The sequence below is a fragment of the Pseudarthrobacter sp. 05T312 genome (genome assembly GCF_056396685.1).
Genome location: NZ_JBFTLY010000014.1, coordinates 1 through 107,222, shown reverse-complemented (window position 1 = coordinate 107,222; position 107,222 = coordinate 1). Strand labels below are relative to the sequence as shown.

Below are 107,222 nucleotides of genomic sequence, written 5' to 3'. Positions count from 1 at the left end.
TACGCCCGTCCTTACAGATCAGAGGCCGAGCGTGTTGCCGCTTTCGCTGGCTGGCTCCATCACTACAATCATCATCGAGGTCACACCTCACTCAAAGGTCAGCCACCGGCCAGCCGCGTCACCAACCTCTCAGGTCAATACACCTAGGCCAGCGGCTTGACTGTCCAATGCCCCATCCCGGAAATCAGCTGGCCCCTTCATATCCCATACTGTTGCACAAGCGCAACTAGTGCGGGAAGCTTAGCAATGAACCGTTTTTGATTTGAGGAGAAGAAGTAATGCGTGCGTTGACAGTTACTCCCGGGGAAAAAGATTCACTTAAACTGCGCGATGTTCCGGAGCCGGCCACCGGGGAGGGCGAGGTGCTGGTGGAGGCCCTGGCCGTGGGCCTGTGTGGGACCGACAGCGAAATCATCGGCGCCGAGTACGGGGAAGCACCGCCGGGCCAGGATTACCTGGTGCTGGGGCACGAGAACCTGGGCCGGGTGTTGGACGCGGCGCCGGCTTCCGGCTTGGCCAAGGGTGACCTGGTGGTGGGCATCGTCCGCAGGCCCGACCCTGAGCCATGCAAAGCCTGCGCCGCCGGGGAATGGGACATGTGCCTCAACGGGAACTACACCGAACATGGCATCAAAGGCCTCGACGGCTTCGCCAGGGAACGCTGGCGGGCAGACGGTGAGGCGATGGTGAAAGTGGACCCCGGTCTGGAGGATGTGGGTGTCCTGCTGGAGCCCACCACCATCGTGGCCAAAGCCTGGGAGCAGATCAACCGGATCGGGCAGCGGGCATTTTTCGACCCCCACACCGCCGTCGTGACCGGCGCGGGCCCCGTTGGCCTGCTTGCGGCGCTGCTGGGAGTACAGCAAGGCCTGGACGTGCACGTCTTCGACATCGTCACGGACGGGCCCAAGCCGGACCTTGTCCATGACCTGGGCGCGACTTACCACAGTGAGCCCCTGCCGGAGTCAGGCATCAAGCCCAATATCCTGGTCGAATGCACCGGTGTCACCCCCGTGGTCCTGGACGCGCTCAAGTGCCGGGCCCAGGACGCCGTCACCTGCCTGACCGGGGTTTCCGGAACCGGAAAACAGACAAAGGTGGACGTGGGCGCACTGAACCGCGAGGAGGTGCTCATGAACGGTGTGGTTTTTGGCAGCGTCAACGCCAACCGCCGCCACTACGACGCCGGCGCACAGGCGCTGGCCAAGGCGGACCGTGACTGGCTGCGCCGCCTCATCAACCGCCGGCTCCCGCTGGCTAACTTTGCTGAGGCCTTCAAACGCCAGACCGACGATGTCAAAGTCGTCCTCGATGTCACCCGTGGCACGGACGGAAACCCCAGCCATGAGTGACAGGACCCCGTGGGACGGCGGGACCGGCCATTGCCTCCCCTCGGGACGTCAGTATGAAATCTCTTTTGAACGACAAACAGCCGTGGTGACCGAAGTCGGGGGCGCCTTGCGGGATTACCTGCTGGACGGCCGGCCCCTGCTGGACGGTTATGGGCCCGAGGAGATGTGCACGGGCGCCCGGGGCCAATCCCTGATTCCATGGCCCAACCGCATCCAGGGCGGCAGCTACGAGTGGGAAGGCCAGCGGCTGCAGCTTGACCTGAGCGAGCCGGACAAGGGCGGGGCCATCCACGGGCTCACGCGGTGGCGGAACTGGGGGACCCCGGCTGTGGAACACACTGAGGACTCCATTTCCTTCACCTACACGCTCCACTCTTGCCAGGGCTGGCCGTGGGTGCTCGACTGCCGCCTTGACTACCATCTGGGCCCGGGAGGGCTGACCGTGCGGACCACGGCGATGAACCGAAGTGCGTCACGGTGCCCCTACGGGACGGGGGCGCATCCTTACCTCAGCACCGGAGTCAACACTCCCGGGGCCATCAATGCCGCGTTGGTCCAGGTGCCAGGGCGCACCTTCCTGCCCGTGGACGAGCGTGGCATACCCACCGGACATAAGGGGGTTGAGGGCACCGGGTACGACCTGCGGGAACTCCAACAACTTGGCGGGCGGCACATCGACGTCGCCTACACTGACCTGGTCCGTGACGCTGACGGGCGGGCCCGGGTGAAACTCCTGCGCCCGGATGATTCCGGAGGGGTTGAGCTGTGGGTGGACGGGTCCTATCCGTACCTGGAAATCTTCACCGGTGACACACTCCCCCAGCCGGACCGGCAGCGGAGCGGGCTGGGGGTTGAACCAATGACGTGTGCCCCGGACGCCTTTAACTCCGGCGAGGGCTTGATAACCCTTGAACCCGGGCAATCCCACAGCGGCGAGTGGGGGATCACGCCGCTCTGACCGGACTGCTGTGTCCGCGCAGCGTAGAGAGAATTGGCGCCAGCAGAGTGCCAACTATTGCGTAAACGCAAACATTGAGGTTGAATGAAGACATGGCTTGCGGCACCAGGACTTCGTCACTTCACGTGTTGGCTCCCAGGGTAAAGCGGCCGTCAGTGGTGCCTTGGACACCGGCGGCGGCCGCAAAAGCCTCCAGGGCCGCAGCCAGGGCCGGGCGTCGACCCAATGGCATCCTCAGAATGACCTCCGCGATGGCTTGCCGCCGGTGCTCGAGCACGGAGTTCACCAGAGCTTTCCCTTTTGTGGTCAGTTCGAGCCGGATGTATCGCCGGTCTGCCGGGTCTTCCCGCCGCTCGAGCAGGTCAGCAGCGACCAGCCGGTCGCAGATGCGCGTGGCGTTGGAGGCATGCACACCCAGTTCCGCGGCCACGCCGCCCAAATTTTGCGGTCCCCGGGTGTGGATGAGGACCAGGACCCGCAGTTGCGGAGTGTTCACCACGTCCTCCACCTCGGCAACGGAGCGGGACACGACGCGCAAAAGGGTATCCGCGGCACGCATTACCGCTTCAACTTCCCGGCTCGAAGGTTCCGGGACTAATTCAGATCCACCAGCTGTATCCATGAGTACCAGTTTCCTCCGATAGTTGCTTTCCCGCAAAGTTTGAAGATTCCAGAGCAGCAGTACGGGACATCCCCGCCGGATAAGGAGAAATTGTGGGAACACACCAGGCAAAAGGAGCCTTGGCGGAAACCGTCGATGGGATCGACCCGCTCATCAGGAAGATTCAAACCGGCGAGTTTGAGCGGTCCCTTTCGGCACTGACCGCCGTGGAGATTTTCCTTGGGCATCACAAAGCAATAAGGGGGTGCGGCCACTGGTGGCCCCCGGCCCTATCGGAGCAGTGCGCGGCGGTGGCGGAAGCCCTGCCTCCGCACGGCCAAGAACAGTGCTTCCTTTGGAGGTCGACAAATATCGGGCTCGCCACATGCTGACATCAATGGAAAGGACTCATCCTGTGAAAAACCTGCTTACCGAACCGACACCTTGCCTCCTGGCGGGGGTAGTGTAATGCCCGCATGGTTGCTGGCATGGATGTGGGGCACCATCGCCGGCGGCGCACTAGTCGTGGGGTGCGGCTTGGCGTGGAAGTGGAAAATCCCGTCCAAGGTCGTGTCATCGGTGATGTCCTTTGGCGCCGGCGTACTGATATCGGCCCTCGCGTTTGGGCTGGTTCAGGAGGCAGTGAACGGCGGTGGGCTGTGGCCGACGGTCGGAGGCTTCGCCACCGGCGCTGTGGTCTACGTGGCCGCCAACGCCCTGCTGGCCAGCAAAGGGGCCAAGCACCGGAAGCGGTCAGGCGGGAAACAACCCTCGGAGCAGCAAAAGCCGGGCAGCGGGACCGCCATCGCGATCGGGGCCCTCCTGGACGGTATCCCGGAGTCGGTCGTCCTGGGCGTGGGTTTGGTGACCGCCGGTGCAGTCAGCCCGGCCATGCTGGCGGCCGTGTTCATCTCCAACGTCCCCGAGGGCCTCTCCAGCACTGCGGGCATGAAAAAGGCCGGCCGGAGTGCCAAATATGTGTTTGGGGTGTGGGTGGGAATTGCTGTCATTTCGGGCCTGGCAGCCTTGGTTGGCTTCCTGGTCCTGCAGGACGCACCCGCGGAAGTTGTCGCCTTCATCACGGCCGTGGCCGCCGGAGCGATCCTTGCCATGCTCGCCGACACGATGATCCCGGAAGCCTTCGAAGAACACCACCTGCTCACCGGCCTCATCGCCGCCGTCGGATTCCTGGCCGCATTCACCGTTGACCAGGTCGGCGGCTGAACCATGACTGAAAGAAAACCCATGAGCTCCAATCCAGACAAGGCCGCCCGCGCCATCCCTGAGCCGCTGAATCCTGACCCCACTGGCCAGGACCCCAGCGCCACAGACCCAGCCGCGGATGCCAAACTGCAACTCCAGCTGGCCATCTTCGACGTCACCAGGGACGCCCAGGGCAAAAGCCTGCAAGAGATCCTGGAAAGGCTGCGGTCCGCCTTCGCAGCCCACGGCGTTCAGACACCGCCGGGCACCTGGCTTGAGTCCGTGGCTTCCTCGGCGTTCTACGGTGAGCCCTACATTATCGACCTCCCCGCGGCTGTGGCGGCCGACAATACCCTGCCCGCCCCAAGCACAGATGTGCGTCGCAGGCTTGCAATCCGACGCCGGCTGCGGCAGGAGAAGCTACCGGCGGGGACCTTCCCCTCCCCAACCTCCTGGGATGTACCGGCCAACGAGATCACCCACCACCGCAGGTCCGGGCACGTCCACCCGATTACCATCTCCCGGTCAGCAAGAGGGACCCGTATGGTCCTGGCGGCTGTCGGGGCGGTAATGGCGGTGCTTCTGGCCATCCGGGCTGTTCGGGAGCCCAAACACGCCCCAGCGCTGCCGCTCCAAGCACTCGAGGGTGCGGGCTGGAAGGATAACAATGCCTGAAATCAGTGATTACGCGATTGTCGGTGACCTGCACACGGCCGCGTTGATCAGCACCAGCGGGTCAATCGACTGGATGTGCCTGCCCAACTTCGACTCCCCCGCCTGCTTCGCTGCCTTGCTGGATACCCCTGCCGCTGGGCGCTGGCTCCTGGCACCTGCCGGGGAAGAAAAGTGCACCCGCCGCCGGTACCGCCCCGGCACACTCATCCTCGAAACCGAATGGGAGACTCCCGATGGAAGCGTCCGGGTTACCGATTTCATGCCGGTCCGCGACGACGCCGCCGACCTGGTTCGGATCGTCGAAGGGCTCAGCGGCGCCGTACAGATGTACGGGGAACTCTGCCTGCGCTTCGATTACGGCCACATCGTGCCGTGGGTGCGGCGCAAAGACCGCGGCCTCAGCGCTGTCGCGGGCCCGGACGCCGCTTACCTGACCACCGAGGCCCCACTCGAAGGACGGGACATGCGCACGATCAGTGAATTCACGGTGCGGGCCGGCGAAAAGGTGCCCTTCGTGCTGTCCTGGGTCCCCAGCAGCAAACCAGCCCCGCGCCAAACAGACCCCGGCAGTGCGCTCAGGGTAACGGAGGACTTCTGGCAGGACTGGATCAGCCGGAGCAAGATGGAGGGAAAGTACAAGGACGCTGTAGAACGTTCCTTGATCACCCTCAAAGGGCTCATTTACGCTCCAACGGGTGGCATCGTCGCAGCTCCCACCACTTCCCTGCCGGAGGACCCGGGTGGATCCAGGAACTGGGACTACAGGTTCTGCTGGCTTCGCGATGCGACCCTGACGTTGCAGTCACTGCTCGCCGGGGGCTACACCGACGAAGCTGCCGCCTGGCGGGAATGGCTGCTCCGCGCCGTCGCCGGCGACCCCGCCGACCTGCAAATCATGTACGGAATCGACGGCACCCGCCGCCTCCCCGAGACGGAACTGCCCTGGCTGTCAGGATTCGAAAACTCCAAACCTGTCCGGATAGGAAACGCTGCCGCTCCCCAGCTGCAGCTGGATGTATGGGGCGAGGTTCTGGATGGTCTCTCCCTGACCCGTGCGGCCTTTCCGGATACGGTTGATGATTCCTGGGTCATCCAGGTAGCACTCATGGAATACCTCGAAGGGGCATGGGACAAACCAGACAACGGGCTCTGGGAGATGCGCGGCCCCCGGCGCCAGAACACCCACTCAAAAGTCATGGCCTGGGTCGCCGCAGACCGCATGGTCAAAGGCATCCGGCAATCCGGGCTTCCCGGCCCCGAAGACCGCTGGGCCGCCTTGCGGGATACCATCCACGCTGACGTCATGACCCACGGCTTCGACACCGACCGCAACACCTTCGTCCAGTCCTACGGAACCAAGGAACTGGACGCGAGCCTCCTGCTAATCCCGCGCGTCGGGTTCCTGCCCCACGACCATCCCCGCGTCATCGGTACCGTGGACGCCATCCAGCAGCACCTCACCGATGACGGCTTCGTCCTCCGCTACCACCCACAAGCCAGCAACGACGGCCTGCCGGGAACCGAAGGCGTCTTCCTCGCCTGCTCCTTCTGGCTTGTCGACGCCCTACTGGGGATCAACCGGCGCCGCGAGGCCGAGGAACTTTTCGAGCGCCTCCTTAGCCTCCGCAACGACGTCGGCCTGCTCAGCGAAGAATGGGACCCCAGGAACCAGCGCCAACTGGGCAACACCCCACAGGCATTCAGCCACTTCCCCCTCATCCACTGCGCCCTGCAACTGCACCAGGGGAGTGCCAGGCAGAGCGACACGCCGCTGCGGAGCCCCACAACGGCGACCACGGCCGGCCCTACGGGCACGAAGACTCCCTCAGTGGAAGGGCAACGTGAAGGCTGACGCCGTAGTGGTGGGGGCCGGACCCAACGGGCTCGCTGCTGCCGTAACCTTGGCGCGGGCCGGGCTAAAGGTAAGGGTGATTGAGGGAGCACAGACGGTCGGGGGTGGAGCCCGGACGACAGAGCTGACGTTGCCCGGGTTCCGCCATGACGTTTGTTCAGCTGTCCACCCCATGGCCCTTGCCAGCCCTTTTTTCCGGGCCTTTGAACTTGAAAAGCGCATTGAGCTGCGCGTGCCGGAAATCTCCTACGCCCATGCAGTGGACGTAGCCACAGCCGGGATCGCATACCGCAGCCTCGCCCGAACCGCTGAGGACCTGGGCCCTGACGGGGAACGGTACCTCCGGCTGTTCCAACCCCTCGTTGAACGGGTCGACGGGATTACTGATCTCACCATGCACCAACTGCTGCGTATCCCCCGGGACCGCCTCGGATCGCTCCTCTACGCGGCCAGGACCCTTGAACAGGGCGGGCCCTGGTGGAACGCACGGTTCAAAGGAGACATCGCGCCCGCCATGGTCACTGGTGTCAGCGCCCACTGCATCGGGTCACTGCCCGGGCTGGCGACCAGCGGCACGGCGATGTTGTTGGGCGCGCTGGCCCATGCCGGCGGCTGGCCGGTCCCCGTCGGCGGATCCCAATCGATCGCCAATGCCATGGCGGAGGACCTGCTGAACCATGGCGGTGAGATAGTCCTCGGCTCTCCGATCACCGACTTGGCTGATGTCCGCGACGTTTCGCGGCCAGCGGCCATCCTTTTGGACCTCTCTGCAGCGGGGCTTGCCCAAGTCGCCGGAGCCGAACTCCCCACAAGCTACCTGCGCAAACTTGCCTCCTTCCGGTATGGGAACGCGGTCAGCAAGGTCGATTTCGCTCTCTCAGGGCCCGTACCGTGGGCCAATCCTTCCCTTGGCGCAGCCCCCACCGTCCACTTGGGCGGAAGCAGGGCAGAGATGTCGCGGGCGGAGGCTGAGGTAGCGTCCGGAGGGTATCCCCGACGGCCCTTTGTCCTTGCCTGCCAACCATCGACCCTGGACAGCGGCCGTGCCCCCTCCGGAAACCACATCCTGTGGACCTACACCCACGTCCCTGCGGGGTCAAGCGTGGACTCGACAGAAACGATCATCCGACGGGTCGAACAATTCGCGCCGGGCTTCCGGGACGTCATCCTCGCTACGCACTCGATCACAGCCCACCAATACAGCGAGTACAACCCGAACTACGTTGGAGGCGACTTCTCCGCAGGTGCACTGTCGGCCCGCCAACTGCTCAAACGGCCGGTTATCTCATCCGACCCTTGGCGGACACCGGCAAAAGGTGTCTACCTGTGTTCATCCTCAACGCCACCGGGACCCTCGGTCCATGGCCTGTGCGGGTGGTACGCCGCCCAGTCCGCCCTTAAACGAGAATTTGGACTGTCCTCACCGGAACTGACGTACCGGACGTAGCCGCCGGGTAAGCAGGCACTGGTACCGGGCAAGTTGGCGTGTTGAAGACCTGGATGCGCACCAGCGGCGGCAGTTCATCGCCCGGACGCTTGTCCTCGTGATTGCCAGCTGCGGTTCTTGGCCTACTGCGCTCCCTGAAACCTGGAAGAGGGAACAGCAGAGCGCTCGGCTGCCGGCGGTAAGGGGACAGTACAAAACATTTCCTTTGCGTTCCCGCAATGGTAGCGTAGTGGCAAGGAACCCCAAACCCTGCAACATGCCGGCAAAATGCCGCCTTTCAGGAAAGGGAAGATCATGAATCAAGGTTCAACAGCCTTAATCCAGTGGTTGTGCTGGATAGTTGCGGTCATCAGCGCTGTCGCCGCACTGGTTCGGGCCGGTGTGGCTTCCACCGCTGGGGTCGTTCGGCAGAAAAGCGGACAGATAGGCGTGCTCTGGATCCTGTGCGCCGCTTCTGTTCTCACCGGCTTTATCCTCGCAGCAGCCGCTGTCCGGAGCGGCAGCTGAACAACGCCCGGTTGCGCGCCGGTGGTCCTCAGCGAGGCCCCGAGTGGTCACGATTCCCGTTAAGCCAACACCAATACCAGGAGGAAGAACCATGGCAACTGTCAGCGACTTTGTGGTCCAACGCGTGAGGGATTGGGGGGTCAGCCGCATCTTCGCTTTTCCCGGCGACGGCATCGGCGAATTCGACGGTGCTTTGGAGAAAGCCCAACGCGCTGACGTGGGCCTGAAGTATGTGCGCCCCACACATGAGGAGATCTGCTCGCTGATGGCCACGGCGCACGCCAAGTTTACCGGTGAAGTCGGCGTGTGCGTCGCGACCTCCAGCCCGGGTGCTTTCCACATGCTCAACGGACTCTATGACGCCCAGATGGACAACCAGCCAGTCGTAGCTATCGTGGGCCAGCAGGGGCTCAACGCGCTGGGCACCTTCACGCAGCAGGAGAGCAACCTCGAACGCACCCTTGCGGACGTCGCCGTCTATGTCCAGACGATCGTCTCCCCTGAACAGGCCCAGGCCGTCGTTGACACAGCTTTCCGTACCGCCAAAGTCCGGCTGGGACCGGCCGTGATCATCTTTCCTCACGACGTGCAGGGAATGAAGATGCCCGAGCTTTCGCCCCAGAACTGGGTATCGCGCTCCAGCGCCGTCGCCCCGTCCATCTCAATCGTCCCCTTACAAAGCGAGATCGAGAAGGCAGCAGCAATCATCAACGCGGGCAGTAAAGTCACGTTCATCGTCGGCCACGGGGCGAACGGGGCCACGGATGAGGTCCTTAGAGCCGCAGAACTCTGCGGGGCCGGCCTGATTACGGCCTTACGCGCGAAACAGGTAGTTCCCTCCGACGTGCCGCACCATTCCCAGCAGCTCGGACTCCTGGGTTCCCTGCCCAGCGCGCACCAAATGAGCGGTTGCGACACTCTGGTATTGCTCGGGACGAACTACCCCTACAGCCAATTCCTGCCCAAAAGCGGGCAGGCGCGGGCCATCCAGATCGATCTCAAACCCGAGCAGATGGGGCTGCGCTACCCCACCGAACTCAACCTGTGGGGAGACGTGAGAGCAACCCTCACCGCGCTTATCCCGCATCTGGACTCGAAAACCGACCTCTCCTGGCAGAATACGGTCGCCGAGGAGATGCTGGAATGGGAAAGGGAGATGGACGCACAGGCAATGCTGTCCTACGAAGACGGCGTCAACCCCCGCCGGGTCTACCACGAATTGAACAAACGCCTGCCCCCACGCGCCATAGTCACCGCGGACGCCGGCTCCACGGCGGACTGGTACGGACACCACATCAGGCTCCGCCGCGGCATGCTCGGGGACCTTTCCGGACGCCTGGCCAGCATGCTCGCCGCCATGCCGTACGCGACAGCAGCCAAGTTCGCCTACTCCGACCGGTCAGTTATCTGCACCATCGGCGACGGCGCCTTCCAGATGCTCGGCATGAACGAACTGATAACCATCAAGAAATACCTGCAGGAATGGGAGAACCCGCAGCTGATCATCATGGTTCTGCACAACAACGACCTCACGCAAGTGTCCTGGGAGATGCGCACCGAGGACGCAAACCCCGTTTGGTCCACCTCCCAGGACGTTCAGTCGATTGACTACGCCGGATGGGCGGAATTGCTCGGCTTCACCGGAATCCGTGTCAAGACCGACGACGAGGTCGCCGCCGCTTGGGACACGGCATTCGCGCACCAGGGAATCACCCTCATTGACGCCTACACCAGCAAAAACGTACCGCCCCTCCCCCCGCACATCACCCTCGAGTTCGCCAAGCACACCGCAGAAGCGCTGCTCAAGAAAGACCCTGACGGGGTCGATGTCGTACGCGACTCCGCCAAAGCCCTCCTCACCGAAGGAATTGAACGCGTCAAGGGAAAACTGCATCTTGGCCAGGACCACGACGACAAAGAACACTAACAGGAGCACCAACGAAGGCCGGGAGTTGGAGAACCGCTCTAGTCGGACCATTTATGACCTTTCATCGCTCAGGCGTTGTGGCCGAAACGCGTGGGATTACCGCAGGCTTCAATCCAGGCTGGCCGATGAAGGTCAAGGACACTCAAAAGGCGAGGCATTTCATCTTGCGATGAAGCAACAATTGCGTGAAAATAAGAGTTAGGGTTCGCGGGTGGTGCCTACCTCTCAGTCGGCTGGGGGTGTGTTCCAGTGTTCGCGGCTCCACATGTTAAGAGTCCTGCTCGTTCCGCCGGTCGGGCGGAAAGTGGCCTACGGGTCCACGGGAGAGCAATCGGCGTACTGGGGCGCGGTCTCATCGGCCATATTGCGAAGGAGCATTTCCGATGGCACAGAAAGTAACGGCATCACCGGCAGTGGGTAATGCGCGGTGGAAGCGGCTGATTCCCGTCGCAATCATTGTCTACATCATCTCGTTCATGGACAGAACCAATATCGGGTTCGCCCTCAACGGACTCCACCAGGACCTGGGCATCGACGCCGCCCAGCAGGGACTGGCGGCCGGCATCTTCTTCATTGGGTATCTCGTCCTGCAGATCCCCGGGGGCCATCTTGCCGAGCACTGGAGTGCGAAGAAATTCGTTGGCATCATGGTACTCATTTGGGGCGTGTTGGCCGTCCTCTCCGGATTCATCCAGGACTTCACCCAACTGCTCGTGGTGCGCTTCTTCCTCGGCGTCGCCGAAGCCGGGATCTGGCCTGCCATCCTTGTTCTGATCAGCCACTGGTTCCCCGCGGCCGAACGCGCCCGGGCATACGCGTTCTGGATGATGAACATTGCCATCGCTTCCATCATCACTGCGCCCCTCTCCGGCTGGATCCTCTCCTTCTCGGACTGGCGGTGGCTGTTCATCATCGAAGGCATCTTCCCGTTCGTCATCGCCGCGCCCCTGTGGTGGGCCCTGATCGCCGACCACCCCCGGGAGGCCAAGTGGTGCTCCGTCCAGGAGCGTGAATACATCGAAAAGGGCCTTGCTGCTGATGCCGCGGCCCATCCCCAGCAGGAAAAGCTCGGCCTGCGCCATGTCCTGTCCAACGCAGTGGTGTGGCGGCTGACCCTGGTGTACTTCCTCATCCAGATTGGCTTCTACGGCATCAACATTTGGTTGCCCCATGTGATCAAGACGATCACCTCCGGATCTTCCCTCGAGGTCGGCTTTGTCACCGCGATCCCGTACGTGTTGGCGATGTTCGGCCTTTGGTACAACGCCAAGGCAGCCGACCGTTCCGGCCGCTACTCCACCCACGTGCTGCTGTCCATGGCCATCGGTGCTGTTGCCCTGGTCATCTCGGTGGCAACCGGGGATAACCTTCCGTTCCTGGCCGTCACCCTCATCAGCATCGCGGTCGCCGGGGCCCTGGCTTACGATGGCCCCTTCTGGGCCTCGGCGTCCCGTGCCATGCCGGTGGCCGTCGCCGGCACCGCGATGGGGTTGATCAACGCAGTTGGCAACCTCGGCGGATTCGTCGGACCCTACGTGGGTGGTTACCTGCAGGACGTGACGCACGGCAGCTTCCTCGCCACATCCTTCTTCCTGGCGGCATGTTTGCTGGCTGCCGGCCTGGTGATGCTGACTCTCCGGCGTGGCGGTGACAGGCCGGTGCATGGCCGGCTTCCTAAGGATCATTCCCGCAGGCCGGACGCCCAGAAGCCTATGAAGAAGACTCCTTGAGAGTAGGGGCCCTCGCTCACGCCTGAGCGGAGGTGCAATGTTATTCGACCTTCTGGGCGCTCAGATCACCGGCCGTCGTTTGGCCGGTGATCTGAGAGCTATTGACGACCGTTCGGGAGGATGAGCTTCCCAGGGGCTGCCTGGGTGTTCCGGTCAAACCACAGCGCGGGGAAGACGGCAATTTGTCGTTACCTCCCCGATGACGTACGCCTGGATTTGATCGGCCACACACACCGTGAAGCACTGTCAGGCTCGCCTCCGAGGGGAGCCGCCCTGAAAGCTGCTGACACGCTGACTGGTACCACCGACAGATCCGCACGGGCCTTTCGTGAGGCATGGAGTTATCCGTCTAACCGGTCACCGTGGGCGCCGCTGAGTAAGTACCTGCGGTCGGCACGTGTCTGCCGGGTTTGTCTAAGCCACCCGGTACTTGTCGACGGCGGAGCTGCGAAGGGACAGCCCGTTGCCTGGGGAGTCTGAATTGGGTGCGATCGTGCCGCCGCTGGGATCCAGGGTCCCTTCAAAGAATGTCCGTTCGATCCGGACGTGGTCGTGGAACCACTCCAGATGGCGAAAGTTTTCTGTCGCGGCGGCGGCGGGAGCGCTCAGGTTCGGTGCGCAGTGGCCGGACACCTGAAGTCCATATGCGGCCACCGCAGCTGCTATCCGCAGCCACTGGGTGATGCCGCCGCAGCGTGAGACGTCCAGTTGCACGCAGTCCACAGCTTCGGCTTGGCATAACCGCTGGAAGTAGAACAAGTCGGTACCGTATTCCCCCGCGGCAACGTCGGCAGTTATTGCCTCCTTGACGGTCCGCAGTCCGAGCAGGTGGTCGGAGGACACGGGCTCTTCAAACCACGCAAGCCGGGATTCCCGAGCCGCTTCGAAAACCCTTATGGCTTGTTTTGCCGTGTAGGCGCCGTTGGCGTCGACGAAAAGTTCTGCGCCATCCCCAATGATGGTGCGTGCCTCATGAATGCGCTGCAGGTCCCGTGGGATGTCATTTCCGTTGTCCTGACCGATCTTTATTTTCACCCGGGGGATCTGCTGGCCGTGGACCCAGCCGGCAAGCTGGTCCTCCAGCTGTTGACGGGAGTAGGTGGTGAACCCGCCGCTGCCGTAAATGTTGACCGTGTCGCGCGCCGCTCCCAGGAGGCGGTCCAGGGGAAGGCCAAGCAAGCGTGCCTTCAGATCCCATAAGGCACAGTCCACCGCGGAGATGGCGTAGCCGGCGAGCCCGCTCCGACCGGTGTTGCGAACGGCCCTCAGCATCGATAGGGCTGCGCCTGTGGTGTCCCAGGCACACCGACCGGAAATTGCCGGTTCGAGCAGTTCTGTGATCAGCTTTGAGCAGGAGGCAGGTGCATACGTCCAGCCGATCCCTTCGCAGTCGGCGGCCCGGGCACGGACCACCACAACCGTGGTGGAATCCCAGGCGAATGTGCCGTCTGCCTCCGGGCTATCGGTGGGGATTGTGTACGTGCCGACGTCCAGACCGGTGAGGGCCGGATCTGATGTAGTTCGCGTGGCGGGCATGGTCAGCCTTTCTTGTTTGTGAGGGTTTCTGCACTTCTGCTTTGGCTCCCCCTTCAGCCGTTAGCACCAACTACTGGAGGCTTCCCCGCAGCTCCTTTGCGACCTCTTCAAAGGAAGTAGCGGACGTCCGGATCCCTTGTGCCTTTTCATAAGCGGTGGCTGGAGTCAAAAGCCGGGAAGGCTGGACGTGTGCGGGCTGTGCGGGTCAGGTGGGTTTGCTGGCACCGCCGGCGATCAATCGATCCGCGGCGCGGGCTGCGACGGCCATGATGGTTAGTGCCGGGTTGGCACTTCCCTGGGTCGGCAATACGCTTCCGTCTGTGATGTAGAGGTTGGGTACGGCGAAGCTGCGGCAATCCGCGTCGACAACGCCGTGCTGTTCGTCCGCGGCCATTCGCGCTCCGCCGACAAGGTGGGCAAAGCGTCTAATGGTGATGACTTCCTCGGCGCCCGCCCCGTGCAGGATCTTCTCCATGGCTCCCTGGGCCGCCTGCATCAGCTGGCGGTCATTGTCGCATTGGGAGTAGTGGAAGTGGGCTACTGGCATTGAATTTCTGTCCTTTTCCGAAGCAAGAGTTACGCGGTTTTCGGCTTGCGGCAAGAACTCGCAGAGCGCTCCCAGACAGGCCCAGTGCACGTAGTCGGTCATGTATTCACGCAGCTTTCCCCCCCAATGACCCTGGGCAGCGACGTGCTCTGCCCAGGTGATGGGCAGCGGCGATACCGTCTGTATGGAGAACCCGCGCTTGTACGGCTTGGACGGATCAGTTTCGTAGAAGTCCTCAGAGCTGACTTCCGGCGGTGGGGCCTTCCACATGCGTACCTCTGATTCGAATCTGCCGGCCGTCTGGGGTGCCCCCTGGACCATTAGGTACCGCCCCACCTGGTCGAAGTCATTGCATAGCCCCTCGGGGAATCGTTTGCAGGCGGAGTTGAGCAGCAGGCGTGGGGTCTCGATTGAATAACCGGCGACGGCGACGATCCGGGCGCGTTGGAAGCGGGCCCGTCCGTGCCGGATGTAGTGCACTCCGGTGGCCTTGCCTGTTTTGTCGTCTATTTCGATCCTGGTGACCATCGAGTCGGCCCGAACTTCCGCACCATGGTGCAGGGCGTCGGGGATATGGGTGATCAGGGGTGATGCTTTGGCGTTGACCTTGCAACCCTGAAGGCAGAACCCACGGTAAATGCAGTGCGGCCGGTTGCCGAAGCGGCCATTGGAGATCGCGACCGGGCCGACCTTGGCCGTTATGCCGGAGGCCAGCGCACCCCGCAGGAACAATTCGCCGTTGCCCGAAACGGGGTGCGGGCTGTGGGGATATGAGTGGGGGTCGCCCCACGGCCAGTGCTCGCCGGCTACGGGCAGTTCTCCCTCGATGTCCTCGTAGTAGGACTTGAGGTCCCCATACTCCAACGGCCAGTCGGCGCCCACGCCATCGGCGCTGTAGGTATGAAAGTCGCTGGGATGGAACCTGGGCGTGTAGCCGGCGTAGTGCACCATGGAGCCGCCCACTCCCCTCCCGGAGTTATTCGAACCGAGCGGTACCGGGTCGTCTCCGGAAATGATCCGGGGTTCGGTCCAGTACAGATGATGCGAGCCTGCTTCGTCGCTCACCCAGTCACGTTCGGGGTCCCAAAACGGGCCCGCGTCCAAGGCCACAGCCTTCCAGCCTGCGCGGGCCAGGCGCTGCAGCAGGGTTGAGCCGCCGGCACCACAGCCGACGATCGCTATGTCGACCTCTTCCTCGTCGCGAAACTGGGCCATGTCGGTACGCATGGCACGATTTGTTCCGGGCACGGGAGGCAGCAACCAGGCGGAGGCGTTGCGGTCTTTTACCGAAGCCATCAGCGTTGTCTTCCTGTTTGGGACTTGGCCGTATGTGCTGCAGGATCCTGGGCCGGGCGCGCGTCTGCCACCTCGAAAGGTTCGCGGGCGTTGAGACCGAGATTTTTGTATCCCCGGGGATAGGCGGGCCCGGCGAAACCTATCTCATCCCAGGCCAGGGGGTGCGAGTAGAAGGCCGTGCATGCGTACCGCGTCCACAGGCTCCAGACCCTCGACGTCTGTCGGCCCCGCCACATTTCCGCTGCCTGAATGTCGGTCAGGAGCAGTGCTTGTTTTTCCCAGGAAAGCTCGGCGAATGCCCTTTCGTGGCGTTCACGGGCCTCGGCGTCCAGCTCAGCCAGGGTGCTGCGCCAGGCAGCCGGGTCCGGCTCCATGTCGTCGTAGTGCCAGCCGTCGGTCTGGTCCTCAGCGAGGCGGGTTTCGACCATGTTCACCACTGGAACCCGGGGCTCTTGGCGCTGGTCAAGCAACTGATCAAACAGGGCCCTCGCGGCCGCCTCTTCCGCTACGGTAAAAAACCGCAGGTCTGTGGGCCGTCCCAGGCGGGCCAGCACCACGCCCTGGGTCACCCGGTCCCAATGCGGGGATTGTCCTTGCACGTCGATGCCGGGAAAGCGGCCGCCGCCGTCTTTGGGGTCAAGCGGGAGTACTGTCACTTTTCCCTCCTCAGTACTGCGGCAAGCAAGCCCATCCCACCGACCAGCGTCACCAGGAGCGGTGCCAGTAACGGTGGTCCCATCTCCATGTTGTAGGTCAGGTTGGAGAATCCTCCGGGTTTTTGGGCGATGCCCCGCGCGTGCAGGTACGTTCCCTGCAAGCCGTTGGCGATGATGGCCGCGGAAGCCAGGGGAAGCGCTGTCTTAGCCATCCTCTTGCTAAAGATTCCGGCGATCCCGGCAGCCGCTCCGACCGGACCGAGGGCGACCGGGAGCCACATGAGTTTGTTGCCGAAGCTTGCCTTGTCGTGTTCAAAGTATATTTCCGCCGCGGTAACCAGGGCCCCGGCCGCAGTGAGGCCGGAAAGTGATCGCTCAAATCGGCCGGTTTCCACATTCCGGATCATGCGGTCTATCCCGTGAATGGTTGCCTTGGTTGGAACTGGTGTTTTCATTCCGCTCCCCGTTCTCACGCTGCTTCTTTTATTCCGCAAATTGTTCCTGTGCTACAAACCTGGCGCTGATCCCTTGTGGCCCACTCGGCACTGCATCATCCGCGCCAACGCGGCGTCATCCGCGCCAACGTGGCGTCATCCGCGCCAGCGTGGCGCCGGAGCGGGAGAGCCCCTTTGGCGCCGTCCGGCGGCCGCGAATTCCATGCCTGCGAACAAGCCGGCGATCACGGCGTCCAGGGCGGCTGGCCTGCGGCGCCGACGGTCGGCGATGGCCAGGGCAATCATGCTGACGGAATGCAGTGAGTCCACCACGCCGGCACCCACGCGGACCGTACCTGAGGCTGGGGCTGCCCCGACGGCTATGGCTTGAATGAGGTGTCTGGCACCCAGAATCCGCATTACGGCCCGGACACGTGCATCCGGTTGTTGGCCTACCGCAACACGGTAAACCGGCGCCGGGAACGCCACCTGGCATAGGCCGTAAGCTCCCCGGGTGATCTCCAGGGCCCTCATCACTGCCGCCTCTTTCCCAGCAGCATAGGGAACAACGTCAACAATGCGGCCGCTGCTCCGCTCACGGCGAGAAGGGCGCCGTGGTGCTGGGATGCCCACAATTGGACGCTTCGGTCTGCTGAGCGGGCATCGAATGCGCCGTGGGTGCCGAAGTCCCGCTCTTCGTCGGTCGGTTTCCACAGGTTGACGGGTTGTTCGGGGTCGCGCGGTTGTGGCCTTTGCTGGGATTTGAATCCTGTCCGGGCAAGGTACCTGTCGAGCAGTCCGGGGGCGACGGCATTGGCCACCAGGGTGCCCATGGTGCTTCCGCCCACCCAGTACTCCCGGCGCTGCGGGTGCGCGGCGGCGTAAAGGACGCCACGCGCTGCGACTTCGGGCTGGTAGATGGGCGGCACCGGCTGGGCTTTGTTCGGCAGGCGGGAAAGCACCCAGCTGAACTGTGGGGTGTTGACAGCCGGCATCTGCACCATGGTGGTCCTGATCGGGCTTCGATCGTGAAGCAGTTCGCACCGAAGGGATTCGTTGAAGCCCTGGATGGCGTGCTTTGCACCGCAGTAGGCGGACTGGAGCGGGATTCCCCGATAGGCAAGAGCCGAGCCTACCTGGACAATGGTGCCCTGCCCCTGCTTCTTCATCCGGTCCAGAGCGATCATTGTTCCGTAGACGTAGCCAAGATAGCTGACCTCCGTGACCCGCTTGTATTCCTCGGGTTTAATCTGGTCAAAGGGGGCGAAGACTGAGGTGAAAGCTACGTTGACCCAGATGTCGATTGGGCCCAGTTCCCGCTCGACCCGCGTGGCGGCCTTGTCGAGGGCATCATGGTCGGCGGTGTCCACCGCGACCGTCAGTGCCCGTCCCCCTGCCGCTTCCACTTCCCTTGCGGCACCGGCCAGCCCTGCTTCACCGCGGGCGAGCAGGGCGACTGAGGCCCCTTGTTGGCCGAAGCCGACAGCCGTGGCCCGGCCGATACCACCGCTCGCGCCCGTTACAACGACTGTCCTGTCTTTGAAGGTGTTCATGCGTGCTCCTCGTCGTGCCTCGGTTACTTCGCCAAATAGCTGATCGGTAGTGCCCGCTGCTAGGAATTCAGTCCCCGCCACGGGGGCGGAGGATCCGCCAGCCGGCGCGAGGTCTCGAGCATGGCGGCGTGTACAAAGGCCTGTGGGAAATTCCCCCGGAGTTGGCGTTGCTCGACGTCATACTCCTCCGTAAAGAGGCCGGGAGAGCCGCAGGCAGCCCGGTTTCTTTCGAACCAGCGGGCCGCTTCGGTGGTCTCTCCGCTTTGATGGAGGGCCATGGCCATGTCGAAGCCGCACAGCAGGAAAGCTCCCTCCGACTTGGCCAGAGCCCGTCCGTCCTGGCGGAAGCGATACAGGTATCTATCACGGGCCAGGGTGTCTTGCACCGTCTTGAGAGTGGCTACCGACCGGGGGTCATCGGGCGGAAGAGCACCCCGGATCACCGGAAGAAGCAGGGACGCGTCGACGCGGTCATCATCCGGTGCGCGTTGCCACCGCCCGCTGGGGTGCAGGCAGTCGTTGGCCACGTCAGTAATCAGGGTGTCAGCCTGGGAGGTCCACTTCGCTCCCTGCTGCGGCGGTGCATTACGGCCAATGGCTCGCAGGCCTGCAGCGCAGATGAGGCGGGAGTGGGCCCACTTGCGGTTGTCGAGTTCCCACATGCCCGCGTCAGGTTCCTGCCACCGCGCCATGATCGCATCCGCGCAGATTTCTGCCGCCTTCCAGTGCTCAAGGTCCAGCCGGTCATTCTCGGCAGCGGCGGCGAACAGCAGCAGGGACTCCCCGAACGCGTCCAACTGGAATTGGTCATTGACCCAGTTGCCGGCCCGGCCGGCCCCACCCGGGTACCCGGGCAGCCCAACGTCCCATTCATCCGGGACCTTCCCGCCCTCGGTGGTGTAAGCCGGGCGCATGCCCGGTCCGTCAGTGAGCAGTCTGGAGGCAACAAAACCCACCGCATCATCCAGAAGTGGAAACATCTTGCAAGCCGCGACTGCCTGGCCGACATAACACTGGTCCCGGATCCACGCGTACCGGTAGTCGTAATTCCTCTTTTGCTCGGCCCGCTCAGGCAAGCCCATGGTGGACGCGGCCACCATCGCTCCCCCCACCCCCGTCATTCCGCGCAGAACCGCATACGACTGTCTGCAGTCGTCGGCAGATATCGTGTTATCAAACTGGGGAACCACCGAATGCCAGGCATTTTCTGTTGCGCTCCAGGCCGGCCCCGGCTCCACCGGCTCCACGGGCAGTTGGTGATCGGAGATTTCCAGCACCAGATCGTGATAGTCGCCTTCCGCCAGCTCAAAAACCGCTTCAAGACCATGTTCTCCGGACTTCGCCCCTGACGCACCGACCAGACGCACTTTGAGATTCCCGGAGCTCGCTGTCCAAACACCGTCGTGGCAGGAAAGCCGCGCCATCTTGTGCTTGCCGAAGTTCGCCCGTGCGTCCAGAATCATCCGCACCGACGCGGGACCCAGAACAGCAGAAATCCGGCGCAGCAGCACCGCCCGGGTTGGGTCCCCGGGATATGCCAGCGCTTCCCGGCATTCGATGATCCCCGCCCCCGTTACCCAACGGCTCACCCAAATCAGTGTTCCGTCCTCATACTGTCCGCCCCATACATAACGCGGATCAGTCGGACTTACGGCGAACGCTCCCGGACCACCCAGAAGACCCGAGAAAACGGCATCGTCATGCCAGCGCGGCGCGCACATCCACACCACGTCCCCCCGGGGACCTATCAAAGCAGCCCGGGCACCGTCAGCAACCATCGCATACTCCCGCAACACATGTGGGGGAAAGTCTGCCAAGGCGTCGAACATACCACCGAGTCTAGAGGTAATAGTTGCCTAAGCGCAATGGAAAACCGCAGATTGGCCAGCCGCACACCGAGGTCCACCGCTTTCCCTTCAAGGCCTTGATAGCACGGTGGATGCGTCACCTGCACCCATGGGTTCTTCTCCTGCCCCAAGACCCACAGGTGGAAAAATTCCCTCTTTCAATTGCGGGGGCGCAATGATACGTTATGTGCAATTAGATGCGGGAGTTCTAGCCCGGCCAGGAACTGGAAGAGCCGGAATGGAAGAAACCGCCGCACGTCAACTCCTCGCGGCGGCTAGCCCGGCACGGTTCACTTTCCATTGATCCGACGCCAAACGAAGACAGGATTAAAGGGAGGGACTGGCGATGGCTGGGTTTGTAGGCGAGATGCGCCGGAGCGGCAACGGCCTGCTGCTGCGTGCCTCGGTTATCGCGGCAGTAGGCGGCTTACTGTTCGGTTACGATACGGGGGTAATTTCGGGGGCGCTGCTCTTCATCAAAAGCGATCTGAACGCCAGTGCAGTCGCCCAGGAATGGATTGTGTCCTCCCTGTTGCTTGGTGCCATGCTTGGTGCCCTGATCTCCGGGTATCTCGCGGACAAGATCAGCCGGAAATGGACCAAGGTGATTTCCGGCTCCCTCTATGTCGTCGGCGCTTTGGGATGCGCCCTTTCGATTAGCGTTCCCATGCTGATCGGCTTCAGGTTCCTGCTGGGGGTATCAGTGGGCACGGCATCCTTTGTGGCGCCGTTATACATTTCCGAGGTAAGTCCGCCACGCGTCCGGGGTGGGCTGGTGTCCTTCAACCAACTCGCGGTCACCGCAGGAATCCTGCTGGCCTACATAGTGAACTTCGTGTTCCAGGGCTTCACTAACAATTGGCGCTGGATGCTCGGCTTCGGTGTCATCCCCGGCGCCGTGCTGGCCATCGGTATGCTGACCGTCCCCCACACCCCTCGCTGGCTTGTGCAGCAGGGACGTGGAGATGAGGCGCACAAGGTACTGGAGCGCTTGCGCGAGGGTGTTAAAGGTGCGCAGGTGGAACAGGAAATCCAAGACATAAAAGAGGCCAACGACGCTGAATCCGCAACGAAGGTTCGGGACCTGCTGAGGCCCGAAATACGTCCGCTGCTGTTGATCGGTCTAGGTTTAGCCGTTTTCCAGCAGTTCGTCGGCATCAACACGGTTATTTACTATGCTCCGACAATCCTCTCCGACACCGGACTGACAAAGAGCACCTCCATCACACAGACCCTGTTCGTCGGACTGACCAACCTGATATTCACTGTTATCGCAGTGCTTCTGATCGACCGACTGGGCCGGCGCAAACTGCTGCTCACCGGGACGGTGGGGCTTACGTTGTCCTTGGTACTGTTGGGCGTCTACTTCAGCTCCGGTGCCCTCCAGCAACACGCCGGCTACCTCGCCCTGGTGGGTCTGCTGCTTTACATCGCTTCTTTCGCCATTGGACTGGGCCCGGTCTTCTGGCTAATGATCTCCGAGATATACCCCACGGGCATCCGCAGCAAGGCCATGTCCGTGGCAACCCTGGTGAACTGGGGCGCCAACTTCCTGGTTGCCGCCACTTTCCTGAGCCTCGGCCAGGTGATCACCCGCCAGGGTACGTTCTACCTCTATGCCGGCCTTGGTGTCCTCGCGTTCCTGTTTTTCCTGAAGAAGGTTCCGGAGACAAAGGACCGGTCCTTGGAAAACATCCAGTCCGACCTGATGGCGAAGGACTCCCCCCGGGACTAACCCCTGCTCCCCCAATGACGCCAGCCGGCACTTTTGGTCCCTTTGAAGGAAGCCCCTGAGACTTACCCACTACCCGAGGCTGGAATGACCAGCAGAAAGAGGACGGCATGCACCACTTGTTTGACCCTCGGGCAAGCCAGAGATCCTCGGCGCACGAACAGTTGTATGCCGCTATCGAGCTCACCTACACCGTGGTCGATTTCGCCGCTGCCGGCCTTTTTATCATCGGCAGCATCCTGTTCTTTTCTCCGGATGCCACGGACCCGGCGCTCTGGTGCTTCCTCATCGGGTCCATTTGTTTCGCCCTTAAGCCGACGCTGCGCCTCATCCGGCAGTTCCGCTACCTCAAGCTGGACAAGATCGACTCACTGGCCCGGGACGAACAAAGCCACCGGTGAGGGGACCATCTGATGCGGACGTCACCCCTGGGTGTTTATTCAGCGTCTCGGTCTGGACAGCTACGGCGCACCGGGCCCGGGCCTCCTCCGACTCCGTGTCTTGCGGAGCAACCAGTTCGCCAGGAGAGCCAAACCACCGGCCGCAGCAATAGCGATGGAAAGTCCGCCCAGGTGTTCCAGGCTGCGGGATGAACTGAACTCCATCTCGGTTCGTGCCTGGTGTGCCTGATCCGCCACGGATTCCAACGCTACCGGGGTTGGGAGTTTCCCGAGCCACTGGCGGTCCCGGGTGTGCCGGCTAATTTCGCCGGGGGTCGCGCCCGGGCCCCGTCCATCCAGAAGCGCGGCGCGCATGCGGGCAAGTTCTTGTTGGACTGTGTCGGTGCCGTAACTGGCCATACCCAACAGTGTGCTCCGTGTCCTTCTTTTCGGCCAGTGGAGTCCGCGAGGGCAGGCCTTCCAAACATTGAATCGCAGCGGCGGGGCGTCCAATTGTCATCGCCGGGTATTGAGGAGGACGTATGCCTGAATTTTTTCCCGCGTGGGTGGTGATAACCCATTTTTTGAATCTTGCCTTGATGTTGATGCTCTTCCGGTCCGGCATAGAGGTTCTGTCAGCCTTCCCCAAGTTGTACTGGCATGATGACTGCCCGCCCGGACGTCAATGGCTGCGGTTGTCGAAGAAAAGTTTCGGGGCCGACTCGCGTAAACCATGGACGTCTCTGGACGAGGAGGAGTCCTGGTCACCGGTGGTTGCCCTGCCGGGCAGAAAAAACCTCGGTCTGGGCCGGCACTGGCACTTCATGACCGTCGAATTCTGGATACTCACCGGCATCGTGTATGTCGCCACCATGTTTGCCACCGGCTATTGGCAGTACATCGTTCCCACCCATTGGTCGATCATCCCCGATTCGCTGAAGGCAGTCGGAACCTACCTGCAATTCGAGTTTCCAGCCAAGATCCCCGGTCAACCGTTCGAACCGGCCCAAAAACTTGCCTACTTCGTGGTGATCTTCATTCTGGCACCACTGCAGATCCTGACCGGTGCAGCAATGTCACCTTCCGTGCTTGCCCGCTTCCCCCGCTACGGCAAGCTGTTCGGCGGCAAGCAGGGAGCACGCAGCCTCCACTTCCTGATCATGTGTGCTTTCGCGGCGTTCACCGTCGTACACGTGTTCATGGTCATCATCCATGGCCTTCCGCAGGGATTCGCCGCCATCGTTCTCGGAAACCCCAATGGCGACCGCCGGCTGGCCACGGGCATCGGACTCGCCGGGCTCCTGGCAATCGTGATTTTCCATGTGGTCATCACCTGGTTCTCGCTGCGTTACCGCCGCCGCACGCAACGACTTCTGGGCAGGATAGTCAATCCATTTGAACGGGTCATATCCCGGGCCGGCACTTCACGCCAGCGTTTCTCTCGAAGCGACATCTCCCCCTATTTCCGTGTCAACGGTTACCCACCGCCCAGCAAGGCCTATGAGCAGATGGCAACCAACGATTTCCGTGACTACCGCCTGGCCGTCGGCGGCCTGGTTGCAGAACCCATATCATTCTCGCTGCAGGAATTGCGGGAGCTCGGCGATCAACGGCAGATCACCAAGCACAACTGCATTCAAGGATGGACAGCCATTGCTGAATGGGCAGGGATTCCCCTGTCCGACATCATGCAAAAAGTCAAACCCCACCCCGACGCCAAGCATGTGGTGTTCTACGGCATGGACGACAAAGGCCTGACCGAAGGGGAAGGCCGGTACGGCTTCTACTACGCATCCATCCCTATATACCTAGCTTCGCAGCCACAAGCACTCCTAGCCCTGGAGATGAACGGGGCACCACTGCCCATCGAACACGGAGCACCCCTGCGGCTCAGGCTTGAGACTCAACTCGGATACAAAATGATCAAATGGATCCAGGGCATCGAATTCGTCACCGACGTCAAGGACATCGGAATGGGAATGGGCGGGTGGCGCGAAGACCAGCAGTTCTACGCCAACGCCGCCGGAATTTAGCACTGCTGGAACCATGGCCTGATGAATATCAGGAACCAGCAAGCTGTTTTCGCCCTCATTTCTTGATGTTTCTCCCGAACAAGGCCCAGGACCAGAAAGAACACACCCTCAGCGTGTGGCTGCACGCCCAACGCATCGACTACGGAGCCGGGAAACTCATCCCGGCCAAGAAATCACAATTGAACAAAGTCATGCTGGGCTGGCGGCAAGGCAGACCGCGACGCGGTCCGAACAGTCGAACGGTCGCCAAGAACCTTGGACATGCCCGAATAACGGACTCCTAGGCTCTCAGGTCAAAGTCCAGGTCCTCGAAGGCTCCCAGTTCCGGTCAAGTGGGGCCCACGAACAGGACTAGCAGGTGAACTCGTCGTCAGCCGGGGGATGACCTGGACCACGAGCTCTTAGGCGATGAACTCCCCAACAGGGTTCAGCCCGTCGAGGACATCAGCCTCGTCCAGCTAAAGAACGACAGCCTTCGTATCTGGGCCTTGCCGGATTTCAGGGCCTCCAGGGAGTTCTCGTGGGATTCCTTGAGGTCAGTGCACAGCTCATCGTGGTCCGTTGGCACGGAGATGCAACTCTTTCTTCTCGATTCCTTTGTCGGTTTCCGGCCTTCATCAGGCTGACAGAATCTGCATTATCGGCTCTTCAGCGCGAGCGGGGGAGGAGTCCCAAAAGGGGGTTTCCGTCCCACTCGTCGTCGTTGGCCGGTCCCGCCCAAATCGCACCGGCCCGCCAGGCAGCAGCATCACGTTCCTCGCCGCCCAAATTATCGAGTATCCATAATCCGTGTGAAAGACTGGGGATTATGGCGGGGTCAGCAGCGTTTGAGAACGAGAGCCTTTCGGAAAAGGTCAAGCGTACGATTGTGGACCGCGTCGTTGATGGTACCTACCCTCCCGGTATGCGTCTCGTGGAGCTCCAGCTCGCAAAAGAATTCGGTGTCAGCCAGGCGCCGGTCCGTGAAGCCCTGCGGGAACTGTCCTCCACGCGGCTGGTCGAAAACATACCCCGTCGCGGCACGTTCGTCCGGTCCGCTTCTCAGGATGACCTCGCGGAGGTCTACTTTGTGCGTCTCGCCTTGGAAGGAGCTGCCGCCGCCGCCGCGTATCCGGCGCTGCATGCCGACCCCTCGCCATTGCGCGATGCGTTGGCGGGTATGCGTGAGGCCGCGGCCAGGGGCGATGCCCATGGCATCGCCAAGTACAGCACCGATTTTCACCGGGCTGTTGTGGTTGCGACCGGGAACCGGCTGATGCTGGAGATCTGGGATTCCCTCTATGTCGAGGCTCGGACCATGGCCACCGTCGTGCGCGGCCACGTCGACCTGCACGCGGCGGCCGAAGCGCACGTCCCGATCCTGGATGCTTTCGAGAGCGGCACACCGGACCTCTGCACCAAGCTCGTCATCGAACACCAGCACGAGTACTCCGTCCTCCCCCAGGAATAGGCCCCTTCCTTCTCCATGGGAAGGGCACGCGCCACTTCCAAAAGAAATTATCGATAATCGCTTGTGATACCAGTCACGGTCGCATAGAGTCCTTCTCATCCATTATCGATAATCGATTCAAAGGGGAATCACTTTGAAACTCGTAAGCTTCCGCCACAACGACACCCAGCAGACCGGCGTCCTCAACGAGGACGCCACAACGGTGACTGCCGTGCCGGGCGGGCAGGACCTGCTCTCACTCATCGACAACTGGGACGGCGCCGCTGCCGAGCTCACCGCCTTGACCGGAGAAGCAATCCCCGTGGCCGACATTGAGTTGCTGGCCCCCATTCCGCTCCCCCGCCGGAACATCTTCTGCGTGGGCCGCAACTACGTCGAACACGCCAAGGAATTCGCCAACTCCGGCTACGACGCCACTGCAAGCGCCACCCCGCAGCCGGAATACCCGGTGGTGTTCACCAAGGCCCCCTCCACGGTCATCGGCACCGGCGCGGACGTCGACCCGCACACCGGCGTCACCTCCGAACTGGACTACGAAGCCGAACTCGGCGTCATCATCGGCACGGGCGGCCGGGGCATCAGCAAGGCCGAGGCGCTGGACCACGTCTGGGGCTACACGATCATCAACGACGTCACCGCCCGCGACCTGCAGAAAGACCACAAGCAGTGGTTCCTGGGCAAGAGCCTGGACACCCACTGCCCGATGGGCCCGTGGGCCGTCACCCGCGACGAGGTCGGCGACGGGCCCCTGGATCTGCACTGCACCGTCAACGGCGAAACCCGGCAGAAGGCGACCACAGCCGACCTGATCTTCGACATCCCCACGATCATCGAAACGATCAGCGCCGGCATCACCCTCCAGCCCGGCGACATCATCGCGACCGGCACCCCGGTCGGTGTCGGCATCGGCTTCACCCCGCCGCGGTTCCTGACCAGCGGAGACGTCGTCGAGATCAGCATCAGCAAGCTCGGCACCCTGCGGAACCGGATCGGAGAAGGACGATGAGCACCGCGACCATCCCCGCAGGACTGACAGCGGTCGGAACGAAACATCTCTTCGTCGAAACCACAGGCACCGGCGATGACGTTGTCCTGGTCCATGGACTGGGCGGCACCACCAGCTTCTACGAACCCCTCGTCGCCTCACTGGCCGAACGGTTCCGCGTCACCCGCTACGACTTCACCGGACACGGCCGCTCGCCCCGGGAAGCTGAACTCAGCCTGGAATCCCTGACCGCTGAACTGGCCCTGGTCATCGAATCCCAGACCACCTCAGGCCGCGCCCACCTCGTCGCCCACTCCATGGGAACCCTCATCGCCCAGCAGCTGGCGTCGACCCGCCCTGACCTGGTCCGCGAAGTCGTCCTGCTCGGCCCGGTCCGCGAACAGGCCCAGGCGGCCAAGGACGCCACCCGGGCCCGCGCAGCCCTCGTCCGCGGGAAGGGCATGGCCGCGGTCGCTGACACGGTCGCCAACGCCGCCACCGCAGACCACGCAGCACTAGCGAACCCGCTGGTGCGCCCCTTCGTCCGCGAACTGCTCCTGGGCCAGGACCCGGAAGCCTACGCGCAGGCCTGCGAAGCCCTCGCGGCCGCCACCAACCCGGACCTGTCCAGGGTCCGGTCCAAAGTCCTGCTGCTCACCGGCAGCGAAGACAAAGTCAGCACCCCGGCCGCCAACGAGGCCATCGCCGAGGAGCTTGGCCAGGCTGAACTCCTGGTCGCCCCGGGCACCGGCCACTGGACTGTTCCGGAGGCGCCGGATTTCGTCACCGCCGCCGTCCTGGACTTCCTCACGGGCTCCACGCTCAAGCCGGACACGAAGAAGACGTGCGCGTGCAGCAGCTCCAGCCCGGGCTGCCAGTCGCGCCGCCAGCAGACCATCACCATGCAGATCCGCAAAGCCCCCTAACAACCGCACCACCGTCTCCATCTCAAGATAAGGACAACGAAGTCATGTCGAAAACCCTCTTCACCAACGTCAACATCCTCGACAGCACCGGCGCCCAGCCCTTCCTCGGCGAAGTGCTCGTCGTCGATGAGCGCATCACCGACGTCCGTCCCGGCACGGGCAACCTGCCCCGCGAGGGCGCCCGGGTCATCGACGGCCGCGGCCAGACCCTGATGTCGGGCCTGTGCGATGCACACACCCACTTCACCTGGAACGACGGGGACCTCAACAGCCTGGAAACCATGAACGTTGAGGAACACCTGCTGCACACCGTCGAATCGGCCAAGTACTACATCGACTACGGCTACACCATGTGCTTCGGCGCGGCCAGCGCCAAAAAGCGCCTCGACGTCGTCGTCCGCGACGCCATCAACGCGGGCCGGATCCCCGGCCCCCGCTACCTGGCCAACGGCCAGGAAATCGCCACCACCGCCGGGGACCTCGTACCCGGCATCACCCAGATCGCCGACGGCGTCGAGGAAATGCGCAAAGTGGTCCGTGAAACCATCGGGCTGGGCGTGGACCAGATCAAACTCAGCATCTCCGGCGAGGAAATCACCGGCTCCAAGGCAGCCACCGACACTTACATCACCGAAGAAGAACTCCAGGTCGCCGTCGACGAGGCACACCGCCGGCACGTACGCGTCTGCACCCACGCCCGCAGCCGCGACTCCGTCCTGATCTCCCTGAAAACCGGCGTCGACATGATCTACCACGCCTCCTACATCGATGACGAAGGCATGGACCTCCTCGAGGCCGCCAAGGACCGCGTCTTCGTCGCCCCGGCCATCAACTGGCTGGTCGCAACCCTCCAGGACGCCGAAGCCTTCGGCTACTCCCACGAGGCCGCCGAACAGGCCGGCTACGCCCGCGAACTCGACATCGCCGTCAAGGCAATGCAGGAGATGCGCCGCCGCGGCATCCGCGTGCTGCCCGGCGGAGACTACGGCTTCGCCTGGACCCCCCGCGGCACCTACGCCCGGGACCTGGACCACTTCGTGAAGCTCTTCGGCTACACCGAAATGGAAGCCATCATCGCCGCCACCGCCCTCGGCGGGGAACTGTTCCAAAAGCCCAACGAACTCGGCAAGGTCCTGCCCGGCTTCTACGCCGACATGATCCTCGTCGACGGCAACCCCCTCGAAGACATCACCATCCTGCAGGACCTGAACAAGATCACCGCAGTGATGAAAAACGGCGAATTCCACCGCGAACCGGCCGAAGACACCCCGGCCACCCCCGAAACCGCCGATCCTGCCGACCTCGCCCTGACCCACCTCTAACAAGCACCCACGCTGTGTGGCCCCCGGCTTTCCGCCGGGGCCACACAACAAAATTCATCCCGTCCGTGTAGGGCGAACATCCCGCATTCTATGCACGTAAGAGAAGCGTGCACCTTCCCTTAGCTTTCCTTTTCAAAAAGACAATGACGCCATTTTGACCCTAAGGAACCACCCATGAAGCCCCTCGTCATCATCGGAATCACCGCCGGAATCCTTGCCGGCCTCTGGACCCAATTCAGCACACCCCTGGGCCTGATCACCTGGGTCGGATTCCTCTCCTGGGCATGCTTCTTCGCCGCCGGCGGAAAACGCGCCGGACTCCTCAAAACCATCCCCGCCAACCTCTCCGGCGTCCTATGGGGCGCCGTCATCCTCTGGGCATCGGCGAACCTCCCCATCCCCGGCGCGCTCGGGATCTCGGTCGCCATCGCAGCGTTCGCCATGTGCGTCCAGGCACGCTGGAGCGTCCTGGGTTTCATCCCGGGAGCGTTTGCCGGATGCGCCGCCTACTTCGGCACCACGTTCGACGCCGCCGGTACCTGCCTGGCCCTGATCGCCGGCGCCTGCCTCGGCTGGCTCTCGGAATACACCGCAGGGCTCCTCACCACCCCCAGTAAGAAGAACCAGACGCCCGCACCTGTCGCGGAAACCCAACCCGTCGGCTAAAACAACAGCAAAGGGCCGCCCCACCGGCCAACCCCTCCCCGGGTGCCACCGGCCCGCTCCCCGGCTGTCGGTCGCACCTGAGCCCGCCACCACCTCAAGGAACCGTGATGAACGCAGTAACAGCCCATGCAGCCGCCGGGTCCTTCCCGATCGGACACAGAACCTTCACCCCCCAGCCAACACAGGCCTTCCGGGTCGATGACTGGTTCCGCCTCCCCACAGCAACCGTGGAAATCCGCCGAAACGGCACATACGTCAGAACCGGACGCGTCGAAGAAGCCACCCCGGACTCCCGGATGCTGTGGCTCTCACCCGAAGGCGTCGACTCACGCATCCTCATCGACAAACTCGACGGATACGAAGTGTGGATCGACCCCGAACAGCACTACTACTACATCCAGCAACACCGGTAACCGAAGGAGGCAGCCATGACCATCGTTACCGAACGGCCCGGCACCATCGACCCCGCCCACGTCCGGGACGTCATGTCCATGGTGCCCACCAGCGTCACCGTCGTCGCCGGCCAGCCTGAACTCACCGGGGAACGCGCCGCCATGATCGTCGGATCATTCGTCTTCATCTCCCTCGACCCGTGCCTGGTCGGCTTCTTCGTCAGCCACGAGTCCTCCATCTGGCCACAGCTCAATAAAGCCACCGTGCTCGGCATCAGCACACTGGGCTCCGGACAGGCCGCCTTTTGCCGCAAGCTGGGAAAAAAGGAAGCAGACCGCTTCGACGAACGCTACTGGAGCCAGGGCACCTACGGTGCCCCACTGGTCACAGGGGCCGTCGCCGCCATGGAATGCCAAATCGAGAACGTTACCCCCGTCGGGGACCACGCCTTCGTCCTCGCCCGAGTCCTGGGCCTCAGCATCGGCAGCCTTACAGACCCCCTCGTCTTCCAGAACCACGGATTCTCCGGCCTCCTCCCCCACTGACACCACCTCGTGCGCCTACTAAGAAGCGGCAAGGAGCGAATATCAGGTTGGAGTGACACCCAACCTGGCATAGAACGGCTTGGCTTGGTGCCCAGAAAATAAGGGACTTAGATCTGGGTCCACTTAGAACTCGGTCGCGCCGCCGCCCACACCCGGGGACAATCCCTACGGGATATCCACCGCTACTGCTGCAATGGGAGCTAGCGCAATGGCTCCCGACTTCCAGCCGTGGATAACCGATTTGACCCCAATTGTGGACGGAACAGAGTCACCCCGGCGAAGTTTGTCCGAACCTCGTCAGGTTGACGGAATCGCTGTTATCGGCCCTTTGGCTTTGCCTGCTGGAAGGGGGGCCGGCGTCCCTTGTTTAGATAGCCAGCCGTCGGGGACACTCCACACCTTTACCCGAGCCGTAACTGCCCGGCATGAGATCACCGGAAGCAGGGCGATTTCTTTCCCACTAAGAAGGTGTCGAGTCCAGGAGTGTGGTGTATCCCTCGGCCCGGTCCAACAAGCGGCGCCCGGCGCCGCTGTCCTGCAACAGCCACAAATACCGCCCATCGGCGGAGATATCGTCGACGCGTCCAGTGATCCGTGGGTTCCGCTTATCTGATGTCAGGAGCACGACTGTGTCACCGCGGGTCAGCTCGCGCCAGTTGCCCACTTCCGTGCGTAGGCGGCTGGAAAGCATGGGATGGGGGGTGCGGGGATTCGAGATGTACATGCCGGGGGCCCTCCGTACGTATCAAGGTCCGATGGGTCAGTTGACCATCGAGAGTGTTCGATGTGCCGATTCCCTGGCAGGGAAGGACGGCGGGTTCACTCCGGCCATCTCATCCATCACGCGGACCACCTGGCAGCTGTAACCGAACTCGTTGTCGTACCAGACGTAGAGCACGAGGTTCTTTCCGTTCGAGATGGTGGCGAGGCCGTCCACGATGCCCGCGCGCCGGGAACCGACGAAGTCCGTGGAAACAACCTCGGGTGAGTCGATGTAGTCGATCTGCTTGCGCAGGTCCGAGTGCAGCGACATTTCCCGCAGGTATTCGTTGACCTCGTCCTTGGTGGTCCCGTTTTCCAGGCTCAGGTTCAGGATGGCCAGGGAAACGTCCGGGGTGGGGACGCGGATGGAGCTGCCGGTCAGCTTGCCGAGCAATTCAGGCAGGGCTTTAGCCACTGCCTTGGCTGCGCCGGTCTCGGTGATCACCATGTTCAAGGCTGCCGAGCGTCCGCGCCGGTCACCCTTGTGGAAGTTGTCGATCAGGTTCTGGTCATTGGTGAAGGAGTGCACGGTTTCCACATGCCCGTGCACCACGCCGAACTTGTCGTTGATGGCCTTCAGGACCGGGGTGATGGCATTGGTGGTGCAGGAGGCCGCGGACACGATCCGGTCCGAATCGTTGATGTCCCGGTGGTTGATGCCATGGACGATGTTCTTCAGTTCGCCCTTGCCCGGAGCCGTTAGCAGGACCCGGGCCACGCCTTTGCTCTGCAGGTGCTGGGACAGCCCCTCAGCATCGCGCCAACGGCCCGTGTTGTCCACCACCAGGGCGTTGTTGATCCCGTAGGCCGTGAAGTCAATCGTGGCGGGGTCGTTCGAGTAGATCACCTGGATACGGACGCCGTTGGCCGTGATGGTGTTGGCTTCTTCGTCGACTCGGATGGTGCCCTCGAAGGAACCGTGGACGGAGTCCCGGCGGAGCAGGCTGGCCCGCTTGGAAAGGTCGTTGTCGGAACCGCGGCGCACCACGATGGCGCGCAGCCGCAGTCCGTGGCCACCACCGGCCTTTTCGATCAGCAGCCGCGCCAGGAGCCGCCCGATGCGGCCAAACCCGTACAGCACCACATCGGTGCTGGTGCGCTCGTCACCGCCACGCTTGCCGACGATCTCGGCGAGTTCGGCGCGGAGGAACTCTTCAAGGGTGGCGCCGTTGCCCTCTTCCTTGAATTTCTGGTTCAGCCGGGCGATGTCGATCGCCGCCGCGCCCAGCTGCAGCCCCGCCAGGGTGTTCAGGAGCGGAGCGGTTTCCTCCAGGAGCAGCTCGTCCTTGCTCATCCGGCGCGCGAAGCGGTGTGCCTTGAGGATGTTCATGGTGGACTTATTGATCAGGCTGCGGCCGTGGATGCTGGTGACCACGTTGTTTTCGCGGTACAGCCTGCCAATAACCGGGATCATGGCCTCGGCGAGGGCCTCCCGGCCCATCCACGTATCAAGACAAGAATCTGACGTCTGGCTCACAGAAATACCTTCCTCGGTTCAACCGTGTACGTCCTCGTACACGGAGGTCGGCCACCTGATGGTTTCCAGGGGGGCGAGTGGACCAAACCTTCGGGCCGCTGCGGCTCCTGAAGTGGCTGCTGTACCGTTCCATTAGAGCGACTGCTTGGGGGATGCGTCCAAGACCTAGAAGCAATCCGCCTGATAGGCGTAGGCTATCTATTTGTTTGGCGGACTAGTTGTTCCGGACCGGGTTTTTACCCCCGCAGAGTGAGGGGGTCCCGCCGGGCGGACTATCTACAGGAGGTGGGGTGGACACGCGCCAGCTGAAGTATTTTCTGGCCGTGGTTGACCACGACGGGTTTAACCGCGCCGCAGAACATCTTCTGATCGCCCAGCCCTCCCTATCGCAGACCATCGCCGGACTGGAGAAGGACCTGGGCGTGCCGCTGTTCCACCGCATCGGCCGCCGCGCCGTCCTCAGCGAAGCGGGCAAAGAACTGATCGGCCCCGCCCGGCTGGTGCTGCGGGACCTTGACGCCGCGCAGTCGGCGGTCCAGGCACTGAGGGGTGTGCGTAGCGGCAGACTGGACATCATCACGATGCCGTCCCCCGGCATCGAGCCGTTGACGTCCATGATCGCCGGCTTCACCCGGCTGCATCCCTCGGTCCGGCTGAACGTCGGCGCTGCCTTCACCCCGGAAGAAGTCATCGAATCCGTCCGGAACGGCAGCAACGAAATCGGGCTGGCGGGTTCAGCCACCCAGATAAGGGTTCCGGGCGTCCAGGTGCTGGAGCTGGAGCGGCAGCCGCTGATACTCATCGTCAACCCGCAGGCTGACACCTTCAATTCCGGGACGGCCATACAACGGGAAGACCTCGGCGGCCATAGGCTGATCGCCAGCCAGCGCGGATCCCTGATGCGGTGGCTGGTCGATGACGCGCTGGCGCACGGGGTCCGCACCGAAATCGTGATTGAGGTCGCGCACCGAACCTCGATCCTGCCGCTGGTGCTCGCAGGGGTCGGCCACGCCGTAATGCCCTCCTCCTGGGCACCGCTGGCGCACAAATCCGGGCTGCGTACCCTGTTGATTGAGCCGGTCTCGCATCTGGACGTGGCAGTCCTCAGCCGAAAGGAAGACCTCACGCCAGCGGCCCGAGCCTTCCTGAAAGTAGCCGAGCTGCACGTCGCACAAAAACTGACTGTTGATAGACCTGGTCCAACCGTTAGGTAAAACCTATCTAGCGGATCGGATCTTGGTCTTGGACGCCCTCTAGGATCAGGCCGTCTACTTGAAGAGGAAGAGCACTGTGACCCTGATTACAGGCTCACAACAAATACTCAACGAGGAGACTGGCATATGAGCGCCACCCAGAAATTCAGCATCGCTTCAATCCCTGCCGACGGTGTGGGCAAGGAAGTTGTTTCCGCCGGACGCCGCGTCCTGGACGCGCTGGCCGAGAACTCCAACGGCAAGTTTGCGTTCGATTGGACCGAGTTCCCCTGGGGCTGCGGCTATTACGCGGAAACCGGCAAAATGATGGCAGATGATGGCCTGGAGACGCTGAAGAACTTTGACGCGATCTACTTCGGCGCCGTTGGCTGGGAGAACGTACCGGACCACATCAGCCTCTGGGGCCTGCGCCTGAACATCACCCAGAACTTCGACCAGTGGGCAAACATCCGCCCCGTGAAGTTCCTCCCCGGCGTCCAGTCCCCGCTGCGCAAGGCGGACAACACCGAACTCGACTGGGTTGTGGTCCGCGAGAACAGCGAAGGCGAGTACGCCGGCCTCGGCGGCCGGAACCTGAGCGGCCGCGGCCCCGGCAACGAGGTGGCCCTGCAGACCGCACTGTTCACCGAAAAGGGCTGTGAGCGCATCATGCGTTTCGCCTTCGACCTGGCCCGGACCCGCACCGTGAAGAAGGTGTCCTCGGTGACCAAGTCCAACGCGCAGCAGTTCGGCATGGTCCTGTGGGACGAAGTCTTCAACCGTGTGGCCCTGGATTACCCGGACGTCCGGACCGAGAGCGTCCTCGTGGACGCCATGAGCGCCAAGTTCATCCTCAAGCCCGAGGACCTGTCCGTCGTGGTTGCCTCAAACTTGAACGCTGACATCCTCTCGGACCTCGGCTCCGCCCTTGCAGGCAGCCTGGGCCTGGCGGCCAGCGCAAACCTGAACCCGGAGCGCCGCTTCCCGTCCATGTTTGAACCGGTCCACGGCTCCGCCCCGGACATCGCCGGCCAGGGCATCAGCAACCCGATCGGCGCCATCGCCAGCGCCGCCCTGATGCTGGACCACTTCGGCCTGCACGAGGAAGCACGCCAGGTGGAAGCCGCCATTGAAGCTGCCACCGGTTCGGGCCACCTGACCCGCGACGTCGGCGGGAACGCCAAGACGGACGACGTCACCGAGGCGATCATCAAGGCACTGACCCTCGCACCGGCGGCCGTCTAGCCGGAAACTCCCGGCCGCCGGGCTAACCAGCCCTGGTCAGTACAGCCCGGAGTGGGCGGCGGTGCAGCATACCGCCGCCGCCCATTCTGTCGTGCTCACATTCATCAAGCACCCTCCAGCTATTCCACAACGAGGTAGGAATCATGGATCACATCACCACCGCCGGCGGAACCGCGGCAGCCACGAAGGCGCCGAAAACACGTTGGTACCGGCAGCTTTACTTCTGGGTATTAACCGCCATTCTCATCGGCATCCTGGTCGGCTGGCTCGCCCCGACTGTCGGCATCGCCATGGAACCGATCGGCACCACGTTCGTCAACGCCATGAGAATGCTCATCGGCCCCATCGTATTCCTCACCATCGTCGGTGGCATCGCCAGCGTCGCGGACCTGAAAAAGGTCGGCATGACCGGCCTGAAAGCCCTTACCTACTTCCAGGTCGGCACTATTTTCGCCCTGATCTTCGGACTTGTGGCCATCAACATCTTCCGCTTGGGGGACGGCGTCAACGCGGTTGCCAGTTCGATCAAGACCACGGACGCCGCGGCAAAGCTGATTGATGCCGGCGCGCACCAGGAATGGTGGCAGTTCCTGACCAACATCATTCCCACCAGCGTCGTCCAGCCCTTTGTTGCAGGTGACATCCTGCAGATCATCTTCATCGCGGTGGTGTTCGGCATCGCCCTGAACGCCATGGGCAAGGTGGGTGCCCCGGTCCTGGACGGGGTGCAGCGCCTGACCGGTGTGATGTTCAAGATCCTGGGCTTCATCATGAAAGCAGCACCGCTTGGTGCTTTCGGTGCCATGGCCTTCGCTGTGGGCAAGTACGGCGTCTCCTCCTTGACCAGCATGGGTGGACTGATCGCGCTCTTCTACGTCACATCCATCCTCTTTGTGGTGGTGGTCCTCGGTTCGGTCATGGCCTTCCTGAAGCTGAACATCTTCAGCATGATCCGGCACCTCAAAGAGGAATACATGATCATCCTGGGCACCTCCACGGCCGAGCCCGCCTTGCCCGGCCTGATGCGCAAGCTCGAGCACGCCGGCGTCAAGAAGGAGACCGTGGGCCTTGTTGTCCCCACCGGCTACAGCTTCAACCTGGATGGCGCCGCGATCTACCTTTCCCTGGCCGCCGTCTACATCGCCCAGGCCACCAACACGAACCTGAGCATCGGCCAGCAGCTGGGTCTGATCGCCGTCATGCTCCTGACCTCCAAGGGGGCAGCAGGTGTCGCCGGCGGCGGCTTCATCGCCCTGACCGCGACCCTGGCCACGATCGGCACGATCCCGGCCGCCGGGATCATGCTGATCTTCGGCATCGACAAGTTCATGTCCGAATGCCGGGCGCTGGTCAACTTCACCGGCAACGCCGTGGCCACCCTGTTTATCGCCTGGTGGGACCGCACCCTTGACACAGACCGGGCCCGGCGGGTCTTCGCCGGCGAGATCGTGGAGCCGATGCCCAACGAGGATCCCATCGACCTCGAGGAGGTCACCGACATCGACGACGATCTCACCGAGTACGGACACCACGGGACCAAAGAAGCTGTTTCCAAGCACGCAGGCCCGGTGGCCGAGCTTGCCCCCACGGAGCGTCGCCCCATCCACTCGGAGACTGCCTAACTGACATGAGCGCAACCACCGCCCCCAAAACCGTGCGGACCCTTATCGCCCCCGACAAGTTCAAGGGCAGCCTCACAGCCAACGAAGTAGCGCAGGCTCTCGCAACAGGGCTTCGCTCCGCCGCTGACGTCCCAGGCACGACCGGAGCGGTTCAGTGCGAACTGCTTCCCCTGGCGGACGGAGGTGACGGCAGCGTTGACGCGGCCGTCGCCTCCGGCTTCACCCGCCGCAGCTACACCGTTGCCGGTCCCACCGGCCAACCTGTCCAGGCCAGTATCGCGTTCGACGGCGCCACCGCGGTCGTCGAGGTCGCCAACACCTGCGGGCTCGGACTGCTGCCCGAAGGCAAACTGGAGGCATTGAACTCCTCCAGCCGAGGATTCGGCGAAGCAGTCCTGTACGCGCTCAGCCTTAACCCTGCAAGGATCGTTATGGCGCTTGGTGGCAGCGCCAGCACCGATGGTGGCATGGGAATGCTCACCGCTCTGGGCTACAGCTTCCGCGACGCCAACGGCCGGCTGCTCTACGGCAGCGGCCGCGCCCTCTCGCAGATCCACTCCATCCAGCGCACCGACCTTCCGGAACTGTCGGACACCGAACTGATCGTGGCCAGCGATGTCCATAACCCTCTCCGCGGTCTGCACGGCGCCCCGGCGGTGTTCGGGCCCCAGAAGGGTGCCGGTCCCGGTGAGGTAGCCGCCCTGGATGAGGGCCTGGGGAACCTCGTCGACAAAATGTCTGTAGCGGGATTCGCCGACGCAGAGTCGCTGGCAGCACATGAAGGCGCCGGAAGCGCCGGCGGCATCGGTTACGCCTGCCTGCTGCTCGGCGCAAAACAGGTCTCCGGGGCTGACTACTTCCTTGACTTGCTGGACTTCAATGCCCGCAAGGACAACTGCGATGTGGTGATCACCGGGGAAGGCAGCATCGACGAGCAAACCCTCGCCGGGAAACTGCCCGCCGCTGTTGCGCGGCGGTCAGGCACCCGTCCCATCATCGCTGTCGCCGGACGCTCACTGCTTCCCAAGGAGCGATGGGCCGAAATGGCCCTGACCCGGGTTTACACCTTGGCGGACTACACCGATCTGGACTCCTCCAAAGACCCTTACCTCTCCGCCACCTTGCTCCAACAGATCGGCAGAGAAATCGGAACAAGTCTTCTGTAGCTGAACTCCACATACTGCGGAACAGGAACACCCGCCCCGCTAACGCCGGCGGGTGTTTCTGTGCCCCGTAATCCATGCAAAGAATACAAGGGTAGGTATATGAGACGCGCAAAAATTGTGGCTACGTTTGGCCCGGCAATTTCCAGCTATGAAAACACCCTGGCTGTGCTGGAAGCCGGTGTAGACGTCGCCCGCATGAACATGAGCCACGGCGACTACACCGTGCACGACGACACCTACGAGAACGTTCGGAAGGCAGCAGCCGAGCTGACCAGGGCTGTGGCCATCATGGCTGACCTGCAGGGTCCAAGATCCGCCTGGGCCGGTTCGTTGACGGTCCGCACGCCTTGGCCGTGGGCGACATCTTCACCATCACCACCGAGGACGTTCCCGGCACCCAGGAAATCTGCTCCACCACCCTGAAGAGCCTCACCGAGGACGTCAAGGTAGGGGACGCGCTGCTGATCGACGACGGCAAGGTGGCACTGCGCGCCATTGAGGTTGACAACGTCAAGGTGGTTACCGAGGTGACCGTCGGCGGCATGGTGTCCAACAACAAGGGCATCAACCTTCCCGGCGTCGCCATCAACGTTCCCGCCCTGAGCGAGAAGGATGAGGACGACCTCCGCTGGGCGATGCGCCGCGGCGTGGACCTGGTGGCCCTCTCCTTCGTCCGCGACGCGTCCGACATCAAGCGCGTGCACGAGATCATGGACGAGGAAGGCCGCCGCGTGCCGGTCATCGCCAAGATCGAAAAGCCGCAGGCTGTCGAGCAGCTGCCCGAGATGATCGACGCGTTCGATGCCATCATGGTGGCCCGTGGCGACCTCGGTGTGGAGCTTCCGCTGGAGGAAGTGCCGATCGTGCAGAAGCGCGCCATTGAGCTGGCACGCCGCTGGGCCAAGCCGAGCGCGCACACGTTCTGCCATTACCCAGGAGTGCCGGGGGCAGTCGGGCTTGGGTTCACCTCCGAGGAGAACGTCAGTCATCTAGAGAGCGGTATTGGAAGTTGCGGAAGCGCGCGTGCCCTGTGCCAGCCACGTACAGGGCTGGTCGAAGGCTGAGGAGCTCGTCGGCTGTGTTCGTGTTGAATCCGGTCACGTCGTAACGGAGGCCGTGTCTGGTCCATGTGGTTCCGTCGGTGCTGTAGTACTGGGTCACGATGTGTTCGTCGTTCACGATACGGAGATGAACGACATTCGTGGATGGTGCGGGTTCCTGCCAATAGGGAACTGGCCGGCCTGCCCGGTAGCTTGTCATGCGGTCACCGTCGTGGCCCATGCCGCAGAACAGGCGGTCGCTGTAGTAGAGCAGTAAGCCGGCCTGTGCGCCGCCTAGTAGTTCCATCTCGACGCTGATTTCATAGCGCCGGTCGCCGACGATGCAGGTCAGGGGTGAGCTGTCCGATGGGCTGGTTCCGCGGGCTTGGAGAACGAGCCCATCGTCCAGCGAGGCACGGAGATACTCGTCCTCTGATGGTGCGTGGAAGGACCACTGGATACCGAAGCGCTCCTCCGTGAAGTCGTCGGATAGAGGGATTCCGTGGGACCGCTCCCCTGATGGTTCAGTAGGCGCAGGCAAGGGCCTTGAGAGGTCGCTTCCGGCTGCCCGGGGCCAGCCGTCGTCGTCCCATTCGATGGGCTCCAGGAGCGTCTGCCGGCCCAGGGTCGTGAAGCCGTTTTCGTATCCGTGGTAGATGCTCCACCACTGTCCGTTTGGCCCTTCAAACAAGGTGGCGTGGCCCTTGCTCCACCATGGCTCGCTGGCGTCCCAGGTGCGGATGATCGGGTTGGCCGGGCAATCCTCCCACGGTCCGTGGACTGATCGTGAGCGGGCGACGGTGACCATGTGCCCTGTTGGAGGACCCGCAGTGCCGCCGACTGCCGTCGTGAGGTAGAACCAATCTGCTCGGCGGGTGAGTTTGGGTCCCTCGAGGGCATAGGCTTCCGTAACCCAGTCATCGGGGTAACGCCAGCCGTCGTACACATGCTCCACTGGACCGTCCGTGGCGAGACCGTCGGCGCTCAACCGTACACGGCTGACGCCACTGAGGAATAGGTAGCGGTGCCCGTCCTCGCCCACGACATGTCCGGGATCAATATGCCCGGCTATCCCAAGGTTGATTGGTTCACTCCATGGGCCCTGCATGCTTTCGGCATGGATGACGTAGATCTGCGGTGGTGCTGATGGATCCGGGGAAACGGCTGTTGGAATGATCGGGACGTAGATACAGTACCGGCCGTCGACTTTGCACATGTCAACTGCAAAGACGTTTCCGATGGGTTCCGGCAGGGCGGGGCCCAGCGGTTTCCAGTTGAGCAGGTCCCGCGAGTGCCAGATGATGAGGCCGGGTGTCGATTCGAAGGAGGAGAACGTCAGGTAGTAGTCGTTTCCGTCTCGCAGAATTGCCGGGTCTGGATGGTCTCCGGCGAAGACAGGGTTGATAAATGTCCCGTTGCCAAGATCGGCTTTGCGCTGGCCCTCAATCCCCCTTGCCGACCTGACGGTGCTCGTGGCTTTTAATTCGGTGCTCATACGGTGGCCTTTCCTTTTGCCAAATATTTTCTTGAAAAGTGCAGTCTCGTCTCGTCCAAGGTCGGTTGCGACAGGTTCTGCCGCCGACACCATTCCTCTGGCTGCCATGACACCTCCCCCGGGCAGCGTCCTCTGGTAGGCGGCGAGTCACATCAACAGCGGTTATCTGATCGGAGTCGCCGCGCCATAAGCGTCAGGGCCTCGTTTACAGGCGCAAAATCTTTGGAGAGGTTCAGGAAGCCATGGAGGACTCCGCGCACCATGATCTGCTTGATGTCGACGCCGGCGGCGGCAAGCGAGGCGCTGAACGCCTCACCGGACGCACGTAAGTCGTCGTATTCTGCATTGAGTACCAGTGTTGGCCCCAACCCTGTTAGGTCGGCACCCCCGGGCATGGCGTACGGGGAATCTTGCGGGCCCGTATCACCCAAATAGTTCTCCCTCGTGGAGCGGTGAAATTCCGGAGGTATTTTCAGGCAAGGCGGCAACTCCGCGCGTGCAGCCTGGAGCGATTTCGACGGGGCCGGGAGGTCAAAGTGCACGTTTGGATATACCAGTATTAGGTGCTCGGGCAGCCAGTCATCTTCGTCCCGGAGGCGCAATGCCGCGGATGCGGCCAGGTGGCCGCCGGCGCTGGCGCCTCCCAGAGAGACGGAACGAATGCCCAGATACTCCAGATTGTTTCGGACCCAGTGAACAGCCGCGACCACATCGTCCAGGGGGATGGGGTAGGTGATCCCGTCAACGGCGAGCCTGTAGTCCACGCTCACCACCACTGCTCCTGCACGGGCGGCTAATTCCCTGGCCGTCCAGTCCGCTTCGTTCATGTCGAGGTCGCCGAACTTGAAAGCGCCCCCGTGGACCCACACAAACCCTGTGCGACGCGCCGATGGCTCATCGTCAGGCCAGTAGATCCGGACCGGGACCGGGCCATGCGGCCCCGGAATGTTTACCTCATCAGTAGCCACCTGGGGCGGCTGCGTGGCATCAGGATATGCATCGAACGCATGCAAACGGGCGAGCAATTCGGGGTCTTCCAAGGCCTGCGCTATTGAGGGGATCCCGTTCAGCAGCGGGAGACGGGAGGCGATCTCCGGGTGAAAAGGCACTCAATTTCCTTTCGTCAGCGGGCTTAAGGCCGCAGAATTTCGTATGTCCCGCAGCGGCACTGGTTCCGCCCGAACCGGATCACGGCAGTTGCGTCTTGAATGGCAACGCCGGGATGCCGGCTTCGTTGCAGAGGTCGACCTGATAGTAGCTAGTCCATGCAAAGCTCAGTTCTGACCCGGGAGGTACGGGGGCGGTGAGTAGCAGCCGGTTGGAGGATACAGCCACTTCGTGGACCGGTATGTTTTCCCCCTGAGGTGATCGAATCTCCAATGGGAGGGGATTCCCGCCCCAGGTGAGTTCTTCTACATTATGGAACGTGATTTCTACGCCGGTGTCGGTTCGTTTGGCACTGTCGAGGGCGGGAGCGTCAGCAGTGACTGTTTGTCCATAGACATGGCGCTGTGCGAGCAAGGCGAGGCGGGTCCCTACCGGTTTCTTATTTTTGGGGTGGATGTCGCGTTCGGCACCGGCGTCCGACGTGCTGGCCATCCAGACCTGATCTATTGTGTCCGCGACTTTTGCTTGCTGCTCACGGATAACGGGCACGTGGTTGGCGTCACCGTAGGGCGAGCCGCCGAAGGGTGCGAGCTGGGTTATCAGAAAGGGAAGATCCGGTGTTTCCCACGCCTCCCGCCAGCTATCGATCGTGCTCGCCAAGACGGCTGAATAGAGGTCGGGGTGGGGTTTGTCGGACTCGCCTTGATACCAGATCACCCCTTGGACGGGGTAGGGGGCGATCCGGCTCACCATCGTTCCGAACAGCCCGCCTGGCCGGTTGGGGTGCAGCGTACCCATCGTGGGCATCTGCTTGGCAATGAAGACGGGAATCAGCTCCCGCTCTTCTTCTTCGCTCATCCCATCGCGCATAACGCGGTACAACACGGCGTCCGCGAAGGGGTCGGTCCTGTCGCTCATCTTGTGGGCCCGGAAAAGCTCGGCCTCCTCGTCTGGATCAAACTGCGTGAGGCCGCGTTCATAGTCCTCTATCCATGCTGATCCGGGGCCTTCCGCAAGTTTCTCCGGATCTGTCCACGTGCAGGCGGGTGTACCACCCCAATTGCAGCCCACGATGCCAACGGGTACCTGGAGTGCTTTCTGCAGTTGTTCTGCGAAGTAGTAGCCCACGGCAGAAAAGTAGCGAAGGTCCTCCGGTGTGCAGGTCCGCCACTTACCGAAAAGTTTGTAGTCGTGCTCGTTTTCCTGTCCCGCATAGGAGAGTTTGGGAACGTCGAAGAATCGGATGTCCGGGTTCATTGGGCCCGTAAACACCTGTTCGCGGTCCGCGTCGAACTCAAGATTGAATTCCATGTTCGACTGTCCTCCTGCGACCCATACCTCGCCGATCGCGACGTCATGGATCTCGAGGCTCTCCATGCCGTCGGACAGGGTAAGGGTCAGGCCTCGGGCTGCCTCTTGGCCGTCCAGCCGGAGCACCCAATTACCGTCCCGGTCCGTTTTGGTGCTGCCGGAGGTGAGAGCGCCAAGGGTAGCGACTACGTTGGCACTGGGCTGGCCGGTCCCCCAGATGAGGAGCGGACGACGGCGTTGCAATACCATGTGGTCTTGAAAAATTTGTGCTGCCTGCATAGGGCTACATTTGACTTTCTGGGGATCGGAACCCCTGAGGGCCGCCGTCTCCGTAGGAGGGCGGGGTGGAACTTATTCGAACATGTCGGCCATCTGTCTTCTCCACGCACTGTCGAAGCTGGACCCCGTCCTGTCGTAACCAAAGAACGTCACCGTCGGTGGTCGTGGCGTCAACAGTTCCCCGGGCGAAGAGCTTGTCCCTGTCGTAAATGTCGACGATCAAGCCCTCAAGCCGGGTCCAGTCGTCAGCCGGTTGCCAGGGGGTGTTTCCATCCATCAGATTGGGCGTTACGGGGATTCCAAGTGCGTCAGCTCTTGATGCCACCGGCGTATCCCTGCATCAGCTTCTTCTGCGCAAAGGCGTAGAAGGCCAGCACGGGTGCCATGGCGATCAGCACCACTGCGAAGCTGAGGTTCCACTGTGAGACGAGGCTGCCCACGAAGTTATAGACGACCACCGGCAAGGTCATGTAGGGGGAACCGTTGAGGAAGATGACGGCTGTGAAAAAGTCATTCCAGACAAGGAGCCCGGACAGTATGGCAACCGTGCCGGTGGCAGGGCCCATGAGAGGGAAAATTACCCGCGTGAAGATCTGGAAGCGGCTGGCGCCGTCCAGCGTGGCAGCCTCCTCGTAGTCTCTTGGCAGCCGGCGGAAGAACCCGGAGTAGAGGAACACGGAAAAAGGCATGGTCATGGCCGTGTAAATGACGATCATTCCCCAGGGGCTGCCGACGAGTCCCAGGCTGCGTGCTCCGATATAGAGCGGAAGGATCCCGAGCTGGGTTGGCAGGACGATCGCAATAAGGAAAATTCTGAAGATCCTGTCGGAGAGCTTCCGGGTGCTGCGGGCGAAGACGTATGCTGCGGCAGAAGAGAGCGCGATGAGCAGGAGTACGGTGCCGGTGGTAATAACCAGGCTGCTGAACAAACCCTGGTACACATTGCCGGACTGGCTGCCGGCGGGTGAGAGGAGCTGGATGAAATTGTCGAGTGTCGGGGCCGGGGGAAAGGAAAAAGCCGACGTGGTAACGACTTGGTCAGTCGTTTTCAGAGCGGTGCTGATCAAAATCCAGAAGGGAAGCAGGAGAATAATGGCAGCACAAACTACGAGGACTTCTCTGAAGAGCGACCATTTAGTATAGCGATGCATTTTAGTCTTCCCTAACTGCACGGTCACGCGCGACGAATTGCTGGATGAGGGCGAGAATCAGGATAAAGACCGTCAGGACGAGTGCCGCGGCTGCGCCTAAACCGAATCCTCCATAGATAAATGTCTGTGAATACACCTGGGTCGCCAGTGTCTGGGTCGCATCCCCTGGCCCACCGCCGGTCAAGGTCAAGACCTCGTCGAAAACGGTGAGCCCTTGGATGAGGGTCAGTACCGTTGCGATGGTTACCGATGGCTGGATGGTGGGAAGCGTGATGTTTCTGAACGTTTGCCATATTCCAGCTCCGTCCAGGGCTGCGGCTTCTTCCAATTCCACCGGTACCGTGGCGAGACCGGCCAAATAGATCACCATGACAAATCCGATGCTCCGCCACACCATGACGGCCAAAATACACCACAGCGCCAGGGCGGGGTTGGCCAGCCAGTCCTGCTTCAGACTTCCCAACCCCATGGAGTTCAGAAATTGGTTGAGCGGTCCGTCGTAAGCGAAGATAAATTTCCAGATGAACGAGACAGCGACTGAACTTAGGACCACGGGCATAAAAATCAGGGCGCGCAGAAAGTAGCGGCACTTCAGCGTGCGGTTCAGCGCCAAGGCGAACGATAACCCGAGGAGGTTGGTGAAGACCACAAAACCTGCGGCCAACAACAACGTATTGCGCACGGAGCCCAGGAGTGCCTGGTCGCGGAACACGTGGATGAAGTTGTCGAACCCAACAAAGTTGAAATCGCCCAGTCCGGTCCAGTCGGTAAAGGCGTAGAACGCTCCCACCGCCGTCGTCAGGTAGGTGACGACGAGCGTCAGGGCGACGGCTGGAAGTGCCCACCACCAGCGGCCGAAACCGACCCCGGCCGTACCCGTCCGCTTGGCTGCGATGGGTTCGTCAGCGTTGGTTTCAGGGGGTTTTAGTGTTCCGTTGGTAATAGTCACTGTCTTATCTTCCTTGTTCTTGCGTGAGGTGGGAGGTGCCGGCCAAATGATCTTGGCCGGCACCTGTCCGTTAGTTGCCCCAGGCTGCGTCCATGTCCTTCAACACGTCGTCCGGCGATTTCTGTCCGGTAATCATGGCCGTGATGCCCTTCCCGAGGCTGTCGTAAACCTTTCCGGAAGGCCACTCGTTGTACCCCAGCGGGCGGACGGTGTCTTGCTTATAGAAGTCGGCAATTGGCGCGTAACCTGATGGCAGCTGGTAGTCGCCGAGGTTGACGGGAATCGCGCCCAGACCCTTCGCCAAGCCTTCAGCGCCTTCTTTTGTCGTCAGGGACTTGAGGAACTTTTTCACGAGGTTCGGGCTCTTGGTCTTGGCGTTGCCCGCCAGGGCAAGCTCGGACGTGGTGCCCAGGTATGTCTGTGATGCACCCGGGGCCGGCATGGGAAGGATCACAGGATTTACGGCACCCTTTGTGGCGTTGGCGATAGCCGTGGTGGCCGCGCCTGGTGCGAAGAATCCGAGCGCCTTGCCCTGGCCCATCCCGCTGTTCAAGGCATCGAAACCTGCCCCGGCTGCACCCTCCTGGAAGCATCCCGCATCAAACATCTGCTTGACGCCTCCGACAGCTTGCTGCCAACCTTTGTCCCCCGCGAACGTTGTCTTTCCCGCGATACGGTCAGCATTCCACTCGGGGTTGGGGCCGTAGACCGTTGACGAGGCGAGTGCCATGGTGAGGATTCCAGGGTTTCCGGGGACGGTGCCCGCCAGTGCCGTGAGAGTCACGCCCTTATCACGGGCGACAGTGCACTGTTTTAGTAAATCATCGAAGGAGGACGTCGCATCCAGCTTCACGCCGATTTCTTGTGCCTTGGCTTGATTGAAAATCAGGCCGGCCGGCATGTTGGCAACGGGAACTGCATACACTTTGTCGTTGTATTTGAAGAGCTTCTCAATGCTTTTTGGAAGCGTTGTGCTGAACTCGGGGTCGTTGAGCTCCAGAAGGAGGTTTGCTTTCGCGAAGCCGGTCATGGATCCGGTTTGGCCTTGTCCCGAGAATATGCTCAGGACATCAGCCGCGCTTCCGCCTTGCAGCTGGGTCGTGATTGTCTGCGGCGCGGTCTCCGTGGGCAGCTTGACCAGTTCAATTTTGGTTCCCGGGTTGGCTTTCTCGAAGTTTGCAGCAGCATCCTGGAAGAAGGTGTCCGTGGGGTTGATCTGGGAAAAGGCAAATTTGATTGTCTGGGGTTCGTTCTCCGGGGAAGCTGTTTGGCTCGAACTTCCACAGCCGGACAAGACAATGGTTGCTGCGACGGCCGTCGCTCCGACTGCGAGCCATCCCCGCGGGGAGTTGGACACGAATGACATGGGTAACCTTTCAAGACATCGTTGTCGAGGGGCGACCTCGCGGAAACGCAAGCCCTCTGTGGTTCAGCAGCTCGTTTCGATGGAGCGCTTTTCTAGTAAATCCAAGTAGACCCAAGATCGCCGGGCCCGTCCACGCGACTTTGCTTATGGTCCTCATTGACGGAAATGATGGGACGGCTCGGCCAGAACTCATGGTGAGGCCGTCCTCGATCAGAAGGCCGGGAGCCGGAGCCCCACGGGCCTTATCATCAGCGTTCGCGGGACTACGACGGCGCCCTTTGCTGCCTACGTCGAAGCGGACAACATCCCGTTGAGCGGAATTCGCTCCCTCGACAGGCCTTGACACGGCTGATCGGAGGGACCGGTGGCGCGGGCTGAACAGTTCGGTCTCAATGGTGCTGCCGGCGACGAAGTCGTTGTTTCAGGAACTCCTGGGTACCCACAGACTTTGGGTCCGGTATGGGAACGGGGTGGCCCGGAGGGTAGTTCCTTGGCTCGGCTCGGTGTCCCGCGCCCCGCTGCCGGGGCCTTTCTCCCGCTGCCACCGCCCAAGGGGGAGGTGTTACCCGAGGGGGTTGAGCCGGGATGCTATCCGGTTCAAGGCCTCATCAACCGGTGCCAGTGCTTTTGGCAGATTCAAGAACCCGTGGAAAACTCCCCGGATCATGACCTGTTCGACGTCAACACCGGCGGCCGCGAGGGAGGCGCTGAAAGCCTCACCGGAGGCCCGCAGATCGTCGTATTCTGCGTTCAGCACAAGTGTTGGACCCAGCCGGTCCAACGCTGCTGCGTCTGGGGTTGCATAGCCTGGCGGGTTTGACCTGACAGCCCCCAGATAGTGGTCCCAGGCTGATTCGAACATCTGCCCTGAGGGGCGCATGGCTGGAACGATCTCCCTCAGTGCACGGGTAAGTGACGCGGAAGGGGCAGGGAGATCCGGGTGCATGAAGGGGTAGGCCAGAACCAGATTCTCCGGAGTCCAGCCGTCCTCGTCTTGGAGACGCAAGGTTGCGCCGGTGGCCAGGTTGGCACCTGCACTCGCGCCGCCGATTGAGACAGCATCAATGCCCAAATCCTCAGCATTTGCCCTGACCCAGCGTACGGCTGCCGTCACGTCGTCCAGGGGAACCGGGTAACTGATGCCGTTCCCTGCCAGGCGATAGTCGACGCTGATAATTACAGCGGATGCACGGTGGGCAAGCTCGCGGGCGGTCCAGTCCGCTTCATGCATGTCCAAATCACCAAACATGAAGGCACCGCCGTGCATCCAGACAAATGCGCGCCGCTTCTGCCCCGGTTCGCCAGGGTGGGAGTAAATGCGTACCGGAATAGTGCCGTGGGGTCCGGGAAGCAGCACGTCCCTGGTCGGAACCATGGGGGGCAGTGACGCATCGGGGTAGGCCCCGAACTCCTCCAGTTTGGCCCGCATTTCGGGGTTTGAGATGGCGTCGTCCAGGGATGGTATTCCGGCTAGAAGCGGGAGCCTGGATTCAATGTCGGGGTGAAGCGGCATGGATGTTCCTCAGTTGTGTCGTGGCGTGTGGGGTAAGGGCACCCATTTGTCATTGGGTTAGCCGCAGGACGTGGTGGGCGGTGTCGTCCAGTCCACCGCCGACGTAAATATCGAATTCGCCGGCCTCGACGAGGTATGAGCCTTCGTTGTCCCAGAATCCCAGGTCTTCCCAGCCCAGGGAGAACTCGAGGGTCTTGGTCTGGCCGGGGTCGAGGCTGGTGCGGGTGAACGCCCGCAGCCGCCGTACCGGCTGGGCCAGCGATGCAGTTCGGTCATGGATGAAGAGGAGTGTAACTTCGTCTCCGGTTCGGTTGCCGGTGTTGGTCAGCTGGATTTTCAGCGATACCTTGTTCCCGCTGTGCAGAGCCTCCAGGGGTAGCTCGTCCGTGGCCAGTTGGAGCTGGCCGTAGCTGAAGGTTGTGTAGCTCAGGCCGTGGCCAAAGGAAAACTGCGGCCCGAGCGGAAGGTCTTTGTACTTCGACGTGAAGACGTCACCCAAGTTGTCCGGCCCCATGAGCCCCACATCAATGTCGCCCTCATCGAGGGTCGCGGAAATGCTTGCGGGGCGCCCGGTATTTTCGTGGTCGTAGTAAATGGGGACCTGACTCGATGACCGCGGGAAGGTCATGGGAAGGCGGCCACCGGGGTTTGCTGCTCCGGTGAGAGTCCTGGCTACGGCAGCGGGCCCTTCCAGACCGAGATGCCAGGCTTCCAGGACAGAGGGTGCCAGGTCGATCCAGGCGCTGGTGACCAGGGGTCGGCCGTTGAACAGTATGACAGCGAAGGGCTTGCCGGTGCCGGCGATCGCGGCGATGAGTGCTTCCTGTCCTCCCGGGAGCCTTAGGTCGCTGCGGGAGCTTGCCTCCCCCGTCAGGGCGCTGGGTTCACCGGCAGCAACGATCACGACATCGTGCTCGGCTGCTGCTGCAACTGCCGCATCGAGGAGGGCCGGATCCGATTGGTAGAAGGGACTGCCCTCCATCACCGTTACCGACCAGTCGGGGCACTCAGCGCGGATAGCCTCTGCAAGGGTTCCGGCAGGCTCGGCGAATGACTGTACCCATGCGCCCAGATGGTCCGAGCTCGCCGCATAGGGGCCGACGAGGAGGACGCGTTTCGGTGCCGGATCCAGGGGAAGCAGCGCATCCTCGTTTTTGAGCAGCACGATGCTTTTTTCGGCAGCGTGGCGGGCGGCTGCCCTGCTTTGACCGGACGGGGCGAGAATTTCCAACGCCTCGTCGCGATATGGATTGCTGAACAAGCCAAGTGAGTGCTTAAGTCGTAGGACCCTGCGCACAGCATCGTCGACTCGTTGAAGGGGAACCTCAGCGGGACTGAGTGGTGTGTTGCCATCAGCGTCGACAACGTTGCCGCCCATTTCGACGTCGAGTCCAGCGCGGAAGGATTGGCCGAGACCGTCGGCAATATCAGTTGCCACCCCGTGGGCCATGAGGTTATGGACGCCATCGGCATCCCCGACCACCACACCTTCAAAGCCCCATTCTTCTTTCAGGATCTTCGTCAACAGGTCTTCGTTTACGTGTGCCGGCCTCCCGGAAACTGTGTTGAAGGCCGCCATAACACTCGCCGCGCCCGCATCTACTGCGGCCCGGAAGGGTTCCAGATATACGTTTCGGAGCCGCTGGACGGACACATCCACGGTGTTGTAATCCCGTCCACCCTCAGCCTGGCCGTAGGCTACAAAATGTTTGGCACAGGCAAGAATGGAATTGTCGTCGGCAAGTGAGTCCCCTTGATAGCCGCGGATCTTTGCGGCCCCGAAGACGCTGTTCAGCCGGGTATCCTCCCCAAATCCTTCCACAACGCGGCCCCACCGGGGGTCGCGCGAGACGTCGATCATCGGGGAGAAGGTCCAGTTGACGCCGCCGGAGGCGGCTTCCATTGCCGAAATCCGGGCGTCCGTCTCGGCTATACCGGGTTCAAAGCTCGCAGCCTGCGCCAGCGGCACCGGGAAGGTGGTGCGTTGGCCATGGATCACGTCCAATCCGATGAGCAGCGGAATACCATGCGGCGTCTCCTCCACGGCCGCGCGTTGGAGTTCGTTGGCGGCGGCGGCGCTCCGGGGCCAAAAAACACCTCCGATGCCCGCGCGCACCAGTTCCTTGGCCTCTTCAAGCCGCGGGCGGTAGCCGATCTGGAGCTGGGCGAGCTTCTGCTCCCAGGTCATGGATGCGAGGAGCCTTTCGACGACTGCTTCGCGGGATTCGACGTCGTCGTCCCGTTCCGCTGTCTTTGAACCCGTAGCCATTCATTCCTCCTGCGTTGTTTCCTACACAAAAATTCGTGCTGCCGGTAGGGCGTGCCAGGGTGGACAACTGCAGCACAGCAGCTTGGCACCATGGCTGATCTCCCCTGCCGGTTCCTAAGAAAGGAGGACGAGTTGCCGTACCCGGCGCCAGTGACGGCCGGCGCAAATCCAACCTACCGGCAGCAGCAAGACACTGGCATTGCTTGCATGATCAGCAAAGTGAATGCACCTTATCCGGACTTCGAATAGATGCTGGCAATAAACCGGCGCACTCGGTTGCACACGCCTGCATTCCCCTGCCGGTCTGCCGTCGCCATCACTTCTATGGTTTTTCGTGCCAAGGGGATGCCTACCGGCTCGTCCTTCGAGCATGCTCAGCATCGACGGTCCGGCCCTGGATTGCGGGTCCGGTTTTCCTCTGCTGCTGGGAAGGTGAAGTATCCCTGTGCACAAAAGTTCCTTGCAGACTCCGCGCGAGGGCCCGGTGGAGGGGAAAATTCCAGCCGGTTACTTTGTTGGGTCCGCCTCGGACAGCCGCTGCTCGGGCATAAAGACGGATAACAAGACGCCGGCTCCGAAGATGCAGGCCAGGAGGGCGAACACGGGAAGGAAAGCGTTTGCGTAGATGACTGACACACCAGCCTGCAGTTCTGCCGGCAGCCCAGCGACTGTTACAGGATCAGTGATGGCTGTAACCGGGAGGTTGAGCTGGTTGGCAGAGGCGCCCCGCGCCAGTTGCGTGGCGAAAAGGCCGCCGAAAACAGCGGTGCCCACTGTCACCCCAAGTTCGCGCAGGTAGCCCAAGGATGCAGTCACTCCGCCCACCATCGACTGCGGCATGGCATTTTGTGCAGCGACCACTGTCAGTTGCATGAAGCTGCCCACGGCCAGACCCAAAACTGCCAGCAGGACTCCTACGACCGCCAAGGGGGTGTCCGGATGCAGCATACGGAGGCAGACGGCCACGGCCGCCGCCAGGGCCGAACCGGCGAGCGGGAATACCTTGTACCGGCCTGTGCGGGTAACGAGCAAACCGCTGAGGTTGCTCGATGCCATTAGGCCCAGCACCAATGGGAGCAGGATGAGCCCTGCCGCCGAGGCGGACGTCGAGTAGACCATCTGGACGTAGCTGGGCAGGTATGCCACCACGCTGAAGAGCCCGGCACCGACGACGAGGCCCAAGCCTGCAGCATTGACGACCGGCCAGCGCCGAAACATTCCCATCGGTATCAGTGGATGCCTGGAACGCACTTCAACCAGCACAAAGAAAACAGCAGACATAGCCGTGAGGGCTCCCAAAACGAGGAGCAGCTCTGTCTGCGCGCCCGTTTCGGTCGAGAGGGAAACAAGTGCCACCAACGAACATGTGAAGATGACCATCAGCAGGGCGCCGGGCCAGTCGATGCCACCGCTGCCGCGGACCGTACGCAGGCGTCGCAGCGAGAATGCCATGGCCAGCGCCAGCAGGCCAACGGGAAGATTGATCCAAAACACCCAACGCCAGCCCACGGTGTCGGTGATCGCGCCGCCAACCAAAGGACTGACGACGGTAGCGATGCCAAAGACCGAACCAAGCGGTCCCAGGTACTTCGGTCTTTGCCTCGGCGGTACCAGGTCGGCGATGATGGCGGCGGGCAGCACGGCAAGCCCTGCCCCGCCAAGACCCTGGACAGCGCGGAAGATGGAGAGCTGGACCATGTCCTGGGCGAAACCGCACAGGATGGAGGCGCCCAGAAACACCACCAGCGCGACCGTCATCATGAGTCCCCGGCCGAACCGGTCACCCAGCCGGCCGTAGAGCGGCATGCCGATGGTCATGGCCAGGGTGTAGGCGGTGATGATCCATGCCATGTGGCTCGCACCGTCGAGCTCCCCCACCACCGCGGGAAGTGCCGTGGCAACGATCGTGTGGTCCAGGGCGCCCAGCAGCACAATGATCAGCAGGGCAGCATATGTACGGCCGATGCGTACAGCTGGGGAGCCCGCGACGTTCTGTCCAGATCCTTTAGAAGCCTTCTGGACGTGGGGAATATCAGTTTGGAACAAGTTTGAACGGCGCACCGCGACCTCGCTTAGGCAGAGCCGGAAGGCCGGCCCGACACCGGCCAGGTGCGCGTCCGGGGGAACGTCCACCCCGCACGACGGGCCCTTGAAAGCCCCAGTGTCCCGATGACGCTACCACTGCGGAAACGCCCGGGGTCAACGCAGCGGCATCGCAAATACCGATGAGCCGCATACCGCAGAACTATTTCCGTCGAGCTCAGAAAACACCGTTTACTGGACAAAACTCAACGAAGAGGAGAGCTCCCGATGACACAGATCATCCCTGCTTCCACTGATCAATCGCAGGAAACAAGTCCTGGCAATGCGGCATGGTTCCGTTACGTTTTGGGCCAATACCCCACAGGCGTCACGCTCATCACCGCAGCCCCCGAGGGGGGTGATGACCCTGTAGGAATGGTGGTGGGAACCTTTAGCTCGGTGTCCCTGGACCCCCCGCTGGTGTCCTTTATGCCGGACGTGCGTTCCACCAGCTGGCCCAAGATCCGCGCGGCCGGATCATTCTGCGCCAACATTCTGACTGCCGGTCAACAGGATGTCTGCAGGGCGTTCTCCCGAAAGGCCGCAGACCGCTTTACCGCCAGCAGTTGGGCGGACACCCCTTCGGGCAGCCCTCGACTGGAGGGAGCCGCCGCCTGGGTGGACTGCGAGATTGTGGATGTAATCCGCGCCGGCGATCACGACATTGTGATCGGCAGGGTCAACGCCTTGGGCGTCGGTTCATCAAAGGAACTTCCACTGCTGTTCCTCCGCGGAGGCTACGGTTCATTCAGTATTCCTTCGATCTTCTCCCCGGCCACTGCGCTCACCCGGCACGTAAAAGCTGCCGACGCCGCGCGCCCGGAGATTGAGTCTCTCGCACAGGAGCTCAGGCTCGAGGTCCTCGTCAGCGGCGTGGTGGATGATTCCGTTGTGGTGCTGACAGCGGCAGGGGTGGACAGCTCTCCGGGCGGTTCACCGTCCCGGGTCGGGGTGTCCTTTGGCCTCGCCGCCCCTCTGGCTCCCCTTCATGTTGCCTGGGCCGGAGAAGGGGCCGAAGCGCGGTGGATCACCAACGCTCGGGAAGTGGTCGGAGATATCGATCCGGATCTTGCCCACGCTGAACTGATGAACGTCCGCCAGGCAGGTTACGCAGTTTCCGTGGACGTGGGGGCAGCCGCGGAGTTTGAACGGATGGTGCAGGTCCCCAGTGACACGGCCGCTCCGGACCTCAGCGGGGTTCTTCCCAAGCTGCTCGCGCATATGGCCGCCTCAGGCCCTCCTTCCATCGATGACCCCTCCGGAGTCACTTCACTTCACGCACCCGTTTTCGACCCGGAAGGACGAGTGGCAGTAACCCTGACCCTCAACGGCTTCTCGGGTTCCGAGACTGCCCTGCACATTGCTGATTGCCGGGACCGCCTGTTGTCGGCCGCTCGCGCGATCACCAAGGAAATCGGAGGTCACTCCCCCATCTAGCCAGAGGACGCGGGCAAGCTGCATGTTGACCGGTACTGTGATCTGACCCATAATTAGGATCAGTATTCTAATTCGTGTTCGGGTCGATGGCGCCTTCGGGAGTCTGCATCCGACGACTCTGGAGGCAACTCGTGGTCAACTTGTTGACAGCCGATCTCAATTTGCTGGTGGCTTTGGACGCCCTGCTTTCCGAGCGCAATGTGACAAGGGCGGGAGCCCGGATCGGGATCAGTCAGCCCGCCATGAGTTCTTCTCTGCAGCGGCTCCGCCGGCAGTTCGACGACGAGTTATTGACGCGGGTAGGTTCTGTTTATGAGCTGACTCCGCTGGGACAGGTCCTCAAAGATGACGTGGCGGATATCCTGCGCCTGGTGGAACGTACTTTCGACGCGCAGGCAGTTTTTGATCCGGCTTCCTCCACGAGGAGTTTCCGCGTAGTCACGTCGGACTACTGCCTTACGGTGCTCTCAGAGACGCTGATGGCCATGCTGCAGGAGCAAGCTCCCTCGGTGCAGGTTCATTTCGATGCGGTTACCCCGCTGGCTGTGGAGCGCATCAAAGAGACGCTTCAGGCTTCGGATCTCATGCTCATTCCCAAGGGGCATTTCTCGGGTTTTCCGCACACCGAGCTGTTTACGGACAACTGGGTCTGCGTCAGCGGAGCTGATTCGCCGCAGCGGGATCTGACGATTGAAGAATTGCGGGCCGCACGCTGGGCACGGCTTTTCGGAACCGAAGCAGATTCCACGCTGGCGGACCGCAAGGTCAACGACCTTCAGCTCGGCGAACGGACAGACGTCATTGTCGACACGTTCGTCATGCTCCCCTTCGCCGTTGCCGGGACGGACAGGCTGGCCCTTGTACAGGAACGCCTGGCCCGCAAATTCTCCGATGTCGCAGGGGTCCGCATCATGCAACTGCCGATCAACCTACCCACCCTCGTGGAGTGTGCCTGGTGGCACCCGTCCAAGTCCGCGGATCCAGGGCACCAGTGGTTCCGTCGCCTCGTCGCCAAGGCGGCAGCCCAGCTCGAACCAGATATTCAACGAACCCTAATTCACACCAACTGAACCGGAACCCACGCTGCCACAAGCGGCGCGGCCGAACCGGTTCCGCACCAACCCATCCCAGGAGTTTTCATGCATTTTTCCCTGTTCCTCACTTCCCGTTCCCGCGGCCCGGAAGAAGACCGCCCGGTCATGGAAGCCATGGTCGAGCACGCCACAGATGCCGAGCAAAAAGGCTTCGACGCCGTCTTCCTCCCCGACCACCACTTCACCGGCTATGCACCACCGGCCAGCGATCCCTTCGTGTTCGCCGCATACCTCGCCGGCAGGCTGGAGCGGATGCACTTCGGTTTCTCGGTCCAGACCCTCGCCCTGCACCACCCGGTGCGGTTTGCAGAGCGGCTGGCCCTGCTGGACCAGCTGACTGACGGCAAACTCCTCGTGGGCGTGGGCAGCGGCACCACCCCGGAAGAAATGATTGGCTTCGGCGTCAAATACCAGGACAGTTCCCGCCTCGCCAACGAAAACCTCGAAATCGCCGAAAAGCTGTGGGCGAAAAAGCCGGGCGACGAGCCGGTCATCTTCGACAACGGCCACTACAGCGGCGCGGTGGTCTCACGGATCGTTCCGACGCCCTACACCAGGCCCGAACCACGGGTCATGTCCGTCGCCGCCCGACCCACCAGCGTGGAGCGGGCGGCCAAGAAGGCCCAGCCGGCTTTCATCCTCGGCTTCACCCCGCCAGTGATTGACAGCGGAAACGCATATGAGCAGGTGAAAAAGAATTTCGCCACCTACCGCACCGCCCTGGAGGCCGCCGGCCATTCAGACGAAACAGTTGCAGCGGCCCTGGAATGGACCACACACTCCTACCAGCACGTTCACATCGCCGAAACAGACGAGCAGGCAGCCGCCGAAATGGACATCATTTTGGAGCAATACCAGGAAACCGTCGAACATGAGTACGCGGCTAACAAGGCTGCCGAAGCCATCAGTGGTGTGGATCTTCGCCCCACACCGGATGCGCGGACAGAGGGCTACAAAGGGACGTGGTGCCTTTACGGCAGCCCCGAAACAGTCGCAGCAGAATTGCAGAAATACGCGGACCTCGGCATCGGCAATGTGCTCATGGCCTTCATGGGCGGTCCACTGACTGAAGAGCGCCGCCGCTTCACCCGGCAATCCATGCAGTTGTTTTCTGAACGGGTCCTCCCCCTGATGGCAGCCGCGGGTGAAACCGCAGAAGCCGAAAAGGCGGCAGTACTGTGACGAGGGGCCCGGCAGCGGAGGCTTCTACGGCCGGAGACGAAATCGGCAGTACCGAGTTTTCCGGGGCGGAGCTGACGGGAGGGCTCAACGGCTGGAGCACCACGGCGAGCCCGGACCTCGGGGTTGCGGAGATGGTTCTGCTCGACGGTCCCCTGGGAATCGTCAGTAAAGCCATGGACGAGCGGGACACCTCCCTCATGATGCCCTCCGGCACCGCACTCGGGGCCACCTGGAACCTCGACCTGGTAACCGAGATTGGTGAGCTGATCGGACAACAGGGGCTGGAACGAGGCGTATCGGCGATCTTGGGACCAAACCTGAACCTGCCCCGCTCACCACTTACCGGGCGCGGATTCGAGATGTTTTCTGAAGACCCCTACCTGACAGGTGTACTCGGTGCAGCCTGGGTCAACGGGCTGCAGTCCCAGGGCGTGGGTTCCTGCACGAAGCACGTCGTCGCGAATGACACAGAGACGGAACGACGGCGGATGAACTCCAAAGTCGACCCCGTGTCGCTGCGCGAAACATACCTGCGCCCCTTCGAAGCCACTGTCCGCCAGGCGAATCCATGGATGCTGATGATGGCATACAACCGGGTGAACGGAACGCACTGTTCCCAGCACGGAGAACTGATCGGCATCCTCAAGGACGAATGGAAGTACGACGGGGTCGTCGTGTCTGACTGGTACGGCGTGGACAGTACCGTAGCTGCCGCCCGCGCCGGGCTGGATCTGGAAATGCCGGGACCTGCAACGTTCCTCGGCACCCGTTTCGCTGATGCTGTTGCCGAAGGTACTGTCCCCGAATCACGGCTGCACGACGCGGTGAAACGCGTTACCCGGCTTGCCGAACGAACGGGACGGCGCACCGGTTGGCATGCCCCTGTCCCTGCCCGCCTCCGCACCCCAAGCGAGCAGCGGGACCTGCTGGCACGGGCCGCGGCTGAATCCTTCGTGCTCCTGGAGAACAGGGACGAGGTGCTTCCCCTGAACCCTTCAACGCTCCGGACACTGGCCATCGTGGGCCCGAATGCAACCAAACCCTGCTTCCAAGGCGGGACGTTTGCCACCGTCCGACCGGAAGGGGAACTGGTGACACCACTGGAAGCCCTCCGGAGTGCCTTTGGTCCAGATGTTGAGGTTCTCTACGAGCCTGGAACCAGAAGCTCATCGCCGCAGCCGCTGACAGAAATCGGATCCACCACCCCAGACGGCACACCAGGTGTTCTCTTGGAGATTCTTCCTCCCGCCTCGGCCGAAACCGAGGAAATTCTCTACCGTGAGGTCAGGCAGGCCTCCTCGTTCGTATGGTTTGGTCCTGTTCCCGGCCTCGGCGCCGGCGTCCCCGGCCGGGCCAGGATCACCGCCCGGCTGCGGCTGTCTGCTGCCGGGCGGTGGCAGCTGGGCGCCGGCGGTACCGGTTTGACATCCCTTCGCGTCGACGGGAAAGGGGTCCTGGACGTTCCACCGCCGGCCCCTGATGACGTGATGGGCGTCGTAGCCCGCGCCGAAACCCAACAGGTCGTCCTTGACCTGCCGGCCGGCGACATCGAGGTGGTCGTCGAAATGGCCTTCGAACCGGGCAGGGTCCAGGCCATCACCGCTGTTGCAGCTCCCGAAAGCACGCACGACCCTCTGGAAAAAGCCGTAGACCTGGCTGCACGTGCTGATGCCGTTGTGGTGATCGTCGGGGACGAGCAGAGCTCGTCAAGGGAAAGCGCTGACCGGACGACCGCGGCACTTGAACCATCGGCTGACCGGCTGGTTGAAGCAGTGGCTAACGTCAATCCGGAGACTGTCGTGGTGGTGAATGCATCACGGGCGGTACTGCTTCCATGGGCCGACAAAGTCAAAGCCCTGCTGATGGCCTGGTTCCCAGGCCAGGAATTCGGGCGGGCCCTTGCATCCGTACTCACCGGTAACGCGGCACCCACGGGGAGGCTCCCTGTGACGTTCCCCCAACGGAACGAGGACATTCCTGGCTGGGGAACAAGCCTGGACGCTGAGCTGACATTGGACTATTCCGCAGGCGAACCCATCGGGTACCGGCATTTCCAGGCATCCCGGCAGGCGCCTCGTTACCCCTTCGGCTACGGACTTGGATACTCCCGGTTCGAAGTGCTCGAAGCCGCCGTTGCTGCCGCGCATCCCAGAATTGGTGGTCCTGAAGAGGGCGTCAGTGGCGTCGCGGCCCACGTAATACTGAGCAACAGCGGTGACACCCCAGGCCGGGACGTGGTGCAAATCTACGGCAGGGCTGACGGAGAGCCGGAATCGCGGCTCATGGGCTTCGCTGCCGTGCACCTCGAACCCGGACAACAGCGGGAAGTCCAGATTGCAGTTGATCCATTCGGATTCCGCCGCTGGAACACCGCAACCTCATCCTGGACCGTGCCCCACGGGGATTGGGAGCTGCGCGTCGCCCGCCATGCCGCTGATCCTGGCATCCTTTGTAGGATCAGGTTGTGACCCCAGCAGAAACCACGCATCGGGAGCCAAAGCAGGCCAGGAGCCGTCAATCGTTTGAGAAAACGATCGAGGCGGCCCTGGCACTGCTCCAGGAATACGGCAGCGATGAATTTACCCTCGCCGATGTCAGCACCCGGGCAGGAGTTTCGATCGGTTCCATATACGCACGTTTCGAAGGCAAGGACGAACTGCTCCGGGTGGCTCACGGGCGGAAGATGGACGACATCGACGCCGTCACCGAGCATTTGTTCAAGTCATTGCCCCGGCATCCTGAGGCAGGCCTTCGCTCCGTTGCCCGGGAGGCCATAGATCAGATCATCGAGGTTCTGTGCCGCTACGCAGACATCCTCCGGCCCTTCATGCTGCGTGGATCCAACGACGAAACACTCTCCCAGCGCGGTACCGCTTCCTATGGTGCACTTGCCGATCACTTCACCACGGTTCTGCGACAATGGCCAGGAGAAGATCTAGAGCAGGCGGACATCGACTGGTGCTTCAACGTTGTCTACAGCGTCGTCGCCCGCCGGCTCGGTTTGGGCAGTACCGTCGAAGGCAGCGGCAACCTGCCCTGGCCAGAAATAGCAGCGAATCTGGCGGGTATGGTGGCCTCATACCTCCACGCTTCCCTGCAACAATCCAACTAATCTCTTACTCGCCATCCATACCGTCGATACCGCCTATCAACAAACTCGCCTTCCGGCAGGTGCCGACTCTGGGCATAGTTGAACCAGCAAAGCGTGGCACGAGTTCGTAGGAGATCAAGAGATGCAGGTACGGGTCAGTCCCGGGTCAGTAGCGTTGGACGAGCCGGATGACTGCAGCAGCTTCAAGCTGTTGTTGGCGAAGGAAGCCCGAGCAAACCTGCCCGCCCTCCTCCAGACTGCTTCGGCCGGAAAACTCGACCACGAGGACGTCCTCGTCTCAGTCGACTGGATCAGGAGTGAGTGCACCGGCCGAATCGGCATGGGCTGGAACTATCGCTTTGCCAACATGCTTGTGTACGCGGCCGGAAAGGGCTGGCTCAGTGATGACGGCACGCATGTACGGGCCCACATCGAGACAGACTCCGGGGAACCAGTGGACTCGTAGCCTAAGAGCGGTGGTGCGTAACCTACCGTGAAGCCGCGGCGGGCAGCGGGAATTCTCAGTGTGGTCTCTCCCGCTTATTGCTGGTCAGTCTGTAAGTATTTGATTTGACGACGAATTTCATCCAGCGTGTCAAAGATCCGTGCAGTCTCGTCCAGGCTGTGGAGAGCGTGTTCGCGTTTACCATCAAGGATTGCCGCAGTCACCTCGCGGAGCATTGGTGTATAGCCGTTCCCCTCCCGCTTGGTCTTAAAGGTCTCAGTCGTCTCACCGGTTTCGATACTGAAACGGTGCACCGTGAACTGCGATGCGAACCAGAACCCAGCGTCCATCGTGATCCAACCCGTAGTTCCCGACAGAGATGCTGACTGGTCCAGGAAGTTAACCATGGAACTGGCACCCTGGGCGAAAGTTCCATTGCGATAGTTGAGCGTGAAGTTTGCACTCACATCAATCCCGTTTTCGCGCGTTACGCCGGCGGCCGTGATCGTTGAGGGGGTACCAAGGAACATGTGACTAAGGGTTACGGGGTAGATGCCTTGGTCCAGCAATGAGCTACCCCCGGGCTTCCAGCGGCTTGAGTCATCTTCAGGGAATGGCGCGCCGAAGGAAGCCCTAATACCCCGGACCTCGCCGATCGCTCCGCCACCGATGACTTCCTGAAGCCGGAGGTAGAGGGGATTGAATTTCATCCACATCGCCTCCATCAAAAAAACTCCCGATTTCGCGGCGATGCCGGCAAGTTCCCTGACCTCGGCCGCGTTCAATCCGATCGGTTTCTCGCACAGGACGTGGCGGCCCCGCGTGAGGGCCTCGCGGGCATACTCAAAATGGGTTACGTGTGGCGTCCCGATGTAAACAGCATCAATGTCAGAGTCGAGCATGCTGAGGTAGTCATCACCATGAGCGGGGATGCTGAAAGTCCGGGCAAACTTTTGGGCAGTCTCCGCATGACGGCTGGAGACAGCGGCGATGGTTGCGTTGCTGACCAAGGAGAGGTCCGCGGCGACCTGCTGAGAAATGCCGCCCGTCCCGGCAATGCCCCACCGCAACCGTGTTTGCGAAGAAATGGGCCCCGGGCCCGATGAGCCAGGCCTGGGAGCCGGACTTGTGTCACCGACAGCAGCCAGGGGCAGTGTCCCCGTGCCGCTGCTGCCACAGCCGCTGGATGACCCTTCACCTTGGTGCATAAAACTGCCCCTTCTTTTTTTGATTTGGGATCCCCCGTAAGCGAGGTAGCCGGCGGACCAGCATCTACCACACGGACCTGTGGAAAGGGCTTACGGAATGATGCCCTCGTCCATTGGCTACCGGTCCGTGCCTTGAAGCCAGTCCCCGGAGATCGTCCCGGAGTTCGGAGCCGGGAGCTGTCACCACTACCTTCTCTGTTAGTACATCTCGCGCGGAAGACGAGTGTTCTTATGCACGGTATGCGTCGGATCTATACCCAGCAGTCGTCGTCATGGCGGCGCTGAAGTCAGGCAGCAAGGTTCAGGCCATGTTCTTCATCCCCACAGGGTTGTCCGGGACCGGTTACCGCCCGCCCGGGACAACGCGGGAGCATATGCGAGGACCAACAGGTTCTGTGAAGCGTCTCGATGGGAAGCAGGTGTGGATCATTCCACCTTCCGGGCATAGAAGCGGTCCCTGGCGTGGCTCCTCGTCAAGGAGCTTCGTCTAGTGAATCGATCAGTTTCAGACCGCGTTGTGCCCACTCTATTTCCGTCTGCGCGCGGGCGATCAAGCCCTCATAGGTGAAGATCTTGTAAGCGGTAGTGCGCTGCCGGTCTGACTCCGGCGTCTTGGCGAGGCGCTTAGTTAGCATCACATTGGTGCCGGTCCGCAGTTCGTTGATCATGGCCGCCCACTGCTCCCGGCGGAGGGTGTGGTAGTCGATGTGGGCCTGCATGTGCGCCCGCGCAGCCTTCGGGTCGGCCAGTTCCAGGTACGCCGCCTTCAGATGCACCGGATCCCGCTCCCGGGAGTATTCCAGTGGGGTGTTCATCCACTCGCGGAGTGCTGCGATGCCTGCTGCAGTTATCCGATACTGCGTCTTCCTGCTGTTCGGGCCCCAAGGTATTTCCTCCCCGGTTAGAAGCTCATCCCTCTCCATCCGCCTCAACTCGGGGTAAATCTGCGAATCAGGTGCATGCCATACATAGGCGACGGAAGATTCAAAGCGTTTGGACAGGTCGTAGCCCGTCATGGGTTCTACTGTCAACAGCGCCAGCAACGCATATCGAAGACTCACACAACCTCTTTCACTCCGACTGTTGCCAATAACTATATCGATAGATATTCTGTGACCCACCATACTAACTATCGTGATAGTTATTTCGGCTTGCTGTCTCCTCTGCCCGGTTTGCGGTAGTGCAGCTGAAGCCCTTTTACATCTAAGGAAAACCATGACGGCTGTCAGCGCCCAGAGCTCCACAACGAATAAGGTCCTCGGTTACCCCCTGAATGTCTGGTACGTCGCCGCATGGGACAAGGAAGTCACACGCAACCCCCTGTCGCGTAAAGTCGCCGGCCGCCCCCTGGCGCTTTACCGCACTGAGGACGGCAAGGCCGCGGCACTTGCCGACGCCTGCTGGCACAGGCTCGCACCGCTATCCCTCGGCAAGACGGTCGGCAAGGATGGCATCCAGTGTCCGTACCACGGCATCGTGTACAACTCAGCCGGACGCTGCGTCTCCATGCCGGCCCAGGAAACCATCAACCCAAGCGCTACTGTTCCATCCTTTCCCGTGGTGGAGCGCTACCGCTACGTCTGGGTCTGGCTCGGGGACCCAACATTGGCTGACCCTGACCTGGTTCCCGACATGCACCAGCTGGATTCTCCTCAGTGGGCAGGGGACGGTGAAACGATCTACGCACCGTGCAACTTCCAGCTGGTGCTGGACAACCTTATGGACCTCACGCACGAGGAATTCATCCACTCCTCTTCCATCGGACAGGATGAGCTGAGCGAGTCTGAATTCGTGGTTACACACGACGACCACACCGTCACCGTCACACGCTGGATGTTCAACATCGACGCACCGCCGTTCTGGCTTAAGAACATGCGGGACAAATTTCCGGGTTTCGAAGGGAAGGTGGATCGCTGGCAAATCATCACCTATCGATCCCCATCAGTTATCAACATCGACGTAGGAGTGGCCAAAGCCGGCACAGGAGCCTTTGAGGGCGACAGAAGCCAGGGAGTCAACGGATTCGTCATGAATGCCATCACACCGGAAAGCGATAAGTCCTGCCACTACTTCTGGGCTTTCATGCGGAACTACCGCCTGGACAGCCAGCTGATTACCACTCAGCTGCGGCAGGGCGTCCATGGCGTGTTCGGGGAGGATGAAGCAATGCTCACGGCCCAACAGGCTGCCATCGATGCCAACTCCGACTACGAGTTCTACAACCTGAACATCGACGCAGGCGGCATGTGGGTTCGCCGCCTGATCGAGCGCCAGCTCGAATCCGAAGGCCGTCTCGTCCCCCTCGCCTAACGCGAGGCAGGCAAGAATTGAACAGGTGAAATAGACATGGCAGCAACAAACACAGAGGTCTGGCAATACGGGACGGTTGTTGAGGTGGGCAGCGTCGCTACCAACATCCAGCGGATTGTGCTCGCGCCAGAGCTCCCTGTAAACGCGGAACCTGGTTCACATATCGACGTGAGGGTCCGCATCGACGGCCGTGAAGACAGGCGATCCTACTCGGTCGTGGAGTCAAACGAGGGTGGCAGGCGCCTCGCTATCAGCGTCCTGAAGACGCCTCTGTCCCGCGGCGGCTCGATTTTTATGCACACCCTTCAGCCCGGGGACCAACTGGAGATCACACAACCGTTGCAAAACTTCCCACTTCGGGTAGGAGCTGCGCGGTACATCCTGCTGGCCGGAGGTATTGGCATCACCGCCATGATTAACATGGCAAGGATCCTGAAAAACCTGCGTCTGGACTACACCCTTGTATACGCTGGCCGCAGCCGTGCCGCGATGGCGTATTTGGACGAGCTGCAGCAACTCCATGGTGAGAATCTGGTTGTTCATGTCGACGATGAGGGAACACCCCTGAATGTAAGGCAGCTCGTCGCCAGCGCCACGACCGACACTGAGCTGTACATGTGCGGCCCGATCCGGCTTATGGACGCCGTCCGCCGTGCCTGGACCGAAGCCAGACTCAACTACCCCAACCTGCGCTATGAAACCTTCGGCAACAGCGGCTGGTACCAGCCTGAAGAATTCATCGTCAAGGTCCCCACATTAGGACTGGAAATCAAAGTGGGACAGGACAACTCCATGCTTGAAGCCTTAGAGGATGCCGGTGCGGACATGATGTTCGGCTGCCGCAAGGGCGAATGCGGACTCTGCGAGGTCCGGATCCTCGAGCTTGACGGCACCATAGACCACCGGGACGTCTTCTACAGCACTCGCCAGCAGACCGCCACTACGAAGATGGCCTGCTGCGTTTCCCGCGCCGTTACCTCGAAAAATCTCCTCACAAGCGATCCGCCCACCGCTCCAGCGGTAGTGACCATAGCAGTCCCCTGACGCAAGGATGGCTCGATAGCAGGCCGGGCAGAGGCCTATGCTCCACCCGTGCCTTCCCGTAGCCGCCTTCGCCAGAGATCTCATCGAGGGCCATCGTCGAATCGGGCTAGTTGACGGCAAAAACTTTGATCGCCGCCAGAAAGTCGTCCCGGCAGGGCATGCCCATACAAGACGGCCGGTCAACTCGTGCTGACCTTTTCTTTGGAGAGAAGCCTGGTACTCAGGCTGGCAGGACGAGGGTTGCGTCGCCGGTGGGGACCACGTATCGGGTACGTGTGTGTCAGCACTTTCAGACCAGAACGTCCCCTGCACGTGAGGCGGCTTGGCCTAAAAACGCTGGTGTTCGAGAGCCTCGCGGCGTTTCCTGGCGGAGCGGCCGGAACGGTGCCGCTGTGCGAACGTGGTTGCGGCTGGGAAATCTCTCCGAACCAGGGTTGCGACGAATAAAAACGAGTTCTCCGCCGGTGTGCACAACCAGGCAATGAAACGTGGAGAGACCCGTTCTGGGTTCCAAAATCTGAATCAACAATGAGGATCCTTGCATCTCAGTGCATCGCGAACGACTGCCTTTACCATCCACGGCGCGTATGGCCGCTATAGAAAAAGTCGTCTTCCCCTGGATATCTGAGGTGTCGCACTGTGGTTACAGGACCTGCACCAATCAGACCGCAGCCAGTAACCAGAAGGACTTCATCGTGGAAACTCCCCTCTCCCATCTTGCCCATCTCGAGATCACCGCCCCGGACGTCGAAGCTTCGGCACGGTTCTACGAGGAAAAGTTCGGCATGCGCATCATCGACCGGGTGGACGGCAACGTCTACCTGCGTTGCTGGGGCGATTACTACCGCTACAGCCTGGTGATCACCGAAGGCCCCGAAGCGTCCCTGGGCCGGATGGCCTGGCGCACCAACTCCCAGGCAGCCCTTGAAGCCGCAGCCCAGCGCGTTGAAGCGACCGGCGTGCAGGGCACCTGGACCGCCGGCGGCCACGGCTACGGCAAGGCCTACGAATTCACCGGCCCCTACGGCCACCACATGCGCCTGTTCTACGACGTGGAAAAGTTCGTGGCCGAGCCCGGCTTCGAATCCACCTACCCGGACCGCCCGGAACGCCGCAGCAGCCACGCCGCCGCCCCCCGCTTCCTGGACCACGTCACCGTAGCGTCCTCCGACGTCCGCGGCTTCGCCAAGTGGTACAACGAAGCCCTGGGCTTCCGCGTCATGGCCTTCACCGACCTGGACGAAGCACCCATCACCGTGTTCTCCGTCCTCACCACCAACGAAAAGTCCCACGACCTCGGCGTTGTCCTGGACACCTCCAAGCGCGCCGGCCGCGTCAACCACATCGCCTTCTGGGTAGATTCGCACGAGGATCTGCTCCGCACCGCGGATGTGCTCATGGAAAACGGGACCCCGATGGAATACGGCCCCTCCATCCACGGCATCGGCGAGCAGAACTTCCTCTACTTCCGCGACCCCTCCGGCCTGCGCGTGGAGCTCAACTCCGGCGGCTACCGCAACTACGTCCCGGACTGGGAAGCCAACACCTGGAAGCCGTCCGAAGGTTCGAACAACTTCTACAAGAACGGCGCCATGCCGCACTCCATGACCGAATCCTTCCCGCCCGCCGAGGGCTTCACCGCCACCGAAGAAGGCGCATCACCGGAAATGAAGGAAGCGCTCCTGAACCCGTACGCCAAGCAGGGCCGGGGCTAAGACACCATGGCTGAAACCTATGCACTCATCCGGTTCCAGGAAGCCGGCGACAGCAAGGCCCGCGCGGGCCTGCTGGTCGAGGACCGGGTCCTGCCGCTGGACGGGGACATCAACTCCCTGATCGAGCACTGGGACACCACCGAACCCCAACTGGACAGCCTGGCCGCCTCGGCGGGCGAGGACACCGGCCTGGCGCTGGCCGACGTCGAAATCCTTGCTCCGGTGGAGCCCGCGCAGGTCCTGCAGACCGGCGCGAACTACCGCAAGCACGTGATCGATCTTGCCGCAGCCCACCGCGAACCCGGCGAGGACGAGGAGGAAGTGCGCGCCAAGACCGCCGCCATGATGGACAAGCGCGCAGGCCAGGGCACGCCGTACTTCTTCATCGGCCTTCCGACGGCGATCGCCTCCGCCACGGACGACCTCACCCTGCCGTCCTACTCCAAGTCCCACGACTGGGAACTGGAACTGGCGGCGGTGATCGGAAAGACGGCGTTCCGCGTCACCCCCGAGGAAGCCCTGGAGTACGTCTTCGGCTACACCATGGTCAACGACATCACCACCCGCGAATACGTTTTCCGCAAGGACATGCCCGCCATCGGTTCGGACTGGTACCGCGCCAAAAACGCCCCCGGATTCCTGCCCACCGGGCCACTGCTGGTGCCCGCCAAGTTCTTCGGCGACCCGCAGGACGTCCAGGTCACCCTGAAGCTCAACGGCAAAGCCATGCAGGACGAGTCCACGCAGGACATGATCTTCGGTGTGGCCAAGCTGGTCAGCGAGGCGTCGCAGATCATGCCGCTGCGCCCGGGCGACCTGGTGCTCACCGGCAGCCCCGCGGGCAACGGCCAGCACTGGGGCCGCCTGCTCCAGGACGGGGACGTTATGGAAGGCACCATCACGGGCCTGGGCACCCAACTCATCCACTGCAAGGACGAAACCACAAGAGAAGGCGTCCGGTGACCACCCAGGACACTGCATTGACCACCGGCACCGGGGAATCAACTGATTCCCCGGTCATCCGGCGTGAAGACCCGCTCGGCAGCATCCGGGCCATGGCGCAGGCCCACAACAACTGGGCCCGCTGGGGCCAGGACGACGTCCTGGGCACCCTGAACTACATCGACGCCGGCAAGCGAATTGAAGCCGCGGCACTGGTGAAGACGGGCGAGGCGTTCTCGCTGTCCCAGCCGTTCGACACCAACGGCCCGCAGAAGGGCTGGCGCCGCCGCACCAACCCCGTCCACACCATGACGGACACCGGGGTGGACGCCGAACGCGGCAACCAGGGCTTCCCGCACGGCATCGGAGGCGCGGACGACTTCATCGCCATGCCACTGCAGTGCTCCACCCAGTGGGACGGCCTGGGCCACATCTTCGACCAGGGCAAGGCCTGGAACGGCCGCGCCGCCGGCGACGTGGTCACCTCGGAGGGCGACCTCGTGACCGGCATCGAGACCGCCGCCGCCAAGATCGTCACGCGCGGCGTGCTGCTCGACGTCGGCCGGGCGCTCGGCCCCGAACTGGGAAGGAACGACGGCGAACTGCCGGACGGATTCGCCATCACCCCGGAACACCTCCAGCGGACCATCGAACTCCAAGGCCCCAGCGCAACCGTGGGCCGGGGCGACATCGTGATAATCCGCACCGGACAGTACACGCGGGTCCGCCGCGACGGCTGGGGAGACTACGCCGGCGGGTCGGCCCCGGGGCTGTCCTTCACTACTGCACCCTGGCTGCACCGCAACGAAATCGCCGGAATCGCCACCGACACCTGGGGTTTCGAGGTCCGTCCGAACGAATTCGACACCGCCTTCCAGCCCCTGCACCAGATCGCGATCCCCAACCTTGGCCTGTTCCTGGGCGAAATGTGGGACCCGGACGGGCTGGCCGAAGCCTGCGCGGCGGACGGCAGGTACGACTTCCTGCTCACCGCAGCCCCGCTCCCCATCACCGGCGCCGTTGGCTCCCCCGTCAACCCGATCGCCGTCCGATGAAGGAGCCAGCATGAGCATCGATTCTGTTCACGTCGCCACCGTTGACGTCCACGCCCACATCCTGCTTCCGGCCCTGCAGCAGCTCGTGGCCGAGGCGGATCCCGACGGCTTCGGCGCCCAGCAGGCCCTGGAACTGCGGCGCAACGGGCCGGAGTCCATGGCAGCGTCGGGCAGGATGATCAAGGAACGCTGGCCCCAGCTGACGGACCTGGATCGCCGGCTCGCAGACATGGACGCCCAAGGGGTGGACGTTCAGCTGGTCTCCCCGTCGCCGTCGCACTTCTACTACTTCGCAGGGGAAGAGCTGGCCCTCAAACTGGCGAAGGCCGCCAACCAAGCGGTGCGGGAGTTCGTGGACCGCGCGCCGGACCGGCTCAACGGCCTAGGCCTGGTCCCGCTCCAGCACCCCGCCCTGATGGTGGAAACCCTGGAGCACGCCGTGCTGGAATGCGGACTGCTCGGCGTCGAAATCGGATCGTTCGCCGCCACCCCCGAGGACCCGGAGCGCAGCACCGTGGAACTGTCCGATCCCCGGCTGGAACCGTTCTGGGGCCGCGCCGAGGAACTGGGCGCCCTGGTGTTCCTGCACCCGTTCGGCTGCTCGCTGGACGAGCGGCTGGACCGCTTCTACCTAGCCAACACCGTTTCCCAGCCCGCCGAAAATGCGGTGGCCCTGTCCCACCTGATCTTCAGCGGCGTCCTGGACCGCCACCCGGAGCTCAAGGTTGTGGCAGCGCACGGCGGCGGATACCTTCCCACCACCCTGGGCCGCTCGGACCACGCGTGGAAGGTCCGCCCCGAGGCACACGGCTGCGCCCAGCCGCCGTCGTCCTACCTGAAGAAGCTCTATTTCGACTCGCTCGTCCACAGCCCCGCTGAACTGCAGGCTCTCGTGGCCGCCGCGGGTCCGGAGCAGGTGCTGCTCGGCTCGGACTACCCGTTCGACATGGGATCCGACCTCCCTGTGGACGAGGTGCAGGCCGCCGGGCTCCCGGCCGACGACGAAACCCGGGTTTTGGGCGGCAACGCCTGCACGCTGGGTATCACCGCGGCCGCCGCCCTGGCCGCCCGACGCAACGCTTAAGGAACACGTACATGGTCAAGATTGCCCGGTGGAATCGCGACGGCGGGACGCAGTCCGGCTTTGTGGACGGCGAAAACTGCTTTGCCCTGCCGGCAGGGCAGTCCGTCCAGACGCTGCTCGACGCCGGACTCGAGGAGACGCTGGCACTTGCGGGCCGGGTCATTGGTTCCGCTGTTGCCGTTCCGCTGGCGGATGTGCGCCTGCTCGCCCCGCTGGTGCCCGCTACCATCCGGGACTTCGTGGCGTTCGAGGAACACGTCGAAGGCGTGCGGAAGAGCATCGACGGTGTGGCGGGCGTGGTGCCGGAATGGTACGAGGCGCCCACCTTCTATTTCACTAACCCGCATACGGTGACGGGCACCGGTGAGGTGATCGGTATTCCGGCGGCCTGCGTGGACCTGGACTTTGAAACGGAGATGGCTGCCGTCGTCGGACGTGTTCCCGGCAGCGACGGGCGGAACCTGGGCGCGGAGGAGGCTCACCGGCACATCTTCGGCTACACGGTGCTCAATGACTGGTCGGCGCGGGACCTGCAGCGCCGGGAGATGAAGGTCAGCCTGGGCCCGTGCAAGGGCAAGGATTTCGCCAACACGCTGGGCCCCTGGATTGTCACGGCGGACGAGTTCGAGGACCGGCATGACGCCGAGGGGTTCCTGCCGATCTCGATGGCTGTCGAAGTCAACGGGGAAGCGATCGGCCAGGACCTGCTCTCCAACATGGGCTGGCCGTTCGCAGAGCTGGTGGCCTATGCCTCGCAGGACTCCGTGGTGCGGCCCGGCGACGTGCTGGGCTCCGGCACCTGCGGCAGCGGCTGCCTGGCCGAACTCTGGGGACGCAACGGCGCCCAGACTCCCCCGCCGCTGAAAACCGGAGACGTGGTGAAGATGACAGTGGAAGGGATCGGAACCATCGAGAACACGGTGGGCGCCCGGCGCGAGGCCGTGACCCGGGTTCCCGCCCGGACCCGTCCGCGCAACCGGGTCGCCGCTGCTGCTCCGTCCGGAACCTAGGGTGGTTTCCCTCCAGCTCGAGGGCCGGACGGTAGTGGTGTGTCGTCCGGTTGAACCACATGGATTGCCGACGAGAAACCAGGACCGAGCTACACGCTGCTGTGTCTTGGTGTGCTCGGCAAGCTCACGCAAGGAAGCCTGACTAGCTGGTCAACGAACAGCGACGGCAGTCTGAATCAAGTATTTATCCTGGAGACTCGTTGCAAAATACAGCTCGCATGACAGATGTCGCTGCCGCAGCATACGTCTCGGTGGCGACCGTTTCCAACGTTCTCCGCAATCCGGACATTGTCGCTCCCCACACCCGCCTGAAGGTGTGGGACGCCATCCGGGCCTTGGAATATTCGCCGAGTCCTCAGGTGACACCTCTCTCTAAGTCGAAGCAGGGGACGAGCCGTCGCAAACGCGATACTGCGGCTACGACGGGGGAAGCAAAGCGGCGACCTACCAAGGCGAAATCGATTGCACACATCAACCCATACTTCACTCCAGATCAGGCGGCCCAAATTCGTGCCGCACTTCAGGCCGTTGGTCCGGGGGAGGGTTATGTCTCCCTGTCTGATTTAGTGGTGGCGGCGACTATGGAGGAAGTCAAGCGATTGCAACAGAAGTACAACGGGGGACGGAGTTGGCCGGGCGTACCTGCCGGCATGATTCGTCGCGGTCGCCCTACCCGTGGCCAAGAAGCCGTACGCGAGGACTTGCCGTAACCGTGTAAAAGGTAATGCCGAACGGGAGTTCCGAGCGATCAGATGAGGTACACCCCAACCTGACGTCAGACTTGGGGCCAGTAAGGCGTCAGAATAGGGCCCCGAATGCACTTAACGCACAGGCTAGACGAATAGTCTGAGGACCAAATCTGACAGATTTCCCTTGAATGCAATCTTGCATCAAGGCGCCTCCGTTCATTGGCGCCCGTGGGCATACCCGCCCCTTGCTGCGGCTCTTAATCCTCCGCCTTTCGGGCGCCCCAACCCAAGGCGGGCCCCAGCTTGCCGGCGATATCGGTCAGGATCTGGACGTAGTCCTCGTGGTCGAAGCTGAAGGGCAGTGCGAACGCCACCTCATCCACTTCATGGAAGCCAGCGTGTGCGTACAGCTGCTCGGCGATCTCCTCGCTGGTGCCAATGAGATCAGCCGCGAACATCATGCCCCTCGGCCCCTGCGGCGAAGCCGTGCGCGGAGTGCGTTCGTCGACATACCGCTGGTACTTCTCCCGTTGGGCAGGAGTCGCCGAGTCAGTCGGGATCACCACCAGGCCCTGCGACACCCGCGCCCCAGCATGCCCGGCAGATGCAGCCGCCTCCCGGAAGGCCCGGATCTGCGACTGCTGGACCAAGGCAAAGTCCGGTTCCTGGTCCTTGTCCGGGAAGATCACGCTGCTGGAAAGCAGGTTGAAGCCGCTGGAACCGGCCCACACCGCTGACTTCGTACTACCGGCCCCGTACCACAGGCGGTTCCGCAGGCCCGCGGAAAAAGGCTCCACCCGGTTGGAGAACTCCTCCACCACGCCCTGCTTGCCGGAGAACTCCCGCACCGGCTCCCCCGCGACCAGCCGTGCAAACCTTTCCACCCGGGCGTAGCTGAAGTCCTCCACGTCCGCGGTGTCGGGATACAGTTCGTGCTTTACCGTGTCGTACTGCATCGGCTCTCCCACGCTCACGCCGGGATTGATCCGCCCTCCAGCGAGCAGGTCAACGGTCGCCAGATCCTCCGCCAGGCGCAGCGGGTTCTCCCACCCCAGCGGTGTCACGGCAGTGCCGAGCTCAATCCGCGAAGTCCGCTGGCTGGCCGCCGCCATCACCGCTACAGGGGAAGAGATGCCGAACTGCAGGTGCCGGTGCCGCAGCCAGGCACTGTCGAACCCCAGCCGCTCCCCCAGCTCGATGATCTGCAGCGTCGATTCATGCCCGGCGGCTGGATCAAGAGGATCGAACAGCCCAATGGTGAGGAACCCCAGCTTGCGCAAAGGACGGTCGGGCTGCGGCATGGCTTCCTCCAGGATTAGGGGACGTGGCTGCTGTTCAGACTAGGCGCTGGGCCAGACCATGAACCAACATGTCCCGATCGTCCCAGACCATGGCAAAGCCTTGACGGCGCCGTCCACCAAGGCGTTAGGCTCACCACGAGCCAGCGATGGCGCCGGCACGGGAGGAAAACATGTCACTGCAGGAAATCGAGTTCACGTCCGCCAACGGCCGCGACACCATCCAGGCCTGGGTCTACGAACCCATCGGGCAGCCCAAGGCCATCGTGCAGCTAATCCACGGGCTCGGCGAGCACTCCCGCCGCTACCTCCACCTCATCTCCACCCTGGTGGACGCGGGCTTCATCGTGGTGGCCGGCGACCACTCCGGCCACGGGCGCACGGCTATGCAGCAGGGCACCTGGGGCGACGCCGGCGAGGACGCCGCCAGCGTGGTGGTCGCGGACGAGGTCACCCTCCAGGCCAAGGCCAAAGCGGCTCTCCCTCAGCTTCCCTACGTGGTGTTCGGCCACAGCTGGGGCTCCATGATCGCCCGCGGGATGGCCGTGGACCCGCGGACCGAGCTCTCCGGCCTGATCCTCTGCGGCATCGCCGCCCAAATGCGCGGCATCGAGAAAATGATCGACCGGCCCGAACTGGAGCGGCTTGCCTCCGGCGAGCGCGGCGCCGAGCCCGCACCCCAGGAACTGGTGGCCCAGCTTTTCGACGGCTTCCTGGGCCGCTTCGGCGAAGGCGCCGGCCCCACGGCCTGGGTGGCACTGGACGCCGACGTGGTTACCGACCACGGCCGGGACCCCTTCAACAACTTCGGCGCACCGCTCAGCGCCCGGTTCCTGCAGGGCTTCGTGGACCTCTACGACCAGGTCACCTCCGACGACTGGTACAAACAGCTCCTCGCCGAACTCCCCGTCCTGATCCTCGCCGGTGACCAGGACCCCGTGACCAACTACGGCGAAGGCGCCTACCACGTGGCCAACCGCCTGGCTGATTCGGGCCACGCGGACGTCCGCACCCGCGTCTTCCCCGGCGTCCGGCACGAGGTGCACAACGAACCCACCACCCGGGCCGAGACGGAGCGCGAAACAGTCGAGTTCATCCAGCGCGTCGCCGGCAGCTGACCACCCCTCAAGCACCTCCCCGGAAGGTACGACGCCGGCACCCACCGCACCGCCGCCGTCGTACCTTCCCGCAGGGGGCTATCCGGCGGGCACCTCCTATAAGATCCCGCAGCGCCGGCGTTGCCGTCCGTGGGGAATCGCCAGCGAGGTTTCCTTCACGTTTGGAAGTAGAAATGCGTGTGGGCGGCGCACCGTTCGTTCAAGCGGGCGGCACAGTTGGGGCACGAGGTGGCCGCCAGATAAGTGTGGATAGACATCTCACCTCTGCATACGCCGCACAGAACTGCTGACTCTGCCCACGCGGTCCTTGGCCATGTTTGAGCGTTGTGATCCGCTTCCTCCTCGTGACAGAGATGGCAGGGATAGTACCGAAGACAGCACTTGAACTTTATGGCAATCACGTCAACGTCGGTGTGATAGTGGATGCAGCGGGTCTGGTCGTCTACAGTGCTGCCGAAGATCTTCATGGATCTGGCCCCGTTCACTTCACACGGCGGACAAGAATGTCGGGGAAGGCCCGGTGCGTGGCCACTGCCACAGCGGACGCCACGGCGTCCTTCACAATATCGCCCGGATAGAAGATGAGGTCACTGGCGAACGCAGCCTGCCACGACAGCTTCAGGTTGATCATCATGCCGAACACGCCCAACATGTGCGATGCGGCCACACTGACCACAACCGCGGCGAGGAAAAACCACAGCCCGCGCCGCTTGGCCGGGAGCCGCCGGATAATCTGCTCAGCGGCAATGCCGACGAGAAAGGCCGCGATGGGGAACCCCACGATATATCCGGCGGATCCGCCGGCGAGGACCTGCAGGCCCGCCCGGCCGCCCGAGAAGATCGGCAGCCCGGCGAAAGCAAGGAGAAGGTAAAGCGCCACTGCGGCGGTGCCACGCGATCCGCCAAGGACGAGGCCGGTCACCATGATGGCAAGGGTCTGCAGCGTGATAGGCACCCCGAAGCCACCGACCGGAATACCTGGGACGATCGCCGAAGCCGCTATCAAACCGGCGAACACGGAAATCAGCGCCAGCGACTGGGCGTCCCACGACCGACGGCGTGCCCCGGGTCCCCTCTCAGCTGGGCGGTGCGGTGCCGATGTGGTGGTCGTCTCGTGGCTCAAGGTTCCTCCTGGGCGTGGTGGTCCGGTCAGGGGTGGTCCGGTCCTCCGAAGAACGCTACAGAGCGCTTTCTACGGTCATTTTGTAGCGAAGCCACGACTGCGCCGACGCTCTATGGATCAATAGCCACAAAATAGGGACTTGCCCCCGTCGCCCGTGGTCAGCTGCAGGCAGACAGTTCCCGACCACCCAGCCGCAGCAGGGAAGGCACCCGCTGGAAGGAACGACGCCGGCACTCACCCCGCCGCCGTCGTCGTCCGTCCCAGCAACCCAGCGCCGGCAATCAGCTGTGCGTCGCATTGCTCGTCCAGCGGGACAGGCGCGCAAACGTGGGACCCGCGGGCGGCGGGATCTTGGCAAGATCGGCGCCGGGCCGCCGCCGGCGCAGTTCCAGGGCGAGAGCCTCCTGCCCGCGGGCCATGGCCCACCGGTGGTTCGCGGCAAACGCCGGCTTGAGCAGCCAGCCCAGGCGCCGCAGCAGCGGTTTAGCCGCGCTCACCCGCCAGACATAGGTGACCACCGTCTCGGGGCCGTCCTGTTCGAACGTCCAGCGCCCGGCGCCGTTGAGGTCGCCGCGCGCGGAGAGGGCGAATCCCTGCTCGGTGACGGGCTCGGTGAGGGTGAGCTCCCACGTGAGCGTGTACGGCAGCCAGCCCTTGGTATGGAGGAAAACCGATTTGCCGGTCCCGTCCGGGGCGCCCGGATCCCGCGGCTCGACGGCCAGGTACACGGAAGGCCACCAGCGGGGAAGGGTACCGGCGTCGCCCAGGATGTCCACCACCTCGCGCGGGGTCCCGGCCACGCGCCAGACGGTCACGAATTCGTAGTCGGTGCTGCTCTTCGGAATGCCGCCCATAGGTGCCTCCACGGCAGGGTTGGATAGGTGCGCCCACAGTACCCATGCCGGCGCTGGCCGCGCTAGATGGTCACGTTGAGCCCGGCGGTGTAGCCGGCAGCGGCCGACCCGGTCATCGTCGCCAGCTGGTAGATGCCGCCGTCGTTCCCGAACACGTTGTCCGATTTGAGCGTGGTGCGGGTCATGTTCGTAACGCTGCGCTCGTACCCGGGGGTGGCGTAGACGTCGTCGCAGGCCGCCTGCGGCAGCGCGATCTGGGAGACGGCCAATACCTGCCCGGCGGCGGTGGCATTGTTCATGGACTCAAACACCTCGAAGTGGATGTGCGGCCAGCGCCCGGAGTAGGCGGCCGGGAAGATCGACGTGAACGTGACCTGCCCGTTGGCGTCGGATTCCTGCACGCCGCGCAGGTAGTTCTCGTTCTTCAGGCTCGAGTCGTACATCGAGTACTTTCCGTCCCGGTCGCAGTGCCAGGCGTACACCGCGGCGCCGGCCATCGGGGTGCAGCCGTTGGCGTTGTCCAGGAGGGTCAGGGTGAAGGTCAGCGGGACGCCCTCGGCCTTTGCGGAGGCAGTGCCGAAGCTCGACGTGATGTCCTTCCGCACCACCCCGGAGGCTTCCAGGACGTTCGGACCGTTGGAGCCATCCCCCGGATAGGGGCCGGTGGTTTCCTGCGGAATTTCCACGCCGCACTCAGCGATGGCCCGGGTCAGCGTCGGAGTGGCGGTGGCGTCAGTGGCCGTGGCAGACGCGGAGGACGTGGCGGCCAACGCCGTGGTTGCCGCCGGCGAGGGTGAGCCCGTGGTTCCGGCCGGCGTGCAGGCGGCTAGCGCAGCCACCGCGCCACCCGCACCGAGGAACAGCCCCAGGGACCTGCGGCTCACCAGGGTGTTCAGGTCGAACTCCAGCCCCCGGTCGTGGTCCGGGTGCGGCTGGTCAAGGTCGGGCTGGCGGGGGGTGCGTGAAGTGGTCATGATCCAAGGAAACCGCACACGGCTATGCCCGGGACGGGTTGCTGCTGTGCCGTTGCTGTGCGTCCGGACGGGCGCTCCCCCCCCCAAAGGAAACCCCCGCGGAAGGGTCGACGGCGGCACCCGCTGCCCGCCGTCGTCGTCCTTTGAACCGTGGCGGGCTGAGTGGAAAAGCGAGGCGGGGCAGGCCCATTGGAGCCTGCCCCGCCTCCTTGCACCGGCTGATGCCCTGCGCCCGACTTTCGGGTTTCCTGTTGCGATGGAGTATGCAGGAACATCTGCCGGCGGGCTTGTAAGGAACGCCTCCCGGCCGTCGGCGGCCTAGAGGGTCCTGGGATCTTCGGCGTACATCTTCAACCTGATCTCCAAGGCGTCCGACATGTGGCGGGCGGCGATCTCCCCCGCCCGCCCGGAGTCGCCCTCCCCGATGGCGGCCAGCAGGCTGGCGTAGTCCGCCAGCACCGCCGGCCACCGTCCCGGGTAGGTCAGGGTGGTGAGGGTGTACCGGCGCACCTGCTGGTCCAGGCGTTCCAGCAGCCCGATCAGCGAAGGGCTGTGCGTGGCGTGCCACAGCTGGGCGTGGAAGGCGCGGTTGGTTTCGGCGAGCGCCCGGCCGTCGCTGGGATCCAGCTGCCGCATCTGCGTCAGCAGCCCCGCAAGCAGCTGGCGGTCCAGGGCGGTTGCCTTGACGGCGGCCTTGGCAGCCGCGGCCTGCTCCAGGATGATCCTCGACTCGTAGATGTCGATGATCTCCTCGGCCGAGTGCGTGCGGACCACCACCGCCTTGCCGCGCCGTTCCACCAGCCCGTCCTGCTCCAGCCGCTGCAGCGCCTCCCGCACGGGCGTCCGGGATGCCCCGTACCGCTCGGTGAGCTTGGCCTCCGTGAGCGGCTCGTCAGGGGCAAAGACGCTCGCGAGAACGTCCTCGCGGAGCCGCTGGTGGATGGGACTGGCCACTTTTTCCTCTTTTCCGTTGCTGGTGGGGCGGCTGGGTTGCTTACGCGATGGAGCCGGCGCGGCGGCCGAACACGGCGCCCGCCGCAAGCCCGGAGCCGCCGGGGTAGTTTCCGCTGAACAGGCCGCCCAGCGCTTCCCCGCAGGCATACAGCCCTTCGAGCGGCTCCGCGTCTTCGGTGAGCACGCGGCCCCAGGTGTCCGTCTTGAGGCCCCCGAAGGTGAAGGTGATGCCGCAGGTCACCGGGAAAGCGTAGAACGGGCCGGTGGAGATGCTGCGGGCCCAGTTGCTCTTCGGCGGCCGGGTCTCGGCACGTCGTCCATCCTTGACGTTGGGGTCAAAGGGCGCACCCTCAGTGATGGAGGCATTGAAGGCCTGCACCGTTTCCTCCAGCCCCTCGGGACTGATGCCGGCTTTCTGCGCCAACTCGGCGAGGTTCGGCGCGGTGACCACCGAGACGCCCGGAATGTCGTACTCCTCGGCCCGCAGCATGGGGCGGGAGGAGGCGTCAAAGATCTGGAAGGCAGCCGAGCCCGGCTGGGCAAGGATGTCCCGGCCGTACTTCGCGTAGGTGTAGTTGCGGTAGTCGGCGCCCTCGTCCACGAACCGCTTGCCCTCGCTGTTCACCACGATGCCCAGCGGGTACCCGCCGCGGGTGAGCTGGTTGGTGAGCTCCAGGTTGCTCTCGTTCTCAGGATGCCAGGCGTCCCAGGCCACGCTGTGGCAGGTGGACCAGTCGCCGCCCCTGGCCGCCCCGGCGGCGAAGGCCGCGAGGATCATCTCCCCCGTGTTGCCCGGCGTGCCGCGCACCTTCGCGTTCTGCCAGCCCTCCCCCAGGTGCTGGCGGCGCAGTTCGGGGGAGGCTTCAAAGCCTCCCGAGGCGAGGATGACCGACTCGGCCCGGAGTTCGCCTTCTTCGGTGGAGGTGCGGTACCGGACGCCGCGCACGCGGCCGTCCTCCTGGATGAGGCCGGTGGCTGCGCAGTCGTAGATGACCTCCACGCCCATGCGCTCCGCGGCGGCGCGGTGGTCGGCCATAAGCCCCTTGCCGCCGCCCACGTTGCCCACGTGCAGGCCGCCCCAGAACAGATAACCCCCATCCTGGGTCCGGTACGCCTGGCGCTCATACATCAGGCGGTATTTGAGTCCCATGCCCTGAAGCCAGCGCAGGGTCGGGTTGCTTTCGCTGACCAGGACCGCGGAGAGTTCGGGGTCGTTGCGCCCTTCGGAGACCTTGGACAGATCGGCAAGGTATTCGGCGGCGGTGTAGGCGGGGACTTCGCTGGCGGCGTGCCGCTCATCAGGTTCCACGAATTCGATCAGCTCTTGGAGCCCGTCATGGGAGATGCGCGTGGCACCGGCGGTGTAGAAGCTGTTGCCGCCCGATGCGGCTTCCCGCGCCTTTTCCAGCAGGACCACTTTGCGTCCACGCTCGGCGGCTGCAAGTGCTGCCGCAAATCCGGCGTTGCCGCCGCCCACTACCAAAACGTCGCTCTTGATCATCATCAATCTCCTCAGCTCCATCGCTGTACACAATTGTATACATAGGTATGCCGTCGCATGCAATAGCGTCTTGGCGCAGGCTTTACGGGCCCGGCGGGGAGGTCTAATGCCGGATTTTGCGGCTATCCCAGGGGCGGGCTGCTGATTTCCTGGGCGTCGATGTACATCTGGATGCGGATGTTCTTGGCCTCGTCCATGTGGGCGCTGGCGATACGGCCGGCCTCCTCCGCGTTCCGTGCGCGGATGGCCACCAGCAGCTCCTCGTGCTCCTTCAGTACGCGGTCCCAGCGCTCTTTGGTGGAGAGTGTGGTGCCGGGGTAGCGGATGAAGTGGACCAGGATCCGGTCGAGCAGGTCAAGGAGGGCGGCGCTGTGGCTGGCGGACCAGATGCGCTCATGGAAGGTGCGGTTGGCGGCGGCCAGTTCAGCCGGAGTGGCGGCTTCAAAATCAAGGATGACCATGGCCTGGTGCGCGCGGTCGATCAGCATCAGGTCCATGTCTGTATGCCGGAGGGCAGCAGTTTTGGCGGCCGCCTCCTCCAGGAAAGTCCGCACCTCATAGAGGTCCAGCATCTCCTCCGGGCGGTACTCCCGCACCTGCATGCGTGAACCGTAGCGCTCCACCAGCCCCTCGGTTTCAAGGCGCCGCAATGCTTCCCTGATGGGCGTCCGGGAGACGTTGTACTTCTTGGCCAGGGCGCTTTCGACGAGCTGGGCACGGGGAGGCAGCTCCTGCGAGATGATGGCGTTCCTGATCATCAGGTAGGGGCTTGTCTCTGGTTGCGACGCCACGGGCGGCCTCCGGTCTTCACGCAAACAAGCGGCAGGGCGCGCCGGCGCCATACCTTTAGCCGCAATTCTAACGCACTGCATACCGTTCCGGCGCGCTGTGAACACCGTGCCGACTTATCGCACACCCGCCGAAGCTGGCAGGCGCCCAGACCGCCGCTTCGGTATTCATATTCAAAGGACTGTTGCTTAAGTCATACCAACGGTATACCGTTTGTGACCAACGCCATACAGCAGGCCAAATGGCGGATTCCGGTTGGCCGAGCTTTGAACATTTACCCGGCGACTGCACACGGCAGGGCGCGGTATTTCAGGAGAACCAATGACGCTTCTATTCAGGGAAGAGCCGCAGGCCGGTACCCTCCCGGTCACCCCGGTACCGGCCACCCTCGTCCGTGGCGGCACCAGCAAGTGCTGGATATTCCGGGACGAGGACCTTCCGGCCGACGCCCTGGAGACGGACCGTCTCCTCATCCGCACCTTCGGCTCCCCGGACCTTCGCCAGATCGACGGAGTAGGCGGCGCCTCGTCCACCACCAGCAAGGCGATCACCGTGGCCGGCACCGACCGGGACGGAACGGTCCGCTACCGGTTCGCCCAGGTGGCCATCGACGAGCCGGCAGTGGAGTGGGCCAGCAACTGCGGCAACTGTGCAACAGCGCTGGGCCTGTACGCGCTCCATGCCGGACTGGTCGCTCCCACCGGGGAAGTCACCCGGGTCCCCATCCTGAACACCGTGACCGGGCTCCGCCTGGTCTGCGAGATCCCCACGCCGGGGGCGCAGGTGCCGGCCTACGGCGGGCGCCGCCTCGACGGCCAGCACTACCCCGGCGTCCCCATCGACGTCATCTTCCAAAAAGCCTCCTGGTCCAGCTACGGAGCACAGTTCCCCACGGGCAACGCCATGGACGAGCTTGAGGTCGACGGGAAGCGGTACCAGGCGACACTGATCGACGCCGGCGCCCCGGCCGCGCTCTTCGACGCACAGGACCTGGGGCTTGACGCAACCGGCAGCGAGGAAGCCTTGGAGGCGCTGGTCCGGCTTGCCCCGCAGCTGCGCGCAGCGGCTGCCCGCAGGATGGGCCTTCCGCAGGACCTCACATCCATTCCGAAGGTTGGCATCGTGGGGCCTCCGCCCACGGGCGCAACCGGCGTCTCGGCCCGGATGATCTCGATGACCGCACTGCACCCCGCCATCGGCCTCACCAGCGCGGTCGCCGTCGCTGCCGCCTCGGGGACACCAGGCAGTGTGGTGCAGCGCAGCGTGGTTCCGGCGGCGGAGGCCGGACTCTTTATCCACTTACTGAAAGGCAAGACGGCGCTGGCATTGGATGCAGCCGATCCCGCTGAAGTCTCCTTTCAACGCTCGGCCCGCGTCATCAGCGAAAGCACCATCCTGGTGCCCAGCGACTGAAGAAACCCCTACCGGAAAAACCCAGCCAAGGAATCAGCCATGAAAATCAGCATTCAAAACCTGCAGCTGAAGTACGGAAGCTTCACTGCCATCGAAAACCTCAACCTCGACATCGAAGACGGCGAGGCCCTGGTCCTCCTCGGCCAGTCCGGTTGCGGCAAGACCAGCACCATGCGCTGCATAGCCGGCCTGGAGGAACCCACCTCGGGGCGGATCATCATCGACGACGTTGTAGTCTTCGACTCCGAAAAGGGCATCAACCTGCCCCCGAACAAGCGCAACGTCGGCATGGTCTTCCAGTCCTACGCGGTGTGGCCGCACATGACGGTGGCCCAGAACGTTGCCTACTCCCTCAAGCAGAAGAAGCTTTCCAAGAGCGAAATCGATGAGCGCGTCATGGAGGCCCTCACGCTGGTGGGCCTGGAGCCTTACGCCGACCGCGGCGCCAGCCTGCTCAGCGGCGGCCAGATGCAGCGCGTGGCCCTGGCGCGCAGCCTGGTCATGCGGCCCAGCGTGCTCATGCTCGACGAACCGCTCTCCAACCTTGACGCCCGCCTGCGTGACCGGCTCCGCGTTGAACTGCGTGAAATCCAGCTCCAGCTGGGGCTCACCTGTGTGTACGTCACCCACGACCAGCACGAAGCCTTCGCCCTTGCAGACCGCATCGCCCTGCTCCAGGGCGGCCGGATTGTGCAGATGGGCGCCCCGCAGCACATGTACGAGGCACCCGCCAGCGCTTCGATCGCCCACTTCCTCGGTGTTTCCAACATCATGGACTGCACCCCGGAGGGCACCGCCACCGGGTCCACCACCGCAGGCATCACCAACAGCGAGCTCACCATCCAGTCGGCGCAGCAGGCCAGCGACGCCGGCGCATCCCCCAAGGTGTGCATCCGGGCCGAGGACCTGCAGATCACCGCCATGCCCACCGAACACCCCAACTCGTGGCCGGGAACGGTCCGCGTGGCGGGCTTCCAGGGGAATGACATCCGGTACGCGATCCAGCTGGAATCGGGGCCCGAGCTGGACGCACTGGGCGGCCTGCGCCGCGGCGAACAGCACAAAGTGGGGGACCGCGTGTGGGTCACCGTCAACCCCCGCGAAGTCCAGATCCTGCCGGCTGAGGTCCTCGCATGAGCCTCAAGACCACCGAGGCGGCCACCCGCGCCGAGGCGCGCCTGGCACCGAAGCCCGAACCCCGGGACTACCGGGCTGCCCGGACCCTCTCGGGCCTCCGGAAAAACACACCGGGCCTCATTGTCCTGGTCATCCTCGGCGTCCTCATCGTCCTTCCGCTTGCCCTGGTGCTGCTCGCCGCGTTCTCGGACAGTGTTCCCCGGCCGGGCAGCATCTCCCTGGGCGGCCTGACGCTGTCCAACCTGGCGCTGCTGGCCACCCCGGAAGCACTCGGCGCATTGGTCAATTCGCTCATGGTCGGCGCCGGCTCGGCGCTCATCGCCCTGCTGATCGGCGCGTTCCTGGCCTTCGTGTGCGCCCGTTCCGATGCGCCATGGCGGAAGTTCATCTTCTTCATCGGCATGGCGCCGATGTTCATCCCGGCCCTGGTGGGCGCCCTGGCGTGGTCGCTGCTGTGCTCGCCGAGCGCCGGCTACATCAACATCTTCCTCCGCGACCTGGGCATTGATGCCGCCATCAACATCTACAGCCTGCCGGGCCTGGTGTTCGTGCTGGGAATCTTCTACGCCCCGTACGCCTTCCTGCTGCTGCACAGCTCGCTGTCGATGATGAACGCCGACCTCGAAGAGGCTGCCACCGTCCATGGGGCTCCGCTGCGCACCATGCTGCGGACCGTCACCCTGCCCCTGGCCCTGCCGGCCATCCTGGGCTCCGCCGTCCTGGTCTTCGCGCTGACGATGGAGAACTTCCCGGTGGCCCAGGTCATCGGCAACCCCGCCGGCGTGGACACGCTGCCCACCTACATCTACCGCCTGATGAGCGCAACCCCGGCCAAGAGCAACCAGGCCGCCAGCGTCGCCGTCATCCTGACCGTTGCGCTGATGGCCGTGACCCTCATCCAGCAGCGCATCATCAACAAGCGCAAATTCACCACCATGACCGGCAAGGGCAACCGTCCCCGGCAGGTGCCGCTCCGCAAGATGCGCTGGCCCTTCACCATCGTCGCCCTGGCCTACTTCGCGGTGTCCGTCGTCCTGCCCATGCTCGCCCTGTTCGCCGCGTCCATGCAGGCCACCCCGTTCGTGTCCTCGATGTCGCAGCTGCTTGAAGCGAATGCCCTCAGCTTCGCCAAGCTGATCGAGGTCCTGGGCTCCAACGACTTCCAGCTCGCCCTCAAGAACAGCGTCCTGGTGGCCCTGATCGCAGCCTTCGCCGGCACCACCCTCAGCTTCATCGCCTCCTACATCCGGTACCGCACCAAGTCCAAGGTGGGGCGCCTGATCGAACTGGTCGCCATGACCCCCCTGGCCGTCCCCGCCATCGTCATGGGCATCGGACTGCTCTGGACCTGGCTGCTGCTGCCGCTGCCCATCTACGGCACCCTGGCGATCCTCGCCGTCGCCTGCGTGGCAGTGTTCATGCCCCAGGGCTACCGCGGAGTCTCCGCCTCGATGCTCCAGATGGACCAGGACCTCGAGGACAGCGCGGTGATGCTTGGCGCCGGCCGGACCAGGTCCGTCCTGGACGTCACCCTGCCCCTGATGCGCGTGGGCATCATGTCCTCGTTCCTGCTGTTCCTCATGCTCTCCATGCGTGAGCTCAGCGCCTCCATCTTCCTCTTCACCTCGAACACCCGGATCCTGTCCATCCTCGTGTTCGACAACTTCGACAACGGCCAGAGCCAGGCAGCTGCCGCCGTCAGCGTCCTGTACTGCCTCGTCATCGGAATCCTCGCCGTCATCGCCCAAAAAGTCGGCGGCGAACGCAAGACCAAGAACTAACCTTCCACCCCACCTTGAAAGGGACACCCACAATGAAGTTAGCGTCCAAACTCCCCGCCCTCACCGCCGCCGGAGTGATCCTGGCCCTCAGCCTGGCCGGGTGCGGCAGTGCCGCCCAGAGCGCCGGCGTCGTCACGGCCACCGCGGCCGTGAACACCGACAACGGACTGGTGATCAACGGCGAATCCATCGCGGACAAGGCCACCTACGAGAAGGCCAAGACCCAGACCCTGTCCCTCTACTCCGGCTACACCGATTCCTCCGAAAGCGCCCTGGTGGACGCCTTCACCAAGGACACCGGCATCAAGGTCAACGTCGTCCGGCTCACCCCGAACAAGCTCTCCGAACGCGTACTGTCCGAACAGGGCGCCGGCAAGCTCAGCGCCGACGTCATCCGCACGTCCGACTACCGGATCGCCAAGTCCATGGAGGACGCCAAGGTCTGGAAGGCCTATGACGTTCCCGGCGCCTCCGCCCTCAAGGACGTTTCCGTGGACGGCGGCCAGTTCACCCGCATGTTCAACTCCGTCTACACCCTGGGCTACAACACCCAGCTGGTGAAGGAAGCCGATGCCCCCAAGTCCTGGGCGGATGCCGTCGGCGGCAAGTGGCAGGGCAAGATCGGCATCGTCCAGGGCGGTTCGGGCGGCAGCACCGCGGCGCTGAACAGGTTCATGGAAACCAAGATGGGCGGCGACTACTTCGCCAAGTACGCGGCGCAGAAGCCCAAGATCTACGACTCCCTGGGCGCTGAAGCCACCGCCTTGGCCCGCGGTGAAGTCGCTGTCGGCACGGTCACCATCAGCGGTACCAACATCTCGGCTGTCCAGGACAAGGCTCCGGTCAAGTTCATTGTCCCCGAGGAAGGACTGGTCTCCTACGACTACTACCTGGGCATGACGGGCACCGCGACGAACGTGGAAGCCGCCAAGGTCTTCATGAACTACAACCTCTCCAAGCAGGGCCAGCAGGTCTTCGCGCAGATCGGTGAATACCCGGTCCGCACCGACGTGGCACCGCCCACCATCATGGGCGTGACCCTCCCCGCAGTCGACTCCGGCAAGGTGTACCGCATGCAGAACACCGACGCCGTGACCTACGGCAAGGACGATCTTGCCAAGTGGAACCAGGTGTTCGGCTACACCAAGTAACCCTGTAGTTCCATACCTGGGGACCCGGCCACCGCCGGGTCCCCAGTGCCGTTAACCCACCCTTCAGGAGCCCCTGTGACCGCCCCGGAACTTCCGCTGCCCCGGAACACCTCGTCCCTGCTGGTCCTGCAGGACGGCAGGACCGTCGTCGAACTCGGCGACACCACCCGCGCCAGCTACGTCGCCTCGGTGCGCAAAAGCCTGCTCTCGATCCTGTTCGGCATCCAGGTGGCAGCCGGCACGGTCAGCCTGGATGACACGCTGGGCGCGCTAGGGATCGATGACACCGGCGGCCTGCTGCCCCTCGAGAAGACGGCGCGGCTCCGTGACCTCCTGACCTCGCGGTCGGGGGTCTACCATCCGCCCTCCAGTCCGGGCAGTGACGAGGATGCTTTCCCTCCCCGCGGCACCAAAGCGCCGGGTCAGTACTTCGTCTACAACAACTGGGATTTCAACGCCGCCGGCGCGATCTTCGAGAAGGCCGGCGGCCTGACGGTGTTTGACGCGTTCGAGAAGTATCTGGCCGGTCCGCTGGGATTCGACGACTACGACCCCACACGCCAGCGCATGCTCGGGGACGCCCAAAAGTCCGCCTTCCCGGCCTACCACCTCTTCCTCTCCGCCCGGGACCTGGCCAAGATCGGGCTGCTGATGGCTGCCGGCGGGCAGTGGGAGGGCCGGCAGCTAGTCCCCCCGGAGTGGGCCAGGGACAGCGTGGCCACCCAGGTCAGGCGCGCCGACATGTCACCGGCCACCGGTTTTGGCACCTGCGACTACGGCTACCTGTGGTGGCTGCCCCGGGAGCCGGGCCCGCAGTGGGAGGGGTCATTCCTGGCTGCGGGCAACTACGGCCAGTTCCTGCTGGTCCTGCCGGCAATCCGCAGCGTCATTGTGCACCGGCGCTTCGTCAGCGACAGCTTCGCCATCGCCCGGAACACCCGTACGGCGGGCTCGACGGCGTCCCCGGCTCCGGTGACCCACGCCGAATTCATGGAGCTTGCCCGTGCGTTGGTTGCCGGCCCACTGGCCCGGTAGGCGTCAACGGGGAGGTAAGCGCACGACGGCGGCACCCTCCTGTGTCAGGACGCCGCGCCCTTGGCGATGGACCGGAACACCTTGGTTGCCTGCTGCGCCGCGGGGCTGAGCCGCCGGTTTTCAAGGTGGGCCAGGAGGATACGGCGCTTCGGGGACCCGGCGAGGGGGACCGCCACGACGTCGGGGCGCAGGGCCGTCAGGGCCAGCCGGGGCGCCAGGGCAATCCCGATGCCGGCGGCCACCATGCCTTGTGTCTCCTGGTAATCGTTGGCAGCGAACGCGATCCGCGGCTCAAACCCGGCGTCACGGCATACCCGGCTGAGGACGTCGGCCACGGGGTGCTCGTCGCGCACCACCCATTCCTGGTCGCTCAAGGCGCCAATGCGGACCGAGCCCAGTTTCGCAATGGGGTGCTCCCGCGGTACCAGCAGCACGGTGGGATCGTTCGTCAGCCTGACCAGGGCCAGGTCGGGATCCTCGATCTGCTGCCAGGGATAGTCCCACAGGAGCGTCAGTTCGATTTCCCGCCGCCGCAACCGTTCCAGCAGGCCGTCCCGGCGGGCGCTGACCACCGTCACTGCCACCTCGGGGTGGCGGGCGCGGAACGCCAGCACCACGTCCGGCATCAGGGAGGCCCCGCCAGTGGGAAAGGTTCCAAGCCGGAGCTGGCCGCGCCGAAGGCCCGCGAACTCCCCCATTTCGGCGCGGGCAGCTTCCACGGTCCTATCGATGTCGTCCGCGTAGTGCAGCAGGGCATGCCCCGCTTCGGTCAGGACCACACCCCGGGGATGGCGCTCTATGAGGACCACGCCCATCTCCTGCTCGAGTTTCGCGATCTGCTGCGAGACCGCGGAGGTAGTGAAGGAAAGGGCGGCCGCGGCGGACGTCAGGGAGCCGGAACGGCCCACCTCGCGGAGCACGTGGAGCCGGTGGAGATCGAGGATTGCCATGCACTGAGTTTAGCAAAAGTAGATAGTCGTCCATTTATTTGCGATTGTGCTGAAGGCTCGCATCCCGGATCGTAGAAGTACAAGGTGCTGTGAAGTAGAGCACCTGCAAGTTACGAGGGAGAAATACAGTGGGACTCAAAGGACATTGGTACCGGGGCGGCACCAGCAAGTGCTGGCTCTTCGATGCCAGGGACGTGGCCCTCCACGCCCCCACCCGCGAGGAAATCCCCGCACTGCTGTCAGCCGCTTTCGGCGCAGCGGATGCGCGGCAGCTGGACGGCGTCGGCGGCGGAACGTCCACCACGTCGAAGGCTGCAGTCATCTGGGCAACACCGGGTGCCGAGGCAGACCTCGACTACCTTTTCGCCCAGGTGGGAATCGGTGACCCCACCGTGGAGCTCGGTTCCAACTGCGGCAACTGCGCCACCGCGATTGCCCTGTTCGCAGTCCAGACGGGCATCGTTCCCGCCCGGGACGGCATGACCAAGGTCCGCATGCGCCACGTCACCGCCGGCGCGGTGCTGAGCGGATCGGTTCCCACTCCCGGCGGCCACATTCCCAAGTCCGGCCTGGCCCGGGTTCCGGGCAGCAGCGCCGCCGGCGTTCCCATCAGCCTCTCGTTCCACGGCCCCTGGGGCCAGAACACCGGCGCACTGCTGCCTACCGGCAACACGGTGGACCAGCTCCAGGTCAACGGCCGGACCGTGGCCGCAACGATGGTGGACGCCGGCGCCCCTGCCGTGCTCCTCGCAGCCGACCAGGCCGGCGTCGACCTTTCCTCAATGACGGACAACCTCGCCGCCCAACTGCCGGACCTCATCGCGGCACGGGCATCGGCCGGCCTCATCATGGGGCTCCGGAAGCCTGAGGATCCGCCGCAGAACGCTGTACCGAAAGTCGGGGTTGTGGCGCCTGCCGGCGACTACACCGCCGCGGACGGAACAACCGTTACTGCCGGCAGCCACGACGTGCGGGTGCGGATGCTGTCCATGCTCGCACCCCACCCGGCCATCGGCCTGACCTCGGCCGTGGCAGTTGCCCTGGCTTCCTCGCTGCAGTCATCGGTCGTCGCCACCGCAGCGGGCCAATCGCCCTCCACCGGCACCGGAACCCCGCGCTTGCTGCGGGTCGGGACGCCCGCCGGCGTGATCACCGCCGAAATCATCACCGATGACACCGGCGCCGTCAGCGAAGTGGCCCTCCACCGGGCAGCCCGCCACATCGCCACCGCAGACATCGACGTGGCCCCCGCCGCCGAGCTGTCCGCCTAAAACCCCCACCTTTTTGCCCCATTATTAAGGGGCCGCACCAAGCAGGAAGTTGTTCAATGAAGATCAAATCCATCCTCGGACACCTGTATGTCCAGGTACTCATCGGAGTCGCCCTCGGCGTCGTTGTCGGCGCACTGTGGCCGGACCTCGGTTCGTCCCTGAAGCCCATCGGCGACGGCTTCGTGAAACTCGTGAAGTTCATGATCGCCCCCATCGTGTTCTGCACCATCGTGGGAGGCATCACCTCCCTGCGGGACACCAAGAAGGTGGGCCCCACCCTGATCCGTTCACTGGGCCTCTTCTACGCACTGACCGCACTCGCCCTGGCCCTGGGCCTGGCCGCGGTAACGCTGTTCCAGCCCGGTGCCGGCATGCACATCGATCCCACGCACCTGGACTCCTCGGTGGCCCAGAAGTACACCACGCAGCTGCCCAGCAGCAACCCCGTGGACTTCATCCTGAGCATCATCCCCACCACCTTCGTTGGCGCCTTCGCCGAGGGTGAAGTCCTGCCCGTGCTGGTCATTGCCCTGCTGTGCGGCTTCGCCTTCAGCAAGCTCGGCGCACCGGGCAAGCTGGCACTGGACGTGGTCAACAGCTTCAACAAGCTGCTCTTCATCATGTTCGGCTACATCATGAAGGTGGCCCCGCTGGGAGCCTTCGGTGCCATGGCCTTCACCGTGGGCAAATACGGCGCCCACTCCATCGGCAACCTCGGCATGCTGATCCTTGCCTTCTACGCCGCCTGCATCGTCTTCGTGGCGGTGGGCCTGGGCATCCTGGCCAAGATGACCGGCTTCAGCCTGTGGCAGATCCTGCGCTACTTCAAGGACGAATTCCTGATCGTCCTGGCCACGTCCTCCAGCGAACCGGTCCTGCCGCGCCTGCTGTCCAAGCTCGAGCGGATCGGCTGCGACCGCAGCGTCGTGGGCCTCGTGGTCCCCACCGGCTACTCCTTCAACCTGACCGGCACGGCCATCTACCTGACCCTGGCTTCCATGTTCATCGCCCAGGCCTGCGACATCCACCTCAGCTGGGGCCAGATCCTGCTGATGCTCGGCATGATGCTGCTGACCTCCAAGGGCGCGGCGGGCGTCACCGGCAGTGGTTTCGTGGCCCTGGTGGCGACCCTGACCGTCATGCCCACCCTGCCCGTGGCCGGCGTGGCCCTCATCGTTGGCATCGACCGCTTCATGAGCGAGGCCCGCGCCCTCACCAGCACGGTCTGCAACATCGTCTCCTGCGTAGCCATCGCCAAGTGGCAGGGCGAGCTGGACATGGCCAAGCTCCGCTCCGAGCTCCAGGCGGGCTTCGTGCCCACCGAGGCGGAAAAGATCCAGCTGGCCGAACCGGCCCTGGCCCACTAACCGGCCGGCAGGCCACCACCCCCCAGTGTTTGCCCGGGATCCCAGCAGGGGTCCCGGGCAAACCCTTGCAAGGGGTGCTACTTCACAATCCCCACGGAAAGGACCCGGAATGAGTGAGCGCCAAACGGAACAGGAAACAGCGGAAGACTGCGACGCAGGCACGTGCTTCTACTGCCAAAGCCCGGAAACCGACTAGCGGCCCGCCCGTCGGGCCGGTGTTCCGCGGCAACGGGCCCTAAACCCACTGCTCCCACACCGTCAGCTGCAGGCTGACGGTCCCGGACGTGCCGGCCGCAACAGCGCCAGCCCCCGCGGAAGGGGCGACGGCGGCACCCGCTGTGCCGGCGTCGTCGTCCGTTCCAGCACAACCAGCTTTCCCAACCAAACCGTTCCGTCCGGCAAGACCAGCCCAGCGCATCAGGTGCGGACCGCCGCAACAGCCACGTCGGCGGTCCGCACCGGCGTTTCCAGCCCGAGGTGATCACGCAGCGTGGTGCCCCGGTACTCCGTGGGGTACACGCCGCGTTCCTGCAGCTCCGGCACCAGGTGGTTCACGATGTCATCCAGCCCGCTGGGGACCAGCCACGGCGAAATGTTGAACCCGTCCACCGCACCCACCCGCGCGTACTCGGCCAGCTGGTCCGCCACCGCCGCGTAGGAGCCGGTGAAGGTGGAATCGATCCGCGCGGTCTTCGAGGTGACGAACTGCCGGATGGACAGCCCCTTGTCCTTGGCCTCGGCCCGCCACTGGTCCGCCAGCTGCCGGGCCTTGGCGCCGTGGAAACCGCTGCCGCGGGTCTCGGACGTTTCCTCCACCACCGGATCGATCTCCGGCAGCGGCCCGTCCGGATCGTAGGCCGAGAGTTCGCGGCCCCAGAACTGCTCCAGGTAGGCGATGGCCTGCTGCGGGCCGATCTGCAGGCTCCGCACCCACTCCTTCTTCTCCGCGGCCTCGGCAGCGGTGGGCGCCAGGATGAACTCGCTGGCCGGCATGATCTGTACTGCATTCGCCCCGCGTCCGGCGGCCACGGACCGCTCCACCAGGTCCTTGCGGAACGCCACGGCGTCCTCGATCTTGGGGTGGGCGGAGAAAATCACATCCGCCTGCCGGGCAGCGAAGTTCCGGCCTTCGGGCGAGTCGCCGGCCTGGAACAGCACCGGCCGGTACTGGGCACTCCGCGGCAGCCGCGGCGTCACGTCCACCGTGTAGTGCCGGCCCTCATGGAGCACCCGGCGGGCCGGGCCGTCCGGCGTCTCCCAGGAATCCCAGATCCGCTTGGCCGTCTCCACGAAAGCTTCTGCATGCCTGTACCGGTCCGCATGGTCCAGGTAGCCGCCGCGGCGGAAGTTCGCCCCGGTCCAGGCGTTGTCCGTGGTCACGATGTTCCACGCCGCGCGGCCGCCGGAGAGCAGGTCCAGTGATGCCAGCCGGTGGGCCAGGTCCGCGGGATCGTTGTATGTGGTGTTCTGGGTGGCCACCAGGCCGATGTTCTTTGTGACGGACGCCAGGGCGGCCAGCATGGTCTGCGCGTCCGGGCGGCCCACCACGTCCAGGGCGTGCGGGCGTCCCAGGTGTTCCCGCAGGCGGAGCCCCTCGCCCAGGAAGAACGCGGCGAACAGCCCGCGCTCGGCGGTCTGGGCGATGCGGCGGAAGGATTCGAAGTCGGTCTGCGACCCGGATTCGGGGGCCTTCCAGATGGTGCCGGAGTTGACGCCCTGGAAGAAGACGCCGAACTGGATCTGGCCGCTCGGAACGAATACCTCGGATTTAGCACGGGTGTGCTGTGTCATGATTTTCCCCTTATTTTCCGGCACCGGCAGGCGCAGCGGCAGTTGCGTAGCGGCTGGCCGGGCGGTCCAGGCCCAGCAGGTCGCGGAAGGTGCCGTCCTGCACCACCGGGCGGAGTGCCCCACGGCGGCGCAGTTCCGGCAATACCCGGCGGCCCAGTTCCTCCAGGTCAACAAAGAGCGACGCCGGGTGCAGCCGCACGCCGTCGGCCTCCTTTAAAAGGTCGGCCAGGAAGTCGGTAAGACCGGGTGCGGAACCTGCGAAAGCCGCCCGGCCTCCGTCGAAGGATGCACCCCGCGCAGCCGCGGCCTGCCCCCGGGCGTCCAGTACGACGTCGAGCTCGGCAACCACTGCAACGCCGGCTCCCACCCTGGCCCGCACATCACGGACCTCGGCAGCGAGCAGTTCCGGCGTCGGGGCGGACACCAGCACGGCGTCCAGGGCGTCCACCGGAATCCCGCCAATCAGCGAAGCAGGGGCCAGCACCGGCAGCTGCCCCTGCAGCGGCCGCGGAATGATGGATGGCCCCTTGACGGAATACCCCGGACCGGGAAAGCCGGCAGGCGTTTGGAAGTCCACATAATGCAGCTTGTCCACGTCGATGTACCGGCCGGTGGCAACGTCCCGGATCACGGCGTCGTCCTCCCAGGAATCCCAGAGCCGGCGGGATACCTCGATGGACGCCGCGGCTTCCTGGCCCAGCGCGGCCCCAGTAACGGAGGGACGTCCGACGGCGGCGGCAGCCTCCGGGGATTCAGCCGCGGAGACGATCCACCCGGCGCGGCCCCCGGAGACGTAGTCCAGGCTGGCGAGCTGCGTGGAGACGTGGAACGGCTCCGTATATACAGTGTCAATTTCGGGGACCAGGGCGATGGTTCGGGAAATGGGCCCGGCGAACGCTGCCCGCTGCAGGGCATTGGCACGCCCCGGTGCGGGCGCGTCGGTGAAGGTGGCGGCGTGGAAGCCCGCGGACTCCGCCGCCAGCACGGCGCGGGTGAGGTCCGCACCGTCCCAGCCGGCGCCGTCGACCTCGATCGCCAGGAAGCCTGGCTGGCTGGTGTGTTCTGCGTTCATGATGCCTTTCCTGCCTGTGACGGAGCGGCCGTGGCGGTTGCCGTGTAGTTTTCCGCTGTGATGGTTTTGGATTCCGGCAGGGCTTCCTCCGACAGGCCCCAGCGTTCCAGGACCTTCCCGTAGGAGCCGTCCCGGATGACCTCGTTCAGCGCTTCGGTGATCACCGGGGCCAGTCCGTTGCCGCGCAGCGTGGTGGCGGCCACCAGGGTCTCGGACGGCCAGCCGGCGTTGACCTTGCCCACCACCTTCAGGTCGTCACGGGTGTTCTCCCGGTACACGGTGGACGGGTAGGGTGCGATGTTCAGGTCCGTGCGGCCGGAGGACAGCGCCAGGATGGTGTCGGCATCGGACGAGTAGTACTGCAGCGTGGCCGGCGCCTTGCCCTTGGCTTCCAGCTCCTTGTTCCAGGCCAGCAGGATCTTTTCCTGGTTGGTGCCGGAGCCCACGGAAATCTTCAGGCCGGAAATGTCGTCCGCGCCCTTGATGTCGTAGGAGGCGGACTTCTTCGCTTCGAACCCCATGTAGGCGGCCCGGTAGCTGGCGAAGTCGAACAGCTTCACCCGGTCCTTGTTCACGCCCACGTTGGAGAACACGGCCTCGAAGTCGCCGGACTGGGTCTTCAGCGGCCAGCTCTCCCAGGACGTGACCTGAACATCCAGCTCCAGGCCCAGCTTGTCCGCCACCAGCTGGGCGATATCCAGCTCGGAGCCAATCGGCGTCTTGTCGTCCGTGGCGTGGAAGGACAGCGGGATGGACCCGGCGGTGGTGGCGACGGTGAGCTTGCCGTCCCTGCCGATCAGTTCCGGGACTTTGGCGGCGAGCGCGGGGTCCTTCTCCGCCCGGATCCGCTGCTGGTCCGGCGAGGTGTTGTACACGACGCCGTTGCGGGCCGCCGTCGTCTGCGCCCCTCCGCTGGGGTTGCCGGCGGCGGACGCGCCGGGGTCCGCGCAGCCGGCGAGCGCGGCTGCGCCAAGGAGCGCGGTGCCAAGGAGGACGACGGCGGGACGCACCGCGGGTGCGCGGCGGCGGCCGCTGGTGGGGAAAGCCATGGGAGTTCCTTAGATGTTGAAGGCCGGTTCGAGCACCTTGGAGAAGAAGCTCCGGGTGCGCGGTTCCTGGGGGTTGCTGAAGATGTCCTGCGGGGTGCCCTGTTCCACGATCTGGCCCTGGTCCATGAACACCACGGTGTCCGCCACGTCGCGGGCGAAGCCCATCTCGTGGGTGACGATGATCAGCGTGGTGCCGGACGTGGCGAGCTCGCGGATGACGTCCAGGACCTCGTTGACCAGCTCCGGGTCGAGGGCGGAGGTGGGCTCGTCGAACAGCAGGATCTTGGGGTCCAGGGCCAGGGCGCGGGCAATCGCCACGCGCTGCTGCTGGCCGCCGGAGAGCTGGCGCGGGTAGGCGTCGGCCCGGTCCTTGAGGCCAACCCGGTCCAGCAGTTCCAGGCCGCGGCGGCGGGCTTCCGCCTTGGAGCGGCGCGCCTTGCCGGGTTGGTGCGCGACGACGGGCGCTTCCGCCACGTTCTCCAGCGCGGTGAGGTGCGGGAACAGGTTGAAGTTCTGGAACACCATGCCGATTTCGGTGCGCTGTTTCAGGATGTCCTTTTCGCGGAGCTCGTGCAGCCGGTCGCCGCGAACCTCGTAGCCCACCAACTGCCCGTCGATGGTGATGTGGCCGCCGTCCACCTTTTCCAGGTGGTTGATGGTGCGCAACAGGGTGGACTTGCCGGATCCGGAGGGGCCCACGATCACGGCCACTCCCCCGGGTTCCACCGTGAGGCTGACGCCTTTGAGGACTTCGGTGGCGCCGAAGGATTTGCGGACGCCGGTGATCTCCACCAGGCCGCGCGTGGCGGCGGGGGCGGTAAGGGTGTCAGTCATCAGGAGTTCCTCCGGGTGGGGGCTGCCGCGTGGGTGGCGAAGAATGTGCGGGCCTTATGCAGGGGCGTCAGCGGCAGGTTCCGCACCGCGCCCTTGGAGTAGTGCCGTTCGATGTAGTACTGGAAGACGCTCAGCACGGAGGTGATCACGATGTACCAGAGGGTGGCCACCAGCAGCAGCGGCAGGACCTGCTGCGTGCGGTTGTAGATGACCTGCACCGTGTAGAACAGTTCGGAGTAGGCCAGGACGTAGACGATCGAGGTGCCCTTGACCAGGCCGATGATCTCGTTGAACGCGGTGGGCAGGATGGCGCGCATGGCCTGCGGCAGCACGATCCGGGTGGAGCGGCGCCACGCGGGGATGCCCAGGGCGGCCGCGGCTTCCAGTTGGCCCTGGTCCACGGAGAGGATGCCGCCGCGGATGATCTCCGCCGAGTACGCGGCCTGGTTCAGGGTGAGCCCCAGCACTGCTGCCGCGAACTGGCTGATCAGTGTGGTCGTCTGGACCTCGAAGAAGCGGACATCGGTGAACGGCATGCCCAGGCTGATCTTCTCGTACAGGTAGCCCAGGTTGTACCAGAGGAGCATCTGCACCAGCAGCGGCGTGGACCGGAAGATCCAGGAGAACGTCCAGGACACCGAGACCAGCAGCGGCGACACGGAGAGCCGCATCAGCGCCAGGACGAAGCCGAGCGCAAATCCCAGGATGCCGGAGATGGCGGTCAGCTTCAGCGTTTCCACCAGGCCGTTGACCACCGAATGCGCGGTGAACCACTGAGCCACCACGCCCCACTCCCAGCGCGGGTTGGTGGCCAGGGACCAGGCCACCGCCAGGACACCGAGCGCCACGACGGCGGTCCCCACCCAGCGCCACGGATGCTTTGCTGCCACCACCCGGTAGGACGAGTAGTCCGGGGCCTGCCGGGGCGCCGCCCTATCTTCTGGCCGTCCGTTTTTCGGTGGCGTTTCCGCCGGCCGTGCCGGCTGCGGCTGTTGTGACTGCGCCACCGTCGTTGCTGCTGAACTCATGTGCCACCTCGCTTCTCGTCGTGGGATTCGGTTGGGCCGTTGGCCTTGCCTGGACCATCCGGCCCAGTGCTGGCTGCAAATCTAGGACCGGCCGAAACGGGCCGGCAAGGCGGCAGGTTGCAATAGTTCACGGGGCTTCGTCCGGCGTCATGAGTCGGTTTTTTGCGTCCCGTAACGCGCCGTGACGCGGAGTTAACAGCCGTGACCAGGCGCTCGACCGCCGTCGTCACGGCTGCCTAGCATGGGCACTCCATCCAGCCCCCGCCGTCAGGAGCACCCATGCCAGCCACCATCCCGGCCATCGTCTTCATTGGCGGCGGACCGCGCACGGCCGGCGTACTGGAACGGATCGCGGCCAACCGGCCGGACGTCTTCGCGGGCCCGCTGCAGATCCATGTGGTGGAACCGCACGTCCCGGGCTCGGGCCGGATCTGGCGGTACGACCAGGACCCCGGCCTCCTGCTGAACTCGATGGCGGCGGACATCACCATGTTCACGGACGCGTCCGTGGACTGCGCCGGCCCGGCGGCACCGGGGCCCGGCCTTTCCGAATGGGCGGCCGGTGTCCTGGATGCTTCCATCATCGACGTGCCGGACTTCCCGCAGCAGCTGTGGGACCAGCTCCGCGCGCTGACCGGCACCACCTTTCCCACCCGCCAGCTGCAGAGCCAGTACCTGGAGTGGTTCTTCCGCCGGGCCGCCAAATCGCTGGGCCGCAGTGTGACGGTCCACCGGACCACCGCCCTCGGCATCGCCGCTGTGGACGGCGGGCATGAGGTGGAGCTGGCCAATGGCCGGACGCTGCACGCGGACATCGTCGTCACCGCCCTGGGGCACACGGACGCCCGCCCTGACGCCGTCTCCGCCGGGTACTCGGACTTCGCCGCCCGGCATGGCGGCTACCACGCGGCACCCAGCTACACCACCGACGTCGACTACTCCCCCATCGCCCCCGGGCAGGACGTGATCGTCGCCGGGATGGGACTGGCGTTCGTTGACCTGCTGGTCCTCCTCATGGAGGGGCGCGGCGGCAGGTTCGAGGAAACGGACGACGGCGGGCTGCGCTACCTTCCGTCCGGACGGGAACCACGGCTGTGGGCAGGGTCGCGCCGCGGGGTGCCGTACCACTCAAAGATTTCCGCCTCCCTGCGCGACCAGGCTCCGGGGCCGCTGCGGTTCTTCACTGCTGCTGCCGTCCAGGAGTTGCTGCAGCAGCACGGCGAGCTGGACTTCCGGCAGCACCTCTGGCCGCTCATCGCCAAGGAAGCCGGGTACTGCTACTACCGGGAACTCCTGACCGGCAGCCCGGAGGGCGCGGCCATGGAATGGGAAGTGTTTGCCGCCCGTTATGCGGAGGTGGACTGGTACAGCGGCGGACGAGCGGACCTCGTGGCGGCTGCCGTGCCGGACCCGGGCCTGCACCTGGACCTGGAACGGCTGGACCGGCCCTTCGATAGTGTCCACTTTGCCGGCCACCAGGAACTGCAGGACGCGGTGGCCCGGTATATCGAGGCCGATCTCTCTTTGCGGGACAGCCCGGACCATCCGGAAACCCTGGCCCTGTTCCTGGCCCTGCTGCACATATACATGGAGGTGGGGCGCGTGGTTCCGGCGGAGCGGCTCAATGCCAGGTCCCAGCAGGCCATCCACGGCTGGTGGCACGGCTTCTTCAGCTTTGTGGACTCCGGTCCGCCGCCGCACCGCCTCCGCCAGATGCTCGCGCTGCACCGGGCCGGGCTGCTGCAGTTCCTGGGCCCCGGCCTGGAGGTCTCCACCGACGACGCCGGCGGCACCTTCCGCGCCACGTCCCCGCAGTCCGGCGTTTCGGTTTCCGCCACCGCGCTGATCGAGGCGCGGCTGCCGTCCGCGTCGGTGGCCCGCTCCCTCAACCCGGTGCTTTCGTCGCTGTATGACGGCGGGCTGGGCAGCGAGCAGCAACTGCTGACCTCGGACGGCATCCACTCCACCGGGAAGCTGCTGGTCTCGTCCGGGCACCACCTGGTGGACGCGGAGGGCCGGGCCCGGGCCACCCTGTTCGGCGTCGGGCCCGGAACGTCCGGCTGGGGCGCCGGCGCCTTCGCCCGGCCCAACACCAACGCGGCGCCCTTCCGGGAAAACGATGCCCTGGCCCGGAGCATCCTCGGTGTTGCCCGGGACGTCGTTTCCCAGGTGTCCGCCACAATGAGTCCAGAACCAGCCGCTCCCGAACCAGCCCCCGCCGGAAAGAACTAGCACCATGACCGCAGAATCCGAGCTCAAGCCCCGCCCCCTCGTTCCCGCCAGGCTCTCGGTCCTCAGCCTGGCCATGCACGATCCGCGGGTCCGGCCGCTCCTGGACGAGCTCGCCGTCGAATATGACACCCGCTACGGGGACCTGTTCGGACGCGGCGCTGCCACGGAGGAACTGACCCGCTACCCCGCGGCCGAATTCGAGGGACCGGACGGCGCGCTCCTGATAGTCCAGGAGGACGGTGAGTCGATCGCCGGCGGCGCGTTCCGCCGGTACAACAGCACCACGGCGGAACTGAAGCGGATCTGGACGCACTCGGCCCACCGCCGTCGTGGTTTAGCCCGGCTGGTACTCGCCGAGCTCGAAGCCCTCGCCGGTGCCCGAGGCTACACCCGGCTCTATCTCACCACCGGGCCGCGCCAGCCGGAAGCCAAGCACCTCTACCTCAGCACCGGATACCAGGCGCAGTTCGACCTGGGGGCAGACCCGGAAACCATCGGGCCGCTGGCCTTCACCAAGGAGCTGCCCACCGTCCCAAGGGACGCCCGGGAGAACTGACCGGCCGGATGCCGCCGCATCCGGGGCCACCGCCGCTAAGCTAGCGCCATGGCCACCAAAACCACCGCAGAGAAGCTTGCCACCATCCAGAAGGGCTACACGCTGGAAGGCGCCACCATCGAGTTGGGAGCCGCCATCATCGATGGTGAACTCCACAAGGACGCGCCGGTGCGGCTGCCGCTGGCCATGATGAACCGGCACGGCCTGGTGGCCGGGGCTACCGGTACCGGCAAGACCGTCACGCTGCACATGATGGCCGAACAGCTGTCCACGGCGGGCGTTCCGGTTTTCCTGGCCGACATCAAAGGCGACCTCTCCGGCCTGGCGACGGCCGCCGCCGGCAGCGACAAACTCAGGGCCCGCACGGACAGCATCGGCCAGGCATGGTCAGGCAAGACGTTCCCCGTGGAGTTCCTGGCACTGGGCGGCGACGGCAACGGCGTCCCGGTCCGCGCCACGGTGACCTCCTTCGGTCCCGTCCTGCTTTCGCGCATCATGGAGCTGAATGAAACGCAGGAATCCAGCCTGCAACTGGTCTTTTACTTCGCGGACAAGAACGGCCTGGAGCTGATCGACCTCAAGGACCTCCGCGCCGTCATCCAGTTCCTCACCTCGGACGAGGGCAAGGACAAGCTGGAGGAACTCGGCGGCCTGTCCAAGGCCACCGCGGGCGTGATCCTGCGGGAGATCGTGAACCTGGAGGCGCAGGGGTTGGAGAAGTTCTTCGGTGAGCCGGAGTTCGATACGGCCGAGCTGCTGCGCACCGCCCCCGACGGGCGCGGCGTGGTTACCTGCCTGGAGCTGCCCACCCTGCAGACCAAGCCCATGCTGTTCTCCACGTTCCTGATGTGGCTGCTGGCAGACCTGTTCGAGGACCTCCCCGAGGCCGGCGACCTGGACAAGCCCAAGCTCGTCTTCTTCCTCGACGAAGCCCACCTGCTGTTCAACGGCGCCAGCAAAGCCTTCCTGGACGCCATCACCACCACCGTCCGGCTGATCCGGTCCAAAGGCGTGGGCATCTTCTTCGTCACGCAGACACCCAAGGATGTCCCCGCCGACGTCCTGGGCCAGCTGGCCAACCGGGTCCAGCACGCCCTGCGCGCCTTCACCCCCGAGGACGCCAAGGCCCTTAAGGCCACCGTTTCCACGTTCCCGGTCAGCGACTACGACCTGGAGGAGACCCTCACCTCGGCGGGCATTGGCGAGGCCGTCATCACCGTCATGAACGAGAAGGGTGCACCCACCCCGGTGGCCCTCACCCGGCTTCGCGCCCCGGAATCCGTCATGGGCCCCAGCGAGGAAGCACTGGTCCGGAGTACGGTGGCCGGCTCCGCCCTGCTCGGTAAGTACGGGACCACGGTGGACAACCCCTCCGCCTACGAGAAGCTCACCGGCAAGGCCGCGGCCCCCACGGGCCCGGCGGCATCCGCCCCTCCTGCCGGGACGTCGGGTGCTCCCGGCGTGTACGACGTGGACGCGGAGGCCCGCCGGATCGAGGAGGAAATCCTGGGCCGGCCCAGCAGCAGGCCCGCCCAGGCTCCGGAACCGCAATACAGTGAGCCCCAATTCGACATACCCGGGGACCCTGAGCCACGCCAGTCCCGGGCCAAAGCACCCCGGACGCGCCAACCGGAGCCCCGCCAGCCGGAGCCGCAAGCCGGCGGCATGATGGGCGACCTTGGCGGCGTGCTCGGCGGTGCGCTGGGCGGCGGGCTGAAGAGCATGGCGCGGTCCGTAGGTACGCAGCTGGGACGCGAACTGCTCCGCGGCGTGTTCGGAACATCGTCCCGGCGGCGTCGCCGCTGACCCAGCCACCAGCGCCCCGGGAGGCTTCCCAAGTCGCCCGTGCGCGTTGTCCCGGCGCGCCGTCGTCGGGCGTTATTGGGGTGTTGCCCGGCAGATTAGGGGGGACACCAACTTTAGTGTGCGTCCGCACTGACGTTACTGTGTAGAACGTGCAGATGAGTCAAGCGTTGGTGAGGATCGCAGCCGGATGGCTGCTGGGCCTCATGCTTGCCGTTGCCGGAGCCGTGGTGGCCATCAATGTCGTGAACAATACCGTGGCCAGCCCGCAGCAGCCCGTCAGGGAATACCTGGACGCACTGAAGAGCGGGGACGGCGGGCGCGCGCTGGGGATTTTGCGGGCCGCTGTGCCGCCCAGCAACGCCGCCATGCTCGATGGTCCCGGGCTGCAGACGTCCGCGTCCCGCGTCACGAATGTGAATATCGGCGATCCCGAGGAACGCCCGGGGAACCAGGTCATGGTCCCGATGGAATACACCATTGACGGCAGCCGGCTGCACTCGGAATTCCTGCTGCAGAAGACCGGTACCGAGTGGCTGTTCTTCAACACCTGGGCCTTCGTCCCGTCGCGGCTGCCCACTGTCGATATCACCGTGGTCAACGGCAATGAGGCAGTGGTGAACGGCGTCCCGGTGAACATGCCCAACGGCCGGAATTCCTTCGCTGTCTTCTATCCGGGCGAGTACGAGGCTTCCCTTAACGGGCAGTACTTCTCAGCCCCCGCTACGCGTGCCACGGTGACGGCCAAGGACGCCCCGGTGGCGCCGCTGAACCTGCTGACCCAGGCCACGGACAAGCTGAAGAACGATGTTGCGGCCAAGGTCAGGGAATTCCTGGACGGCTGTGCGGCCGAGGCCGTCAAGGAACAGAAGCTCCAGCCGGACTGCCCCTTCTACTACGCCAGCAACAACCGGGTCCAGGACGGCACGATCAAGTGGACCGTCACCGAGTACCCGGGCGTCTCGGTGGAGCCGTTCGACGGCCGGTGGGTGGTGTCCCCGCTGGACGGCAAGGCCAAGGTGGAGGCGCTCCAGCAGAACTCCTTCACCGGCGCCTGGTACCCGCTGGACGCCGAGGTGGACTTCAGCTTCACCACCCGCCTGGACGTCTCCGGTGACACGGTCAAGGTCACCCCGCAGCTGAGCTTCTGAGCCTGCGGCCTTCGCTGCCCCACACTGGCCCAGTTTTGACGCCATTCCGGCCGTATTCTTCACTGTCCTAGACCCAGTCCAGCCGAAAACTGGGCTGTTTTGCGGGCGGCCAACGCAATGAGCCCCGCGCCAGCACCTCCCGGACCTGCGCAAGAACAGATTCAGGCGCATAAACCACGTCATCGTAGAAGAACCTCAGCACCGGCAAACCATGACGGACCGCCTGGTTGTCCCTACGGCGGTCCTTTTTGAATTGCCGGGGTTCAAGGTGGAAGGCGAGCCCATCGATTTCCACGATAAGGAAACCCTCCAGCAGGAAGTCCACCCGGCCGATGCCGTCAATCCACACCTGGGTCTCGGTGGCTATGCCGGCTTCCCTGAACAGCACCCGCGCCAAGGTTTCCAGGAGGGAGTCCGCACCCCGTTCAATCTGGGACAGCACGTTCCGCGCCTTGCCGGCCCGGTTGCCCTTCAGATTGCGGAACAGGAAGGGCAGCTCGATATCCCCACGGTTGTAGGCGCACTCCACCATGACCAGCGCCTCGAGTTCTGGCAGGCACAGTAGCGCGTGAAGCAGGACGTCGGGCAGTGCGGCAAGGGTCCGATGATGGACCGGCTGTGTCAACGGAAGTCGGTGGCTGACACAGCAGGCTGCCCTTCTCCCATTGCTCTGCCAGTAGTGGGGCCGCGGCGGGGGTTGCAGCTGCCAAAGACTGTACTGCGGGGCGGCGGACGCGCAGGTCAGGAGACTTCGGGCTCGCCCTGCGGCCACCACGTCAGCTCCAGCGCCCGCAACAACCAGCAACCCTCGCTCCAGCCGCGCCACCTGCCCACCACGGATTGCGCGTCGGATGTCCGTGTCCGTTGCGCCGGCGGCGATAACGTCCCGCCGCAGCAGCACCCCTCCAGCCGATCTAAGAATTTCTGCAGGTTCCATCACGCCACAATGTCTGCTCCGCGTGGCCGGCGGCAGGCACCCGCGGCGCCATGTGGACAAACAAGCTACCCAGACCAGCCCAGTTTTCGGGTTGCTGGAACAGAACTGGCCCGGTCTTCAGGCTTCAATTGCCTGAAAACCGGGCCAGTTCTGGAGGACCTGCGCCGGTCAGTCCATCCCGCGTAGGTCCAGGACTAGTTCCGTGTCGCCGTCGGCCTGCAGGACCACCGGGATGCCCCAGTCCTGCTGGTAGAGGTGGCAGGCGGCGTGGTCGGGGATCTCGCCGTCCTCGGTCTCGGGGCCGTCGCAGGCCGCGGCGCGGGCGGTAATGTGCAGCACGCCCTCAGGCACGTCCGGGGACAGCTCCAGGGTGCGGAGCAGCCCCACCGAGGTGCCGCCGCCGGCCACCAGCAGTTCCGGCGGCGTGGAGGAGATCTTCAGCTGCGTCGGATCGCCCCAGCGGTCATCGAGCTTCTGCCCGGTGGGTGCGGTGAAGCGGACGGTCAGGTCCAGGGCGCCGGGGGCCACTGGGCTCTTGGGCCGCTGGGTCTGGGAGGCGCCCTCATCCACCTGCTGCGCTTCCTTGGGGATGGGCACGTACACCAGCTGGTGTTTGTTGGCTTCGACCACCACCAGCAGGGGCTCGGAGCCGGCGGACTGGGTGTGGTCCACGATCACGTCGGACGGCTCGGCAAGTCCGCGGGCCAGCGTGGACACGGTGCCGTTGGCGGGGTCGTAGCGGCGTACCGCCCCGTTGTAGGTGTCCGCGATCGCCACGGAGCCGTCGGGCAGGACGGTCACACCGAGCGGGTGCTGCAGCCGTGCTTCGGCGGCGGGGCCGTCGCGGAAGCCGAAGTCGAACAGGCCCTTGCCAACGGCGGACTCCACCGTGATGGCGGCGTCGGCGGCGATGACCAGCTTGCGGAGCGCCGAGGTCTCGGAATCCGCCACCCAGATATTGCCATCGGCATCTTCGGCCAAGCCGGAGGACTGGGCGAACCAGGACTCGTGCGCTGGACCGTCGAGCAGCCCTTCAAGGCCGTTGCCGGCGATGATCGACACGGCGCCGGTGACGGGGTCGAAGCTGAAGATCTGGTGCGTGCCGGCCATGGCCACCACTACCGCATTGAGCTTTCGCGACCATACAACGTCCCACGGCGAGCTCAACGCAACATCCAGGGGGTCGGTGCCCAGCGAGCCGCTGAAGCCGGCGCCGTCCTCGTCCACGCGTGCGGGCCCGGTTTCCAGCAGCCGCTGGATGCCGTTGCCGGCCAGGGTGGAGGCCTTGCCGTCCGTGAGCGAGAGTCCACGCAGGCGGTGGTTGACCGAGTCGGCAATCACGACGTCGTAGCCCGCCTTGGATGCCACGTCTTCCGGGAGCAGGACCAGGCCCTGGGGCTCGTTGAACTGGGCGCTGGCGGTGTCCCCCGCGGCGGCCCCGTCGGCGTAGCCCTTGGTGCCCGAGCCGAAGGTGGCCAGGACGGTTTCGAAGTCGGTGCCGAGTTCCACCAGGCGGTGGTGGCCGGTGTCGGTGACCAGCCAGGACCCCTTGTCGGCAGCAACCGAAGCCGCTGCAGCCGCGGGCGTTCCGCCGTCGGACGTTCCAGCCAAAGCCGTGGATCCGCGGCCCGGCGGGAGGAACAGTGCCTTGCCGGGGAAGCGCAGGGTGCCGGACGTCGCTTCGGGCGCCACATAGGGGCCGGAGCCGCGGTGCAGGGTGCCCTTGGCCTCGTGCTCGGCGATGAGTTCCGGGATCAGCACTGCGAGGCCGTCCGCATGGCCTTCACCGGAAAGGTGGGCCACGATGTAGCCCTCGGGATCGATGACCACCAGGGTGGGCCATGCACGGGCGGTGTACGCCTTCCAGGTGTCCAGCTCGGGATCGTCCAGGACCGGGTGGTGGATCTCGTACCGCTCCACGGCGGCCGCCAGCGCCACCGGGTCCGCCTCGTGCTCGAACTTGGGCGAGTGGACGCCCACGGTGACCAGCACGTCGGAGTACTGCTGCTCCAGCGGCCGCAGCTCATCGAGGACGTGCAGGCAGTTGATGCAGCAGAAGGTCCAGAAGTCGAGCAGCACGATCTTGCCGCGCAGGGCTTCGAGGTCCAGGGACTTGCCCCCGGTGTTCAGCCAGTTGCGGCCCACCAGTTCGGAGGCCCGGACCCGGGCATGCGTGCGTACGGTTTCGCTCATCAGCGTCCTTCCAGCTTGTTGCGTTCAGCCAGCTTGGCGTCGCGTTCGGCCAATTTGGCAAACATATCGTTGTAAGCGGTCAGATCGGCGTCGTTATTCCTGTCGGCTGCCCGGTCCACCCGTTTGGTCTCCCGCTGGTCCGACCTGGACCACATGATGGCGACGCCGATCGCCACCAGCAACGTCGGCACCTCGCCAATGCCCCAGGCCACCGCACCGCCGGCCTGCTGGTCGGCCAGGGCGGACGGCCCCCAGGCACGGCCCAGGTTGCCGAAGTAGTCCGCAGCCATCAGGCCCGTGCCGCCCATGATGGACACACCGAAGAAGGCGTGGAAGCCCATGGTGGCCAGGAGCAGGAGCAGCCGCATGGGGTACGGGGCGCGGCGCGGCAGCGGGTCGGTGCCGATCATGCTCAGCACGAAAATGTAGCCGGTCAGCAGGAAGTGCAGGTTCATCAGTTCGTGGCCCACATGGTCGCGCATGGCGAAGCCGAACAGGTCCGAGTAGTAGAACAGGATGATGGAGCCGGCGAAGTTTGCCGCGGCGAACAGCGGGTGGGTGACCAGTTGGGAGAACTTCGAGTGCACAAAGACCAGCAGCCACTCGCGGGCACCGCGTGAGCCGTCGCCGCGGGCGGGCAGGGCGCGCAGGGCCAGCGTTACCGGAGCGCCGAGCACCAGGAAGATCGGGGCCACCATGGTCAGCGCCATGTGGTCCATCATGTGCGCGGAAAACAGGATGCGCCCGTAGACCGACGGCGGCCCGGACGTGATGTACGTCAGCACCACCAGGCCGATGACCCAGTTGACGGACCGGAACCACTGCCAGGAGTCCCCCCGGCGGCGGATCTTGGCAACCCCCAGGATGTAGGCGACCAGGCCGAAGAGGGCCACGCCCACCCAGATCCAGTCCAGGCGCCACTCAGTGAGCCAACGTTGGGGGGTGAGTTCGGGGGGCAGCTCGTAGCCGCTGAGGATGAAGGCGGGTGAGGCGTTGGGTGCCAGCTCCGTGGGCTGCGGCGGGGCTGAGCGGCCCAGGGCCACGGCGATGCCCGAGGTGGCCCCCATGACCAGCAGCTCCGCCAGGATCAACTGCCACAGCACGCGCCGTGAGGACATGGTGGCCCCCTTGCGGCCCAGCTGCGGGATGACCCACTGCCGGTGCATGAAGCCGATGCCGCCCAGCACCACTGCGCCCGCGGTCTTTGCCAGGATCAGCTGCCCGTAGGAAGAGCCGAAGAGATCGGCCCAGCTGGTGACGCGGATGCTGGCGTTGATGATCCCGGAGCCGAAGACCAGGACAAAGGCGAAGCCTGCCAGGGTGGAGAACCGCTTAAGCGTGGGTTCGGTGATGTCAGAGGCTGCCCCGGCTTTGGGCCCCGTCAGGATTCCGGACAGGAGAGCCAGGATGATGATGCCGCCCACCCATGTGCTGACGCCGAGCAGGTGCAGGCCGAGCGAGTTGATGGCGCCCTCGTGGTCCGACGAGCTGGAGGAGTGACCGATCAGGGCCGTCGGGACCAGGCCGATGAGGGCCAGGATCAGGGTGAGTGCCAGGCCACCGAGGGACCGGACGCCGAAGAGTGCCGTGGTCACTATCGCGGCGATGATGGTGACGGCGAGCCAGGCCCGGCCTGTATCGATGTCCGTCATGAAGTACACCAGGGCCTGCGTGAAGGCGGGATCGCCGGACAGCCCCTGCCCGGCCACGTCGGCGTAGGTGAGCACCAGGACCGCGATGGCGGATAAGGTCCACACCGCGCCCGCAACGGCCGCCACAGCGAGCACGCGGGTGAAGGCAGGATGCTCGGGTCCCCCGCTGCCCGCGGATGCTTCCCGGTCCCGCCCGCGTGCGTTGAGGTTCCTGGGCAGGATGCCGACGGCGAACACCAGGCCGCCGACGACGGTCGCCAGGGATACGTTGTGGACGGCCTTGCTGATGGGCAGACCCCAACGGACCAGGGCGCCCGGATCAGCGACGCTGCGGGCGGCTGCCGCACCTGAGAAGATCAGCGCCGCTGCAAGGCCCAGGAAGAGTGCTGCCAGGCCCGCCAGTTGCCAGGGAACCGGGATGCCCCGGGTTCCGGCGTCCCCGACCGCAGCTCCCTTGCCAGGGCTGGAGTGCGGTGGGGTGGAACGTGGTTTTGCGGCAGAAGACACCATCCCATTGTCCGCTACGGCCGCCCGGGCGGCGAATCCGGGTTAAACGCCAAGGAGCGGCAACCCGTGGGGTTGCCGCTCCTGTTCCAGCCGGCTGCACGCCGGCTGGGAATAAGCTCTACTTCTTGGAGACAGCAGCCTTCAGCTTGGAGCCGGCGGTCAGCTTGACGCTGTGGCCTGCTGCAATCTGGATGGTCTCGCCGGTCTGCGGGTTGCGGCCGGTGCGGGCTGCACGGTCGGTACGCTCGACAGCGAGCCAGCCCGGGATGGTGATCTTTTCGCCGGCGGCGACGGACGTCTCGAAAACCTCGAACAGTGCGTCGAGGACGGAGTTGACGGCAGCCTGGCTGGTGCCGGCCTTGCCAGCTACCTCTGCAACAAGTTCACTACGGTTCTTAGCCATTGATGTCCTCCTGGACGGTTCTGATTCTGGAGCCTGCACGCGGCATGCGCGCAGGCCACTGTTCGAAAACTTACCAGCTTGGGCGGTCGCGGGCCGCAAATTCCGCGTGTTTCCGCCATTTTTTGAGGTTAATCACCGATTCTTCGGCCGTTTTCACCCTCGTCAACGCATCACGGGCACCAGCAGCACCGCGGTCCATGCTCGGCTGGCAGCTAAGTACGACGGCGGCCGGCACATCCCAGCCACCGCCCGCCATTATGCGTAGCCAGAAGGCCCGCAGTGCGGTGTTTTGTTTGTTAAATGTGGGAGGCCCCAACCGTGTGGTTGGGGCCTCGACCATGTAATGATGTTCCGGCGGTGACCTACTCTCCCACACCCTCCCGGGTGCAGTACCATCGGCGCTGTGGGTCTT

The 107,222-nt window shown here is 64.0% G+C and carries 87 protein-coding genes and 2 pseudogenes; 50 read left to right on the top strand and 39 right to left on the bottom strand.

From position 1 onward, the window contains the following. The 3 genes and pseudogenes from AC1DIP_RS16410 to AC1DIP_RS16400 form a co-directional block, all read left to right on the top strand. Positions 1-147, top strand: a pseudogene (locus tag AC1DIP_RS16410) (IS481 family transposase); the annotation flags it as partial. A gap of 131 nt (positions 148-278) precedes the next feature. After that, on the top strand, positions 279-1,352 hold the full coding sequence (locus tag AC1DIP_RS16405; RefSeq protein ID WP_285244058.1) for a glucose 1-dehydrogenase: 1,074 nt from the start codon (positions 279-281) through the stop codon (positions 1,350-1,352). After that, on the top strand, positions 1,294-2,310 hold the full coding sequence (locus AC1DIP_RS16400; protein ID WP_350224165.1) for an aldose 1-epimerase family protein: 1,017 nt from the start codon (positions 1,294-1,296) through the stop codon (positions 2,308-2,310). The genes AC1DIP_RS16405 and AC1DIP_RS16400 overlap by 59 nt, the downstream gene beginning before the upstream one ends. Before the next feature lie 121 nt (positions 2,311-2,431). Here AC1DIP_RS16400 and AC1DIP_RS16395 read toward each other — a convergent pair whose 3' ends face one another. Continuing rightward, entirely contained in the window at positions 2,432-2,869 is a 438-nt protein-coding gene (locus AC1DIP_RS16395; RefSeq protein ID WP_477734361.1) for a MarR family transcriptional regulator, read from the bottom strand. A 510-nt stretch (positions 2,870-3,379) separates the two neighbouring features. Between AC1DIP_RS16395 and AC1DIP_RS16390 the strand changes: the two genes are divergently transcribed. From AC1DIP_RS16390 to AC1DIP_RS16365, 6 genes are all read left to right on the top strand, one after another. Beyond that, positions 3,380-4,135, top strand: coding sequence for a ZIP family metal transporter (locus tag AC1DIP_RS16390; RefSeq protein WP_285244055.1), 756 nt, complete (start codon positions 3,380-3,382; stop codon positions 4,133-4,135). 21 nt (positions 4,136-4,156) lie between these two features. Beyond that, positions 4,157-4,789, top strand: a complete 633-nt coding sequence (locus AC1DIP_RS16385; protein ID WP_285244054.1) for a hypothetical protein — start codon at positions 4,157-4,159, stop codon at positions 4,787-4,789. Beyond that, a complete protein-coding gene (locus tag AC1DIP_RS16380) occupies positions 4,782-6,641 on the top strand; it encodes a glycoside hydrolase family 15 protein (protein ID WP_477734360.1) in 1,860 nt (619 codons plus the stop codon). The genes AC1DIP_RS16385 and AC1DIP_RS16380 overlap by 8 nt, the downstream gene beginning before the upstream one ends. Continuing rightward, complete coding sequence (locus AC1DIP_RS16375) at positions 6,631-8,088, top strand: phytoene desaturase family protein (RefSeq protein ID WP_285244052.1); 1,458 nt, start codon at positions 6,631-6,633, stop codon at positions 8,086-8,088. The genes AC1DIP_RS16380 and AC1DIP_RS16375 overlap by 11 nt, the downstream gene beginning before the upstream one ends. A gap of 598 nt (positions 8,089-8,686) precedes the next feature. Beyond that, complete coding sequence (locus AC1DIP_RS16370; RefSeq protein ID WP_477734359.1) at positions 8,687-10,522, top strand: thiamine pyrophosphate-requiring protein; 1,836 nt, start codon at positions 8,687-8,689, stop codon at positions 10,520-10,522. A gap of 383 nt (positions 10,523-10,905) precedes the next feature. Further along, on the top strand, positions 10,906-12,252 hold the full coding sequence (locus AC1DIP_RS16365; RefSeq protein WP_285244050.1) for an MFS transporter: 1,347 nt from the start codon (positions 10,906-10,908) through the stop codon (positions 12,250-12,252). 414 nt (positions 12,253-12,666) lie between these two features. Here the strand turns inward: AC1DIP_RS16365 and AC1DIP_RS16360 are convergent, their stop codons facing one another. From AC1DIP_RS16360 to AC1DIP_RS16330, 7 genes are all read right to left on the bottom strand, one after another. After that, positions 12,667-13,788: an enolase C-terminal domain-like protein gene (locus AC1DIP_RS16360; RefSeq protein ID WP_285244049.1), complete on the bottom strand. Its 1,122-nt coding sequence runs from the start codon at positions 13,786-13,788 to the stop codon at positions 12,667-12,669. A gap of 205 nt (positions 13,789-13,993) precedes the next feature. Beyond that, positions 13,994-15,562: a GMC family oxidoreductase gene (locus AC1DIP_RS16355; RefSeq protein WP_285244048.1), complete on the bottom strand. Its 1,569-nt coding sequence runs from the start codon at positions 15,560-15,562 to the stop codon at positions 13,994-13,996. Positions 15,563-15,630: 68 nt separating this feature from the next. Next, on the bottom strand, positions 15,631-16,287 hold the full coding sequence (locus tag AC1DIP_RS16350) for a gluconate 2-dehydrogenase subunit 3 family protein (RefSeq protein ID WP_477734358.1): 657 nt from the start codon (positions 16,285-16,287) through the stop codon (positions 15,631-15,633). Beyond that, on the bottom strand, positions 16,284-16,694 hold the full coding sequence (locus tag AC1DIP_RS16345; RefSeq protein ID WP_285244046.1) for a hypothetical protein: 411 nt from the start codon (positions 16,692-16,694) through the stop codon (positions 16,284-16,286). Before AC1DIP_RS16345 ends, AC1DIP_RS16350 begins: the two co-directional genes overlap by 4 nt. A gap of 183 nt (positions 16,695-16,877) precedes the next feature. Then, entirely contained in the window at positions 16,878-17,066 is a 189-nt protein-coding gene (locus AC1DIP_RS16340; RefSeq protein WP_285244045.1) for a hypothetical protein, read from the bottom strand. 188 nt (positions 17,067-17,254) lie between these two features. Next, complete coding sequence (locus tag AC1DIP_RS16335) at positions 17,255-18,274, bottom strand: SDR family oxidoreductase (RefSeq protein ID WP_285244044.1); 1,020 nt, start codon at positions 18,272-18,274, stop codon at positions 17,255-17,257. Positions 18,275-18,333: 59 nt separating this feature from the next. Next, positions 18,334-20,103, bottom strand: a complete 1,770-nt coding sequence (locus AC1DIP_RS16330) for a glycoside hydrolase family 15 protein (RefSeq protein WP_285244043.1) — start codon at positions 20,101-20,103, stop codon at positions 18,334-18,336. A gap of 385 nt (positions 20,104-20,488) precedes the next feature. Here AC1DIP_RS16330 and AC1DIP_RS16325 point away from each other — a divergent pair, with 385 nt between their 5' ends. The 10 genes from AC1DIP_RS16325 to AC1DIP_RS16280 all read left to right on the top strand — a co-directional run bounded on the left by AC1DIP_RS16325 (position 20,489) and on the right by AC1DIP_RS16280 (position 30,553). Further along, positions 20,489-21,856, top strand: coding sequence for a sugar porter family MFS transporter (locus AC1DIP_RS16325; protein WP_477734357.1), 1,368 nt, complete (start codon positions 20,489-20,491; stop codon positions 21,854-21,856). A 107-nt stretch (positions 21,857-21,963) separates the two neighbouring features. Further along, positions 21,964-22,254: a YrhK family protein gene (locus AC1DIP_RS16320; protein WP_285244041.1), complete on the top strand. Its 291-nt coding sequence runs from the start codon at positions 21,964-21,966 to the stop codon at positions 22,252-22,254. A gap of 521 nt (positions 22,255-22,775) precedes the next feature. Next, a complete protein-coding gene (locus AC1DIP_RS16315) occupies positions 22,776-24,266 on the top strand; it encodes a molybdopterin-dependent oxidoreductase (protein ID WP_285244040.1) in 1,491 nt (496 codons plus the stop codon). 808 nt (positions 24,267-25,074) lie between these two features. After that, complete coding sequence (locus AC1DIP_RS16310) at positions 25,075-25,716, top strand: GntR family transcriptional regulator (protein ID WP_477734356.1); 642 nt, start codon at positions 25,075-25,077, stop codon at positions 25,714-25,716. Positions 25,717-25,849: 133 nt separating this feature from the next. Next, positions 25,850-26,722 carry a fumarylacetoacetate hydrolase family protein gene (locus tag AC1DIP_RS16305; protein WP_285245755.1) on the top strand — a complete coding sequence of 291 codons (873 nt, stop codon included), beginning with the start codon at positions 25,850-25,852 and terminating at the stop codon, positions 26,720-26,722. After that, on the top strand, positions 26,719-27,627 hold the full coding sequence (locus AC1DIP_RS16300) for an alpha/beta fold hydrolase (protein ID WP_477734355.1): 909 nt from the start codon (positions 26,719-26,721) through the stop codon (positions 27,625-27,627). The genes AC1DIP_RS16305 and AC1DIP_RS16300 overlap by 4 nt, the downstream gene beginning before the upstream one ends. Positions 27,628-27,671: 44 nt before the next feature. Next, entirely contained in the window at positions 27,672-28,949 is a 1,278-nt protein-coding gene (locus AC1DIP_RS16295) for a metal-dependent hydrolase family protein (protein ID WP_285245757.1), read from the top strand. 174 nt (positions 28,950-29,123) lie between these two features. After that, a complete protein-coding gene (locus AC1DIP_RS16290; protein ID WP_285245758.1) occupies positions 29,124-29,615 on the top strand; it encodes a DUF1097 domain-containing protein in 492 nt (163 codons plus the stop codon). A 107-nt stretch (positions 29,616-29,722) separates the two neighbouring features. Continuing rightward, entirely contained in the window at positions 29,723-30,028 is a 306-nt protein-coding gene (locus AC1DIP_RS16285) for a hypothetical protein (RefSeq protein WP_477734354.1), read from the top strand. Between the two features lie 15 nt (positions 30,029-30,043). Then, positions 30,044-30,553, top strand: a complete 510-nt coding sequence (locus AC1DIP_RS16280) for a flavin reductase family protein (protein ID WP_285245760.1) — start codon at positions 30,044-30,046, stop codon at positions 30,551-30,553. A gap of 760 nt (positions 30,554-31,313) precedes the next feature. Here the strand turns inward: AC1DIP_RS16280 and AC1DIP_RS16275 are convergent. Next, positions 31,314-32,792 carry a glyceraldehyde-3-phosphate dehydrogenase gene (locus tag AC1DIP_RS16275; RefSeq protein WP_477734353.1) on the bottom strand — a complete coding sequence of 493 codons (1,479 nt, stop codon included), beginning with the start codon at positions 32,790-32,792 and terminating at the stop codon, positions 31,314-31,316. Positions 32,793-33,082: 290 nt separating this feature from the next. Between AC1DIP_RS16275 and AC1DIP_RS16270 the strand changes: the two genes are divergently transcribed. From AC1DIP_RS16270 to pyk, 5 genes and pseudogenes are all read left to right on the top strand, one after another. Further along, positions 33,083-34,006, top strand: coding sequence for a LysR family transcriptional regulator (locus AC1DIP_RS16270; protein WP_477734352.1), 924 nt, complete (start codon positions 33,083-33,085; stop codon positions 34,004-34,006). A 126-nt stretch (positions 34,007-34,132) separates the two neighbouring features. Further along, on the top strand, positions 34,133-35,230 hold the full coding sequence (locus AC1DIP_RS16265; protein WP_477734351.1) for a tartrate dehydrogenase: 1,098 nt from the start codon (positions 34,133-34,135) through the stop codon (positions 35,228-35,230). Between the two features lie 143 nt (positions 35,231-35,373). After that, on the top strand, positions 35,374-36,852 hold the full coding sequence (gene dctA / locus AC1DIP_RS16260; RefSeq protein WP_477734350.1) for a C4-dicarboxylate transporter DctA: 1,479 nt from the start codon (positions 35,374-35,376) through the stop codon (positions 36,850-36,852). 5 nt (positions 36,853-36,857) lie between these two features. After that, a complete protein-coding gene (locus AC1DIP_RS16255) occupies positions 36,858-38,018 on the top strand; it encodes a glycerate kinase (RefSeq protein WP_477734349.1) in 1,161 nt (386 codons plus the stop codon). Between the two features lie 99 nt (positions 38,019-38,117). After that, positions 38,118-38,926: pseudogene (gene pyk, locus AC1DIP_RS16250) on the top strand (pyruvate kinase); the annotation flags it as partial. Positions 38,927-38,999: 73 nt separating this feature from the next. On the opposite strand, the gene AC1DIP_RS16245 reads toward pyk, so the two are convergent. From AC1DIP_RS16245 to AC1DIP_RS16205, 9 genes are all read right to left on the bottom strand, one after another. After that, positions 39,000-40,553: a family 43 glycosylhydrolase gene (locus AC1DIP_RS16245; RefSeq protein ID WP_477734348.1), complete on the bottom strand. Its 1,554-nt coding sequence runs from the start codon at positions 40,551-40,553 to the stop codon at positions 39,000-39,002. 152 nt (positions 40,554-40,705) lie between these two features. Continuing rightward, positions 40,706-41,662 carry an alpha/beta hydrolase gene (locus tag AC1DIP_RS16240; RefSeq protein ID WP_477734347.1) on the bottom strand — a complete coding sequence of 319 codons (957 nt, stop codon included), beginning with the start codon at positions 41,660-41,662 and terminating at the stop codon, positions 40,706-40,708. A gap of 79 nt (positions 41,663-41,741) precedes the next feature. Next, entirely contained in the window at positions 41,742-43,250 is a 1,509-nt protein-coding gene (locus AC1DIP_RS16235; RefSeq protein WP_285244102.1) for a sialate O-acetylesterase, read from the bottom strand. Between the two features lie 308 nt (positions 43,251-43,558). Then, positions 43,559-44,428: a carbohydrate ABC transporter permease gene (locus tag AC1DIP_RS16230; RefSeq protein ID WP_285244101.1), complete on the bottom strand. Its 870-nt coding sequence runs from the start codon at positions 44,426-44,428 to the stop codon at positions 43,559-43,561. Continuing rightward, a complete protein-coding gene (locus AC1DIP_RS16225) occupies positions 44,403-45,350 on the bottom strand; it encodes a carbohydrate ABC transporter permease (RefSeq protein ID WP_285244100.1) in 948 nt (315 codons plus the stop codon). Before AC1DIP_RS16225 ends, AC1DIP_RS16230 begins: the two co-directional genes overlap by 26 nt. A 70-nt stretch (positions 45,351-45,420) precedes the next feature. Next, positions 45,421-46,644: an ABC transporter substrate-binding protein gene (locus AC1DIP_RS16220; protein WP_285244099.1), complete on the bottom strand. Its 1,224-nt coding sequence runs from the start codon at positions 46,642-46,644 to the stop codon at positions 45,421-45,423. A gap of 634 nt (positions 46,645-47,278) precedes the next feature. Continuing rightward, positions 47,279-48,229 (bottom strand): alpha/beta hydrolase, encoded by a 951-nt coding sequence (locus AC1DIP_RS16215; protein ID WP_477734346.1) that lies wholly within the window; start codon positions 48,227-48,229, stop codon positions 47,279-47,281. Positions 48,230-48,278: 49 nt separating this feature from the next. Then, positions 48,279-50,498: a glycoside hydrolase family 3 N-terminal domain-containing protein gene (locus AC1DIP_RS16210; RefSeq protein ID WP_477734345.1), complete on the bottom strand. Its 2,220-nt coding sequence runs from the start codon at positions 50,496-50,498 to the stop codon at positions 48,279-48,281. Between the two features lie 507 nt (positions 50,499-51,005). Then, positions 51,006-52,559, bottom strand: coding sequence for an MDR family MFS transporter (locus AC1DIP_RS16205; protein ID WP_477734344.1), 1,554 nt, complete (start codon positions 52,557-52,559; stop codon positions 51,006-51,008). Between the two features lie 249 nt (positions 52,560-52,808). Here AC1DIP_RS16205 and AC1DIP_RS16200 point away from each other — a divergent pair, with 249 nt between their 5' ends. The 6 genes from AC1DIP_RS16200 (at position 52,809) to AC1DIP_RS16175 (ending at position 59,850) form a co-directional block, all read left to right on the top strand. After that, complete coding sequence (locus tag AC1DIP_RS16200; protein ID WP_477734343.1) at positions 52,809-54,017, top strand: flavin reductase; 1,209 nt, start codon at positions 52,809-52,811, stop codon at positions 54,015-54,017. Positions 54,018-54,148: 131 nt separating this feature from the next. Next, positions 54,149-55,087, top strand: a complete 939-nt coding sequence (locus AC1DIP_RS16195; protein ID WP_477734342.1) for a LysR family transcriptional regulator — start codon at positions 54,149-54,151, stop codon at positions 55,085-55,087. 69 nt (positions 55,088-55,156) lie between these two features. Next, positions 55,157-56,293, top strand: coding sequence for an LLM class flavin-dependent oxidoreductase (locus AC1DIP_RS16190; protein ID WP_477734341.1), 1,137 nt, complete (start codon positions 55,157-55,159; stop codon positions 56,291-56,293). After that, positions 56,290-58,761, top strand: a complete 2,472-nt coding sequence (locus AC1DIP_RS16185) for a beta-glucosidase (protein WP_477734340.1) — start codon at positions 56,290-56,292, stop codon at positions 58,759-58,761. Before AC1DIP_RS16190 ends, AC1DIP_RS16185 begins: the two co-directional genes overlap by 4 nt. Next, positions 58,758-59,405: a TetR/AcrR family transcriptional regulator gene (locus tag AC1DIP_RS16180; RefSeq protein WP_285244091.1), complete on the top strand. Its 648-nt coding sequence runs from the start codon at positions 58,758-58,760 to the stop codon at positions 59,403-59,405. Before AC1DIP_RS16185 ends, AC1DIP_RS16180 begins: the two co-directional genes overlap by 4 nt. 121 nt (positions 59,406-59,526) lie before the next feature. Next, positions 59,527-59,850 (top strand): hypothetical protein, encoded by a 324-nt coding sequence (locus AC1DIP_RS16175; protein WP_441871075.1) that lies wholly within the window; start codon positions 59,527-59,529, stop codon positions 59,848-59,850. 74 nt (positions 59,851-59,924) lie between these two features. Here the strand turns inward: AC1DIP_RS16175 and AC1DIP_RS16170 are convergent, their stop codons facing one another. Continuing rightward, positions 59,925-60,899: a Gfo/Idh/MocA family protein gene (locus AC1DIP_RS16170; protein WP_477734339.1), complete on the bottom strand. Its 975-nt coding sequence runs from the start codon at positions 60,897-60,899 to the stop codon at positions 59,925-59,927. Positions 60,900-61,510: 611 nt separating this feature from the next. Beyond that, positions 61,511-62,098, bottom strand: a complete 588-nt coding sequence (locus AC1DIP_RS16165; RefSeq protein WP_477734338.1) for a PadR family transcriptional regulator — start codon at positions 62,096-62,098, stop codon at positions 61,511-61,513. Positions 62,099-62,252: 154 nt separating this feature from the next. Between AC1DIP_RS16165 and AC1DIP_RS16160 the strand changes: the two genes are divergently transcribed. From AC1DIP_RS16160 to AC1DIP_RS16125, 8 genes are all read left to right on the top strand, one after another. Then, positions 62,253-63,347, top strand: a complete 1,095-nt coding sequence (locus AC1DIP_RS16160) for an aromatic ring-hydroxylating oxygenase subunit alpha (protein WP_477734337.1) — start codon at positions 62,253-62,255, stop codon at positions 63,345-63,347. A gap of 36 nt (positions 63,348-63,383) precedes the next feature. Then, entirely contained in the window at positions 63,384-64,391 is a 1,008-nt protein-coding gene (locus AC1DIP_RS16155; RefSeq protein WP_477734336.1) for a PDR/VanB family oxidoreductase, read from the top strand. A gap of 695 nt (positions 64,392-65,086) precedes the next feature. Further along, positions 65,087-66,106, top strand: a complete 1,020-nt coding sequence (locus tag AC1DIP_RS16150; protein WP_477734335.1) for a VOC family protein — start codon at positions 65,087-65,089, stop codon at positions 66,104-66,106. A 6-nt stretch (positions 66,107-66,112) separates the two neighbouring features. Beyond that, on the top strand, positions 66,113-67,069 hold the full coding sequence (locus AC1DIP_RS16145; protein WP_477734334.1) for a fumarylacetoacetate hydrolase family protein: 957 nt from the start codon (positions 66,113-66,115) through the stop codon (positions 67,067-67,069). Next, the gene (locus AC1DIP_RS16140; protein ID WP_477734333.1) at positions 67,066-68,103 is read left to right on the top strand and encodes a cyclase family protein; all 1,038 of its coding nucleotides are present in this window, start codon (positions 67,066-67,068) and stop codon (positions 68,101-68,103) included. Before AC1DIP_RS16145 ends, AC1DIP_RS16140 begins: the two co-directional genes overlap by 4 nt. A 10-nt stretch (positions 68,104-68,113) precedes the next feature. Beyond that, the gene (locus AC1DIP_RS16135; RefSeq protein WP_477734332.1) at positions 68,114-69,187 is read left to right on the top strand and encodes an amidohydrolase family protein; all 1,074 of its coding nucleotides are present in this window, start codon (positions 68,114-68,116) and stop codon (positions 69,185-69,187) included. 11 nt (positions 69,188-69,198) lie between these two features. After that, positions 69,199-70,197, top strand: a complete 999-nt coding sequence (locus tag AC1DIP_RS16130; RefSeq protein WP_477734331.1) for a fumarylacetoacetate hydrolase family protein — start codon at positions 69,199-69,201, stop codon at positions 70,195-70,197. Positions 70,198-70,415: 218 nt separating this feature from the next. Beyond that, positions 70,416-70,907: a ParB family protein gene (locus AC1DIP_RS16125; RefSeq protein WP_350224166.1), complete on the top strand. Its 492-nt coding sequence runs from the start codon at positions 70,416-70,418 to the stop codon at positions 70,905-70,907. 236 nt (positions 70,908-71,143) lie between these two features. On the opposite strand, the gene AC1DIP_RS16120 is transcribed toward AC1DIP_RS16125, so the two are convergent. Then, on the bottom strand, positions 71,144-72,187 hold the full coding sequence (locus tag AC1DIP_RS16120) for an LLM class flavin-dependent oxidoreductase (protein WP_477734330.1): 1,044 nt from the start codon (positions 72,185-72,187) through the stop codon (positions 71,144-71,146). Positions 72,188-72,357: 170 nt separating this feature from the next. Between AC1DIP_RS16120 and AC1DIP_RS16115 the strand changes: the two genes are divergently transcribed. Then, entirely contained in the window at positions 72,358-73,302 is a 945-nt protein-coding gene (locus AC1DIP_RS16115) for an alpha/beta fold hydrolase (protein WP_477734329.1), read from the top strand. 155 nt (positions 73,303-73,457) lie between these two features. Here the strand turns inward: AC1DIP_RS16115 and AC1DIP_RS16110 are convergent, their stop codons facing one another. The 7 genes from AC1DIP_RS16110 to AC1DIP_RS16080 form a co-directional block, all read right to left on the bottom strand. Then, a complete protein-coding gene (locus tag AC1DIP_RS16110; RefSeq protein ID WP_477734328.1) occupies positions 73,458-73,769 on the bottom strand; it encodes a CHY zinc finger protein in 312 nt (103 codons plus the stop codon). Positions 73,770-73,783: 14 nt separating this feature from the next. Further along, positions 73,784-74,425, bottom strand: a complete 642-nt coding sequence (locus AC1DIP_RS16105; RefSeq protein WP_477734327.1) for a biotin transporter BioY — start codon at positions 74,423-74,425, stop codon at positions 73,784-73,786. 281 nt (positions 74,426-74,706) lie between these two features. After that, complete coding sequence (locus tag AC1DIP_RS16100) at positions 74,707-75,279, bottom strand: SRPBCC family protein (RefSeq protein ID WP_477734326.1); 573 nt, start codon at positions 75,277-75,279, stop codon at positions 74,707-74,709. 62 nt (positions 75,280-75,341) lie between these two features. Continuing rightward, complete coding sequence (locus AC1DIP_RS16095) at positions 75,342-76,253, bottom strand: intradiol ring-cleavage dioxygenase (RefSeq protein ID WP_477734325.1); 912 nt, start codon at positions 76,251-76,253, stop codon at positions 75,342-75,344. A 318-nt stretch (positions 76,254-76,571) separates the two neighbouring features. Beyond that, a complete protein-coding gene (locus tag AC1DIP_RS16090; RefSeq protein ID WP_477734324.1) occupies positions 76,572-77,207 on the bottom strand; it encodes a GntR family transcriptional regulator in 636 nt (211 codons plus the stop codon). A gap of 40 nt (positions 77,208-77,247) precedes the next feature. Continuing rightward, the gene (gene tcuA, locus AC1DIP_RS16085) at positions 77,248-78,711 is read right to left on the bottom strand and encodes an FAD-dependent tricarballylate dehydrogenase TcuA (RefSeq protein ID WP_477734323.1); all 1,464 of its coding nucleotides are present in this window, start codon (positions 78,709-78,711) and stop codon (positions 77,248-77,250) included. A gap of 119 nt (positions 78,712-78,830) precedes the next feature. Next, positions 78,831-79,499, bottom strand: coding sequence for a GntR family transcriptional regulator (locus AC1DIP_RS16080; RefSeq protein ID WP_477734322.1), 669 nt, complete (start codon positions 79,497-79,499; stop codon positions 78,831-78,833). Between the two features lie 319 nt (positions 79,500-79,818). Here AC1DIP_RS16080 and AC1DIP_RS16075 point away from each other — a divergent pair, with 319 nt between their 5' ends. The 5 genes from AC1DIP_RS16075 to AC1DIP_RS16055 all read left to right on the top strand — a co-directional run bounded on the left by AC1DIP_RS16075 (position 79,819) and on the right by AC1DIP_RS16055 (position 86,014). Continuing rightward, positions 79,819-80,910, top strand: a complete 1,092-nt coding sequence (locus AC1DIP_RS16075) for a PrpF domain-containing protein (protein ID WP_224023588.1) — start codon at positions 79,819-79,821, stop codon at positions 80,908-80,910. A 39-nt stretch (positions 80,911-80,949) separates the two neighbouring features. Further along, entirely contained in the window at positions 80,950-82,047 is a 1,098-nt protein-coding gene (locus AC1DIP_RS16070) for an ABC transporter ATP-binding protein (RefSeq protein WP_477734321.1), read from the top strand. After that, positions 82,044-83,828 (top strand): ABC transporter permease, encoded by a 1,785-nt coding sequence (locus AC1DIP_RS16065; RefSeq protein ID WP_477734320.1) that lies wholly within the window; start codon positions 82,044-82,046, stop codon positions 83,826-83,828. Before AC1DIP_RS16070 ends, AC1DIP_RS16065 begins: the two co-directional genes overlap by 4 nt. 32 nt (positions 83,829-83,860) lie before the next feature. Beyond that, positions 83,861-84,979, top strand: coding sequence for an ABC transporter substrate-binding protein (locus AC1DIP_RS16060; RefSeq protein ID WP_477734319.1), 1,119 nt, complete (start codon positions 83,861-83,863; stop codon positions 84,977-84,979). Positions 84,980-85,054: 75 nt separating this feature from the next. Continuing rightward, entirely contained in the window at positions 85,055-86,014 is a 960-nt protein-coding gene (locus tag AC1DIP_RS16055; protein ID WP_476207831.1) for a serine hydrolase, read from the top strand. A gap of 44 nt (positions 86,015-86,058) precedes the next feature. Here the strand turns inward: AC1DIP_RS16055 and AC1DIP_RS16050 are convergent, their stop codons facing one another. Continuing rightward, on the bottom strand, positions 86,059-86,964 hold the full coding sequence (locus AC1DIP_RS16050) for a LysR family transcriptional regulator (protein WP_159629931.1): 906 nt from the start codon (positions 86,962-86,964) through the stop codon (positions 86,059-86,061). Between the two features lie 128 nt (positions 86,965-87,092). On the opposite strand from AC1DIP_RS16050, the gene AC1DIP_RS16045 reads away from it, so the two are divergent. Both AC1DIP_RS16045 and dctA (AC1DIP_RS16040) read left to right on the top strand, forming a co-directional pair. After that, a complete protein-coding gene (locus tag AC1DIP_RS16045; protein ID WP_477734318.1) occupies positions 87,093-88,235 on the top strand; it encodes a PrpF domain-containing protein in 1,143 nt (380 codons plus the stop codon). A 56-nt stretch (positions 88,236-88,291) separates the two neighbouring features. Continuing rightward, positions 88,292-89,602 (top strand): C4-dicarboxylate transporter DctA, encoded by a 1,311-nt coding sequence (dctA, locus tag AC1DIP_RS16040; protein ID WP_477734317.1) that lies wholly within the window; start codon positions 88,292-88,294, stop codon positions 89,600-89,602. A 417-nt stretch (positions 89,603-90,019) separates the two neighbouring features. Here dctA (AC1DIP_RS16040) and AC1DIP_RS16035 read toward each other — a convergent pair whose 3' ends face one another. From AC1DIP_RS16035 to AC1DIP_RS16015, 5 genes are read right to left on the bottom strand one after another with little or no spacing between them, the layout of a single operon-like run. Then, positions 90,020-91,393 (bottom strand): NtaA/DmoA family FMN-dependent monooxygenase, encoded by a 1,374-nt coding sequence (locus tag AC1DIP_RS16035; protein ID WP_477734316.1) that lies wholly within the window; start codon positions 91,391-91,393, stop codon positions 90,020-90,022. A 10-nt stretch (positions 91,394-91,403) separates the two neighbouring features. Further along, a complete protein-coding gene (locus AC1DIP_RS16030) occupies positions 91,404-92,465 on the bottom strand; it encodes an LLM class flavin-dependent oxidoreductase (RefSeq protein ID WP_477734315.1) in 1,062 nt (353 codons plus the stop codon). After that, entirely contained in the window at positions 92,462-93,514 is a 1,053-nt protein-coding gene (locus AC1DIP_RS16025; RefSeq protein ID WP_477734314.1) for an ABC transporter substrate-binding protein, read from the bottom strand. Before AC1DIP_RS16025 ends, AC1DIP_RS16030 begins: the two co-directional genes overlap by 4 nt. Positions 93,515-93,523: 9 nt before the next feature. After that, positions 93,524-94,348: an amino acid ABC transporter ATP-binding protein gene (locus AC1DIP_RS16020; RefSeq protein ID WP_477734313.1), complete on the bottom strand. Its 825-nt coding sequence runs from the start codon at positions 94,346-94,348 to the stop codon at positions 93,524-93,526. After that, positions 94,348-95,376, bottom strand: a complete 1,029-nt coding sequence (locus AC1DIP_RS16015) for an amino acid ABC transporter permease (RefSeq protein WP_477734312.1) — start codon at positions 95,374-95,376, stop codon at positions 94,348-94,350. Before AC1DIP_RS16015 ends, AC1DIP_RS16020 begins: the two co-directional genes overlap by 1 nt. A 279-nt stretch (positions 95,377-95,655) precedes the next feature. Here AC1DIP_RS16015 and AC1DIP_RS16010 point away from each other — a divergent pair, with 279 nt between their 5' ends. The 4 genes from AC1DIP_RS16010 (at position 95,656) to AC1DIP_RS15995 (ending at position 101,118) form a co-directional block, all read left to right on the top strand. Next, positions 95,656-97,608, top strand: coding sequence for an FAD/NAD(P)-binding protein (locus AC1DIP_RS16010; RefSeq protein WP_477734311.1), 1,953 nt, complete (start codon positions 95,656-95,658; stop codon positions 97,606-97,608). Between the two features lie 4 nt (positions 97,609-97,612). After that, positions 97,613-98,164, top strand: coding sequence for a GNAT family N-acetyltransferase (locus AC1DIP_RS16005; protein ID WP_477734310.1), 552 nt, complete (start codon positions 97,613-97,615; stop codon positions 98,162-98,164). Between the two features lie 48 nt (positions 98,165-98,212). Then, positions 98,213-99,970: a helicase HerA-like domain-containing protein gene (locus AC1DIP_RS16000; protein WP_477734309.1), complete on the top strand. Its 1,758-nt coding sequence runs from the start codon at positions 98,213-98,215 to the stop codon at positions 99,968-99,970. 155 nt (positions 99,971-100,125) lie between these two features. Continuing rightward, the gene (locus tag AC1DIP_RS15995; RefSeq protein WP_477734308.1) at positions 100,126-101,118 is read left to right on the top strand and encodes a hypothetical protein; all 993 of its coding nucleotides are present in this window, start codon (positions 100,126-100,128) and stop codon (positions 101,116-101,118) included. Positions 101,119-101,185: 67 nt separating this feature from the next. Here the strand turns inward: AC1DIP_RS15995 and AC1DIP_RS15990 are convergent, their stop codons facing one another. The 5 genes from AC1DIP_RS15990 to AC1DIP_RS15970 all read right to left on the bottom strand — a co-directional run. After that, complete coding sequence (locus tag AC1DIP_RS15990; RefSeq protein ID WP_477734307.1) at positions 101,186-102,055, bottom strand: DUF559 domain-containing protein; 870 nt, start codon at positions 102,053-102,055, stop codon at positions 101,186-101,188. Positions 102,056-102,223: 168 nt separating this feature from the next. Next, a complete protein-coding gene (locus AC1DIP_RS15985; RefSeq protein WP_477734306.1) occupies positions 102,224-104,248 on the bottom strand; it encodes an NHL domain-containing thioredoxin family protein in 2,025 nt (674 codons plus the stop codon). Further along, positions 104,248-106,410 (bottom strand): bifunctional copper resistance protein CopD/cytochrome c oxidase assembly protein, encoded by a 2,163-nt coding sequence (locus AC1DIP_RS15980; protein ID WP_477734305.1) that lies wholly within the window; start codon positions 106,408-106,410, stop codon positions 104,248-104,250. Before AC1DIP_RS15980 ends, AC1DIP_RS15985 begins: the two co-directional genes overlap by 1 nt. Positions 106,411-106,525: 115 nt before the next feature. Then, positions 106,526-106,810, bottom strand: a complete 285-nt coding sequence (locus AC1DIP_RS15975) for an HU family DNA-binding protein (protein WP_011693739.1) — start codon at positions 106,808-106,810, stop codon at positions 106,526-106,528. 70 nt (positions 106,811-106,880) lie between these two features. Further along, positions 106,881-107,222: hypothetical protein (locus AC1DIP_RS15970; protein ID WP_477734304.1), on the bottom strand; the 342-nt coding region annotated here is incomplete at its 5' end.

Bases quoted from the DNA above. Each gene is read 5' to 3' on its own strand.
- AC1DIP_RS16405 (WP_285244058.1), top strand. From the start codon at position 279: ATGCGTGCGTTGACAGTTACTCCCGGGGAAAAAGATTCACTTAAACTG.
- AC1DIP_RS16400 (WP_350224165.1), top strand. From the start codon at position 1,294: ATGTCAAAGTCGTCCTCGATGTCACCCGTGGCACGGACGGAAACCCCA.
- AC1DIP_RS16395 (WP_477734361.1), bottom strand. From the start codon at position 2,869: ATGCGTGCCGCGGATACCCTTTTGCGCGTCGTGTCCCGCTCCGTTGCC.
- AC1DIP_RS16390 (WP_285244055.1), top strand. From the start codon at position 3,380: ATGCCCGCATGGTTGCTGGCATGGATGTGGGGCACCATCGCCGGCGGC.
- AC1DIP_RS16385 (WP_285244054.1), top strand. From the start codon at position 4,157: ATGAGCTCCAATCCAGACAAGGCCGCCCGCGCCATCCCTGAGCCGCTG.
- AC1DIP_RS16380 (WP_477734360.1), top strand. From the start codon at position 4,782: ATGCCTGAAATCAGTGATTACGCGATTGTCGGTGACCTGCACACGGCC.
- AC1DIP_RS16370 (WP_477734359.1), top strand. From the start codon at position 8,687: ATGGCAACTGTCAGCGACTTTGTGGTCCAACGCGTGAGGGATTGGGGG.
- AC1DIP_RS16365 (WP_285244050.1), top strand. From the start codon at position 10,906: ATGGCACAGAAAGTAACGGCATCACCGGCAGTGGGTAATGCGCGGTGG.
- AC1DIP_RS16360 (WP_285244049.1), bottom strand. From the start codon at position 13,788: ATGCCCGCCACGCGAACTACATCAGATCCGGCCCTCACCGGTCTGGAC.
- AC1DIP_RS16355 (WP_285244048.1), bottom strand. From the start codon at position 15,562: ATGCGTACCGACATGGCCCAGTTTCGCGACGAGGAAGAGGTCGACATA.
- AC1DIP_RS16345 (WP_285244046.1), bottom strand. From the start codon at position 16,694: ATGATCCGGAATGTGGAAACCGGCCGATTTGAGCGATCACTTTCCGGC.
- AC1DIP_RS16335 (WP_285244044.1), bottom strand. From the start codon at position 18,274: ATGAACACCTTCAAAGACAGGACAGTCGTTGTAACGGGCGCGAGCGGT.
- AC1DIP_RS16330 (WP_285244043.1), bottom strand. From the start codon at position 20,103: ATGTTCGACGCCTTGGCAGACTTTCCCCCACATGTGTTGCGGGAGTAT.
- AC1DIP_RS16325 (WP_477734357.1), top strand. From the start codon at position 20,489: ATGCGCCGGAGCGGCAACGGCCTGCTGCTGCGTGCCTCGGTTATCGCG.
- AC1DIP_RS16320 (WP_285244041.1), top strand. From the start codon at position 21,964: ATGCACCACTTGTTTGACCCTCGGGCAAGCCAGAGATCCTCGGCGCAC.
- AC1DIP_RS16315 (WP_285244040.1), top strand. From the start codon at position 22,776: ATGCCTGAATTTTTTCCCGCGTGGGTGGTGATAACCCATTTTTTGAAT.
- AC1DIP_RS16310 (WP_477734356.1), top strand. From the start codon at position 25,075: ATGGCGGGGTCAGCAGCGTTTGAGAACGAGAGCCTTTCGGAAAAGGTC.
- AC1DIP_RS16300 (WP_477734355.1), top strand. From the start codon at position 26,719: ATGAGCACCGCGACCATCCCCGCAGGACTGACAGCGGTCGGAACGAAA.
- AC1DIP_RS16295 (WP_285245757.1), top strand. From the start codon at position 27,672: ATGTCGAAAACCCTCTTCACCAACGTCAACATCCTCGACAGCACCGGC.
- AC1DIP_RS16290 (WP_285245758.1), top strand. From the start codon at position 29,124: ATGAAGCCCCTCGTCATCATCGGAATCACCGCCGGAATCCTTGCCGGC.
- AC1DIP_RS16285 (WP_477734354.1), top strand. From the start codon at position 29,723: ATGAACGCAGTAACAGCCCATGCAGCCGCCGGGTCCTTCCCGATCGGA.
- AC1DIP_RS16280 (WP_285245760.1), top strand. From the start codon at position 30,044: ATGACCATCGTTACCGAACGGCCCGGCACCATCGACCCCGCCCACGTC.
- AC1DIP_RS16265 (WP_477734351.1), top strand. From the start codon at position 34,133: ATGAGCGCCACCCAGAAATTCAGCATCGCTTCAATCCCTGCCGACGGT.
- dctA (WP_477734350.1), top strand. From the start codon at position 35,374: ATGGATCACATCACCACCGCCGGCGGAACCGCGGCAGCCACGAAGGCG.
- AC1DIP_RS16255 (WP_477734349.1), top strand. From the start codon at position 36,858: ATGAGCGCAACCACCGCCCCCAAAACCGTGCGGACCCTTATCGCCCCC.
- AC1DIP_RS16245 (WP_477734348.1), bottom strand. From the start codon at position 40,553: ATGAGCACCGAATTAAAAGCCACGAGCACCGTCAGGTCGGCAAGGGGG.
- AC1DIP_RS16235 (WP_285244102.1), bottom strand. From the start codon at position 43,250: ATGCAGGCAGCACAAATTTTTCAAGACCACATGGTATTGCAACGCCGT.
- AC1DIP_RS16215 (WP_477734346.1), bottom strand. From the start codon at position 48,229: ATGCCGCTTCACCCCGACATTGAATCCAGGCTCCCGCTTCTAGCCGGA.
- AC1DIP_RS16210 (WP_477734345.1), bottom strand. From the start codon at position 50,498: ATGGCTACGGGTTCAAAGACAGCGGAACGGGACGACGACGTCGAATCC.
- AC1DIP_RS16200 (WP_477734343.1), top strand. From the start codon at position 52,809: ATGACACAGATCATCCCTGCTTCCACTGATCAATCGCAGGAAACAAGT.
- AC1DIP_RS16190 (WP_477734341.1), top strand. From the start codon at position 55,157: ATGCATTTTTCCCTGTTCCTCACTTCCCGTTCCCGCGGCCCGGAAGAA.
- AC1DIP_RS16175 (WP_441871075.1), top strand. From the start codon at position 59,527: ATGCAGGTACGGGTCAGTCCCGGGTCAGTAGCGTTGGACGAGCCGGAT.
- AC1DIP_RS16160 (WP_477734337.1), top strand. From the start codon at position 62,253: ATGACGGCTGTCAGCGCCCAGAGCTCCACAACGAATAAGGTCCTCGGT.
- AC1DIP_RS16155 (WP_477734336.1), top strand. From the start codon at position 63,384: ATGGCAGCAACAAACACAGAGGTCTGGCAATACGGGACGGTTGTTGAG.
- AC1DIP_RS16145 (WP_477734334.1), top strand. From the start codon at position 66,113: ATGGCTGAAACCTATGCACTCATCCGGTTCCAGGAAGCCGGCGACAGC.
- AC1DIP_RS16135 (WP_477734332.1), top strand. From the start codon at position 68,114: ATGAGCATCGATTCTGTTCACGTCGCCACCGTTGACGTCCACGCCCAC.
- AC1DIP_RS16130 (WP_477734331.1), top strand. From the start codon at position 69,199: ATGGTCAAGATTGCCCGGTGGAATCGCGACGGCGGGACGCAGTCCGGC.
- AC1DIP_RS16125 (WP_350224166.1), top strand. From the start codon at position 70,416: ATGACAGATGTCGCTGCCGCAGCATACGTCTCGGTGGCGACCGTTTCC.
- AC1DIP_RS16120 (WP_477734330.1), bottom strand. From the start codon at position 72,187: ATGCCGCAGCCCGACCGTCCTTTGCGCAAGCTGGGGTTCCTCACCATT.
- AC1DIP_RS16115 (WP_477734329.1), top strand. From the start codon at position 72,358: ATGTCACTGCAGGAAATCGAGTTCACGTCCGCCAACGGCCGCGACACC.
- AC1DIP_RS16110 (WP_477734328.1), bottom strand. From the start codon at position 73,769: ATGAAGATCTTCGGCAGCACTGTAGACGACCAGACCCGCTGCATCCAC.
- AC1DIP_RS16100 (WP_477734326.1), bottom strand. From the start codon at position 75,279: ATGGGCGGCATTCCGAAGAGCAGCACCGACTACGAATTCGTGACCGTC.
- AC1DIP_RS16095 (WP_477734325.1), bottom strand. From the start codon at position 76,253: ATGACCACTTCACGCACCCCCCGCCAGCCCGACCTTGACCAGCCGCAC.
- tcuA (WP_477734323.1), bottom strand. From the start codon at position 78,711: ATGATGATCAAGAGCGACGTTTTGGTAGTGGGCGGCGGCAACGCCGGA.
- AC1DIP_RS16075 (WP_224023588.1), top strand. From the start codon at position 79,819: ATGACGCTTCTATTCAGGGAAGAGCCGCAGGCCGGTACCCTCCCGGTC.
- AC1DIP_RS16070 (WP_477734321.1), top strand. From the start codon at position 80,950: ATGAAAATCAGCATTCAAAACCTGCAGCTGAAGTACGGAAGCTTCACT.
- AC1DIP_RS16065 (WP_477734320.1), top strand. From the start codon at position 82,044: ATGAGCCTCAAGACCACCGAGGCGGCCACCCGCGCCGAGGCGCGCCTG.
- AC1DIP_RS16060 (WP_477734319.1), top strand. From the start codon at position 83,861: ATGAAGTTAGCGTCCAAACTCCCCGCCCTCACCGCCGCCGGAGTGATC.
- AC1DIP_RS16050 (WP_159629931.1), bottom strand. From the start codon at position 86,964: ATGGCAATCCTCGATCTCCACCGGCTCCACGTGCTCCGCGAGGTGGGC.
- dctA (WP_477734317.1), top strand. From the start codon at position 88,292: ATGAAGATCAAATCCATCCTCGGACACCTGTATGTCCAGGTACTCATC.
- AC1DIP_RS16035 (WP_477734316.1), bottom strand. From the start codon at position 91,393: ATGACACAGCACACCCGTGCTAAATCCGAGGTATTCGTTCCGAGCGGC.
- AC1DIP_RS16030 (WP_477734315.1), bottom strand. From the start codon at position 92,465: ATGAACGCAGAACACACCAGCCAGCCAGGCTTCCTGGCGATCGAGGTC.
- AC1DIP_RS16025 (WP_477734314.1), bottom strand. From the start codon at position 93,514: ATGGCTTTCCCCACCAGCGGCCGCCGCCGCGCACCCGCGGTGCGTCCC.
- AC1DIP_RS16020 (WP_477734313.1), bottom strand. From the start codon at position 94,348: ATGACTGACACCCTTACCGCCCCCGCCGCCACGCGCGGCCTGGTGGAG.
- AC1DIP_RS16015 (WP_477734312.1), bottom strand. From the start codon at position 95,376: ATGAGTTCAGCAGCAACGACGGTGGCGCAGTCACAACAGCCGCAGCCG.
- AC1DIP_RS16010 (WP_477734311.1), top strand. From the start codon at position 95,656: ATGCCAGCCACCATCCCGGCCATCGTCTTCATTGGCGGCGGACCGCGC.
- AC1DIP_RS16005 (WP_477734310.1), top strand. From the start codon at position 97,613: ATGACCGCAGAATCCGAGCTCAAGCCCCGCCCCCTCGTTCCCGCCAGG.
- AC1DIP_RS16000 (WP_477734309.1), top strand. From the start codon at position 98,213: ATGGCCACCAAAACCACCGCAGAGAAGCTTGCCACCATCCAGAAGGGC.
- AC1DIP_RS15995 (WP_477734308.1), top strand. From the start codon at position 100,126: ATGAGTCAAGCGTTGGTGAGGATCGCAGCCGGATGGCTGCTGGGCCTC.
- AC1DIP_RS15990 (WP_477734307.1), bottom strand. From the start codon at position 102,055: ATGGAACCTGCAGAAATTCTTAGATCGGCTGGAGGGGTGCTGCTGCGG.
- AC1DIP_RS15985 (WP_477734306.1), bottom strand. From the start codon at position 104,248: ATGAGCGAAACCGTACGCACGCATGCCCGGGTCCGGGCCTCCGAACTG.
- AC1DIP_RS15980 (WP_477734305.1), bottom strand. From the start codon at position 106,410: ATGGTGTCTTCTGCCGCAAAACCACGTTCCACCCCACCGCACTCCAGC.
- AC1DIP_RS15975 (WP_011693739.1), bottom strand. From the start codon at position 106,810: ATGGCTAAGAACCGTAGTGAACTTGTTGCAGAGGTAGCTGGCAAGGCC.